This window comes from Proteus sp. G2626 (assembly GCF_009915985.1).
GTDB lineage: Bacteria > Pseudomonadota > Gammaproteobacteria > Enterobacterales > Enterobacteriaceae > Proteus > Proteus vulgaris.
The window spans coordinates 346,028-430,372 of the sequence record NZ_JAABNH010000007.1; the positions used below are offsets into that span (position 1 = coordinate 346,028).

The window sequence follows — 84,345 nt, forward strand, 5'->3', positions numbered from 1 at the left end:
GATTAATATCAAATTCAGCTCCTATTGCTGTCATCTTTGAAAAATCACGAGCATAATCAATAAACGCCAATAATCTTGCACAAATAAAAAATGACCGTTTTTCTATCCGCCATGACTGATTTTCAGATTTAAAAATAACATCTTCATTTTTTGAGTTATAAATAAAAGGCTTTCCTTTTATAATTTTAATCGTTTTATTATCATATATTTTTATTGGATAATCATTCTTCAATGGAATACAAAAGAACAATGAATTTCCTAGCAATATATTTTTATCGCCACTTATTTTTATATCATTTATCAACATGGTAAATACCTCGAATTATCCTATTCATTAATTTAAAATTATAGGTAATAAACTTTTATCCAACTCATTTTTATGTTGTTACTTTATATAATACTACAATAATATTACTATTCATTAACTATAAAAATAAATAACAATTTTTTTCTGTTTATTATTTAAAAAAGATGACAGTAATATATCAATACTCACTATCAAATAAAAAACATGTGTTTTTTTTTAAAAGAATTTTCACGCTTACTTCACTAAACTATATTTACATTATGAATTAATAACAATTTTTCATTAGGATAAGTCTATGCTGTATTATGTTTATATTCTCGGTGGCCCATTAAAGGGGATAACAATTCCTTTACCCCCTAATCACTATTCATTTTTCTTACAAAATGAAGAATATAATGATAATAAAGAAGAAAATGAAAAAACAAGCATTTACATTCCTTGCAATAGTCAGAAATGTAAAAAAAAGCTCAGCATTATACTTGATGGGGATAATATAGGAAACAACAAATATAAAATTGAGAGTAGCTTTGTACAAAATGAAATCGGCAATGAATACCCATTAATACTAGATGAGCCTATATATACCAATGATATTCCTATTTTTTTAGTGAGTGACCAAAGTCATTTACGTCTTGACTCATCTCATTTTAAGAAAAAGAAAAACAAGTGGGTTATAAATAAAAAAATAGGTACATTATTAATATTTATTATTTTATTTTTTATAGTGTTCTTTTTTTATACCAATAGATCTTTAAAAGAAAAAAACACAGAAATAGTATCAAAAAGTTTGAATTTTAAAGGATTTAAAGGTGATAATGGTTATTATTGTATTTATGATGATCTCTATCCTACATTAAACCCGAAGAATAACCTAGAAAATAACGTTTTTTATATAGATAGGAAAAAAATAGAGCACTTACTTATTGATAATAAGTATAAAAAAACACATCTGATTCTAAAAAATAAAGATCAACCTATTATTAATTTTATTTATCATAATGAAAATGAAAAATCAAAAATCATTAGCACTATAAATAATCTTTTTTCGGAACATTGCCATCCAATAATAAACGGGATATCAATTCCTAACATTATTAATGATATAAATAAATTAGAGCTAAGCAAAACAATAAGTTATACCATTGAAGAAAAAAATAGCCGATTAACCTTAATTTTTGATGATTTATTAAATAGTAATAACAAACAAAAACTTGATACTTATATCAAAAAACAAACGGCTATTTTTGGAAGAAAATTTATCTTTTACCGTGAAAATATAAGTAATCCAATATTGAAAAATAAAGCAACCTTACAAGAAGATCGTGGATATATCTTTCTTGATAACCAACATCGCTATTTCCCTCAAGGATAATAGTGGTATTTATAATCAATAAGTTAAAATCAAAATCCGAGGAATAAAATTATGCCAGCTTATCCTGTTACCGAAGATGTCAGCTCTATTGATAAAGTTGATGACTATTTTCAAGAGCCTGTTAAAAACCAAAGTGATGCATTAAAAGTAGCATTAGAGGCATTAAAAGCAGATACATCAAATGCGGCCGCCTTAGCTGATTATCAGGCCAAACTTGCTGAATATAATATTACACGTAATGCACAATCCACATCGATTAAAGTTGTGAAAGATTTGGCAATGAGCATTATCGGGAATATGCGTTAATTTTTATTTAATGGAGACTGTATATGGCGATTACCCCTGTTGTTCCTGTACATTTAGCGACTTTGCCAAATGATAAAAGTGATAGTGATGATAATTTGTCTTCAATGATGATAAATAGCATTACAAATGGTTTTCAGTATGAAAAACAGATCCAAGAAAAGCTAACGACATTAAGTAAACTCAGTGATGTTCAAAGTTATACCCAATTACAAACAACACTGAACGACTACACTATTACAATGAATTTAGCGAGTACTTTAGCCAGAAAATCACTGAATATTGTTGAAACATTACTCAAGGCCCAATAGTAATGAATATGCGATATTTGTTATTAGCATTATTATGTTTCCTGTTACCCTTACTCAGTGGTTGTAAAGATCAATCACTACTCACTAATTTGGATCAAAGACAGGCAACAGAAATTCAAGCTGTTTTACAAAAACATCAAATAACCAGTACTCGCAAAGCATTAGGAAAGGGGCTATTTGATATTTCTGTTAAAAAAGAAGATATGGGAATTGCTATTCAAATTTTAGAAGAATATCAATTACCCACTCTTTCTCGAATTGAAGTTACTCAATTATTTCCATCAGATGCATTGGTATCCTCCCCACAAGCTGAAAAAGCACGTTTAATTTCCGCTATTGAACAACGATTAGAACAATCATTACTCACTATTGATCATATTATTGATGCTAGGGTCCATGTGAGTTATCCCATTTCACCTACTGAACGAATTATTCCAACACCTCATGCTTCAGCATTAGTTTTTTATGAAGAAGGTATGCTTGATAATGATCAGTTAGGTGAAGATGTTAAAGCGTTTATTCATAACTCCTTTAATGATATGGACGAGAACAATATTACCGTTTTGCTATATCCTAGAAATATCAATAAATTCAATATAATAAACAATCAGATTCATCAAAATAACCCTGATACTTTTTTTAGCTCTTGGTTATTCATAAGTTTATTACTCGTAATTATCGTCGTTATCATTACGACCTTATTAATAATATATCGACGTAAAAAAGCACAGAGGGAAGAGAATAATGACAAATCTGACTTCTGAACAGTTTGAAATGATATCTGAGGTGATGTATGAGCCACTCAGCTATATTCATGCAGACTACAATGTATTAGCATCTAAAGAAGAAAATATAATCTGGCAAAAAATAGCAAATCGTCAATTAATTCAGCAATATAAACTTATTAATCAACTTGATTGTGAGATTGATATTATTGTAGAAAAGATTTTTACTCATTGGATATCACTCCCTCGTTGTGCTGTGTTTTTAGGTTATTTTTATGCGAGAGAAACACTTTTATTATCAGGTGATTATTATCGTCTAGAGCCACAATTAAAGGCTTTTTTATCACTCTATCCGGTTTTAAATATAAATAAAAATATCACACTCTCACTTAAAGATATCCCTCCCACTCGCATTGGTTATCAATTATTATTTAATTTCATTAATTCTATTTCAACCGCGCTTTCTCAACGCTTTACATTATTATTTTCACCACAATCATCATCGACTGAACTACCTCAATCACTTTTTTTATCTCGTTCAATTTTTCTTTTGGTATTAGATTATGTTGCGCTCACTTCCTGAAGATCTCTTAAAATACACCTCTGAAGGTGTATTAATACGCGCCCGCTATGTTCGACAACTTGATAATATTCATAAAACTGAAAAAGTGGCTAAACATGAAATAAAAAAAATGATCAGTGATTTTAATCATAAATTAGAAGAGCATCATAAAGAGATAACTAACCAAGCCTATAGTAAAGGACTTCATGTTTTATTAGGTGATATCTTAACCTTCGCAATTCAATACCAAAATAAATTCTCACAGTATGAATTTCAGCAAAGAGAGCAAATAACAGCAACAATTGCTCAATTTTTTGATGCCCCAGAAATTCAAGTTGAGCTAACACGCCGTTTAATTTCAACAATACCCGCAGAGCAAAAAATTACCCTGGATATTCCTGCTACATTACGTCGCTATCTCAACACTGAGCTCAACAATACCAATATTGAATTGATACCTCATAACAGTAAAACGATCGCCATTCATGTGGGTGATCAAATCACTTTCTTTGATCCTGCTCTTTTAATTAATGACCTAAAAAAACAATTTCATCGACCTTTTTCTGAGTCTTATCAACCTATTTTTACACAAGAAATAAAAGAGGCTCTGCTGAATTTAATTAATACATTTGAGATATCGGATGATATCCCTTCTCAAATAGGCACAATTAGTGAGGATCATAATGAAGATTGATACTTTAGCGCCACACGCTTTATATATATCACAACCCGATTTATCGACTTCAAAAAATCTTACTGATCAAACATTAGATCCTTTAATGGCAACATTAAATCCTGCTTTTTATCAAACCTTAACCACATCTAAAATTAATACAGTACAAGATATATTTACATTACTTAATCAATTTGATGTTAAAAACGAAGGCAACCAAACCGTAAAAGAAAAACGCCAAGTTGCACTATTAATTTATGCTCGCCAAGTAAGCGAATTAGAAAATTACGATAGTAAAGATGTGATTAATCAGGCGCTAGTTTCCCTCCTTTCTTATCAAGGTTTTTATCATCAATTTACACTCGACTTATTAGGTATGACCGATAACCAAGATGATTATGAAGGCTTTTTCAAACCAGATAGCGCTTCGTTTTCATTTTGATTATAGGATCTGAGGACCGGCCCCTTTTTCACCTAAAATATCATCAGGATTACGTAACGGACAATCACTCAACGATAGACAACCACAACCAATGCAGTGATCAAGTCCATTACGTAACCGTTTAAGACGGCGAATACGTTCATCTAATCGTACTTTCCAGTCCGTTGATATTTCGTGCCATTGTTCTGCCGTTAATTTACTGTTTGGTGGATATTTTCCTAATATATCTTGGATCTCTTTTAGTGGGATCCCCGTACTTTGGGCAGCTTTAATAATGGCGACATAACGTAAAACAACTGATGGATAACGGCGCTGATTACCTGGGCTTCGAGTACTTTTTATCAATCCTTTCTCTTCATAAAAATGCAACGTTGATATAGCAACACCACTTCTTTTTGCCACCTCTCCGACAGTAAGAGCTCGATTAAAATCTATTTTTTCTTTTTTCATGCTTACCTCTTGACCTCAACTTAACTTGAGGTTTTATAGTCCTCTCCTCTTATGAAGTCAAGCCAGTGGGATGCTGGTTTCTGTTTTTAAGATCATTGAGGTCAGATGAATGCCAAATTCAATTGCACGTATTCTCGAAAGCCGCGTTTTATGGTTTATCGCCAGATTGCTCATTCTTGTTTTATTTCTCTCCTCTGGTTTTGCCAAGGTGTTTGACTACGAAAATAGTTTGGCTGAGATGCGTGCTGCAGGATTAAATCCTGATTGGTTTTTTAATATTGCTACTGCGGTCGTTTTATTTTCAGGCTCCTTGTTAGTCCTTTTCGATCGTTATTTATGGCTAGGTGCTGGAGCACTCGCTGTTTTCCTATTTTTGACCATTGTGGTTGTCCATACGTTTTGGAATATGACGGGAGATAAGGCGATGTTGTCGATGTATTTCGCCATAGAGCATACCTCTGTTATTGGAGGATTAATGGCAATGGCGATGGCAAGCCATTTCAGAACGTTATGGAAAAAACTAACGCATAAATCATAAAGATAGAAAAACATTCACGATGAGATCAACAATAATATGAATAAAAAATTTACGCTTACTGTATGTGCCTCACTCTTTTTGTTCAGTGCGGGTGCGATGGTTTATGCAACAACATCATCCGATGAAGATGAAGCTCAGCAATTTACTTACCCACCCACTAAAGTGGCATTGGCAACCGTACAATCATCAAAATTGCCTAACAATATGCAAGGTATAGGTGAATTAGAAGCCGCACGACAAATCTATTTAGCTGCTGAAACCAATGGTCGTATTGCCGTGATTAATTTTGAGTCAGGACAAACTGTTAAAGCCGGTCAAGTCTTAGCTAAATTAAATGATGAACCTGAACAAGCGGAATTATTGCGTTTACAAGCACAGTTAACTAACGCAGATAAACTCTATTCTCGAACAAAACAGCTTTATAGTAAAAATGTGGCTGCAGCTGCGCAATTAGATAGCACGTTATCTGAGCGTGATATGATTGTCGCCTCCATTCGTGAAGTAAAAGCGCGAATTGCGCAAAAAACAATTAAGGCACCTTTTGATGGCATCGTTGGGATCAAGCTTGTCCATGAAGGGCAATATTTAAATGCAGGTGAACGTGTCGCTTCATTTGTCGATGCAAGTCATTTAAAACTCAACTTTTCACTTAATGAGCAAGCAGCTCCGAAAATTTCAACCAAACAGCCGATTAATATCGAGGTCGATGCTTATCCTAATGTTGTTTTTACAGGTTCGATAAATGCAATAGATCCTCTTATTGGTCCTTCTCGTACAGTGCAAATACAAGCTGTTTTACCGAATACTGACAATAAATTAAAAGCGGGCATGTTTGCTCGTGTGCAAGTTACTTCTCCTAATAGTCCTATGGTATTAACCGTACCAGAAACGGCAGTCACTTATACTGCCTATGGAGATACCGTGTTTGTAGCGCAATCTGACAATCAAAAAAACCTTATCGCTAAGCGTGTCTCTGTGAAAGTTGGATTGCGCTACAACGGCATGATCGAGATAAAAGAAGGCTTAGCCCTTGGTGATCAAATTGTCTCATCTGGCCAAATTAAATTAAGTGATGGGCTCTCTATTGAGCCTATTGAGCAAGACACCTTAGCGCTCGCTCAATCTGCGACAACAAAACCATAACGGGAGTTAATAATGAAATTTACCGATATTTTTATTCGGCGACCTGTTTTGGCATTAGTTGTAAGCACACTGATCCTTTTACTGGGCGCATTTGCGTTCAGTGAACTACCAGTCCGCCAATACCCAATGTTACAGAACTCAACAATCACGATTGTAACAGACTATCCTGGCGCTTCGTCTGAGCTGATGCAGGGGTTTGTTACCCAACCCATTACACAAGCGGTTTCCTCTGTTGAAGGTGTTGATTATATTTCTTCATCTTCAGTACAAGGAAAAAGCTTAGTTACAGTTCGAATGGAATTAAACCGTGACCCAACTCAAGCCCTAACGCAAGTAATGGCGAAGGTTAATCAAGTTCGTTATAAGTTGCCAGAACAAGCTTATGATCCGGTGATTGAGCTTTCATCAGGAGAATCTACAGCGGTAGCTTATGTCGGGTTCTCAAGTGAGCAACTTTCCATTCCCGAGCTCACCGATTACCTTTCTCGTGTCGTTGAACCGATGTTTTCATCCATTAATGGTGTTGCTAAAGTACAAGTTTTTGGTGGGCAACAATTAGCGATGCGTCTGTGGTTAGATACAGATAAATTGGCAGGTCGTAACTTAACCGCTAGCGATGTCGCAGAGGCCGTACGCCGTAATAACTATCAAGCAGCACCAGGAAAAGTCGAAGGCGAGTTCGTTATTGCTAACGTTTATGTCAATACTGATTTAACTAATGTCGAAGAGTTTAAAGACATGGTTATCACTAATGATAGCAATAATCTTGTACGTTTGCGTGATATTGGTACGGTCGAACTAGGTGCAGCTGCCACTGAAACCAGCGGTATTATGAATGGTAAAAAAGCTGTCTTCTTAGGTCTATTTCCGACACCAACAGGCAACCCGCTAGTGATTGTTGATGGCATTAGAGACCATCTTATCGATATTGAAAAAACGCTCCCGCCTGGCGTCAATGTAGAACTTGCATTTGAAACCTCACGTTTTATCAAAGCCTCTATTAATCAAGTCGTACAAACATTAATTGAAGCTATTTTAATCGTTATCGCAATCATCTACCTCTGTTTAGGATCACTTCGTTCAGTACTTATTCCGGTGCTTGCCATTCCGTTATCAATGTTGGGGGCCGCCGGGTTAATGCTTGCCTTTGGCTTTAGTATTAATTTGCTCACTTTACTGGCGATGGTTTTAGCTATTGGGTTAGTTGTGGATGATGCGATAGTAGTTGTTGAAAACGTACATCGACATATTGAAGAAGGGTTATCTCCAGTTCAAGCCGCTTTAGTGGGTGCAAGAGAAGTGGCTGGCCCTGTTATTGCCATGACGATCACTTTAGCTGCTGTTTATGCCCCGATTGGTTTAATGGCAGGGTTAACAGGCGCATTATTTAAAGAATTTGCCATAACCTTGGCCGGTAGTGTGATTGTATCCGGTATTGTGGCATTAACTTTATCCCCCGTGATGAGCTCATTAATGTTAAAACCCAAAGAAAATGAAGGCAGAATGGCCAAAATGGCCGAATATGTCTTTGATAAATTAGCTCATTATTATGGTTACATACTCAATTTTTCTTTAACTAATCGCTGGTTAACCATTATTTTCGCTTTAGCCGTGTTTGTCAGTTTGCCGTTTCTATATAGTCAAACAAAACAAGAGCTAGCACCTTCAGAAGATCAGGCGAGTGTCTTAACTGCTGTAAAAGCCCCACAACATGTCAACCTTGCTTATGCTGAACGCTTTAATCAAAAACTAGATGAAATTTATATGAGCCTGCCTGAAACTGACAGCACATGGATAATTAACGGTACGGATGGCCCCTCAGCGAGCTTTGGTGGCATTAACTTTGATGGCTGGGATTTACGTGATCGCAACGCAGATCAAATCCAAGCTGATTTACAAAATCGCGTCAATAATGTTGAAGGAACGAGTATTTTTGCTTTCCAATTAGCCTCTCTACCCGGCTCAGTGGGTGGATTACCTGTACAAATGGTGTTACGTAGCCCATTAGGTTATCCCGTTTTATTTGAAACAATGGAACAAATCAAACAGCAAGCCAGAGAAAGTGGCCTATTTGTCGTGGTAGACAGCGATTTAGATTACAATAATCCCGTTGTTCAAGTTGCCATAGATCGAGCCAAAGCCAATAGTTTAGGCATTCGTATGCAGGATATTGGTGAATCACTCTCACTATTAGTGGGTGAGCATTACATTAATCGTTTTGGCATGGATGGTCGCTCTTATGACGTTATTCCACAAAGTGTACGTTATCAACGTTTAACGCCAGCTGCTCTTGCTGGGCACTATATTCGTACTCAAGATAACGTGTTAATTCCATTATCAACCGTTGTGAATATTACCACTGAAATTGAGCCCAATAAGCTAACACAATTTAATCAACAAAATGCCGCAATATTTCAAGCAATCCCCGCCCCTGGCGTCACGATGGGGCAAGCGGTCGCTTTTCTTGAAACTGTGGCAGATTCATTACCCGCTGGCTTTAGTCATGATTGGCAATCTGATTCTCGCCAATTTACCCAAGAAGGAAATACGTTAGTCTTTGCTTTTATCTCAGCACTTATCATTATTTATTTAGTGTTAGCCGCACAGTATGAAAGCTTAGTTGATCCTTTGATTATTTTAATTACCGTACCGCTATCAATTTGTGGCGCATTAATTCCATTAGCATTAGGGATGGTGACACTAAATATCTACACTCAAATTGGTTTAGTCACACTAATAGGACTTATTAGTAAGCACGGCATTTTAATGGTGGAATTCGCTAATGAATTGCAAGTTCATAAAAATCTAAACCGTCGAGATGCCATTATTGAAGCTGCAAAAATCCGATTGCGTCCTGTATTAATGACCACGGCGGCAATGGTTATTGGGCTTATTCCACTTTTATTTGCCAGTGGTGCAGGTGCTAATAGTCGCTATGGATTAGGATTGATTATTGTGTCAGGTATGTTAGTCGGCACACTGTTTACCCTATTTGTGTTACCAACAATGTACAGCTTCTTAGCTAGAAACCATCAAATCAGCGCTAAAACTGAGCGTCAAAAACATTTACAGCAAGTTAGTGAGCAGTAAAACTAAAAAATAAAAAGCAGTAATGTCATAAACCAATCCCCATTGTGAATGCAATGGGGATTTTATCTTTAAAGTTATCAAGATAAACTCAGATCCGTTTTGAAATAAAATCGTTAATTGAAATCATTGTATAAAAATATCATATCGTGATTTTTATATTTCAAAAAATAAAAACACTGAGTCTATTTCACCTAACACTCAGTGTTTCTATTAAAAATAATTAATATGCAACTACATAGTAGAGAATGTATTCATAATTATCCCACCAGAGATAATTAATGCCATAGAGAATATAGCTGGTAAATCTGGTTTTTGCTTATATAAAATCATTGCAACTAACGTCACACCGACAATACCAAATCCACACCACAGTGAATAAGCAACACCAACAGGAATATATCCCATTGCGCGTGTTAAGGCAAAATAGCAAATACAGTAAGCCGCGATGACTAAAACTGAAGGCGCTAATTTACTAAAGCCATTTGTCTTTTTGATCATAGACGTGCCTGTGATTTCAGAACCGATAGACAGCGCCAGCCATAAGAATCCGGTAAACATAATTGTTATCCTTATTTATTTTAATAAACACTTATTTATAAAAGAATAGATTTATTAAGAAATAGATTTATTTATTCACTGACGATGCAGCCTGTTTAATATTAGGAGTTTCGGTTGTTTCTTCTTCCTCTTCTTCAGAACCCATTTTCGAGAAGAGATTCATAATGACAATACCACTGGCAATAACGGCCATACCGATTATTGCCGCTGTATCAGGATGTTGACCATAAAACAACATACCTAAAGAAGAAACCACTAAAATACCTGTACCAGACCATGTTGCATAAGCCAAACCAACTGGAATATTTTTCACTGCACGGGATAATGAGTAATAACAAATAACATAAAGAACAACAATTAGGCCTAATAATAATGTTTTAGTTGTACCTTCACTATTATCAAACATTTTTAAGGTAGAGGTTGCTGAGGTTTCTGAAACAATAACCGCCAGCATCCAAAGCCATGATTTAGCTTTCGGTGACATAATAAGACTCCTGAGTTATCAGATATAATTTAAGATTAATTTTTCAAACTTTTTAAATATTCAATAGCAGAATCCGTCAATTTATCTTGCGATAAATGATATTCTCCAGGCTTATTCATTACTTCGTTTAAAGTAATATAGCGATTATTATTCTCTTGTTTAATTTCAGGTTTATATTCAGATTTAGTTTGATGCTTAACATCATGGTTTATTAAATTATCTTCAACATCATTTATAGAGTGAAACATAACACCCATTGATTTTAATCGACTAATATTTTCCTGAATAAGCAGGTTGTACTCTTTATTTTTATTTAAACCTAAAATCTCATTTAACTCACTTTCTGGTTGGCAAAAATAAGGTAATGCAATAACAGGAATATTTTGAGCCAGTGCAGAATGAATTAGCTTTCCTTCTTCACTTATAAATAATCCGTTAATAATTTCACCCACCAGCTTTTTATCAAAATAAGGAACAAACAGTGCGTGGTAAGTCGATAACTGCTGGCAATCGAACTCGCTCGCATTATATATTTCCCCTAGATGACGCCATTTCGACAAATCATGACTGACTTGTGCCGATGTTGTAACAAAAAGAGAAAATCGAATATGAGAAAAAGTGTTGATACGCTGACAGATTTCATCTTGGTATCCCGGTGCAGGTGTAAGTGCCAACAACACTGACTTTTTCATTCTTTTTTCTATTTCAGCCACTATCCTTTCAATTAACTGATTGTCCATTACGTCACCTCATTGTCTTAGCTGACAATAAATACGCTATCGTTGTTACGAAGCCCTGCAGCATTAGCTTCATCAGTATCTATATGAAATTCCAAAGCGAATTTTTCATTAACACGAACAACAACTTCATCAAAAATCAGGCTACGCTCACCCTCTGTTTTAACGTGTACTTTTTGCCCATTGGTGACATTTAACATTCTGGCGTCAATTTCACTCATATGAATATGGCGTTGAGCACAGATCACTTGCTCTTGTAATTCAACATGACCCGCAGGCCCCATTAATACAGCTTGACCTGAACCGACTAAATCACCTGATTCACGTACTGGTGCTTTTACACCTAATACAAAACAGTCTGCTTTTGAGATTTCTAATTGACTTTGTGGACGAACCGGCCCTAAAACTCGAACTTTACTGATTGAACCTTTTGGTCCCACAACAATCACACACTCTTTTGCTGCAAACTGACCCGGTTGTTTAAGATCTTTAAACGGGGTGAGTTGATAACCTTTGCCAAATAACGCTTCAACATCTTGTTGTGAAAGATGCACATGACGATTAGAAATACCAACAGGGATAGCCACTCCTTGCGTTTCTCCCAACATCACTCCATGAACGGGCAAGCGAGAGAGAATTTTTCCCATGAGTTGTTGATTAATCATTATTTTTTACCTTTACGGCTTTCAGGTTTGATCTCTTTTTTACTGTTTTGTGCTTTATCTGTTACAGCTTTAGTTTCAGAAGCAATATTTTGAGCCTTCAAATCTGCAACGGCTTTTATGGCCTCTAGCTTCTCAACTTCGTTTTTAACAGGAGCTTCAACGATTGTTTCAACAACTTTTTCAATAGCCGCCTCTTGCACTTTTTCAGCAACAATAGGGGCTTTTTTCTTACCTTTAACTGTAAGCAGTTTAGTAATAACGCTTGGCTCTGGTCTTGCGATAACCAATGAACCAATCACCAGCTCTTTTTGACTCACCACATCAACGCCATGATCAATTGCTGTTCTTACTGCACTGATCTCTCCCTGAAAACAGATTGATACCAAACCAGATCCCACTTTTCGGTATCCGATAATTTCCACGTTTGCTGCTTTACAAGCTGCATCTGCCGCTTGAATGGCTGCGGTTAACCCTCGTGTTTCAATCACACCTAAACTGTTCATCTTTCTCTCCTACTTAATGACGGACAAGACGGATATCGAAATCAAATTTCTTAAAGAAGTTTTCTAAACTATCTAACTCTTCTGGCGTATAACTAGGATCGGTTTTTATTGGGTAGATCATTTCCAATTTTTCGTATTTATTACGCCCAAATTGATGATAAGGAAGGATATCAATACGCTGAATATTGCCACGTTTTGATAGCTCCATGGCGTAATTAATGGCTCCTGTAATTGCATCATAAGAGTCGTTATAACCTCGTACTAAAGGCATACGAATTACCACATTGGCACCGAGATCCATTAAACGTTCTAAATTACGACGGACATTTTCATTACCAACGCCAAACAACGCTTTATGCTGAGCAGTATCAATGTGTTTGATATCAATCAGAAATTGATCAACGACTTCCGCTAATTTTTCATAATTCGTCACATTAGTGGTCGCTTGCGTTTCTACCGCGGTATTAATCATCATCTTTTTACATTCACGTAAAAGCGCAACCGCAAAATCCGTTTGTAAGCTCATTTCACCACCACCAATGGTGACGCCACCGCCGGAAGATAGGTAAAAGTCATAATCTTGCATGATGATTTTCATTAGCTCAGAAACTGAAACATCTTTTCCCATAATATCAAGGGCATCAGAGATACAGACGTCTTCACATTTACGACAACCAATACAATCAACAGCGCGATCAACACGATGAACTTGTTTACCACTTTCATTGGTTGTCATGTAGTGCACACCTGCTGGACAAACATCAACGCATTTACCGCAATCTACACATTTGTCGTGAGAGTACATCACCTGAAATTCACTGCTGAGACCTTCTGGATTGGAACACCAAGGGCAGCGGATATTACAGCCTTTTAAAAAAACGAGAGTACGAATACCATCTCCGTCATAAATAGAGTATTTCTGGATATTAAATATCCGCCCTCTTATTTCTGCCGCCGTCTCCATCTTTACGCCTCCAAATCTGCATCAAACATCCCTGTTCGATAAATTTAAATCTTGTCTCGTCGATTAAAAGGGATAGCCTGAGCCATCCCTATGGCTGTAATTAAAATTTTTCAATCACAGTACGACTGATAATTTCATCCTGAACTTCTTTACATAATTCAACGAAGTAAGCACTGTAGCCAGCAACACGGACAATTAAGTCACGGTATTTTTCAGGCTCTAATTGCGCTTTTTTCAGTACTTCATTATCGACATAGCTAAATTGCATCTGGCCGTTACCCAAAATGGAAGCCGTTCTTAATAAGGTAATTAAACCTTGGCGACCTTCATTGGTATCTAACAATCCTTTCAGGAATTTGAAGTTATGAACCATACCGATGTTCATAGTTTCCACATTCATCTTACTGATTGATTTAATGATTGCTGTTGGGCCATGTTTATCCGCACCTTGTGTTGGGCTGATACCATCTGATAATGGTTTCCATGCCAAGCGACCATTTGGAGTAGCAGCGGTTAACTCACCAATAGGTGTATTGTTAGAGATAGAGAGCGTACCGTGGCTAAATGTGGAATAGAGCATTTTGTATTTACGACATTCACGCTCTGTCCATTCCGTAATATCTAACGCATATTGGTCAACAACATCGTCATCATTGCCAAATTTCGGTGCATTTAAGCAGTCACGTAATAACTCGTCGTGGCCTTCAAAATTCGCTAATAACGCATCACGAATTTGCTCTAAGGTGTATTTTTTATCTTCATAAACTAATTTGCGAATAGCCGCCATTGAGTCAACATAAGTCGCTAAGCCAGAGAAAATCAGGCCTGGACCATGGTTAACCATTGCACCACCTGCGGTCACGTCTTTACCTTGTTCCATACAACCTTCAACAAGCAGAGACATTAATGGTTTTGGTGCAATATCACGGTGAACACGTTGACTTATTACGGTACCAATCGCAGATAAACGTATGATATGAGCAACTTGCTCTTTCACTGCTCTATCAAAATCATCATAAGTCCGCAGATCACGTAAATCGCCAGTATCTAGACCTTGATAGCTATCAAACAGCACCATACGACCACGGTTTAAAACAAATTCAATCGCAATAGGCCATTGGGTGTAACCCGTTGATGTCCACTGATAAATACGGCCTGATTTTTGTGGTTCAACACACCCCATCAAGCAGTAGTCACGCGCATCTTCAAAATCGAAGCCTTTACGCAACATCATCTTGATATGAGAATCATCGAAGTGACATGCAGGGAAGCCCATACCTGCTTTAACCACATCTACAATTTTTTCCATGTATTGCTGTGGTGATTGGTTATGAATACGACATGCTAATGATGGTTGATACACTTTTACAAAACGTACAGCATCCATAATTAGGTACGTTAAATCATTACACGCATCGCCACCTGTACGTTTTTGTCCACCAATGGTTAAGTTGATAAATGGCTGATAACCAGCAAAATATTTCGCTCCTAACTCACTCGACATCCACATTAATTCAGCACATTTGATGATAAAGGCTTGCATCATTTCCAGTGCTTGTTCACGCGTTAAACGGCCTGATTTGATATCGTTTTCATACATTGGGAAGCAGTATTGGTCTAAACGACCTAAAGAAAGACCTGTTTGGTTTTCTTCTACTTCAAACAGTGACTCAACCGTCCAGATACTTTGCAGTGCTTCTTGCAGTGTTTTTGGTGGATTAGCAGGTACGTTTTCGTTGACTTCAGCAATCGTCAATAACTCTTCACGACGTTGAGGGTTGCTCTCTTTTGATGCTAATTCACGTGCATGTTCTGCAATGCGATGGGCGTAAGCAATCACACCTTCACAGCTTTCAATAGACGCTTTATAGAAGTAGATACGGTCAATATCAGCCGGATTTTCCATGCTTAATTCAGCCAGTTTTGCTTGCGCATCGGCTTTAATACCGTTCATACCTTTGGTGAAAAGTAGTACGTCATAACCAGGGCAAGTATCGCCACCACCATTGATTTGGTGATAAGAAAGATCACTCACAAAGGTTTCACCACTAAATTCCCACACACCCGCTTCACGGTATTGTGCTTCACAGATCTCATCCAGAGAACGCCCTTCCCAGAATGGAACAATCTCTTCGCGAATGACTTTTTTGTCTTCTTCTGAAATTTGGAATGGATCTTGTGGACGTGTGCTCATAGTATCGAGTTCATCACGAACCCAACGCCATGCAATATCAGGAGAGAAAGCGCCAGCACGCGGTTTACCACAAGGATGACCAACAATCAGCTCTTCATCTTGAATTAAAATAGGTGCAGTTTCACAAGCGCGACGGAATGCTTTTGCTCGTAGTAAAATTGGCGGTAAACCTGGGTTATTACGAACAATCTCAGTAAATGCTAACGCTCTGTAGATAGAAACGCTTGGACGAGCTTCTAAATAACGGTTACGTAAACGTTGTAAGCGAGGCGTTAAACCTTCCATCACTTTGAATTCGCTCGCGTCTGCCGTTGGTGCAACAACACTCGCTAAAGGTGCAGCATATTGTGGCTGTGAATTCATACGGCCGTTGTATAAACGCACTTGCAGTGAACTGTGTAAAGTTGACAAGTTAGCGCGAGCTGATAGCAACATTTCTGATAATTCGTTAATGCTGATACGTGGATCGTTGATATCAACACCTTGCGTCATGGCATCAAACATTGGATAACCATCAACTTCTTTGGTCGCACGTACTTCTGAAAGCTCAGCTAATTTCAGCCACACACTTTCAACAATTTCATACGCTTGTGCTTGTGTTAAACGACCTTGGTCGAGATCACGTTGATAAAATGGATAAAGTGCTTTATCAAATCCCATTGGATTAATGGCATAGCTACCATTTTCCAGATGTAAGACTAATTGCAATAAATAAAATACTTGAACCGCTTCTTTAAAGGTTTCTGCTGGTTTTGCAGGTACTTTACGTAATACCGCTGCACTATCTAATAATTCTGCTTTACGGTATGGGTTACCTTCCATTGCAGCTAAATTCTCTGCTTTTGCAGACAGAATTTGTGCAAAATACAGTGCTGCATCACATGCATAAATAGCTGATTTACAGTAATTAGCTTCATCAATACTGCTACGATTTACGGCACTACCAATGCTTCTAATTCTGTCTTCAAGCTGCGCTTTGATGGCTAAGAAACCTTGGTTTACCACCAGCATATAATCAGGTGATGCAACGCTATTATTAATACTTAAGAAACGGTAGATAGAGTCGCTACGCACTTCATCTTCAGTGTGAAAAATCGCACCGCGTGGTGTTGATGACTGACTGCCGATAATCAATTCATCTTGTGCAATGTAGCTTGGAAAATGACGAATAAATTCATAAAAACGTTGCGCAGGTTTAATTGCTTGGGGCACTCCTGCAATGCTGTTGTCTAATGAATCAAAAATGGTTGCACGCTCTGTGCTGATGGAACTATTACGTGAAACTAAACGTTCTGCCAGCATTTTTACGCGTGGCGTCAAAGAATATTTGGCCATGTGAGGCTCTCCTGATGTTCTTTACTTGACCTAATCGGTATTCATTCGGTTGAGCATTAACTGTGTGATACACCGGCAAATGCCTGACGATACAATGTTTCTAATTGGTGTGTGTTTACGTCACGCGGATTTGTCGGCGTACAGCTATCTCGTAAAGCCTGTCCGACCATTTCCGTTAAACGGGCATAAAAGTCCGCTTCACTGACACCGGTATCGCGAATACTCTTCGGCATACCCATTTCATCTTTCAATACATTAATGGCGACGATTAAACTGGTTACCCCTTCTCTTACTGTGTTAGCCGGAAGTCCTAAGCTTTGAGCAAGATAGGCGTAACGTTTTGCTGCTTCACTATTACAATCACCATGAAGATTGGCGTTAAAGGCGACGACATGTGTCATCAATAACGCATTTGCACGACCGTGAGGAACGTGGAATACACCACCTAATGCGTGGGCAAGACTGTGAGTAATACCCAACGAAGCGTTAGTAAATGCCATGCCTGCAATACAAGATGCGTTATGCATTTTTTCGCGAGCAAATAAGTTGTCGCCTTGATGATGACAATCAATAAGATGGCTAAACACTAACTTGACGGCTTTCTCTGCCATTGCATCAGAAAAATCAGAAGCAGCTTTAGAAACATACGCTTCGAGTGCATGGCAAAGCACATCCATTCCCGTATCTGCAGTGATCGCAGGTGGTACAGATTTCACCAACTCAGGATCGAGAATGGCGACATCAGGCAACATAAACTCATCAACCAAGACCAGTTTTTCACTGCGTGATTTGATCACTGAAAAAGAGGTCACTTCAGAGCCCGTACCACTAGTGGTTGGGATCGCAATAAATTGTGGTTTTGTTCTGTTGCTCTCTTTACGGGTATGCCAGAGGGAGTACATAACGGCTTTCGCGGCATCAATCACAGACCCACCACCGAGTGCGATAACCAAATCTGGATAATGCGCATCCATGATCTTCATACCACTCACGATGGCTGAAATATCGGGATCTGACGCAACATCATCGTAAACTTGGAACTCAATACCTCGTTGCATTAACTTGTCAGTGACTTTATTTGCAAAGCCAAACTTCACCATTGCTTTATCTGTCACCACAAATGCGCGGCGGGCAGTTAACCCAGAAAGAAAATCCAGTGCATTGGTGCCAAACTGAATTTTGGGTTTTATCAGAAACTCACTCATGTCGTTATTACTCCTTACTGTCCCGATAAACCTTCTCAACAATGGCAACCACTGACATCGCTTTGTAACGTTCTTTGTTCAGTGCGAAGTATTCTTCAGCCAACACAACATCGTTGATACCTGCACCTACACTATCCACTGCAACATACGTTTTGTTCTTCAGTGGCTTAAGCTCATCATCTAAGGTCGCTATCATTAATAAATTGCTCCCTTTAAGTTCTGGGCTTTTTTGTGTCGCTACTACGTGTCCGATTACCTTTGCGAGGATCATGGTTTATATCGCCTTATATCAATGAGTTACTTACTCAGACGTCCGAGAACTTCCTTGATAATGCGTTCCACGTTTTCTTCGGTAATATCACCTTGTTCAATCACTTGTTGCGCGCAAGCACTGACCGTCGTTACATAAGGAGATGCACCAAAGCGATCATCACCTTGAGTTTGACGTTGTGCAGTGGCACATTCAGCATGAACAGGAGTTAAAGAAGGTGAACGAAAACGATCATCATCAAGAATGCTGGTCTGGTGATTTGCACTGGAAACAGAGCAAGCAGAAACAGCAGGTTGAGTAGCTTCTTGTGCTAAAGGGCAAGGTTGTTTCAACTCTTCGACGGTACGCACGCCATAACCTACTTTACGAATATTCAGTAAGTTCATTGGGCCGACGTTGTCAGAGCTAGAACCGCCACCTACAGCCCCACAGCCTAAAGTTAACGCTGGAGTAATATTCGTGGTTGCACCGATGCCACCTAATGCCGCTGGGGTATTAATCAGAATACGGTTAACCGGTTTTTCTAGAGAGAACTGACGAATAACATCTTCATTTTGGGTATGAATCACTAAGGTGTGACCTAAGCCTTCATTAGTCAGTAATTGCACTACGCGATCGCACGCCGATTTCCAATCTTCTTCGATATACATTCCTAAGATTGGGCATAATTTTTCGCGTGAATACGGATTTTTGGGTGAAACGGTATCTTGTAGTGCGATTAATACGCGCGTATTTGCGGGTACACTAAAACCAGCACGCTGACTTAAATAAATCGCATCTTTACCTACAACAGCAGGATTAATTGTGCCGTTAGCACGCAGTAACATGGAAGCCACTTTTGTTGCTTCTTCGTCATTCATAAAGTAAGCACCTTGTGCTAATAGCTCGCGGTGAACTTCGTTATAAATGCAACGTTCAACGATAATGGATTGCTCTGATGCACAGATAACCCCATTGTCGAATGTTTTACTGGTGATGATATCGCTAACTGCTTTTTTGATATCTGCACTTCGTTCGATAAAGGCAGGGCCATTACCTGGGCCACCACTGATTGTCGGTGTGCCTGATGCATAAGCTGCACGTACCATACCTTCGCCACCAGTCGCTAAAATTAATGACACATCTTTGCTGTGCATTAATTCTTTTGTCGCTTCCAGTGTGAGTAATGTCACACCATCAACAATACCTGCTGGAGCACCGGCTTCTAGCGCCGCTTTTTTAACAATTTCTAACGCACGGAAACTGCACTGCTTGGCATTTGGATGCGGAGAGAAAATAATCGCATTACCCGCTTTCAGTGCAATTAGGGTTTTATAGATAATGGTTGATGTTGGGTTAGTTGAAGGAACTAACGCCGTGATAACACCTAAAGGCACGCCGACATCCATGACTTTTTTCACTTTATCGTCATTGATAATGCCAACGGTCTTCATGTCTTTCATATGTTCATACACACGCAATGACGCGAAGGTATTTTTCAGAACTTTGTCTTCCCACTTACCAAAGCCTGTTTCTTCGTTCGCCATTTTTGCCAGCTCTTCTGCGTGACGAGCCGCTTCAAATGCAATGTGTTTTACAATACTGTCGATTTTTTCCTGCGAAAATTTAGCGTAAACAAGCTGTGCATTTTTCGCGTTACGAACTAGCTCACGAGCCAGTTGTCTGGATTGCAAATCTTTATCTAATGCAACCATGTCTTCCCCCATACAGGAGTTAAAAAATTTAGCTGAATAACTTATTTCTTTGATTTACAGCACGCCCGAATAATCAGGCTTTGTGCTGTTGCGCGATTTTCTCGATATCGTTATGCGGTCTTGCAATCACACGAGAAGTCACGACAGTGCCGATACGTTTTGCCGCTTCAACACCTGACTCAACCGCTGCATTTACTGCACCGACATCGCCTTTCACCATGGCTGTCACTAAACCTGAACCGACGTTTTCATAACCAATCAGTTCAACATTGGCTGCTTTGCACATTGCATCAGCAGCTTCAATGCAAGCGACAAGACCTTTGGTTTCAACTAGACCTAGTGCTTCTTTCATATTTATTTCCTTCGTTATTCAGTCACTTTGTACTGGGCAACGATTTTTTGAATATCGTTATGTGGACGAGCGATGACTAATGAAGTCACAACAGTACCAACACGTTGAGCAGCTTCTAAGCCAGATTCCACAGCGGCTTTAACGGCACCTACATCACCTTTCACCATTGCAGTCACTAAACCTGAACCCACATTTTCGTAGCCGATTAACTCAACATTTGCCGCTTTACACATCGCGTCAGCTGCTTCAATACAAGCCACCAGCCCTTGAGTTTCAATAAGTCCTAATGCATCACCCATACGTTCTCCTAAGGCAGAAACTATGCCTTGTGTTTGATAACAATCTTGTTGATGTCATTGTGAGGACGAGCAATCACAAGCGATGTAACAACTTCACCCACCCGTTGTGCTGACTCCACACCTGAATCTACTGCAGCTTTCACTGCGCCTACGTCGCCTTTCACCATCGCAGTCACGAGACCTGAACCCACATTTTCATAACCAATAAGTTCAACGTTCGCGGCTTTACACATAGCGTCAGCGGCTTCAATACATGCCACCAGACCTTTGGTTTCGATCAGACCTAATGCATCACCCATTTTCATTTCCTCCGAGAAGCCGTTTAACGGTTTACGTTTGCCCATTGTGTCTGCGTGGTGATTTTTTAAACGCAGACGTTGGTTTCAAAATCACTATAACGCGCAAAAAATAAAACAACATATAAATCCATGTTATGGAGAAATATAGAATTTAATTCTGATATTTAGTGTTTTTTATCTCAGTATTTATTTAACCATGCTGTTTATTTGCTTTTTTCATCGTTATAAATTGATTAATTTCCACAAAAAATAGATTAAAAAACAGGCAAATTAACTTTGTTAGGAGGATGTTGAAAAGGTGCAAAAAGCCAGTACGTATCGATGGGAAAGATGTGCGGAATATCACTGATATTTCAACGTGAGATCAATAATTAAAAAAGGCTAAATCAAGTCTATATACAAATAGTGCTATTTTTTTGTTGATAACGTATTTATTTCATCTAAGGCTTTACGACAGGTATAAAAAGTAAGAGGGCACTCTTTATCTAACACCTATACATTAGGTGGCCATGCGATAATGAAATGGATAAAGTATCATTTACTGGAAAGCACAAAACTACAACTGAGTGCTCATGCTTATTTAAGGGATGTTTTCAGTCTAAGTAAAAGAGGAAGAATCATCACACAATGACAGAGAAAATAAGTAAAAGAATTGGGTGTAATACATTAGGTCTTAGAGTAATGAAAAGGTGGAAACAGACGTACCACCTTATAAAAACAAGATCGATAATCAGGGTAGTTAATCAAATTTACTACCTGGTTTTAAGGTACAAATATAGAGGGGCGAATTGAGTGAACTTAATAGTAATGTTTTCTCATTAAGTTTTTGTGCATTAATAAATAGCCCATCATGACTATCTGACATTTCACGCATAAAATAATCAAAAATAACATCTGGGGATTCATCAATTGATGATGCACTTGCATTCCATTGACTAACAAAATAGTGTCGTTCTGTCGGTGAAACCCGTTTGGTCGTATAATCAAATTTCACATAACGTTGTAAATACAACCATCCCGCTTTTGAAGTGGTATAACCTTCAACAACAATCGAGCCTTTACCATTAGCACCAAATGAAAAATGAATATTACCATTTACATTTTCATCTTCCATATTTTCAAAGCGCATAATGCCTTTGGTTGAACATACCATGACACCTTCATTTTTAATGGTTAATAATCTTGTTGCAGCATAAGTGGCGACCAAGATAAAAATCAGGGCCGATAAAAAACATAAAAGTTTCCCTGAGATTTTCATTAGTATTTCCAAGAATAGTAAAAGTAATTGTCACAATAACTAAATGGATTATCTTCATTTTTCGCACAATGCGCTAAAAATACTCGCCCTAATCCATTTGTTTGTAATTTATCACCATAGAAAAAAACAAATCGTTCACCTTTTACACACTGTAAATTAAGCTTCTTTCTTACAGCATCAAAATTACGAACATAATTATCGCTTACCGCAGAATTAATCATGGCTTCATTAGAAAGTAATTCACAATCATTATGCGTTAATGGTGTCAGTGAAATTGGCTTTGATTGATGTTGATTAAAAAAGATGATCACGGCAAGAAATACCGCACCTAATAGAAAACCAATGCTAGCTAAATACCAACAAATTTCTGGTTTCTGTTTTTGTTGCGGTGTTTCTTCTTGTATAGGCTCTAAAGGTGTTTGCGTTAAAGATAAAGATGTCGTTGTTTCAACGGCTATTTTATTTTCATTCTTAACTAAAATAGGTGCTTCTTCATTTGTTTGAGTTGAAGGTAACAGCGTTGAATCATCAATGAGTTCAACTGAAATATCTGGATTAAACTCTAATCGCCCTTTTGCAATAGTGACAATGATATTTTCAATACCATAATGGCGAAATGTTTTTCGTAATAAACTCAAATATTGGTTTAAATTACTGTTTGATGAGACTAACCCATTATCATCCCAAACACGTTTTAATACTTCGTCACGATTAACAACACCTGGATGCTGAATAAAATAAAACAGTAACGCATTTGCGGTAATAGAAAGATGTGTATCAACACTCTCTTTTTCTAACGATATCGCGCCATCCGTTGCGTCGTAATAAATTAAGGCATTTATTTTGTATTTCATTGTGCCCTCATTCATCCTGATTAAAATTACTGATTTGCTGTGTTTGCCATATAGTCAAATGTCATTTCAGATAATCTTTCAACTAATGCGTTACGCTCTTCTTGTGAAATCGTAGGGCCTTCTGTTAATTCAGATAACCAAAGACCATCTGCGGCATAACGAATTAATGTACCTAAATAACTATTATCTAATTTATCGCCTTTGGCTAAATGATCTAACATCCAATCTCGCCAGCATTTACGCATAATAGGCTCGTTTGGCATTGCTAAAGATAGTATGGCTAATTGGCGACTTTCGTCTGACTGTTTTAAATCAGAAATATAAGTTAAATATGCGCGAGAAAAACGTCCCGCTTCAATAGGATCATTTTCCATAATAACTGCAATACGACTATCCATAATACCTAATAGCCGTTTAAATACTGCCTGCACTAATTCTAATTTTCCGGGGAAATGATGAAGTAGACCACCTTTACTTACACCCGCTTCTTTTGCTACGGCATTTAAAGAGAGAGAAGCTATTCCTTCATTAGCCACAATAATACTTGCCGCTTCCAATAATTGCTCTTGAACTCGGATAGGGTCTTTTTTTCGGTGATGCGCAGTTGTATTCATGCACAGGATGATACCGACCAGTCGGTATGTTCCTTATTGATCGAAATCAATCTGATTTCGACTGATGCTTATTATATGTAAATAATGCAGTTGACTTCACATTCCTTTATTTCCCAATCAAATTTAATTTAAAAAATTAAACTTATTTTACAAGATTGATCTAAATGATTAATTTAAAAATTAAAGGAATATAAATTTTGATTTTTATCAAAAAATAAATATATTATCTTAATTAAAAAACCAATTTAGAAAAAATAAAGAAATCAATATCTAATTAATTTCTTTATTTTTAATTACGATTATTTTTTCATATGGATCATTATCTCTTTACACTGCTATTTTTTATTAAAAATAGAATCACCACCAGTTAAATGGTGTTAAATTTGGTTTTATTTTTAAGTAAAAAATCCCATAATTCCATAATTTTACTTTCCGTTGGCGGAGTATCATCAATATTTTCTTTAGAAGGAACATCATAAGTATGGTCTTCAAAAGGAATACTATAAATATGGTCTTCAAAAGAAACATTATAAATATGGTCTTCAAAAGGAATACTATAAATATGGTCTTCAAAAGGAATACTATAAATATGTCTTTCAGAAGGTGTATTATGAATCAGTCCTTCAAAAAGAGTATTATAATAAGGTTTATCATTAGATTTAGTCACGAAATAAGCAACCTCACTACATTTATTTTCAATCATGTTTGAATTATTTTCATTTTCACATTTATTTAAAAATTCATTTATAATTTCAAGTGGCCTTTTTATTAGTTCATCCTTATTATTTACAAAGTTTATAGGTGTATGACTAATAAAACTCGGCTCTGTTGTAGCTTGTCTAAAAGGTGTATTACTATTAAATATACCCGTTATACCCGAACTAATATTAGAAAAAAAATCAACAATATTGTTTATTACTTTTCCTGCTCCTATTGTCAGTTGATTCACTGTATCTCTAAATATAGAAGTAATATTCATTATATATCCTTATATTAAAAATAATAAAATTAATCCTTCTAAAATATATTAGTAAATTTAAGAAATTCAAGTATAAAAAAACCTCCTTTAAATAAAGAAGGTTTTAAATTGATAATTGATAACTGTAATTAAATGCTGGCTTTTAATGCCTGCTCTAAATCTACAAGAATATCGTCGATATGTTCAATACCAATAGATAAACGGATCAAATCTCGAGAAACACCAGCGCGATCTAATTCTTCATCATTTAATTGACGATGAGTGGTTGAAGCTGGATGACATGCTAATGATTTTGCATCACCAATATTCACAAGACGAACAATGAGTTGCAATGCATCAATAAATCTAGCCCCGGCTTCTGCGCCACCTTTGATCCCAAAAGAGAGAATACCGGCAGGTTTACCTGACATATAACGTACGGCTAAATCATGCTCAGGGTGATTGCTTAAACCCGCATATTTAACCCATGCAACTTGAGGGTGATTTTGTAGATATTCTGCCACTTTCTGTGCATTTTCAGTATGTCGTTCCATACGCAGAGCCAGTGTTTCTAACCCTTGTAAGATCAAGAATGCATTAAAAGGTGACAGAGCAGCCCCCGTTCCACGCAAAGGCCCAACACGACATCTTGCTATATAAGCAGCTACACCAAAGTGCTCGACATAATTTACCCCGTGATAAGAAACATCAGGTGTATTTAATATTTCAAAACGATCTTTATGCTCAGCCCAAGGGAATTTACCAGAATCAACGACAATACCACCAATCGAATTGCCATGACCGCCAATATATTTGGTTAACGAGTGAATAATAATATCTGCGCCATGTTCAAAAGGACGACATAAATAAGGCGTTGCAACGGTATTATCAACAATCAAAGGCACACCATGACGATGAGCTACATCAGCCAATGCTTGAATATCGACAATGTTTCCGCTTGGATTTGTGATGGTTTCACAAAATACTGCTTTTGTTTTATCGTCAATTAATGCTTCTAATGCAGCAATATCATCATGGGGAGCAAAGCGCGCTTCAATACCAATACGAGGGAAAGTGTGCGCCATTAAATTATAAGTACCACCATAAAGTTTAGCGACAGAAACAATATTGTCACCCACTTGAGCAATAGTTTGAATAGCGTAAGTAATAGCTGCCATACCCGATGCTACGGCAACTGCAGCAATTCCACCTTCTAATGCTGCAACACGTTTTTCTAATACGTCATTAGTTGGATTCATGATTCGAGTATAAATATTACCGGGTACTTTTAAGTCAAAGAGATCAGCACCATGTTGCGTATCATCAAATGCATAAGAAGTGGTTTGGTAAATAGGTACAGCGACTGCTTTTGTCGTTGGATCAGGTGAATAACCGGCGTGAACAGAAAGTGTCTCAAGTTTCATAGCAATCCCTTTTTGTTGCATTTGTTCTTATCGTAATACTTATATTTTAAATAACTTAAATCAAAGTAAACGTTCTTAATATATAAGCCATATAAATAAGCGCATATTAACTCTGTCGTATAGTGAAAAAAATTCAAATTAAATTAATGCTATCCAGCCACCATACCGTCAATAAGGTAAAATGCCCTTTTTTACTATCATATTTGAGTTAAGGATCTTGTTTTTCTCGCTATTTTATCATTTTAAGTACTTTTATCTTTTTTTGACGAGTCGCTAACCAGCAAATTAAAGAGCCTCCGGTCACCATCATTACCCCTTGCCAAAATGAGAAGGAGAGTGCAGTAGACAATAATATTGATGAAAATGCAGTAGAAATAACAGGTGTAAAGTAAGAAAGCGTAGCTAATAAAGTCACATTACCTCTTATCATACCGATAGTCCATGCTGCATTAGCCAGCCCAATTGCCGCCCCTGTTATTAATAATAAAGTGATACTTTTTGTATTAACGATCCATTCTGCCGGTGTTGAAAATAAGTATTGCCCCCACAATGCAAGTGACGTTAATAGAAAGAAGGGCACAATACCGTTATTCCCTTCAGAAATAAGGCGAGTTAAATTACTATAAAATGCCCATAAAATGGCACCTGAAAACGCTAATATATAGCTTAATGGATTGCTTTGAATATTCTTCCATAAGCCTTCAATCGTGAGCGGGTTATCCCCACTAACAACCCAAACTAATCCACTAAATGAGCACAATAATCCTAAGATCAATAAAATTGAGAATCGCTGTTTATTGAGTATGACGGCAAGGGCTAACGTAAAACTAGGCCATAAATAATTCACCATGCCTAGTTCTATGGCTTGTGTTCTATCTGTTGCAAATCCTAATGCCAAAGATAAACATACTTCATAAGTGACAAATAATAGGGCTCCCCAAAAAAGATATCGTTTAGGAAAAAGTGATAGCTTAGGTATGCCTAGGATCAACATAAGAAACAGCGTCCCTGCGGTATAAATCAGAGCTGCACCTCCAATAGGGCCAAAATACTCACTGATATTACGAATTAAACCAACAATAGTGCTCCAAAGAAAAATAGCAACGATGCCATATAACGTTCCTTTTGCTGAGCTAGATATCATTTTGAGCCTTCAAATTTAAGATTTTACCATTAGAACCCATATTAAAATAAAACCAGAATAATTGCTTTAACCACTTTTATGCAAAAATAATAAAGAAAAACCTGATCAGTGAAACATTTTGTTACAATTAATATTAAGTATAAAACATATTGATCTACTCCCATAAGTAGTAAAAAAAGTGTCATTTATTTTATATTTTAAAAATACACCTTTTAATTTCAATTTAAAATGGATAAATAATATTTCTATTTTTCTTATAAATTTTAAATTCGAAATTTATATTTGAATAAAAAAATAGGCAATACTGCCTTTTTTTATCATAAAAAGTGTTATTTTTTGTATCATTTTATAAATAGTTTCACTATGAAATATATTTTATGAAACATCATCTTATAAGTACATTTACAGAATCTTTTTAGGACGCTCTTTATTAGAGTATTGAGACTGAATAAAAACAAAAAACAAAAACACAATGAATATCAATACAATACACGACATCATATAAAACATTAGATAAAATAATGTATTTTTCTATTTATTAACACTAAATATTGCCGATAGTTATCACGATATCAATAGATATCACCTATAAAAAAAGCCAAAAACGATCGTTTAAAACGATTTCTCTAATTTTTTTAGCACATCTATAATTTTTGGAAATTTGACTTAAGTGTGGATGAGCCTGTTTTATCGTTTCTACGATAATTGCGGTAATCGCTCTCTGTTAAATATATATAAATAGCCTTACGTTACACATCTAAGAAATAATTTTACCCCTATTATTCTCTATTTAAAAATAGGGAATAAATAGAATTAACCGTTAGCTTAATTTATTAAGTTAACGGGTAAGTATATATTTAAAATATAGGAACAATTAATGAAAAAGTTATTATTATCTGCAATTATCACTTCTGCAATGGCAGTTATTGCAACACCTGCATTTGCAGAAGACACCGGCACTCCAGCACCAACAGAAGTGACAGTTAATGGTGGTACCGTTAACTTTGAAGGTTCTGTTGTTAATGCAGCTTGTGGTGTTGATAGTAGCTCAGCAAACCAAACTGTTCGTCTAGGTCAATTCCGTGTTGCCGAATTTACCAAAAAAGGTGATGAGACAGGTCGTATCCCTTTTAGTATCAAATTAAATAACTGCGATATTACTGTTTCAACATTAGCTGCAATTACGTTTAATGGCACAGCTTCTGATGGCGATGCAAATGCATTTGCACTACAAGGTAGTGGCGCTGCTGCGAATGTAGCATTAAAAATTACGGATTCAAGTAGCAAAAACGTTGTTCCTGGCCAACCATCAACAACACAAAAACTCATTGAAGGTGAAAACCAATTAAATTACAACGCATCCCTTATTTCAACGGATGATACTGTTAAGGCGGGTAGCGCAAACGTTACCACAAACTTTATGGTGACTTACTCTTAATTGCTAATCATTTTTGATTGATATCTTATTGCCAAGGACGGCCTATTTTTTATCAACATGCAATTATCCTATAATTATTACCTAATATATTTCTATTATGAAAAAAATACTTACATTCCTTATTATTTTTCTCTTCCCATTATTATCTTATTCTAATGGGGTTTCATTAGGCGCCACACGTATTATTTATAATTCTAATATTAAACAAACCAACCTTGTTATTACTAATTCAGATAAACAAAATAGTTTTTTAATTCAGTCATGGGTTTCGGATAACCAAGGCATTAAAAATAACGATTTTATCGTAACACCTCCTTTATATATTCTTGATGCAAATAAAGAAAATGCATTAAGAATTATGTATACCGGCGCACCACTACCTGAAGATAGAGAAAGTTTATTTTGGATGAATGTAAAAGTGATCCCTTCATTACAAGATGAATTGGCTAAGGAAAACACACTACAAATAGCAATACAGAGTCGCATAAAGCTTTTTTATCGTCCGAGTCGCTTACCTGCTTATAATGCAAAATTTGCGAATGAAATTTCTTTTTCTTACCAAAATGGTGAGCTTATTGCGAATAACCCTACACCTTATCATATAACCATGGTGAATTTAGCTGTGGCCGATAATCCACTTCCAGCAAGCATAATGATAAATCCGTTATCTCAATTAGTGTTAGGAAAAGTAAAAAATAATGCAAGCATAATTTCATTCCAAACAATTAATGATTATGGCGCACAGACAGCTGTATTAAAAAAAGACATTTCTCATTAATGATTACATCTGCTTCAAGCTTATTGGTCAAAAAACATGATTAATAAAAATACAGTTTATTCTTTCTTTTATGGTGCCATCACAATATCAATGGCTTTGCCATTTTTGGCATACAGCACAAACCGATTTAATCCTGCATTTTTGGCTGACTCTTCTGATTCAGTGGCTGATTTAAGCTATTTTGAAGCTGGAAATAGTATCAAACCCGGAGATTATCCACTTGATATTATTATTAATCATGAATATCTAAGAACAGAGAGTATTCATTTTATTAGTCAAGATAACAATGTAATTCCTTGTTTAAATAAATCTTTTTATCAATCATTAGGGATTAATACTAAAATATTTTCTGATATTGAAAATGCCTCAGATAATAAATGCATTAATATTGAAGACATTATTCCTAACTCTGTTGTTAATTATGATCTTGAGAAACAAGCATTAAAAATTCAAATACCTCAAGCCGCTTTAGATCTTAAAGCACGTGGCTATATACCACCCGAGAAATGGGATAACGGTATTACAGCGGGAATATTAAATTATACATTTAGCGGTGCCAACAGTTGGGGAAATTCTCATAATAATAGTTACTATCTAAATCTACGTAGCGGGATCAATATTGGTGCTTGGCGATTAAGAGATTATTCCACTTGGAATTCATCAAATGGAAAAAACCAATGGAACCATATCAGTACCTATCTTCAACGCAATATTGTGTCATTAAAAAGCCAATTACAAATTGGCGACAGTTATACGTCATCAACACTTTTTGACAGTATTAATTTCAGAGGTATTTCCTTAGAAAGCGATGACACGATGTTGCCTGATAGCCAAAGAGGCTTTGCCCCTATTGTTAGAGGAATAGCGAATAGTAATGCCAAAGTCGTTATAAAACAAAATGGCTATATTATTTATCAAACCTTTGTCGCTCCCGGAGCATTTGAAATTAAAGATCTCTATCCAACATCAAATAGTGGAGATCTTTATGTCTCTATTGAAGAAAACGACGGCAGTACGCACGATTATATTGTGCCGTATTCTGCTGTACCCGTTTTGCAACGAGAAGGCCAAAAACAATTTGTTATTCAAGCGGGTGAAATTCGCCAAAATAACCAAAATAAAAAACCACGTTTTTTACAAAGTCATCTGATTTATGGATTACCTTATGACACTACAGCATATGGCGGGGCTTTAGTTACAGCAGATTATCAATCTTATGCACTTGGAGCCGGTAAAAATATGGGCACCTTAGGTGCATTGTCTACGGACATCACTTTTGCTCATAGCAAGTTGCCTGATGACTCAACATCTGAAGGCTACTCTTTACGTTTTCTCTACGCAAAATCACTCAACCAATTTGGTACTAATTTTCAGTTATTAGGTTATCGCTATTCCACGTCTGGATTTTACACACTAGAAGAGACCCTGAACACACGTATGTCTGGTTATCTCTATGAAAATAATCAACAAACACCTTCACGTTATTTTGATTTGCGTAATCATAAAAAAGGCAGCCTACAAATCAATTTATCACAACAACTAGCTGATTATGGCTCTGTTTTTATGACAACACATTGGCAAAACTATTGGGGAACAAATGAGAAAAACGTCTTAATCCAAACGGGTTATAACGGTAATATAAAAGGGCTCTCTTATAACATTATTTATAGTTATAACCGAATGATGAACAGCGGAGAACGAGACCAAACACTCTCTGTTGGGGTTTCTATTCCGTTGCAACTTCTTATGCCTTCCAGTTATCAACCAATAAATAGTGCTTATCTCACTTATAACTACAGTCATAATAATAACGGTTATTCTGCACATAACGCGGGCGTTGCAGGCACACTACTTGATGACAATACATTAAATTACAGTGTCCAACAGGGATATAGCAATCAAGGCGGCAGTTATACAGGAAGCGCTTCTCTTGGATATCAAAGCCGATATGGCAATTTGAATGCGGGTTATAACTACCATCAAGATGCTCAACAACTCAATTATAGCCTCGCTGGCGGTATGTTATTACATAGTGAAGGAGTCACATTAAGTCAGCCATTAAGCGCCAATACCATTTTAGTTGATGCGGGTAAAACACCGGATGTACCTATTGATAATGCAACCGGTATTTATACTGATTGGCGAGGATTTGCTGTTATTCCTTATGCCACAGCGTATCGCCAAAATAAAGTTGCCCTAGATACCACGACACTCCCAGATAATGTCGAAATTGAACAAAATATTCAGCAAGTTATCCCGACACAAGGTGCTGTTATTAAAGTTAATTTTGATGCAAAAACAGGCTATCGCTTATTACTGACACTAAGACAACAAGGACGCCCTCTGCCTTTCGGTGCAATTGCAACAGATAAACAAAATCATCTCTCTGGCATTGTGGGGGATGACGGATTGCTCTATCTCTCTGGCGTCCCTAGCTCTGGCGTATTAGATATTCGCTGGGGAAATGAATCAACCCAATATTGCCAAGTTCATTATCAATTACCTCAAAAGCAACATAACGAGCCCTTTGTAAAAATGACACAGGAGTGCCAATAATGCGCAAATTAATACTTATTTTGGCTTTATTGCTACTTTCCATAAGCAAAGGCAATACTTATGACACTTTGATTCAAATTAATGCCAGAGTGACAGGCAATACTTGCACTGTAGAAACCAATTCAAAAACAATTACAGTGAAATTAGGTAATATTGCCACTAAAGATTTCACGTCAACGACCATTGCTCAACAACGTACGCCTATTATCCCTTTTAGTATTAAGTTGGTAGATTGCCAACCCGAAGCCAGTGGCGTGAAAGTCAATTTTAAAGGAACACCATCTACGGCGGATAATACATTACTCGCCATTAATCAAGATGGGGCTCAAGGTGTCGCAATTGCACTTATGGATGAGTCAGGCACACCTATTGCAATCAATGAACAAAGCCAATCTTACCTGTTATTGCCAAATCAAGATAACACTCTGCAATTTTACGCTCGTTATGTCGCAACACACCTGCCAGTCACCTCTGGGCAAGCCAATGCGACTACAACTTTTTTACTGGAGTACCAATAATGAAATATTCCCTTTATTCCCTAACATTACTGGTCTCTTTATCGTTGCTCCCTCAAAAAAGGGTATGGGCAGTAGCAGATCCTCTTATCGTATCTCCTGTACCAATGAATTTTGATGGTGCTGCAGATGGTACACCAGCAGGGACCCCCATCACGTCAACATGGATTGGAGAGACATCTGTTCATAACGGCTTTAAATGTGAAAATAAATTTCTACAAAAATGCTGGGTTGAAACGCTCTATGCTAATGCACTGGGTTCAAAAATAAGTGGGATCTATTATTACGAAGGGAGTAATCGATATCCGGTTTATTCGCTAGCTGGCGTAAAAGGCATTGGTTACGCCTTTGGTTTAAAAGATAACAATGACAATGTTTCTTATGTCCCTATTGATGTCGGCACGGGCTCTAGTGCAACTATTATTTATCCAGCCGTAGGCTCTACCGTAAATAAAGGTGTAGACCGAGTTTCATTAAAAGCAAAAGTAGTATTCGTTGTTACTGATGAGCACTTAGAAACGGGTGTTTATACTATTCCTTACACCGTGATTGCGAATACTTGGTCTGAATATGGTGGAGGACATAAAGGAAATAACACATCACTTGTCGCAATAAATCCGGTGACAATCACCATTAAAGCCAGAGGTTGCACAGTAAATACCAAAAATCTGACTTATGAATTAGGTGATATTTCAATGCGAGATATGAGCACTATCGGCTCAACATCAAAAACACAAACAAAGCCTATTTCAGTGAATTGCGACACCAATGTGCATTTATATGCCAGCATGACTGACCAATCTACTTATTCTAATAATACAGATATTCTTACATTAACATCAGACTCAGATGCATCTGGTATTGGTATTCAATTTTTCTTTAATGATAACCCAACACCTGTGACTTATGGGCCAGACATTAGTGCTACGGGGCAACCCAATCAACGTTTACTTCATATAACAACATCTAATAACGAAAACTACACATTAAACCTGTCAACCCGATATATCACGACTGGAACACTAAAACCTGGTAAAGCAAACGGGTTAGCCAGTCTGACTTTTTCTTATCAATAATGATTTGAATTTTTAAGGCTGATAAATGATAGATAACAGCAAAACCATTAATTTTCGTATAGGCCAGCGAATACGCCATTTACGAAAAAAGTTAAAATGTTCGGGAACTGTATTTGCTAAAAGATTAGAGATAAGCCAGCAACAGCTTTCTCGTTATGAACGCGGAACAAATAGGATCAGTATCGAGTTAATTTATCGTATCTCTGAAAAATTTGATGTTCATATTAGTTATTTTTTACAAAGTAATTATATATCTAGCATTGAACAACACCGAAAAACTCAAGAAAAAAATAATCAATTAATTGCCGAAAGCTGTATTAAAAATGACTTTAATTGAACATAGTTTATTTTTCTCATTACAAACTCTCTTTTACTTCTCTTTTATTTTTCGCTAAATAAAATGACTTTTCTTCTGTTATAAAAAAGCCACCTTTAAGGTGGCTTCAGCATAAGAATCAAATTCAATTAACGTCCAGCTTTCAGTTTTTGGTAATAGCTTTCATATAATACAGTTGCATCACCAACATCATTTTGCCATTCACCTTTATTGATAATCTCTTCACTTGGATAAAGTGAACTATCTTTTGTAATGGTATTAGGTAGTAATTTTTGTGCTGCTAAGTTTGGTGTTGGATAACCAATGTTTTCAGCTACTTTTGCTGCGATTTCTGGACGTAATAAGAAATCGATAAGTTTATGAGCACCGTCGACATTCTTAGCATTAGCAGGAATAGCTAAACTATCCATCCAGAAAATTCCACCTTCTTCTGGCCACACCATTTCAATTGGCGCACCCGCATCGCGAGCAATAAATGCAGAACCATTCCAAATCATCCCTAAATTAACTTCCCCTTGCATATAAGGGTTAGCGGGATTATCTGAGTTAAAAGCTAATACATTCGGCATGAGTTTTTGTAGCTCTTTATAGGCCTCTTCGATCTCTTTAGGATCAGTCGTATTACCTGAATAACCTAATTTTAATAATGCTATTTGGAAAACTTCACGAGCATCATCGGTTAATAATAAGCTATCTTTATATTCAGGCTTCCATAAATCTGCCCATGAAGTAATGCTACTCACATCAACTTCATCGCTATTAATACCAATAGCGGTCGCCCCCCAAATATAAGGAATAGAGTAATCATTTTCTGGGTCGAAGGGTTTATGTAATAAACTAGGATCGAGATTATCAAAATGCGTTAATTTCGATTTATCGATTTTTTGTAACATTCCTTCATGACTCATTTTAGAAATAAAATAAGTGGAAGGAACCACCAAATCATAAGCCCCTTCTTTATAGGTCTTTAACTTGGTATACATACTTTCATTGGACTCATAGGTGGAATAGATCACCTTAATCCCAGTTTCTTTCGTAAACTGTTCAAGCAAACCAGGCGGCACATACTCCGTCCAGTTGTAGAAATATAATGTCTTACTATCATCAGCCGATGCTGTGCCGATACTTAATGCCATTACGCTAGCAGCAAGTACAGAGGACCACTTTTTCATTTATGTTTCCTTCAGTGGTTGATGCGTTAATATCAAATAGGCAGCAAGCCTACCTCCAACAGATTGGTCATAAAGACCCCAATAAGTGCAAAAAACTTGCACTAATACATGTCATTACGCTTTGCCAGTTCGGTCTCTTAAGATCAACTGGCTAATTAACACTAATACTAAGGATAGACCTAAAAGGATGGTTGCAAGCGCATTCACCTCTGGTGAAACCCCTACTTTTACCATTGAGTATATTTTCAATGGTAAAATTTCATAGCTTGGGCCTGTCACAAAAGAGGATACCACCACGTCATCCATGGATAACGTAAAGCTTAATAACCAACCTGAAGCCACTGCTGGCATCGCAAGTGGCATAATGATTTTACGTAGAATAGTAAATTCACCTGCCCCCAAATCTTTAGCAGCTTCCAACATTTTTACATCAAATCCACTTAATCGTGAGTAAACCGTCACCACAACAAAAGGTAGACAAAATGTAATATGTGAAAATAAAAGCGACCAAAATCCCAATGAAACTCCAAGGATCATAAACAACACAAGTAATGAAATCGCCATCACAATATCAGGCGACATCATTACGACAAACAGCATACCACCGACAAATTTTTTGCCACGAAAGCGGTAGCGATAAAGCGCAACTGCCGCTAATGAGCCAATGAGTGTAGCAAATGTCGCGGAAGTAACTGCCATCGTTAATGAATGCCCTGCTGCTTGAAGTAGGCTGTCATTATTAAATAAAATGGCATACCAATCTGTGGTAAACCCTTTCCAATTAATCCCGAAACGTGATGAGTTAAAAGAGTTAACTATCAGAATAATAATCGGGATATAAAGATACGCGTAAATAATGGACATAAATCCACCACGCAATAACCGTCCTATCATTCTATTTCTACCTTCTTATGCAGTAGCTTCACGGCTCGGTAATACACAAACAGCATTAATCCCATCACCAATGTTAAGCAAATACTAGTTGCTGCGCCGAAAGGCCAGTCACGAATATTTAAGAATTGGCTTTTAATTACGTTACCAATTAATAAGTTTTTCGCGCCCCCCATTAAATCCGCAACAAAGAATAAGCCCATTGCAGGTAACATCACAAGTAAACAACCCGCAATGATGCCTGGCATCGTTAATGGAATAATGATGCGAATAAAGGTTTGCAGTTTATTAGCACCTAAATCACGCGCAGCTTCTAAACAAGGTTTATCTAACTTTTCAATGCTGGAATAGAGTGGCAACACCATAAAAGGTAATAAGATATAAACCAGCCCCAGCACAACCGCTTCTGGGGTATAGATAATTCTTAGTGGTTTATCAATGAGTCCAACCCACAACAGGAATTCATTAAAATAACCTTTGGTACTTAGGAATATCTTTAATCCATAAATACGAATAAGCGAATTTGTCCAAAAGGGTACAATCAATAGAAACAACATTAATGGCTGTATTTTCTTAGGCATTTTTGCAAGGAAATAAGCAAAGGGATAACCTAATAATAAACAAGCTAATGTTGCCACTACCGCCATATTAATAGAATGTAGCAAGACTTCTGCATACATGGGATCAAATAAGCGATAGTAGTTATCGAGTGTAAAGACCATCTCGACAAGATTGGCATCATCTCGCGTCAAGAAACTGGTCGCAATGATCATGATATTCGGCAAGAAGACGAACACCATCAACCAACCCACCACACCGGTAATGACGATGTTTTGAAATAGTTTACGTGTTTTCTTCATCTGCCAGTACGACCTCCCAGCTTTCAACCCAAGTCACCGCAATTTTTTGGTCTAACGAGTGATCAACATCTGGATCATCTTCATTAAAGAACTCACTAACCATCACCATCTTGCCATTTTCCATTTCAACAACAGAATCTAGCGTCATGCCTTTATAATTACGCTCACGAACATAACCAATTAATCCCGGCAGATTTTCAAGATCGTGAATTTCTTCAACACGAAGATCTTCAGGTCGAAGCAATACTTTGAGTGACTGGTTTTCTGTCACCGGTAATGTAGTATAAATATCACATTCATGTCCTTCTACATCAGCACGAATACGCGCATCATCAATACGATGCAGAACACGGGCATCAAAGATATTAATTTCACCTATAAATTGCGCAACAAATAGATTTGTTGGCTCTTCATAAATTTCACGCGGTGTCCCATCTTGCTCAATACGCCCTTCTCTCATCACCACGATCCGATCTGACATCGTCAGTGCCTCTTCTTGATCATGAGTCACGAAAATAAAGGTTATTCCTAATTTACGTTGTAAGGCTTTTAATTCATTTTGCATCTGTTTACGTAATTTGTAATCCAGTGCAGATAATGATTCATCAAGCAACAACACTTTAGGTTTATTGACAACAGCACGTGCAATAGCGACACGTTGTTGTTGTCCGCCAGACAGGTGTGCAGGTCGACGTTGTGCGAAATTTTCAAGTTGCACCATACGTAACGCTTCTTCTACGCGAACATTAATCTCTTCAGCAGGCGTTTTTTGCATACGAAGACCAAATGCGACGTTTTCAAAAACAGTCATATGAGGGAACAGTGCGTAACTTTGAAAAACCGTATTTACAAAACGTTGTTCCGCGGGAATATCCGTAATATCCTGCCCATCTAGGATAATTTGCCCATCGTCAACGTCTTCTAAACCCGCTATTAAACGCAAAACCGTCGTCTTACCACAGCCCGAAGGACCGAGGATGGTTAAAAACTCGCCATGGTTGATAGTGAGATCGAGGCGGGAAATAATTTGTTTTCCGTCGAAACCTTTACTTAAGGATTTTAATTCGACAACTGGTATCAGAGATGTTTTCTCAGTCATTTAAGGTAATACTCTATCCCGAAGAATAATGCAGATAGAACCGCCACTGGAAAAGACTGTGTGAGCTGCCGGAGCATTATGCTCCACAGAAGCCCAAAACCAGCGACGCCGTATGTATAGTACAAGCGGAAAATGATAAACGTAGTGGCGTGAAATTGAAAGTAAAAAGGCGCATAAACAATGAAAAACTATTCATATTTAAGTTTTTCATCATAAATCTGGCTCTTTACGATTTATGGAAAAAATACAATAAAATCAAAGTACTATTAATTCATATAAATCATAAAAATCAACTAAGTTTATGATTAAATAATTTTCCTATTATAAGTTGTCTTATTGTCTTATTTTTCTATAAAAACTTATTATTACATTTATTAACAACATAATTTTATAGCAATCATTGAGTTCATAAAATTTATTAAATTACCCTTTTTTAGATTATAATCTTATCACAATAAGAAAAACTTTATATATCATGCACATATATATTTAAAATTAAGAACACCTCCTAATATTAAGAGGTGTTAAAGAGAAAATGATTCTATTTAATGATATTTTATTCGCTTTTTTAAATACAGAATCGCATTATTAACATTAGGTAAAGGGCCTATTTTGTCATTTAACTGTGGAAAAGTCCCCGTTCTAATTAATAAATCACGCATTTGTATTGGTGTTAATACACTGTTTGTATGATTTTTATACCAAGACTGGATCACCGCAGCGGCTCCCGCAACTAAAGCACTCGCTGACGATGTTCCACTAAAATTAGCCGTATAAGTATGATTGTCATCACTTCTAAAGAGATCACCATAACCTGCAGTTGCCACATCTTCTCCCCAAGCTTGTACATGAATAGGTGAGCCATGCGTTGAAAAAGGTAAGCGATTTAATGTATAAGGCGAGCCCGCACCAACACGTATCGAATTATTATCATTACGTTGACGATAACTTTCATAAGCAGGTAAATCGAGATCCACCCCCCCATTACCCGCCGCCATAATCACAATGATACCCGCATCTGTTAATGCACGAGTCGCTTCCCAAATATGCATTTCATAATCGGCAGGAACATAAGCTTGATGCTCACAGATTGTCTGCATTTCATATAAAACAATATCACCTGCATGTAATATACGTTTACTGGCAATAATTGCATCAATACGGCCACAGGTTAATTCAGAGATGGCGTAAAACATATCGAGTTTATACGCAAGTCCAGTGATCCCCTTACCATCTTTTTTTCCCATTATTAATCCAGCCACCGCAGTACCGTGATCAGCTTGACTCGTTTTTTCATTAAAAGGTAACAATGATGTAATGTTATCTGTTGATAAATCATGGTGAGAAAGGTTGAAGTCCCATTCAATATCAGCAACTTGAACTCCTTGCCCATAGGCTTCTTGTTTCCATGCTCCTAATACTCCCAACCCTATAATTTTATTAATATTGACTGTTTTTTCTGGCTCATATAAATATTGCTGATATTGAGTAAAATCAGGCGTAATATTGGGAGGTTCAATAGGTTGTATCGGTACCGTTTGCACATACTCAATATCAGGGTGTTGCTTTAATATTGTAATGAGATTATCTAATGAATAAATATTATTATCTGGTAAATTAAGATAATAATATTTATTTAATTCATGACAATTTATTGAAATAGAATTCATATTATTTTTAGGAGGTAATTGATAAGCAGAGGAAATAACAGGAACTAAAGATATATTAGATAAAAAAGAATTATGTTGACCATGATAAAAAGGCAGTGATAAATTTTTATGTTCAACTTCAAGATTATTTATTCTATTTAATTTTATAAGGATCTTTCTTTTAATGTTCATATTCAATGCTCCTTTTATTATTTTTTCGCTTTTATAACGTAAAATATTGAGCACTGACTATTTCTATTTTTAATAGAGATGATGAAAAAAATATATATTATAAAAATAATAATGAGCCTATCTCAGCTTAACAAACTCAATATTATTTTGATGATCTTTATTAGCTAAAATCCATATGTAGACGTAGTTTACCACAACAACAACATTTAAATAAATAACCCTGGCATTCACCATCATTCCATAAGCGCTCTGATAAATCAGGAAGTTCAAAACCAATCTCTTTAATATCTTGTTCTAAAGAAGCAAATTGTTCTAATTTATCTTTGATATCGTCCCATTCTACATAATCAATAAAGGCACAAGGTTCATCGCAATGTATTAGCCAATGTTCTTGTTGCCAGCCATGATAACCAGGCGTCCGTTTTGTTAATTCATCGAGTTTGTTTTTATCTATAGGAGGTAAAGTAGAACCACAATACTCCCCATCTTCGTCATAGAGAACTTCTCCGCCTTCAATGCTTGCACTATCTTGAAATTCACCATCAAACTTTTCACTGGCTGAACCATCAGCAATACACCAAGGGCATAGTGCATCAATATCTTCGACTGAATAGAAAGGACTACCATAACAAATATCAGTTTCTTTTCCACAACAATCACATACAACAGTATCATTCATAATAAAAGCTCCTGTTTTTACAGGTTCAGGATGATATTTAAAATAAGGTAATGCTCTTTTTTCAGTTGACATATATTTTCCTATTTTATTTTCCTAATTACTCATCTTCTGTTTAGTAAAATAATCCTAACCGTAGATCCATCATGTGTAAGTGATTCTCTATGCTATAATGTGCGCTTATTTTATCTCCTCCATAAATGAGAGATAACCAACGCCTAAATAGATGAAAGAATTACAGCATGTCAGAAATTACAGAACTCAATAAACTAACAGAAAATCATTATGTTAATAACCATTCAAAAAATTATAATTTGAATCGTTTTTCTGTTGCGCCGATGTTGGATTGGACTGATCGCCATTGTCGTTATTTCTTTCGTCAACTCAGCAAAAATACGTTGCTTTATACTGAAATGGTCACAACAGGTGCCATCATTCATGGCAAAGGCGATTACCTAAAGTACAGTGATGAAGAACACCCAGTTTCATTACAATTGGGCGGAAGCGATCCGCACGCTTTAGCACAATGCGCAAAATTAGCGCAAGAGCGTGGTTATGATGAAATCAACTTAAATGTGGGTTGTCCTTCAGATCGCGTACAAAATGGACGCTTTGGCGCTTGTTTAATGGGAGATGCACAACTCGTCGCAGATTGTGTAAAAGCCATGCGTGATGTAGTTGATATTCCGGTTACTGTAAAAACGCGGATTGGGATCGACGAACAAGATAGCTATGAATTTTTATGTGATTTTATTGATACTGTTAGCCGTGATAACAATTGCGATACCTTTATTATCCATGCACGTAAGGCATGGTTATCAGGTTTAAGCCCTAAAGAAAACCGTGAAGTTCCCCCTTTAGATTATCCTCGTGTTTATCAATTAAAACGTGATTTCTCGCATCTTACTATGGCTATTAATGGCGGTATTAAATCGCTAGAAGAGGCAAAAGAACACTTAAAATATATGGATGGTGTGATGGTTGGACGTGAAGCCTATCAAAACCCGTCTATTTTAGCGTATGTTGATCATGAACTCTTTGATAGTCGGTTACCGATTGCTGATACAGTCACCGCCGTAAAAGCAATGTATCCTTATATTGAAAAAGAGCTCTCTCAAGGGACTTATTTAGGCCATGTCACTCGTCATATGCTAGGAATTTTCCAGGGTATTCCAGGCGCAAGGCAATGGCGACGTCATTTAAGTGAAAATGCCCATAAGCAAGGCGCTGATTTATCTGTATTAGAAAATGCACTCAAATTTGTGACTGAAAAATAATTTCAAAACAAAAAACCAGCCATAATAGGCTGGTTTTTTTATTATTAAAGCAATGAGAAGAAACGATTATAATTTGCTACTAAATAAGCAATTTGAAATTCAAATGCTTCTTTAACTTCGCGTTTTCCGTCTTCTGTTCCTTCTTTCTTTTTTATATCAAAAAATGCATTTTGCATTAATTGAACTGAGACATCCATTGATTTTTGAAATGCAGATAAATTATTATTTTCACCAAATCGTTCAAATAACATCTCTATTTTTTCATCTGCAACATCGCGAATAAATTGTAATTCAACATTACTAACTTTATTATCTTCATAAATAAAATCAATAAAATCTTTCAATTCATCTTTTTGCATAAACATTCCCTATTTAATTAATAGAACCGTGGAAACGCAAATTAAAATAGATGAGAATAAAAATAAATCTAAAATAATTTAAAAGGTTTTTTTTTGACAATGAAGATAGATATCAATTATCTTTACGAATAATAAATAAATATTTAAAACCTGTTTAATTTATTTCAAACAGGTTTTGGTGTTGATTAACATTAATTAAGGAATAAGCAGGCTTGAGCCTTGAGACTGTCGACTTTCAAGATAACGATGTGCCTCTTTTGCATCAGCTAAAGCAAATTTTTGATTATCTGGCACACTAACATCAATTTTACCGCTTCCGATTAACGCAAATAGTGCTTCACTTGCAGCATCTAGCTCTTCACGTGTTGTGATATAACCCGAAATGGATGGGCGCGTAACATATAAAGAACCTTTTTTGTTTAGAATGCCTAAATCAACACCTGTCACTGCACCCGACGCATTACCAAAACTCACCATTAAACCGCGGTGTTGTAAACAATCTAATGAGTCTAACCAAGTCGCTTTACCGACAGAATCATAAACAACCGGCACTTTTTGGTTATTAGTCAGCGCTAATACACGTTCCACAATCGACTCAGTTTGATAATTAATCACTTCCCATGCACCTGCGGCTTTTGCTTTAGCAACCTTTTCATCACTACCTGCTGTACCAATCATGTTTGCACCAATTGCTTTCGCCCATTGGCTTGCAATTAAACCAACGCCACCAGCAGCTGCGTGGAATAAGAAGGTTTCACCTGCTTGTAATTTATAGGTTTCATTGAAGAGATAATAAACCGTTAATCCTTTTAAGAAAGAGGCTGCGGCTTGTTCAAAAGAGATATTATCTGGCAGACGTGCCACTTTATTTTCTGGTACATTATGCGTATCGCTATAAGCCCCTAGCGGAGATTGCGCATACACAACTCTGTCCCCTTCTTTTAGTGAAGTCACTTTAGCGCCTGTTTTGATAATAATGCCCGCAGCTTCAGTGCCTAATCCACTAGGGAATTGGCTTACAGGGTATAGCCCACTACGTACATAAGTATCAATATAGTTAATACCAATTGCCTTGTTGGCAACCTGAACTTCGTGATCACCAAGAGGAGCCAGTGTAAATGTTGCTAGTTCGAGAACATCAGCACTGCCATGAGCTGCAAATTGAATGCGTTTAGCCATTGCTATCTCCTTTATAGGATGAGGGGTTAAATAAGCGAGCTCTAAAGACCTTTATAGATAATGACAAAGGATAGCTATTTCTACAAGGCACAGATAATTGGGTTAGCGTATACTAGAGCGTACTGATACTTTTTCGATTTTTATGCAGGATTTATGGCCAGAAATAAGACCACTGACAAGCTGATGTCTGATATCAAAGACCGACAAATGGAGGGATTAAAGCTACCTCCCCATTCGCTGGAAGCAGAGCAGTCCGTGTTAGGCGGTCTGATGATAGATAACGAACGTTGGGATAATGTTTCTGAACGTGTTACCGCAGAAGACTTTTATAGTCGACCTCATCGTACTATTTTCTCGCAAATGCAACGCTTACTGGAATTAGGTAAACCTATTGACCTGATTACATTATCCGAAGCATTAGAACAAAATGCCGAACTAGACAGCGTGGGGGGATTTGCTTACTTAGCTGAGCTTTCAAAAAATACGCCAAGTGCGGCGAACATTAACGCTTATGCGGATATCGTCCGAGAACGTGCGGTTGTTCGCGATATGATAAAAGTTGCCAACGAAATTGCAGATGCCGGTTTTGATCCTCAAGGACGCACCAGTGAAGATCTACTCGACTTTGCTGAATCAAGAGTATTCCAAATCGCTGAAACTCGAGCTAATAAAGACGAAGGCCCTAAAGCAATAGAAACAATTTTAGAAGAAACTGTTGAAAAAATAGAACAGCTCTATCAAAAACCTCACGATGGTGTCACTGGGGTTTCAAGTGGTTATCAAGATCTTGATAAGAAAACCGCAGGATTACAGAAATCAGATTTAATTATTGTCGCGGCACGTCCTTCTATGGGTAAAACCACATTTGCCATGAACTTATGTGAAAATGCGGCAATGACAGAAGAAAAACCCGTACTTATCTTCAGCTTAGAGATGCCCGGCAACCAAATCATGATGCGTATGTTGGCATCATTATCTCGTGTCGATCAGACCAGAATTCGTACAGGCCAGCTTGATGATGAGGATTGGGCGCGTATTTCAAGCACCATGGGTATTTTACTTGAAAAACGCAATATGTATATCGATGACTCATCAGGTTTAACACCAACAGAAGTACGCTCTCGTGCTCGTCGAATTTATCGTGAACATGGCGGTTTAAGCCTTATCATGATTGACTACTTGCAGCTAATGAGAGTACCTTCATTATCTGAAAACAGAACACTAGAAATTGCTGAAATTTCTCGTTCTTTAAAAGCATTAGCTAAAGAATTACAAGTTCCTGTGGTTGCTCTATCACAGTTAAACCGTAGTTTGGAACAGCGTGCTGATAAACGCCCTGTTAACTCCGACTTACGTGAATCAGGCTCTATTGAGCAGGATGCTGACCTTATCATGTTTATTTACCGCGACGAGGTTTACCACGAAAGTAGCGATTTAAAAGGTGTTGCAGAAATTATCATCGGTAAACAACGTAACGGCCCAATTGGTACAGTAAGGCTTACCTTTAACGGTCAATGGTCACGCTTTGATAACTATGCTGGTCCTGCTTACGACGATGAATAATCACTAACCTTGACTTAATTAAAGGAAGTATTGAAATAATATGAAAGCGGCAACCGCAGTGATAGATCGCCGCGCTCTGCGTCACAATTTTCAGCATGTGAGAGACTATGCCCCACATAGCCACCTGATAGCTGTCGTGAAAGCAAACGCTTATGGTCATGGGTTATTAGAAACAGCATATACCTTAATGGATAATGCTGATTGTTTTGGTGTTGCACGTATTGGTGAAGCATTAACCTTACGAAGTGGGGGTATTGTCAAACCCATTCTCCTGCTAGAAGGCTTTTTTGATGTCGTTGATCTACCTATTTTAGTCGTCAACCATATTGAAACCGTTGTTCATAGCCAAGAACAATTAGAAGCATTAGAACAGGCTGACTTAGATGAACCCGTTAAAGTATGGATGAAAATCGATACGGGTATGCACCGTTTAGGAGTACGTCCTGAAGACGCGCAAGCCTTCTATTTACGGCTTTCCGCCTGCAAAAATGTACAACAACCTATCAATATTGTGAGCCATTTTAGTCGTGCTGATGAACCCGATGTTCCTGAGGCGACACAAAAACAAATCTCACTATTTCAAGATTTTATTCAAGATAAAGCCGGTGATAAGTCTATCGCAGCTTCTGCTGGTATTTTATTTTGGCCTCAAGTCCATTATCAGTGGGTTCGCCCCGGCATTATCACTTATGGTATCTCTCCTACTGGTGATGAAAGAACGGGAAAAGACTTTGGCTTAATTCCTGCAATGACGCTAAAAACAAGCCTGATCGCTGTTCGTAAGCATAAAGCCGGTGAGCCTGTTGGTTATGGTGGCACATGGGTAAGTGAAAAAGACACTTATCTTGGCGTTATCGCCATTGGTTATGGTGATGGTTATCCTCGCAGTGCACCTTCAGGTACTCCTGTGTGGATCAATGGTCGAAAAGTGCCTATTGTGGGTCGTGTTTCGATGGATATGATCAGCGTCGATTTAGGGACTGAACTGATTGATAGTGTTGGTGATGAAGCTATTTTATGGGGAGATGTGTTGCCCGTAGAAGAAATTGCCAAATATAGTGGTATTAGCGCCTATGAGTTGATTACTAAATTAACCTCGCGCGTCATCATGGAATACCTAGACGAACAATAATACACACGATATTGTATCCCTATGACACACTAAAAGTGATTGGAGAAGAAGCCGTGTTTCAACAGGTTGAAGCGTTTCCGGGAGATCCGATTCTCTCATTGATGGATGTTTATAACAAAGACCCACGTCAGGATAAAATTAATTTAAGCATTGGTCTTTATTATGACGAAGAAGGCAAGACCCCTATTTTAGGAACAGTTTCAGTTGCACGTCAGCAACTCAATGCCATGACACCCACCGCAACACTTTATTTACCAATGGAAGGGCTGGCGCCTTATCGTAGCGAAATTCAAGATCTCCTTTTCGGTGCAGATAATCCTCTAATTGCAGAAAAGAAAATTGCCACAATCCAAACACTAGGTGGATCAGGTGCATTAAAAGTGGGTGCTGATTTTCTGCATCGCTATTTCCCAAGATCAGAAGTGTGGATAAGTGATCCAACTTGGGATAATCATGGTTCTATTTTTGCTGGCTCAGGTTTCAAAGTGAATCACTACCCTTACTTTGATCCTGAAACCAAAGGCGTAAAATTTGAAGCTCTGTTAGATTGCTTTAAAAAACTACCCGAAAAAAGCATTGTATTAATGCACCCATGTTGCCACAACCCAACAGGTTCTGATCTGACTAAAGATCAATGGGATCAAGTCACTGAAGTATTAAAATCTCGCCAAGCCATTCCATTCTTAGATATTGCTTATCAGGGATTTGCCGAAAACTTAGAGGATGATGCTTACGCTATTCGGACTATGGCAAAAGCAGGATTACCGATACTTATCAGTAACTCTTTTTCAAAAATATTTGGGATCTACGGTGAACGCGCAGGCGGATTATCCATTGTTTGTGATAATGCCACTGAATGCGAACATGTATTAGGTCAGCTAAAAGCGGGTGTACGCCGTATCTATTCAAGCCCTGCAAACTATGGTGCGCAAATTGTCAACAAAGTGCTGTCAGACCAAGTATTAACCGCACAATGGCAAAAAGAAGTAGCACATATGCGTGATCGCATTAAAGAGATGAGAGTCACTTTAGTGAATGCTTTAAAAGTAGCATTACCTGAAAAGAACTTTGATCACTTATTAACGCAACGTGGCATGTTTAGTTATACCGGTTTTACACAAGCACAAGTTGATAGATTGCGAGAAGAATTTGGTATTTACCTTGTTGGTACAGGCCGTGTTTGTATGGCTGGCGTCAATACAGGAAATGTTCAGCGCATAGCCCAAGCTTTCGCTGCTGTAAGTATTTAAGCCAATCAACGTGATTTCATGATAAAAATACCTGCCTATTCTCATAAGCAGGTATTTCTTTTTACTGCATCACAACATCACTGTCGCTTTAGGTTTTCGCCTTTTATATATTGACAGCTTGCTTCTTTTCCCCAACATTACGACGCGCTTTTTCTTCCATAATCTCAATAATTTGAATATCCGTATGTTGCATTGCACGACTAGCTAATGCACAGAGATTCGCTATTGAGCTATCGACATCGTCACTGACAATACCATCAGTACCCGCAACACTTTGATTTTGCATCGCCATTAATACGGCTTTATAAGCACTCGCTGCACTACTTGATACTTTCATTGCACAGCTATTCGATGCGCCATCACAGATAATGCCACTGATATCACCAATCATACTGTTGATAGACATACTCACTGTGGTGAAATCTTTTGTGAGCAACCATGCCATTCCTGCAGCGGCTCCCATTGAAGCTGTCGTTGCAGCACAAAGAGCAGAAAGGGGGGGAAAATGGCTATGAACATAAATCGCCATTAAGTGTGATAAAACTAACGCACGCAATAAAGTTTCATCATCAGCATGGATAAATTCAGCAACCACCATAACGGGTAATGTTGCAGCAATCCCTTGATTGCCTGAGCCTGAATTACTCATTGCAGGTAATACCGCCCCACCCATGCGAGCATCAGAAGCGGCTGATGCTCTGATCATGATTTCATTAAGTAAATCTTTACCTAACAACCCTTTCTCTTGTTGCAGAATTAATGTACGACCGATTGCTAATCCATAGGTGTTTTTTAGCCCTTCTTCTGATAATGCACCGTTTAAATAGGCTGCATTGAGCATAAACTCAATCTCACTCACTGGCACATTAAGTGCGAAGTTATAGATATCTTCGGCACACACATCAGTAAAAGGTTTTTCATCAGTACATTCACAGTTATTGGCAAATGCGTTTTTATCTTCCTCAAAAACAACGTCACCATTACATTCACAACGAACAACGTGTGTATGCTCTCTGGCGATACTGACAATGGCATAACCAGACTGGCCATACACTTTAGCTTCTGAATACAGGACATCTTCACAGGGGGCTTTTACTCCCACGGTGACACAACCGCCAGAAACCAGAGTTTTAGCTTGAGCGATTGCCTCAGCAGAGGCCTTTAGCAAGACCTCTAATCCAGCTTCTGGATCGCCACCCGTTGCACCCAATGCAGCTGCAATAGGAAGTCCAGCCATTCCCGTTCCTGGTACGGTTACGCCCATTCCGTTTTTCATTAAGTTTGGTGAAACCCAAGCTTCAACACGAACAACTGGCTCGCCTAAAAGTGCGGTAGCTTTAGCCGTAGCCAGTGCTAATGAAATTGGCTCTGTACAACCTACTGCAGGTTTAACACCTTCACGTAGCTGGCGAACAAACTGTGACCATAAATGAGAATTCTTGTTCTGACTCATAATCTAACACCTTGGATTAATTTAGTTTTTAACAACAACGCCTAACTAGAACCGAAGTTGGCGACTATGAGAATGCCAAGAACGGAGAGACACAGAGCAGTAAACCGGTAAAGATAATCAAATAAAGTGATGCACCTTTGTATTTATGTAACATTGGTACTTTGTACACTAAGTAAGCTGGAATAAGACACCCCACCATACCGAAGATTGGGCTACAAATTGAAGTGAAGCTCAACACAGGTGCATTAAGGATGATGGCACCCCATGCGAGTAGCACCGCAAAAACCATGATGCCGTTTTGTACCCATTTTTGGTTGATTTTTTCAGTCGGGATATAACGTTGAAGAATATTCATCACAATCCCTTGTGTTGCTTCACGGAAACCTAGGTAAACACCAAAGAATGCAGTCATTACGGCAAAGATATTAAGCATAACGCTAACAACGGTTACCCAACCGCCAGGGAAGAATTTCGCCGCAATAGCTAATGCTGAAATATTTTGTTCGTAGGCTTTAACGGCTTCATCGTGGCCCATTGCTAGCGTGAATGAGATTGCATAGAAGAAAACTGTACAGAACAACACACCAAACGCGATGTTCATTGCACGTAATGCTTTATGGCGAGCGACTTCACGGTTTTTATTACGGCCACGGTAAGAGATAACCATCGGACTTAATGTTTGAATAAACAGAATTGAAGTCAGTGTAAAAGGTAAGGTGATAATGGCTTCTTTAATTAAACGCCCTACAGGTGGTAACGCGCCCACATTATGTAAATGCCACATACCTATCATTGATAAACCTAATGCAGCAACAACCAATAGTTTTGTCAGCACCATAAAGCTTGATACTTTAAACAATAATTGCTCACCACGAGAAGAGATAGCCACTAAAGCACAAATCAGGATCAAGCCATAGAATGGGTTTTCTGATAACAATCCTTCCGTCACACCAAAAGTTTGTAAATAAGAAGCACTGTCGTTAGTAATTGCCGTTGAATAAACAAACATCCAAATCACTAACATCACAAAGTAAAGCGCACCTAATAAAATACCCCAGTTCTTACCGAGATAGCCCGTAATAACACTTGGATAGTCTTTACATTCAGGAGATTCGGCCAACGTATTAATAAATAGACGTTGGAAAAGATACATCGCTGGATAACCAATAATTGAGGAGAGTAGGAACACCCATAATCCCATAAGACCTACCTGCACAGGTAAAAATACGATACCTGCACCGATAGCCATACCAATACTCATGATAACCCAGCCCACATCATTGCTGTCGAATTTAATAGCTGCGCGCCATTCTTGTTCAGTCATACCTGCGCGACGAGCGCCAGCACTAGTTGCGGGATAGCTTGTGGTCTCTGTTTTTGAGGAAGCCGTTTCCATATTAGTACTCACTTTTTATATTGTAATTGTTAATAGCAAAACGAATTTTGGGGGTAAAAAGATCTATCTAACGTCGCGATATCAAAATAACCTTACTTTTTGCAGGTGTTATTTATTATGGGTAAATGATAGGGAATATTACGGAGAAAAAAGTTGTTATAAATCGTGATAGCCTGAAATGATTTAGAAAAAAATTCCCCCTTAAGGAGAAAAGTAGGATTATCTGTTCAAAGAGCATAGTAAATAATAACCTCCTCTCAAATGCATCCTCAAAAAACAAATAACCAATTGATTTATAAAATAAAATATATATTGTTATACAATAATAGTTAAGTATAACAATTGAAACAAATCACCAAATAAACTGTGCTGTCTATCACGATATACTATGATAATCCTTTCTATTTAGCTTTGTTATATCGTATTTGGTTAAATATGTGTTACAAAACAGCATGAATAACTATTTAATCTACTTTTTTATAAAAAAGTAGATTAATAAAATAAAAATACATAAAGAAGTGAACAGTGAAAAGAGAAGATGTTTTTCAATAGAATTAAATTCTATCATTTATAAGAGATTTACTTTTCTTGAAAAAAGCACCACAAACAACAAAGGCATTATTATTTGTGGCGCTTAGATTATAAGGGAATAAGTACTGTGATATTAATAACCACGCTCTAGAATTGGCTTTAAGAATCTTGCGGTATGTGAACCTTCAAATTCTGCAACTTGCTCAGGTGTACCCGACACCAAAATTTTTCCGCCTCCACTTCCACCTTCAGGACCGAGATCAACAATCCAATCTGCGGTTTTAATAACATCAAGATTATGCTCAATCACCACAATCGTATTACCTTGATCACGCAATTGGTGTAGAACGTCGAGTAGCAGTTCAATATCCGCGAAATGAAGCCCAGTTGTTGGTTCATCTAAAATATATAATGTCTGCCCAGTACCACGTTTTGATAGCTCTTTCGCTAACTTAACCCGTTGTGCCTCTCCCCCTGATAACGTTGTAGCAGATTGTCCTAAGCGAATATAAGACAGCCCAACATCAATCAATGTTTGTAGCTTACGAGCCAGAGCAGGAACAGCATCAAAAAATTCTCTTGCCTCTTCGATAGTCATATCCAAAGCTTCGTGAATATTTTTTCCCTTGTATTTAATTTCAAGGGTTTCACGGTTATAGCGCTGACCTTTACATTGATCACAAGGAACATACACATCCGGTAAGAAGTGCATTTCAACTTTTATAACACCATCACCTTGGCAAGCTTCACAGCGTCCACCTTTTACGTTGAAACTAAAACGACCTGGCGTATAACCACGAGTACGAGATTCAGGAACCCCTGCAAACAACTCACGAATAGGTGTAAAGACACCAGTATAGGTTGCTGGATTTGAACGAGGAGTACGACCTATTGGGCTTTGGTTAATATCAATAACTTTATCGAAATGTTCTAAACCTTCAACATCTAAATAAGGCGCAGGTACGATAGTTGTAGCCCCATTTAATTGACGTTGCGCAATAGGGAATAACGTATCATTGATAAGCGTTGATTTACCAGAGCCTGACACCCCTGTAATACAGGTAAATAAACCGACAGGTAATTTTAGATTTACATTTTTTAAGTTATTACCTTTGGCACCTAAAATCGTCAGCATTTTTTCCCGCTCAACAGGAACTCGTTTATCTGGGATCGCTATACGGCGCTCACCACTTAAGAACTTACCGGTTAATGAATTCGGATTATTGATGATATCTTCAAGTGTCCCCTGAGCAACAATTTCACCGCCGTGAACACCCGCACCTGGGCCAATATCAATAATATGATCAGCAGAACGGATAGCATCTTCATCATGCTCAACAACGATCACGGTATTACCTAAGTTACGTAAGTGGATCAATGTTTCAAGCAAACGATCATTATCTCGCTGGTGTAACCCTATTGAGGGTTCATCTAATACATACATAACACCGACTAACCCAGCACCAATTTGGCTTGCCAAACGAATACGCTGTGCTTCACCACCAGATAATGTTTCAGCTGAACGCGAAAGCGTGAGATAGTTTAAACCAACATTGACTAAAAACTTCAATCGATCACTAATCTCTTTTAAGACTTTTTCTGCAATCTTTGCACGTTGACCGCTAAGCTTTAGATTTTGGAAAAAGGTCATTGCATGGCCAATGCTGTAATCTGCTATTTCAGGCAACGTCGTATTTTCAACATACACATGACGAGCTTCACGGCGTAAACGTGTACCACCACAAGAAGCACAAGAGCGATTACTAATATACTTAGAAAGCTCTTCACGCACTGCGCTTGATTCTGTCTCGCGATAACGGCGTTCCATATTATTTAATACACCTTCAAAAGGATGATGACGAACAACAACATCACCTCTATCGTTAGTGTATTTAAACTCAATATTCTCTTTACCAGACCCCGACAAAATTATTTTTTGAATATTATCAGACAAAGAATCAAAGGGCGCTTCAACATCAAAATGATAATGTTCACCTAATGAGCGCAACATTTGGAAATAGTAGAAATTACGGCGATCCCACCCTTTTATTGCACCGCCAGCAAGAGAGATCTCACGATTTTGGATCACTAAATCAGGATCAAAAAATTGCTGAACGCCTAAACCATCACAAGTAGGACAAGCCCCGGCCGGGTTATTAAAAGAGAATAAACGAGGTTCTAATTCGCTCATACTGTAACCACAAACAGGACAGGCAAAATTGGCAGAAAAAATAATATCTTCTGCATTGTTATCATCCATATCAGAGATAACCGCTGTACCGCCTGAAAGCGCTAATGCAGTTTCAAAAGATTCCGCTAAACGTTGAGCAAGATCATCACGCACTTTAAAGCGGTCAATCACCACTTCAATGGTATGTTTTTTCTGTAATTCTAAGGTCGGCGGATCAGAAAGATCACACACTTCACCATCAATACGAGCACGAATATAGCCTTGAGCTGAAAGATTATTCAGTAACTTAATGTGTTCACCTTTACGCTCTCTCACCACGGGTGCTAACAGCATTAAGCGCTTACCTTCAGGCTGCCCAAGAACATTATCGACCATTTGGCTGACCGTTTGTGCCGCTAATGGAATATCATGATCAGGACAACGAGGCTCACCAACACGTGCAAATAAAAGACGTAGGTAATCATGTATTTCAGTAATCGTTCCCACTGTTGAACGTGGGTTATGTGACGTAGATTTCTGTTCAATCGAAATAGCGGGAGACAAACCTTCAATGTGATCAACATCAGGTTTTTCCATTAACGAAAGAAACTGACGAGCATAAGCAGAAAGCGATTCAACATAACGTCGTTGCCCTTCCGCATAAAGCGTATCAAAGGCTAAAGAGGATTTACCTGAGCCAGAAAGTCCCGTAATAACAATAAGTTTATCGCGGGGAATGACCAAATTGATATTTTTTAGATTATGGGTGCGAGCGCCCCGTACTTCGATTTTATCCATGAATATATCCCGGATTGAGAGAGTCGCCGAAAAAGAAATAATCGGATAATTATGACACAAAGTTAACTGAATGGATATACAGTATATATAGTGAAATTGAATGATGATGTAAATCCGTCATTATGAGACAGAAAAATGTCGACAATGTTCACAATTGAGAAATTCATTACTCGTCATATTCAAATTTTAGCGTACGTGATAAACTTATTCGCTTATGATTTCAAAAAATTTACTTTCGCAGGAGTACCTCACATGGCGAGCAGAGGCGTAAACAAAGTTATTCTTATCGGTAATTTAGGGCAGGATCCGGAAATCCGTTATATGCCAAGTGGTGGTGCAGTTGCTAACCTAACACTGGCAACATCAGAAAGCTGGCGCGATAAACAAACCGGTGAAATGAAAGAAAAAACCGAGTGGCACCGTGTGGTAATTTTCGGAAAATTAGCGGAAATTGCAGGCGAATATCTGCGTAAAGGTTCACAAGTGTATATCGAAGGTCAATTACAAACACGTAAATGGCAAGATCAAAGCGGCCAAGACAGATATAGCACTGAAGTTGTCGTTAACATCGGCGGCACAATGCAGATGTTAGGTGGCCGTGGTGGTCAAGATAATGCACCTTCACAAGGTGGTCAAGGCGGTTGGGGTCAACCACAACAGCCACAAGCATCACAACAATTTAGCGGTGGCGCACAATCTCGCCCAGCACAACAACCCGCAGCAACGCCAGCGCCAAGCAATGAACCACCAATGGATTTTGATGACGATATTCCGTTCTAAGATTGCTTAATCTTAAAACCTTTAAAAAATTAACCCAGCTTAGGCTGGGTTTTTTGTTGCTTATCGTCACTACATATCATCCTCTAAAATAGCGTTACAAGATGAAAATTTTTCAATTCAGATACAAAACATCGTTGTTTCCATCAGCATCTTCTTTTAAAAGAAAATTAAGAGCCGAGGTTATTTTCACAAAACCCCACTTTACACAAAGGTTTGCTCTTGAAAAATATGATAGGATTTGGATCATTAACAACGTCTGAGAGCATCTGATCCCCATGAATGAAGAGAAATTGCTCGCTCAGGCAGAAAAGCTCTGCCAGAAACGAGGTGTTCGCCTGACTTCACAACGTCTGGCAGTATTGCGTCTGATAATGCAGCAACCTTCTGCTATCAGCGCATACGACTTATTGGATTTATTACGCCAAGTTGAACCACAAGCAAAGCCACCCACGGTATATCGCGGGCTAGAATTTTTACTTGAGCAAGGATTTATCCATAAAATAGAATCCACCAACAGTTATGTGCTTTGTCATCATTTTGATGATGTTGAACATACGTCAGTAATGCTAATTTGTGACCGTTGTTTATCTGTCACTGAAAAGAACAGCCATAAAATTGAAGATGCGATTTCATTACTGGCAAAAGAGAGTGGATTTCATCTGCGCCACAGCGTAATAGAAATTCATGGGTTATGTTCACAGTGCCATGAAGCACAAGAGTGTACACACCCTGAAGGTTGTCATCATGATCACAGTATGGATGATAATCTAAAGCAGAAAAAAACCGGCGACTATAAGCCTCGTTGATTGCATTACTGCTAGAAATTCTACAAATGAAAAATGCAGATGATTTTGTGGTTTTACCCATCATCTGCATCTTTATAAAATAAGTTGTGTTGACTTATTTTGGTACAAATTACAACCATTCACCGTTACGAATAACCCCTACTGCTAAACCTTCAACAGTAAAGTTTTGCTCGCGTAAATCGACGATAATAGGTGAAAATTCTGGATTTTCTGCATGAAGCTCAATTTTATTACCGCTTTTCTTAAAGCGTTTTACGGTCACTTCATCTTCAATACGTGCCACAATCACTTGCCCGTTATGAACATCTTGCGTTTTATGTACAGCAAGTAAATCGCCATCCATAATACCGATATCTTTCATCGACATACCATTAACGCGCAATAAAAAATCTGCGCTTGGTTTAAATAGCATTGGATCAACTTGATAATGGCTTTCAATATGTTCTTGCGCTAACAATGGTTCACCAGCAGCGACTCGCCCAATTAATGGCAATCCTTCTGGCTCTTCTTCCATTAGCAAACGGATACCTCTAGATGCACCAGAGATAATTTCTATCACACCTTTACGAGCAAGCGCCTTTAAGTGCTCTTCTGCCGCATTTGGTGAGCGAAACCCAAGTTGGGAAGCTATTTCAGCCCGTGTTGGTGGCATACCCGTTTGCGAAATGTGATCACGAACCAAATCGTAAACCTGCTGCTGCCTTGCAGTTAATGCTTTCATTCCGCCCCCTGTTTGTTTATACAGTCAGACTGTGAGTATATACAGGTATATGACGATTTGAAACCTTAAATGAATATAAAATACGCATCTTTGGATTATTCTTCGACAAAAATAGAATTTTTTAACTTTATGCGAAGAAATGTCCCCAAAGAATGGTTACCCAAATAAATAATCCCAATATAATAGCAATAAGAACGGCGGCAGAACCCATATCTTTTGCACGTCCTGATAATTCGTGGTATTCAGATCCAATTCGATCGACAACTGCTTCTATGGCACTATTTACCAGTTCCAAAATTACAACCAATACAACGGAACCAACGAGTAAAATGCGCTCTAGACCACTGACATCAATGAAAAATGAAAGGATAATTGCAACCAAGGTCACAATGACTTCTTGTCTAAAAGCGGCTTCATTTATCCAAGCAGCACGAATGCCTTTGCATGAATAGCCACCAGCTTTGATGATTCGGGTAAGACCTTTATTTTGATTAGTCATAATAAACTCTATCGAAAACAAACGATTATTTTGCCACTTTTCTCTATTAATATTGTCACAGCACCACAGATCTACGAAAGACTTTCTGTTATGCTTTCGAAGTATTGCTAATAAGAGGCTACAACTATTTATGTCAGCTTGGCGTAAACTATATTATAACACATTGAATTTACCACTAAAATTACTGGTAAAAAGTAAACGAGTTCCGACTGATCCTATCACTGAATTAGGGTTGGATTCGTCGCGATCTTTTCTTTATGTGCTGCCTTATCATTCAAAGGCAGACTTACTAACATTAAGACAGCAATGTTTATCTTTAGGATTACCTGATCCACTGAAACCCATTGAGATAAGTGGAACGAAGCTCCCTGCGTATGTCTTTATTGATGACGGCCCAAGAGTATTCCGTTACTACTCACCTGATCCTCGTAAAGATTCCGTGAAAACATTCCACGCTTATCTTGATGCACATCGTAATAATCCGCATCTTGATATCGAAATGTTGCCTGTTTCTGTAATGTTTGGTCGCTCGCCTGGCCGTGAAGGCCACAATGGCGTCCCGCATTTACGTGTGCTTAACGGTATCCAAAAATTTATCGCGATCCTTTGGCTGGGGCGTGACAGTTTTGTTCGTTTTTCACCCACTGTATCAATGCGTGAAATGGCGAACGAACACGGAACTGACACCAGTATAGCGCGAAAGCTTGCCCGCGTTGCGCGTATTCATTTTTCTCGCCAGCGTTTAGCGGCCGTTGGTCCGAAATTACCAGCACGCCAAGATCTCTTCAATAAATTGCTTTCATCAAAAGCCATTGAAAAAGCCATTGAAGATGAATCAAAAGCGAAAAAAATCTCTCTCGATAAAGCACGTAAAAATGCCACTGATATCATGGAAGAAATTGCTGCTAACTTCTCGTATGAAGCAGTGCGTATTAGTGATCGCGTACTAAGTTGGACATGGAATAAGCTCTATCAAGGTATCAACGTTTATAATGCCGAACGCGTACGCAAACTCGCACAAGATGGACATGAGATTGTTTATGTACCTTGTCACCGTAGCCACATGGACTACTTACTGCTTTCTTATGTGCTTTATCATCAAGGCTTGGTTCCCCCACATATCGCAGCGGGTATTAACCTTAATTTCTGGCCAGCAGGCCCGATATTCCGCCGTTTAGGGGCTTTCTTTATACGAAGAACCTTTAAAGGTAATAAGCTGTACTCCACTATTTTCCGTGAATATTTAGGTGAGCTATTTACACGTGGCTACTCTATTGAATATTTTGTTGAGGGTGGACGTTCGCGTACAGGTCGATTGTTAGATCCTAAAACAGGAACACTTTCAATGACAGTACAAGCAATGTTACGTGGTGAAACTCGCCCAATCTCTGTTGTACCAATTTACATTGGATATGAACACGTTATGGAAGTGGCGACGTATGCCAAAGAGTTACGTGGTGCAACAAAAGAGAAAGAAGGCTTTATGCAGATGATAAGAGGATTACGTAAATTACGTAACCTTGGTCAAGGCTACGTTAACTTTGGTGAGCCTATCTCTGTTGCACAATACCTAAATCAGGCGGTTCCACAGTGGCGTGATGATATTGATCCCATTGAGCCTCAGCGCCCAAGCTGGTTAAACCCAGCAGTAAGCGCACTGGCTGACAATATTATGGTTCATATCAATAATGCAGCCTCAATTAATGCGATTAACTTGGTATCAACGGCACTGTTAGCATCACGTCAGCGAGCACTTACAAGAGAACAGCTGTTAGAGCAAGTCAATTGTTATCTGCAATTATTACGCAATGTACCTTATTCTGCAGACATGATTGTGTCTAATAAAAGCGCCGAGGCGTTATTAGAACACGCTCTGCAATCAGATAAATTCCAAGTCGAAAAAGACAGTCTGGGTGATATTGTGGTACTTCCTCGTGAAAGTGCGGTATTAATGACGTATTACCGTAATAACACGATCCACTTAATGGTCACACCATCATTAATTGCCAGTATCATCTTGCATCATGAAAAAATTCATCGTGATGATTTAATGAAACAGGTTGAATTAATCTTCCCTCTGATTAAAGCAGAATTGTTTATTCGCTATGAGAAAGAAGAATTGCCTGAAGTCATTAATACCTTGATTGCAGAATTGTGTCGCCAGCGTCTAATTTTTTGTGATAGTGATGGTTTACTACGTATTAATCCAGCACGTATTCGCCCATTGCAACTTTTAGCAGCCAGCGTCAGAGAAACATTACAACGTTATGGCATTACACTATCTTTACTCAATTTTGCCCCAGAAATTAGTCGGGCATTACTGGAAAAAGAGAGTCGTATCCTAGCGCAACGTCTTTCTGTCTTGCATGGTATCAACGCACCTGAATTCTTTGATAAAGCGGTTTTCTCCACCTTAGTTTCAACACTGCGTGAAGAAGGCTATCTCAATGATAACGAAGATATTCTAAAAGCAGATGCATCTGCTCTTTACCAAGTGATTGCTAAATTGATGTCACCAGAGATCCGCTTAACTATTGAGAGTGTTGGTGTCACTGAAGATAACAATTCAGCACAGATAATTGATGAAAAAAGTGAACCTAAAGCTAATAAATAATCAGTCATAACGTTATGACTTGTTATAGAAAAGGGATAAGCTCATTGCTTATCCCTTTTTGTTTTGACTTAATCGTAGAGAATAGTTTAGCGCTTACTTATCTTAAAAATAACTAAATAAAATACCTGCAAATAAAACGAAACCAACATAGTTATTATTCATAAAAGCTTGGAAGCACGGCGCTCTTTCACGCTCTGCTATAAGCTTTTGTTGATAAATAAACAAGGCAGTCACTAATAATAGCGACCAATAGTAAATACCCTTTAAATTCAATAAGATACCGATAAAAACTAATAATGCCAACATCACAAGCTGTAAAATACCGATAATAATCTTGTCATAACGACCAAATAAAATGGCAGTAGATTTAACACCAATTTTTATATCATCATTACGATCAACCATTGCATATTGCGTATCGTAAACTACAGACCAAACAATGTTGACCAAAAATAATAACCAACATACTAATGGTAAGCTTTCAGAAACAGCCGCAAACCCCATAGGAATTGACCAACCAAAAGCCATACCTAAAATCAGTTGAGGCAGATTGCTAAATCGTTTAACGAAAGGATAAAACCAGGCGAGCGCAAGCCCTGCAACAGAGAGCCAAATGGTCATCGTATTGAGTGTTAGGACTAATCCAAAAGATAAGAGAACCAAAACAATAAATAAAATTTTGCTCTCTTTTTCTGTCACAGCCCCACTAGGTAATGGTCGATTTTTAGTTCGTTCAACACTGCCATCAATTTTTCGGTCAGCAAAGTCGTTTATTACACACCCAGCAGCACGCATAGAGAACACGCCAATAGTAAAAACAATCAGGATATGCCAATCAGGAAAGCCTTTAGCAGCAATCCATAAAGCCCAATAAGTTGGCCAAAGTAATAATAGCGCTCCGATAGGTTTATCTATACGCATTAAACGGCTATATGCTTGCCATTTACTTTGCGTCATACTTCCCTCCAATTTTAGCTCCCCCTAATTACTTCTCATACACTGGTGATGCAGGTAGAAATACCTCAGTTAATAATAAAGGTTTATCTGAAAGCTGGAAACGAGAACGGCGTAACCAATACCCGTTTTGTTGCCCGATATGAATAAAATCGCGACTTAAGGTTGTTTCCTGAAACAAATAACGCCCAAGTGGAACAGTTCTGAGATTGACCAGTTTTCTATCTTCGCCTGTCAGGGTCTCTTCGGGTACTAACGTCCGCCCTAATAACCAAGGAATATCGTCACCACACAATACCACTTCTCTTAACCAATAACGCTGACTTTTGGGTAGACAGGTTTTTTCATCAGCAGACTCAATAAAGTCAATAAATCCTTCTTGATAAGGCATTACAGTGACTTTTTGGCAATATTGCTCAAATCGCCGTGTCATTGAGCCTAATTCCATTAACCAGCTTAATGTACTTTCATTAATACTTTCATGTTCCTCACTGGGCAACCAATGGATAGGAGCAGGTGTAATTATTGATTTTCTGAACATTATTTCATCATCGCGCGTCGATGATCCTAGCTTGTGTGAATCATGATCCATAAGGATATCATGATGTGACTAAGGGAAGTTAAAAGCTGATAACATTTCGCATAAATAATCTAAAAAAGCGTTAAAAGAAAATCAAACTGAGCACTCACTGATCAAAAAAACAAAGGAGGTCATAAAACCTCCTTTGTATCTAACCAACTACTTATATTCAATTTATTCGATTAACGCCAAGCTTTGTAACGATTAATTAGGTTATTTGTTGAACTATCATGGCTGTTAACACTTTCCTTACCTTTTAATTCAGGAAGGATACGATTAGCAAGCTGTTTACCTAATTCAACCCCCCATTGGTCGAAAGTGAAGATATTAAAAATAACGCCTTGTACAAAGATTTTATGTTCATACATCGCAATTAATGCGCCTAAAGAATAAGGCGTAATTTCTTTTAACAATATAGAGTTAGTTGGACGATTACCTTCAAACACTTTAAAAGGTGCAACATAGCCCATCGTTTTAGGATCTTTTCCTGCAGCTGCAAATTCTGTATCTACTTGCTCGCGTGTTTTACCAAAGGCCAATGCTTCTGTTTGAGCAAAGAAGTTAGACATTAATTTAGCGTGATGATCTGATAGTGGATTATGGCTAATCGCAGGCGCAATAAAATCACAAGGAATAATTTTTGTGCCTTGGTGTATCAGTTGATAAAACGCATGCTGGCCATTTGTACCCGGCTCACCCCAAATAATAGGCCCCGTCTGATAATTGACTTTGTTTCCATCACGATCAATATACTTACCATTTGATTCCATATTGCCTTGTTGGAAGTACGCTGCAAAACGGTGCATGTACTGATCGTATGGCAGAATCGCTTCAGTTTCTGTGCCAAAAAAATTGTTATACCAAATGCCAATCAGAGCAAGGATCATCGGAATGTTATTTTCAGCATCAGCGGTTCTAAAGTGATTATCCATAGCATGCGCACCTTCGAGTAATTGCTCAAAGTTGTCATAACCAACAGATAATGCGATAGACAAACCAATGGCTGACCATAATGAATAACGCCCACCCACCCAATCCCAGAATTCAAACATATTGGCAGTGTCGATACCGAATTTTTCAACTTCTGTGCTATTCGTGGACAAAGCGACAAAGTGTTTAGCAACAAAAGCACTCTCTTTAGCCGAGGCTAAGAACCAATCTCTTGCAGAGTGCGCATTTGTCATGGTCTCTTGTGTTGTAAATGTTTTTGATGCAATTAAGAATAATGTCGTTTCGGGATCGCATTTTTTCAGTGTTTCGGCGATATGTGTACCATCAACATTCGAAACGAAATGCATAGTAAGGTGATTTTTATACGGGCGTAATGCTTCTGTTACCATATAAGGGCCAAGATCAGAGCCACCGATACCAATATTGACAACATCAGTAATTGCTTTGCCTGTATAACCTTTCCATTCACCACTAATAATACGCTCACTGAATTTTTTCATTTTATTCAGTACTGCATTAACTTCTGGCATAACATCTTTGCCATCAACAATGACGGGAGTATTGCTACGATTACGTAATGCAGTATGCAATACAGCACGATCTTCAGTGCGGTTGATTTTTTCACCCACAAACATGCTATTTATCGCACCTTCTACATCACATTCCTTAGCCAAAGCCTGCAATTTCTCTAATGTTTCTTTCGTAATACGGTTTTTTGAAAAATCCACTAGAATGTGGTCTGAAAACATTTTTGAGAATTGCTCAAAACGTGATGGATCCTGAGCAAAAAGCGTTTTCATCTCGGTATCTTTGATCACCGAATAATGGTTTTCTAATGCCTTCCAAGCTAGGGTTTGAGTTGGGTTTACATTTTTCATTCACAATACTCTCTTAAGATTACAATCCAATATTCTCAGATTGTAGCCTGACATTTAATAGTTACAGTCAATTCTTTCTCATTTGATGATATTGGTCAAAACCAATCAACAAATCTAGTACTAATTACCTACATTGGTAAAACCGATAATGTGAAGCTGATTATTAATTAAATTGATTATTCTTCACTCCGCATTGACTCTCTACTTAATAACCGATATTCCTAATTGTGTCCAACATCTCATTTTTGCTTAAAGGAATACGACAATGACTGATAATACTGCTACGCCTTCATCTTCATCTTCGCCATACACTATCGCTAAATTTGGTGGCACCAGTGTTGCTAACTATTCAGCAATGGAAAAATGTGCAGATATTATCCTGAAACAAAAGTCTGTTCGTGTCGTCGTCCTTTCCGCATCTGCAGGAGTCACTAACCTACTGATTGAACTTGCAGCTGGCACTGAACCCACACAACGAGAGGCTTTACTTTCACAAGTTCGTGATATTGAGTACGCGATTATCAATCAACTTTCTCAGCCAGAAATTATTTCACAAGAAATAAATCGCCTGCTTGAGAATATTGAGATGCTCTCTGAAGCGGCTGCATTAGCAACTTCTGATGCATTAACAGACGAACTTGTCAGTCATGGCGAATTAATGTCAACCTTACTTTTTGTTGAGTTACTACGTGAAAAAGGCATACAAGCAGATTGGTTTGACGTCAGAAAAGTGATGAAAACGAATGATCTATTTTGTCATGCCGAACCCGATATGGTGCAACTCACAGAACTCACACAAAGTCTTATTCAACCTCGTTTAGAAGAAACCGTTATTGTCACACAAGGCTTTATTGGCCAAGAACCAAAAGGGAGAACCACAACCCTAGGGCGTGGTGGAAGTGACTATACTGCAGCTCTGATTGGTGAAGCACTAGGCATGTCTCGTGTAGATATCTGGACGGATGTACCAGGTATTTACAGCACCGACCCAAGAATAGTGCCAGAGGCGCATCGTATTGATCAAATTGCTTTCGATGAAGCGGCAGAGATGGCTACCTTTGGGGCTAAAATTTTGCATCCTGCCACATTATTGCCCGCCGTTCGTAGTGGTATTCCAGTGTTTGTGGGTTCAAGCAAAGCCCCTGAAGAAGGGGGAACTTTAGTTTGTGCTCAAACAGAAAATCCACCTGTATTCCGTGCGATTGCACTACGTAGAAAGCAAACATTACTCACGTTACATAGCCTAAAAATGCTTCATGCGCGTGGCTTCTTAGCTGAAATTTTTACCATTTTATCGCGCCACCATATTTCGGTTGATGTGATAACAACCTCTGAAGTCAGTATTGCTTTAACCCTTGATACAACAGGTACAACCAATTCATCAGGTAGTTTATTAACTAATGCATTATTAACCGAGCTTTCTGCATTATGCCGTGTTGAAGTAGAAGAAGATCTGGCATTAGTTGCCGTGATTGGTAATTCACTTTCACAGGTAAATGGTTTAGGTATTAAGATTTTCGGTACATTAGAAGATTATAATATTCGTATGATTAGCCATGGTGCAAGTACTCACAATTTATGTTTATTAGTTGATGGCAAAGATGCGGATAATATTGTACGTAAATTGCATGATACGTTATTTTAATTAATAACTAATAATATATAAAAGAGAGATAAATAATTATTTCTCTTTTTTTAACCTTGGGTTTAAAAAAGATAAAAGTTTTAAAGTCATTGTTTTATCACTTATTAAAATAAACACCTTATTTAATTAATAAGGTAGTGAAAATGAAAATATATAATGACTTTAGCATCTGTAATGCTCTAAAAAATGCAGCAAGTGAAAAATCAATTTCAAAATCTGATTTGGAGAATTTAAGAGCCAGCATCACCTATATCTATAATTCAGAAATAAGCAGTGTAACCTTATCGAAAGAACAAAAAACTAATGCAATATATCAAATTGAAAAGGATGGAACAGCAAAGGATTTTACTCCATCAACGATAGATAAATAGCGCGTAAAATCAATTAGTTACCTTGATAACAAAGTAGATAATAAATCATCAAAAATCAAAGAACACACTATAATATAAAATAATATAGACAAAATAAAAGAAATAAATTCAAAAAATCTTTAAATTTAAAGAATTAAAAAGGCCTCTTTCTCTAAGAAGCCTATTCTCTATTTTTTAATAAACCCGATAACCACCATATTTCTTAGCAAATTGATTAAATTTACCAAAATCAATTAAAGCGATTTCTAAAGAACGATGAGCAAGATGTGACATTTTTGCAATTTTTTCAACAAAAACCCGGTTATCTTCCAGTAGTTTAGCGGTAAGTGTAGCAGCAATTATTTCGCACTCTTTTGGTGTGACTATCCAACCATCATTCGTAGCAAATTTATGGATAGGGATATTGCCGTCTTTTTCACTCTCTTTGGCTAATAGCGCCTCTTCTTCTTTCATTGCCTGTTTAAATAACACGATTTCTTCTTCAACAGGCTCAGGGGAAGTAGGAATTTGATGATAAATATAATCCCCCACCTCTTCAATTCGTGCTGGTGTCATTTCAGCTCTCAGCCAAATTTTATCAAATGCTTTTTCATCTAAAATTGTCTCTGTATCTAAGCTTCCTGTTAGTTGCATCAAATTTAAAAACGCATTAATTAAAACTTCACTTAATGGGTAATTTCCTTTTGCTAAAGAAGGAAATGGCACTTCAGCGCCAGCAGGTGGGGTTTTCTGAAGATACAAAGTATAGTTCATCATAATGTCCTTTTTTTCTGATACAGGCTTATAGCTTATACACCTTTAGTGGGAACTGCGAGAGGAAATAATAAGGGGATATTACTATCCCCTCACTCTTTATTACATTATTGAGACCTTGAAATAAACTAAGACTCATACCCTAAATTAGGTGCTAACCAGCGTTCAACTTCACTCACGCTCATCCCTCGGCGTTTTGCGTAATCTTCAACCTGATCTTTTTGTATTTGAGCAACCGCGAAATATTTACTTTCAGGATGACTAAAATACCAACCGGATACTGAAGCACCTGGCCACATAGCATAAGCATCTGTTAGCTTCATACCAATGCGATTTTCAACATCAAGCAACTGCCAAATTTTCGCTTTTTCTGTGTGTTCAGGACAAGCTGGATATCCCGGCGCAGGACGTGTTCCTTGATATTTTTCTCGAATAAGCTCGTCATTAGAGAGATTTTCATCAGGACTATAACCCCAAATTTTTGTTCTCACTTGTTGGTGCAGATATTCAGCAAAAGCTTCTGCTAATCTATCTGATAACGCTTTGACCATAATTTTATTGTAATCATCATGAGCATTATCATAAGCATTGGCTAGCGTGTCTTCTTCTAGCCCTCCAGTTACAGCAAAAGCCCCGAAATAGTCAGGAACACCACTTTCTACGGGCGCAATAAAATCTGCTAAACAGTAGTTAGGAAACTCTTTTTTCTCTGTTTGCTGACGCAAATGGCAACTGTGCAATAACGCATGCTGTCGGCTTTCATCTTGATAAATAACAATATCATCCCCCAGACGATTAGCAGGGAAGATCCCCATAATCCCTTTAGGTGTGAGTAAGTTTTCATGACTTAGCTTATCCAGCATCGCATTTGCATCAGAAAATACCCGTTTCGCCTCTTCACCCACCACGTCATCTTCTAAAATACGCGGGTATTTTCCTGCTAAAGACCACGTCATAAAGAAAGGTGTCCAGTCGATATATTCACGCAACACATCAATGCTTGCCGTAATTTCTTGCACACCTAGTTGGTTCGGTTTGGGGGGCGTGTAATTCTGCCAATCAATTTTGAGTGCATTGGATCGCGCAATATCTAAAGAGACTGGCGGTGTACGTGGTTTTTTTCTAGCGTATTGCTGGCGTACTATTTCATATTCACGCCGTGTTTTTGCAACAAAATCAGCTTTTTGAGTTTCAGATAATAGAGCAGCTACAACACCTACCGTACGTGATGCATTTTGTACATAAACGGTAGGATGACTATAATTTGGTTCTATTTTTACGGCAGTATGAGCTTTAGACGTTGTGGCACCACCAATCATTAATGGCAACGAAAAGCCCCGCCTTTCCATCTCTTTAGCCACATTCACCATTTCATCAAGTGACGGGGTAATCAGACCTGAAAGACCAATAATATCGACTTTTTCATCAATCGCCGTTTGCAGGATCTTATCGCAAGGCACCATCACACCCAAATCAATAATCTCATAGTTATTACACTGCAAAACAACACCCACAATATTTTTACCGATATCGTGAACGTCGCCTTTTACGGTAGCCAGTAAAATTTTACCTGCGGAAGTACCTGCTTGTTTAGTGGCTTGAATATAAGGCTCAAGATACGCAACAGCTTGCTTCATCACTCGCGCTGATTTTACAACTTGAGGTAAGAACATTTTACCTTCACCGAACAAATCACCAACGATATTCATACCATTCATCAATGGCCCTTCAATAACCTCAATCGGACTTGAGGCCTGTTGACGACACGCTTCGGTATCTTCAACAATAAATTCGGTGATCCCTTTAACTAAAGCGTATTCTAGACGTTTCTCTACATCCCATTGTCGCCATTCAGCAAGTTGATGGTTTTGTTCATCACTTTTCGTTCCACGATAACGCTCTGCCAATGCTAATAGATTATCAGTGCTTTCTTCATGGCGATTTAAAATAACGTCTTCTACAGCATTACGTAGCTCATCAGGCAATGAGTCGTAAATAGCAAGTTGTCCTGCATTCACAATCCCCATATCCATGCCATTTTTTACGGCGTAATAAAGAAAAACAGAGTGAATAGCTTCACGAACAGGATCGTTCCCTCGAAATGAGAATGAAACGTTAGATACCCCACCAGAAATTAAAGCATAAGGTAGTTGAGATTTAATATCTGCACAGACTTCAATAAAATCAACAGCATAATTATTATGTTCAGCAATACCTGTCGCGACTGCAAAAATATTAGGATCAAAAATAATATCTTCAGGTGGAAAACCTGCTTGCTCTGTTAATAACTGATAAGCCCGGCGACAGATTTCGATTTTACGCTCTCTAGTATCCGCTTGCCCCACTTCATCAAACGCCATAACAACGACAGCAGCACCATATTTACGCACTAATTTAGCATGTTCAAGAAAAGGAACTTCTCCCTCTTTCATAGAAATCGAGTTAACAATTCCCTTGCCTTGGATACACTTTAATCCCTCTTCGATTACTTCCCATTTTGAAGAGTCGATCATCACCGGAACCTTGGCAATATCAGGCTCACCAGCAATAAGGTTGAGAAAACGTGTCATGGCTTCAACTGCATCTAACATGCCTTCATCCATGTTGATATCGATGATTTGAGCACCATTTTCAACTTGCTGACGCGCAACATCCAATGCTTCTTGATAATTACCTTCTTTTATCAAGCGCTTAAATTTTGCAGAGCCCGTTACGTTAGTTCGTTCCCCCACATTCACAAACAATGAGTTCTCATCAATCACTAAAGGTTCTAAACCTGAAAGGCGACACGCTTTCTTAAGAGTTGGTAATGTTCTTGGGGCAATACCTTCTACTGCTTGTGAAATTGCAAGAATATGTTCAGGTGTTGTTCCACAACATCCTCCCACAATATTGAGAAAACCAGATTGTGCCCACTCTTTAATTTGCTCAGCCATTTCTTGAGCGTCTAAGTCATAGCCTCCAAACGCATTAGGTAAACCTGCATTAGGATGAGCACTGACATAGGTTTCAGAAATTTGTGAAAGTGTTTGAATATATTGGCGTAATTCTTTAGGGCCTAGCGCGCAGTTTAAACCAAATGAAAGCGCATCGGCATGGCGTAAGGAGTGGTAGAATGCTTCTGTGGTTTGACCCGTTAACGTTCTTCCTGAAGCATCTGTAATGGTGCCAGATATCATCACAGGTAATTCAATATTCAGCGATTCAAATTCACATTTTATCGCAAAAATAGCTGCTTTCGCATTTAATGTGTCGAAAATAGTTTCGACCATAATTAAATCGACACCGCCTTTAATTAACCCTCGAGTCGCTTCTCGATACGCGACCACCAACTTATCAAATGAAACATTACGAAAAGCGGGATCATTAACATCAGGAGATATGGACGCCGTTCTATTTGTTGGTCCTAAAACACCAGCGACATAACGCGGTTTATCGGGAGTTAAAGTACTCCATTTATCTGCACAGGTTTTCGCTAATTTTGCCGCTTCTTCATTTAATTCAAAACAGAGCGACTCCATCTGATAATCAGCCATCGCAATGGAAGTCGAGTTAAAGGTGTTGGTTTCAACAATATCAGCCCCCGCCTGGAAATAAGCGTCATGAATATCGGCAATAATTTGGGGTTGTGTTAACACTAAAAGATCATTATTTCCTTTAACATCACAACCCCAATCAGCAAAACGCTCACCTCGATAATCAGATTCTGTCAGTTGATATTGCTGGATCATTGTACCCATTGCACCATCAAGTACTAAGATACGTTTTTCTAATGCTTCCACTAGTTGTTGTTTTATGTTTGCCACGTTGTTTCCTCTTAACCGAGAATGTTTTTATTCTTATTTCTTTATTTTTCTTTCGTTGTTTTTTTATCCTACCATATCTTTTTACAAAGATTTCTAAGACGAAGATGAGAGATTTTCACTCAGTAATAAATACTTTTAATAAATATTTCTTATCACACACTTTGTTTTGAAAAATGCAGTGATCGGAGGAGTTTTATTATGCGAGATAGTTCATAATAGATATTAATATGGATAGCATTTCTGGAGTGTATGCATGACAGTTTCCCCTACAAATAAAAAAGTGCGTAAGACGAAAACAACTGCCACTCAAAGCACTGCACAAGGAGGGCCGGTTCAGTCGTTAAGTCGTGGACTGACATTATTGGAATATATTTCCGAATCTCCGGGTGGTATTGCCCTAACTGATCTCGCCTTTCAAGCTGGATTACCCAATTCCACAACGCACCGCTTACTCACTACACTTCAACAGCATGGTTTTGTCCGTCAAGTTGGAGATTTAGGATTGTGGGTTGTTGGTACACATGCTTTTATTGTTGGTAGTAGCTTTCTGCAAACTCGTAATCTTTTAGTGATGGTGCATCCTATTTTGCGTCAGTTGATGGAAGATTCTGGTGAAACCGTCAATCTGGCTATTCTTGACCAAATTGAATTTGATGCCGTAATCGTCGATCAAGTGCAATGTAATGCACTAATGAGAATGTCAGCACCTATTGGTGGTAAATTACCGATGCATGCATCAGGTGCCGGTAAAGCATTTCTTTCAACATTACCAGAAAATAAATTACTGCCTTTACTCCAGAAAAAAGGCTTGATGGCCTATACCCCACATACCCGAACACTTCCTTCATCTTTAAAAGAAAACCTAGAGCAGGCCCGTAAACAAGGCTTCTCTTTTGATGATGAAGAGCATGCTTTAGGCCTACGTTGCATTGGCGCTTGTATTTATGATGAACACCACCAGCCTTTTGCCGCAATTTCACTTTCAGGGCCCGTATCTAGAATGACAGATTCACGCATCACTGAATTAGGCGCAATGGTTATCAAAGCAGCAAAACAAATTAGTCGTGAATATGGTGGAATAAAAAGTTAATCCTATCTATCACCTTCCTCATTGCAAAACGATAACACTGAGGAAGGAACTCCTTAATTAAACCGATTCAGCTTTTTTAAAATGACAGGTTTTAAGCTTTATTTCCGTTAAATATAAAAAAACCGTTATTTATCACCTAAAAAAATTGATGTTGATCACAGATGTTGTTTAAGACGCGCTAAGAGTATTGCAACTCATCTTGTTACCCGTAACAATGTTACCGGTAACAAAATACTATAGCTAAATTCTCATACTCTCTTTTCATAGCCAATAGTAACGCTGATCACCCTGTGTGAATAAAGGAAGCATCATTATGAACCCTAAAAACCATGACCCAATTCAGAACGACTTTGTTCCGCTTAACGAGACTGTAAAACAGGTGACAGAGCGTATTATTACTCGCTCACAATTGACCCGTCGCGCTTATCTGAAAAAAATTGAAGTTGCAAAAAGCCAAACAGTACATCGTGCTCAGTTGGCTTGCGGTAATTTAGCTCATGGTTTCGCTGCTTGTCAGGCTGATGATAAAAATCGCCTAAAAAATATGGTTCATAATGATATTGCCATTATCACTGCTTACAATGATATGTTGTCAGCGCATCAACCATATGAAAATTATCCTCAAAAAATTAAAAAAGCATTACATGCTGTTGGTGCCGTAGGGCAAGTTGCGGGCGGTGTTCCAGCTATGTGCGATGGTGTCACTCAGGGTCAAGACGGCATGGAGTTATCACTCCTTAGCCGTGATGTGATTGCAATGTCAGCGGCTGTTGGTTTATCCCATAATATGTTTGATGGTGCACTCTATTTAGGGATCTGCGATAAAATTGTTCCTGGACTGACGATGGCAGCACTCTCTTTTGGTCATCTTCCTGCTATTTTTGTTCCTGCAGGTCCAATGACGAGTGGTTTACCTAATAAAGAAAAAGTACGTATTCGCCAGCTTTATGCTGAAGGTAAAGTGGATCGTAACGCTTTGTTAGAAGCCGAAGCTGCATCTTACCATAGCATTGGTACCTGCACCTTTTACGGTACAGCGAACTCAAATCAGATGGTCATGGAAATGATGGGACTACATTTACCTGGCGCTTCTTTTGTCCATCCAGATACACCATTACGTGATGCATTGACTGAGGCGGCAGCTAGCCAAATAGTACGTCTTACTGAGAACTCCGGTAACTACCTCCCTATCGGTCAATTAGTTGACGAGAAGGTGATTGTAAATGGCATTATTGCTCTGTTAACAACAGGCGGATCCACTAACCTGACAATGCATTTAGTTGCGATGGCACGCGCGGCTGGCATTATCATTAATTGGGATGATTTTTCTGAACTTTCACAAGTCGTGCCACTGATTGCTCGCATTTATCCTAATGGACCTGCTGATATCAACCAGTTTCAAGCCGCAGGTGGTATTGCACTGATTATTCGTGAACTACTGAAAAAAGGCTTAATTCATCGTGATGTCAATACTGTTGCAGGATTTGGTATTGAACGTTATACCTTAGAACCTTGGCTAAATGAGGGTAAGCTCGATTGGCGTGAAGGTTCGACAAGCTCTTTAGATAAAGATGTCATCGCTGATATCAATACACCTTTTTCCTCACATGGTGGCACACAAGTAATGCAAGGTAATTTAGGTAGAGCTGTAATGAAAACCTCTGCTGTCCCTGATGAGAATAAAATTATCGAAGCACCTGCTGTTGTCTTTAATAGCCAACATGATATTGCCACTAAATTTGAAGCAGGTGAGTTAAATAAAGATTGTGTGGTGGTTGTACGTTATCAAGGGCCACAAGCCAACGGTATGCCAGAATTACATAAATTAATGCCGCCACTGGGGGTATTAATGGATAAAGGCTACAAAGTCGCATTAGTGACTGATGGTCGACTTTCAGGTGCATCAGGTAAAGTACCAGCTGCAATTCATGTCACGCCAGAAGCTATTAATGGTGGTTTATTATCCAAAGTACACGATGGCGATATCATTCGTGTTGATGGTAAAACCGGTGAGTTAACACTCCTTGTTGATGAACAAACACTCAATGCTCGCCAAGATAAAGTGCCTGATTTAAGTGCAAATGATATAGGCTGTGGCCGTGAACTGTTTGTGAATTTGCGTCGTCATTTATCCGGAGCTGAACAAGGTGCTTGTTGTATTGATTTTTAATACCAACAAGTTTTAATACCTAACGAGGAGCAGATTTAATTCATTTGCTCACCATTTTCTAATTAGGAAATACAAATGATGAATCATTGGAATACGAGTGCAGAGTCTGTACTAAAATCAGGGCCAGTTGTTCCTGTTATTGTTATTAATCATATTGATGAAGCGGTACCAGTTGCAAAAGCTTTAGTTGCAGGTGGCGTAAGGGTTTTAGAAGTCACATTACGTACAGATTGCGCTATTGACGCCATCCGCCGTATTGCAAAAGAAGTGCCAGAAGCCATTGTAGGTGCAGGAACTGTGATTAATCCGCAACAATTAGCACAAGTTACTGAGGCAGGCGCTCAATTTGCTATTAGCCCTGGATTAACAGATGCACTACTTAAAGCAGCTGTTGCGGGGAATATTCCTTTAATTCCAGGTATTTCAACGGTTTCTGAATTAATGCTAGGGATGAGTTACGGTTTAAATGAATTTAAATTTTTCCCAGCAGAAGCTAATGGGGGTGTTAAAGCATTAAAAGCGATTGCAGGACCATTCTCAAAAGTTCGCTTTTGCCCAACTGGAGGCATTTCACCAGATAATTATCGTAATTATCTTGCGCTAGAAAGCGTACTTTGTATTGGTGGCTCCTGGTTAGTCCCTAATGATGCGGTTAAAGCAGGTGATTTCCAGCGTATTACTGAATTAGCTAAAGAAGCCGTTGCTGGCGCTCAGCGCTAATTTTTGTAATAAAAAATATATTTAGCCCAATAAAGATAGGCATCCCCCATCCCCTTTATGCCTATCTTTGTTTAACCTTTTTTATCCTGACGGATCACAATAAACAAATCGCTTAGTTTGAGAATAAGCGTAAACATCTTCAATATACCCTTCTTTAATTCTTTGCTGTTGTTGTTGCCAATACTCTGGTGATAAAAGATCACGATGTTGAGCCTCAAAATAACAACAAACTTGCTTATCACTGCATAAAAAATAACGAAATTCTTCTGGGAAAACATCATTAAGTGCAACGCTATACCAGGGTTCACTGGCTAATTCATCTTCAGGATAACGAGCTGGCGGGATCGCCCGAAAATTCATATCTGTTATATAACTAATTTCATCATAATCATAGAAAATAACACGATGATGACGAGTTACACCAAAGTTTTTAAATAACATGTCACCGGGAAAAATATTCGCAGCGATAAGCTCTTTTAATGCTTGCCCGTAGTCTTCAACGACTGCTTTAAGTTGATTATCATCACACTGCGCCATATAGATATTAAGTGGCGTCATTCTTCGTTCCATATAAAGATGACGGATCAGTAATTTATCACCCAGATCTTCTAATTTATTGGGGATCTCTTGTTCCAAAATAACCATTAATTCAGGACTAATTCTTTTCTTATCGATCACGAAATTCTCAAACTCTTGAGTATCCGCCATTCGTCCAACACGATCGTGCTCTTTAACCAACTGGTAGCACTCTTTTACGCGCTCTGCTGTGATTGTTTTCTGTGGTGCGAACTTATCTTTGATGACTTTAAAAACGCGATCATACGTTGGTAACGTAAATACCAACATCACCATACCTTTTACTCCAGGTGCTTCGATAAATTGCTCCGATGAAAAATTCATAAAAGCAAGGTATTCCCGGTAGTATTCTGTTTTACCGTGTTTTTGGCATCCTATAGACATATAAAGCTCAGCGATAGATTTACCCGGTAATATATCTCTTAGCCATGCGACTAATGCCGCAGGAAATGGGGCATAAACCATAAAATAAGAACGGGCAAAACCAAAGACAATGCTGGCTTCATCTGCGGTTATCAAACAAGTATCAATCAACAATTGTTGTTCAATATTATGAATAGGTAATAAGAACGGAATATATTGATTATCAATCACAATTTTACCTATTAGCCAAGCAGCCTTATTACGATAAAATAGTTCATTTGCAATATGAAATACCGCATTGTGTAACTGCAAAGAAGAATATTGGGCATTAAGCACATTACAGATTGAAGTAATATCTCGTTGCTTATTTTGCCACGGCAATCGTAAAGGTAAACGTGATAGAATGTCATGCAACAATGTCGCCAAATCACTTTGAATAACAAACTGCTTTGATAACGGTCGAGGCGCTTGTGTAAAGCGATAAGCAGGTTGCGAGGAAAAAACAAAGAGGTTTTTTTTATTTAATTCACGATGATGAAATAGACGACAATAAACAGAATTAAAAAAGCTTTCTGCAATCTCAAATCGAGGATAATTGGGGAGTAATAATGTATAGTTTTCTTTTACTTTTTGTAAAAAAAAACTTTCTTTATCAATATCATGACGAATAGACCTAAGCTGTTCAACCACTAATCCAACATGATTATCATATAAACGGATGCGCTCTTTCATCGCTAGCTGAGCACCGTGCCAATCTGCTTGCTCAAAACGATATTGCGCTCCTGACGTTATCTCAAGGAAACGACCATATTGAGCATCAAAACCTTGTAAAATTGTTTGAGCAATCAAATCTTCCGGCGTCATTCACAACCTCACGAAAAAGAGGAGCATCCTGCTCCTGAATTATCACCACAAAAAGAGAGAACAATATTTTTAAACTTTAGAATTGCTGCTCTTCTGTTGAGCCCGTTAATGCCGTCACAGAAGACATACCACCTTGAATAATCGTCGTCACTTTATCAAAATAACCGGTCCCTACTTCTTGTTGATGTGATGAGAAGGTATAACCTTGATTAAGTGCAGCAAACTCTTTTTGTTGTACCTTCTCAACATAATGTTTCATACCTTCGCCCTTGGCATAATCATGTGCTAAATCAAACATGTTGAACCACATGCTATGAATCCCTGCTAAAGTAATAAATTGGAATTTGTATCCCATTGCCGAGAGCTCATCTTGGAAATGTGCAATCGTGCGATCATCAAGATTCTTTTTCCAATTAAAGGAAGGTGAACAGTTATAAGCCAGCATTTTTCCGGGATATTTATCGTGAATAGCTTCTGCAAATTTAGCCGCCATTTTCAAATCAGGGAGCGATGTTTCACACCACACCAGATCAGCATAAGGCGCATAAGCTAGACCTCGGCTGATAGCTTGATCGATACCTGCATGAGTACAGAAGAAGCCTTCAGGTGTACGTTCCCCTGTTAAGAACGAACTATCATAAGGATCGCAATCTGAAGTTAAGAGATCAGCAGCATCAGCATCTGTTCTTGCAACCAATAACGTTGGCACATCAGATACATCAGCAGCTAAACGTGCTGCAACCAGCTTTTGTACAGCCTCTTGGGTTGGAACTAATACTTTTCCCCCCATATGGCCACATTTTTTTACAGCAGCTAACTGATCTTCAAAGTGAACCCCCGCTGCCCCAGCTTCAATCATGGCTTTCATTAATTCAAAAGCATTTAATACTCCCCCAAAGCCAGCCTCCGCATCAGCCACAATAGGAAGAAAAAAATCAATATAGTCTTTATGTTGAGGGCCAATACCATTTGACCATTGAATTTGATCTGCACGTCTAAAGGTATTATTAATACGCTGAACAACATTAGGCACTGAATCAACAGGGTATAAAGATTGATCAGGATACATACTTGCCGCGGTGTTAGCATCTGCAGCAACTTGCCAGCCTGAAAGATAAACCGCTTCTAATCCTGCTTTTGCTTGTTGCAAGGCTTGCCCACCCGTTAAAGCACCGAGTGCATTAACATAACCTTTCTTCGATTTTCCATTTAATGATGACCAAAGCCTTTGAGCGCCACGTCGCGCTAAGGTATGTTCTGGGTTAACCGAACCTCTTAATTTAATGACATCTTCAGCGCTATAAGGACGAGTAATACCTTTCCAGCGAGGTTGTTCCCACTCTTTCTCTAATTGGGCGATTTGCTCTGATCTACTAATAGTCATAAAAACAGCTCCTATAAATACGGTAGTGATGATGTTTGCAGTTTATAAATACGTTTTGGCGTATCTTTTTTAATTTAAAAGTTGATAACCCGGTAAAGTCAGAAAATCGACTAATTCATCTTGGGTTGTAATGTTATCCATCAAAGAGGCAGCTTCTTTAAAACGCCCCTCTTCAAAACGTGTATCACCGACTTCTTGACGTATCACCTCAAGCTCTTCTTTCAGCATGTTACGAAAAAGATCTTTAGTCACGATTTGCCCATCAGACAGTGTTTTTTGATGGCGGATCCATTGCCAAATAGAGGTACGTGATATTTCTGCTGTTGCGGCATCTTCCATTAATCCATAGATAGGCACACAACCATTGCCAGAGATCCACGCTTCGATATATTGCACAGCAACACGGATATTAGCTCTCATCCCTTTTTCTGTGCGTTCACCAGTACAAGGCGCTAATAACATGTCAGCTGTTATTTTTTCATTACGTTGCACATCGAGTTGATTTGAACGAGATCCCAACACTGCATCAAAAGCCGCTAATACCGTTTCAGCTAGTCCCGGATGGGCAATCCAAGTACCATCATGGCCATTTGTTGCCTCAAGCTCTTTATCATCAAATACTTTTTTCAAAATGACACCATTTTGCTCTGGATCTCGACTTGGAATAAAAGCCGACATTCCTCCCATCGCAAAAGCACCACGCTTATGGCAAGTTTGAATAAGTAAACGAGAATAAGCACTTAAGAAAGGCTGAGTCATCGTGATCCCTTGTCTATCAGGTAATACACGATCAGGATAATTTTTTAATGTCTTGATATAACTGAAAATATAATCCCAACGACCACAGTTAAGCCCGACAATATGCTCTTTCATGTGAAAGAGAATTTCTTCCATTTGAAAAACAGCCGGTAAGGTTTCAATCAATACGGTAGCTTTAATCGTACCTATAGCTAAACCAAAACGTTTTTCTGTGAAATGAAAAACATCGCTCCACCATTTAGCCTCTTGCCAGGTTTGCAATTTAGGAATGTAAAAATACGGCCCACTTCCTTTTTCTAACAGTGCTTTATGGTTATGGTAAAAATACAATGCGAAATCAAATAACCCGCCAGCAATGGGTTTCCCCTGCCATAAGACATGCTTTTCAGGAAGATGTAACCCTCTAACTCTAGCGATCAATACTGCTGGTGATGCATTGAGTTGATAGCATTTACCCTGTTCATTCGTATAAGAAATGGTGCCTTTGACCGCATCGCGCAAATTGATTTGTCCATCAATCACTTTATCCCACGTAGGCGCTAAAGAGTCTTCAAAGTCTGCCATAAAGACTTTCACATTGGCATTTAATGCATTGATAACCATTTTGCGATCGACAGGTCCGGTTATTTCGACACGACGGTCTTGCAGATCTTTAGGTATTGGGTTTACTTTCCACTCTGAATTTATAATGGAACTCGATTCCGAAATAAAATCAGGGAGCATTCCGTTATCAACTTTATTTTTCCAATGATCCCTTTCTGCTAATAATGCATGCCTTCTCTCTGAAAAGTGACTTACCAAATCAGTTAAAAAACACTTAACATCATGATTTATTATTTCTTTTTCCTGTTCACCAAAAGATTGCGTAAAATTTAATTCTTCTATTATTAACGATTGTGACATTCGGCATTCCCCTAAAATCGTTTACACACCTGATTAAGATTAATGCAGTTTTCACAAAAATCAAAAATGAATTCCATTTTTATTTAAATAATTTTTAACAATGTGATTACAATGGTGTTTTTTTATTGTACAAAAATGAAATTTTCAAAAATAACTTGAGGCATCAAGAAGAGATCGACAATGAAAGGAAAAGAGGAATGTGAATACTTGATGATTTTAGCTATATAGCATTTCCTTATATGAATATTCTTCATACACAACATGAAAACCTCGACATTCAAAAAGTTATTAGATAGATTTAGGCTTCTAGATGTCTAGATGTTTCATGGAGGTTATTGAAATGCCAATTAGAGTACCGGATGAACTACCCGCAGTCAGTTGTTTACAAAAAGAGAATGTCTTTGTCATGACATCCAGTAGAGCGAGTATTCAAGATATTCGCCCTTTAAAAGTGCTTATCCTTAATTTAATGCCAAAGAAAATAGAAACAGAAAACCAATTTCTGCGGTTGCTTTCTAATAGCCCCCTTCAAATTGATATTCAATTATTACGTATTGACTCACGTATTCCTAAAAATACACCTGTAGAACATCTCGATACTTTCTATTGTGATTTTGACCAAATTAAAGAACAAAATTTTGATGGTCTTATTGTGACAGGGGCACCATTAGGATTAATTGAATTCGAAGATGTGGCTTATTGGACTGAAATAAAAGAAGTGATTACATGGGCTAAAGAACATGTCACCTCAACACTTTTTATTTGCTGGGCGGCACAAGCAGGATTAAATATTTTATATGGCTTGCCAAAATATACGCTAGAGCAAAAAATTTCAGGGGTATACAGTCATAATACTTGCTCTCCTCTTTCATTGTTAACTCGCGGATTTGATGAAACTTTTTTTGCTCCTCATTCTCGCTATGCTGGCTTTCCTATCGACTTTATTAAACATAATACTGATTTAGAAATCCTTGCAACTTCAGAAGAAGCCGGCGCTTATTTATTTGCATCAAAAGATAAAAGAGTCGTTTTTGCAACAGGGCATCCTGAGTACGATCCCAATACACTGGCAGATGAATATCATCGAGATGTTAAAGCAGGTTTAGATCCACAATTACCAGAAAATTATTTTCCTAATAATGACCCGAATAAAAAACCTATCGCTTCTTGGCGTAGTCATGGTCATTTATTGTTTGCAAACTGGTTAAACTACTATGTTTATCAGATAACACCTTTCGATCTTACGCAAATGAATCCAACATTAGAATAAAGAAAAACCCCAAAATCAATTTGGGGTTTTAAGATAACGGCTTGTCAAATTAAGGATTATTTATAACGGTGAGCCAATGCATTAGCAGCAATCATTGCATTATAAACGTCTTCTTCAGTAACCCTCATCGGCATATTGCCCATGGTATCACCTTCTGCACAAGCAATTTTCGCCACAGTACGCCATTCGCTTTCAATGAATTCTTTCATACCCATATCTTCAAGTGTCAGTGGTAATTCAGCCGCTTTAATAATACGGATCACTTCATCAATTTCTTCTTGTGGCGCATTTTCTAACACTAATTGTGTTAATAAACCAAAAACAACTTTTTCACCATGTTGAACGCGATGTAAAGACTCAACCGCAGACATACCATTGTTGACCGCATGAGCAGCGGCTAAACCGCCAGCTTCGGCACCAACACCACTAAGATAAATTGTTGCTTCAATAGTTTGTTCTAATGCTGGTGTAGTAATTTTATGGCGGATAGCATCCATTGCTTTATCAATGTTTTCACTTAACATTTCAAAGCATAATTGTGCTAAACCAAGGCCTGTACGTGATGGGCGTTGATTGACTAAGTTTAAACCGTCTGCTTGATAGCAAGCACGTGCTTCAAAGTAAGTCGCTAGAGCATCACCTACACCCGCTGAGAAAAAACGTTGTGGTGCAGAGGCAATAATCGCAGTGTCTGCAATAACAACATCAGGGTTTTGTGGTAAAAATAAATATTTATCAAACTCACCATTTTCTTTGTATAACACTGAAAGTGCCGTACAAGGTGCGTCAGTAGAGGCAATCGTAGGGAATAAAATAACAGGAATATGTTGATAGTAAGCAACCGCTTTAGACACGTCCAATGTCTTGCCACCCCCAATACCAATGATAACGTTCGCTTTATTCTCAATCGCAATTTTACCAAGGCGATGAACTTCAGCTTCAGTACATTCGTAATTAAATTTTTCAACCATTGCTTCAATCTTATTTTCTTTAAGAGAAGGAAGCGCTTCTTGGGTTACTTTTTCTAAGAAAAATTCATCACTAATAATAAAAGCATTATCACCAAAATCTTTAACGTATTTGCCAACAGAAGCAAGAAGTTGGCTACCAATAAAGAATTTTTTTGGGGAGGTTACAGAACGAGGTAATATAGACGGCATAACTAAATTCCTTTATTTTAGATTTTGCTATAAACAATAGCAGAATTAGTCTTTCATCTTACCTCTCATCAGAATATGAATCTAGTAAACTCTCTGATAGGTGTTATCTAATATATTGATATCGCCTGATTAAAATTCATAAAAAACATATGATTATTTTTAAATAATTTCAAAACAACCGGTTAATTAAACATTTATACCTATAATATAAGCATTGTTTTATAACTAAAATAACGTAATTTAGGATCATCAATGACACTTATACGAGAAAAACTGACGTTACCTGCAAATGCCAATAAACTCTTATTGCATTCTTGTTGTGCCCCTTGTTCTGGTGAAGTCATGGAATCATTACAAGCTTCAGGCATTGAATATACAATCTTTTTTTATAACCCCAATATTCACCCTCAAAAAGAGTACTTAATTCGTAAAGAGGAAAATATCCGTTTTGCTAAGAAACATAATATTCCTTTTGTCGATGCCGATTATGATACCGACAATTGGTTTGAAAGAGCTAAGGGAATGGAAAAAGAGCCTGAACGTGGTATCCGATGCACAATGTGTTTTGATATGCGTTTTGAAAGAACAGCTCTTTATGCCGCTGAAAATGGTTTTTCTGTTATTTCAAGTTCACTTGGGATCTCACGCTGGAAAGATATGAAACAAATAAATGATTGTGGCGAAAGAGCAGTAGCGCCTTATCCAAATATGGTTTATTGGAATTATAATTGGCGTAAAAAAGGGGGCTCAGCCAGGATGATAGAAATAAGTAAGCGAGAACAATTCTATCAACAAGAATATTGTGGGTGTATTTATTCATTAAGAGATACAAATAAACACCGTAAATCACAAGGTCGAGAACTTATTAAGATTGGTGTTCAATATTATACTGCTTAGATCTTTTTTCCTTTTATTCCAGGCATCACAAAAGTGATGCCATAAAAAGGACAACACAATAAATCGTTATTTGATATACAGTCATGTTATATTCACGTTATAACAACATATATTATTTTATTAAGGTGATTTCTTGTGGAAGACGCTGTCATTCTCGTAGATAAAAATGATAATGAGCTAGGAACAATGCCAAAACTTGAAGCTCATATTGTAGGCGCCTTACATCGAGCCTTTTCATTATTTATCTTTAATTCAAATCAGCATTTACTTATTCAACAACGTGCAATATCTAAATATCATTCTGGTGGTTTATGGGCAAATACATGTTGTAGCCACCCGCTTCCAAACGAATTACTGTCAGACGCTATTCATCGCCGTTTAGATGAAGAATTAGGCATGAAATGTGATATGCAATCTATCGGAACTATTCTGTATAACGAAAAAGTGACAGATGATCTGATAGAGCATGAATTTGATCATCTATTTCTGGGATTTAGTGATGAATTACCACATAGCAATCCCGATGAAGTGATGGATTATCGTTGGGTCGCTCTCGATTCTCTTTATCAAGATATTGAAGAGAATGCGAAAAATTACAGTGTTTGGTTTCGTTATATCTTAAACCGAATGGGAATTGAACAGTTTTCTCGTTGGAGCCAAGGCATTATTTAGCAATTATCTTATTAACGATCTAAATAAAATAAGCAACTTATGTTTTTGGTCTTTGTTTCTATCTAGTCACTATTAAATTCAATGAATTAGCGACTAATATATCTATTATAAAAACCTTAAACGCAAAAAAGCCAACCCAGTGGGTTGGCTTTCTCGTCTTATTTAATGCCTGGCAGTTCCCTACTCTCACATGGGGAGACCCCACACTACCATCGGCGCTACAACGTTTCACTTCTGAGTTCGGCATGGGATCAGGTGGGACCGCTGCGCTATGGCCACCAAGCAAATTCGGTTTTATTACCCGCTTCTTTCCTTTCGGTCAGTCGCCAGTAATATCAATCTTAAACAAGCCTACTTTATCTACTCTTCGTCTCTCAGACAAAACACCTTCGGTGTTGTCAGGTTAAGCCTCACGGTTCATTAGTACTGGTTAGCTCAACGTATCGCTACGCTTACACACCCAGCCTATCAACGTCTTAGTCTTAAACGTTCCTTTAGGTCACTCAAGGTGACAGGGAAGACTCATCTCGAGGCAAGTTTCCCGCTTAGATGCTTTCAGCGGTTATCTCTTCCGCACTTAGCTACCGGGCAATGCCATTGGCATGACAACCCGAACACCAGTGGTGCGTTCACTCCGGTCCTCTCGTACTAGGAGCAACCCCTCTCAATCTTCCAACGCCCACGGCAGATAGGGACCGAACTGTCTCACGACGTTCTAAACCCAGCTCGCGTACCACTTTAAATGGCGAACAGCCATACCCTTGGGACCTACTTCAGCCCCAGGATGTGATGAGCCGACATCGAGGTGCCAAACACCGCCGTCGATATGAACTCTTGGGCGGTATCAGCCTGTTATCCCCGGAGTACCTTTTATCCGTTGAGCGATGGCCCTTCCATTCAGAACCACCGGATCACTAAGACCTACTTTCGTACCTGCTCGAGCCGTCACTCTCACAGTCAAGCTGGCTTATGCCTTTGCACTAACCGCATGATGTCCGACCATGCTTAGCCAACCTTCGTGCTCCTCCGTTACTCTTTAGGAGGAGACCGCCCCAGTCAAACTACCCACCAGACACGGTCCCCGATCCAGATTATGGACCTAGGTTAGAACATCAAACGTTAAAGGGTGGTATTTCAAGGTTGACTCCATGCAGACTGGCGTCCACACTTCATAGTCTCCCACCTATCCTACACATCAAGGCTCAATGTTCAGTGTCAAGCTATAGTAAAGGTTCACGGGGTCTTTCCGTCTTGCCGCGGGTACACTGCATCTTCACAGCGAGTTCAATTTCACTGAGTCTCGGGTGGAGACAGCCTGGCCATCATTACGCCATTCGTGCAGGTCGGAACTTACCCGACAAGGAATTTCGCTACCTTAGGACCGTTATAGTTACGGCCGCCGTTTACTGGGGCTTCGATCAAGAGCTTCTCCCTAAGGATAACCCCATCAATTAACCTTCCAGCACCGGGCAGGCGTCACACCGTATACGTCCACTTTCGTGTTTGCACAGTGCTGTGTTTTTAATAAACAGTTGCAGCCAGCTGGTATCTTCGACTGGCTTCGGCTCCGTCCGCAAGGGACTTCACTTACCGCCAGCGTGCCTTCTCCCGAAGTTACGGCACCATTTTGCCTAGTTCCTTCACCCGAGTTCTCTCAAGCGCCTGAGTATTCTCTACCTGACCACCTGTGTCGGTTTGGGGTACGATTGTTGGTAACCTGAAGCTTAGAGGCTTTTCCTGGAAGCAGGGCATCAATTGCTTCACCACCTTAGTGGCTCGTCATCACACCTCAGCATTAAGTGACCGGATTTGCCTAATCACTCTGCCTACATGCTTGAACCGGGACGACCGTCGCCCGGACAACCTAGCCTTCTCCGTTCCCCCATCGCAGTTACCACCAGTACGGGAATATTAACCCGTTTCCCATCGACTACGCTTTTCAGCCTCGCCTTAGGGGTCGACTCACCCTGCCCCGATTAACGTTGGACAGGAACCCTTGGTCTTCCGGCGTGCGGGTTTTTCACCCGCATTATCGTTACTTATGTCAGCATTCGCACTTCTGATACCTCCAGCATACCTCACAG

The 84,345-nt window shown here is 38.2% G+C and carries 74 protein-coding genes and 2 rRNA genes (1 of these 76 running past the window's edge); 31 read left to right on the top strand and 45 right to left on the bottom strand.

Going from position 1 to position 84,345, the window contains the following annotated elements; translation table 11 throughout:
- Positions 1–307 carry the beginning of a helix-turn-helix domain-containing protein gene (locus GWJ05_RS03980; RefSeq protein WP_036934475.1) on the bottom strand. It extends 449 nt beyond the left edge of the window, so the window shows 307 of its 756 coding nt (coding positions 1–307); it begins with the start codon at positions 305–307; the stop codon falls past the left edge of the window.
- Positions 308–602: 295 nt separating this feature from the next.
- On the opposite strand from GWJ05_RS03980, the gene GWJ05_RS03985 reads away from it, so the two are divergent.
- From GWJ05_RS03985 to GWJ05_RS04015, 7 genes are read left to right on the top strand one after another with little or no spacing between them, the layout of a single operon-like run.
- On the top strand, positions 603–1,679 hold the full coding sequence (locus GWJ05_RS03985) for a hypothetical protein (RefSeq protein ID WP_036934476.1): 1,077 nt from the start codon (positions 603–605) through the stop codon (positions 1,677–1,679).
- A 51-nt stretch (positions 1,680–1,730) separates the two neighbouring features.
- Positions 1,731–1,985 (top strand): type III secretion system needle filament subunit SctF, encoded by a 255-nt coding sequence (gene sctF, locus GWJ05_RS03990; RefSeq protein WP_036934479.1) that lies wholly within the window; start codon positions 1,731–1,733, stop codon positions 1,983–1,985.
- 23 nt (positions 1,986–2,008) lie between these two features.
- Positions 2,009–2,293 carry a type III secretion system inner rod subunit SctI gene (sctI, locus tag GWJ05_RS03995; RefSeq protein ID WP_036934482.1) on the top strand — a complete coding sequence of 95 codons (285 nt, stop codon included), beginning with the start codon at positions 2,009–2,011 and terminating at the stop codon, positions 2,291–2,293.
- 2 nt (positions 2,294–2,295) lie between these two features.
- Positions 2,296–3,057 carry a type III secretion system inner membrane ring lipoprotein SctJ gene (gene sctJ, locus GWJ05_RS04000; protein WP_036934484.1) on the top strand — a complete coding sequence of 254 codons (762 nt, stop codon included), beginning with the start codon at positions 2,296–2,298 and terminating at the stop codon, positions 3,055–3,057.
- Positions 3,038–3,601 (top strand): type III secretion protein, encoded by a 564-nt coding sequence (locus GWJ05_RS04005; RefSeq protein WP_087803339.1) that lies wholly within the window; start codon positions 3,038–3,040, stop codon positions 3,599–3,601. The genes sctJ and GWJ05_RS04005 overlap by 20 nt, the downstream gene beginning before the upstream one ends.
- The gene (locus GWJ05_RS04010; protein WP_161681086.1) at positions 3,582–4,274 is read left to right on the top strand and encodes a type III secretion protein; all 693 of its coding nucleotides are present in this window, start codon (positions 3,582–3,584) and stop codon (positions 4,272–4,274) included. The genes GWJ05_RS04005 and GWJ05_RS04010 overlap by 20 nt, the downstream gene beginning before the upstream one ends.
- Positions 4,264–4,695 (top strand): hypothetical protein, encoded by a 432-nt coding sequence (locus tag GWJ05_RS04015; RefSeq protein ID WP_103005134.1) that lies wholly within the window; start codon positions 4,264–4,266, stop codon positions 4,693–4,695. The genes GWJ05_RS04010 and GWJ05_RS04015 overlap by 11 nt, the downstream gene beginning before the upstream one ends.
- Here the strand turns inward: GWJ05_RS04015 and soxR are convergent, their stop codons facing one another.
- Positions 4,696–5,145 carry a redox-sensitive transcriptional activator SoxR gene (soxR, locus tag GWJ05_RS04020; protein WP_036934495.1) on the bottom strand — a complete coding sequence of 150 codons (450 nt, stop codon included), beginning with the start codon at positions 5,143–5,145 and terminating at the stop codon, positions 4,696–4,698. It lies immediately after the preceding gene.
- Between the two features lie 109 nt (positions 5,146–5,254).
- On the opposite strand from soxR, the gene GWJ05_RS04025 reads away from it, so the two are divergent.
- The 3 genes from GWJ05_RS04025 to GWJ05_RS04035 are packed head-to-tail and all read left to right on the top strand — an operon-like array spanning position 5,255 to position 9,916.
- On the top strand, positions 5,255–5,683 hold the full coding sequence (locus tag GWJ05_RS04025) for a DoxX family protein (RefSeq protein ID WP_036934497.1): 429 nt from the start codon (positions 5,255–5,257) through the stop codon (positions 5,681–5,683).
- A gap of 36 nt (positions 5,684–5,719) precedes the next feature.
- Positions 5,720–6,826 carry an efflux RND transporter periplasmic adaptor subunit gene (locus tag GWJ05_RS04030; protein WP_036934499.1) on the top strand — a complete coding sequence of 369 codons (1,107 nt, stop codon included), beginning with the start codon at positions 5,720–5,722 and terminating at the stop codon, positions 6,824–6,826.
- A 12-nt stretch (positions 6,827–6,838) separates the two neighbouring features.
- Positions 6,839–9,916, top strand: a complete 3,078-nt coding sequence (locus GWJ05_RS04035; protein ID WP_161681088.1) for a MexW/MexI family multidrug efflux RND transporter permease subunit — start codon at positions 6,839–6,841, stop codon at positions 9,914–9,916.
- 231 nt (positions 9,917–10,147) lie between these two features.
- Here the strand turns inward: GWJ05_RS04035 and GWJ05_RS04040 are convergent, their stop codons facing one another.
- From GWJ05_RS04040 to yddG, 19 genes are all read right to left on the bottom strand, one after another.
- Positions 10,148–10,474: a DMT family transporter gene (locus GWJ05_RS04040; protein WP_004245856.1), complete on the bottom strand. Its 327-nt coding sequence runs from the start codon at positions 10,472–10,474 to the stop codon at positions 10,148–10,150.
- Positions 10,475–10,541: 67 nt separating this feature from the next.
- The gene (locus GWJ05_RS04045; RefSeq protein WP_161681089.1) at positions 10,542–10,958 is read right to left on the bottom strand and encodes a DMT family transporter; all 417 of its coding nucleotides are present in this window, start codon (positions 10,956–10,958) and stop codon (positions 10,542–10,544) included.
- A gap of 35 nt (positions 10,959–10,993) precedes the next feature.
- Positions 10,994–11,698, bottom strand: coding sequence for a hypothetical protein (locus GWJ05_RS04050; RefSeq protein ID WP_123822406.1), 705 nt, complete (start codon positions 11,696–11,698; stop codon positions 10,994–10,996).
- 17 nt (positions 11,699–11,715) lie between these two features.
- Positions 11,716–12,303 (bottom strand): phosphate propanoyltransferase, encoded by a 588-nt coding sequence (locus GWJ05_RS04055; protein WP_373364698.1) that lies wholly within the window; start codon positions 12,301–12,303, stop codon positions 11,716–11,718.
- 56 nt (positions 12,304–12,359) lie between these two features.
- Positions 12,360–12,863, bottom strand: coding sequence for a BMC domain-containing protein (locus tag GWJ05_RS04060; protein WP_036934506.1), 504 nt, complete (start codon positions 12,861–12,863; stop codon positions 12,360–12,362).
- A 13-nt stretch (positions 12,864–12,876) separates the two neighbouring features.
- The gene (gene cutD, locus GWJ05_RS04065; RefSeq protein ID WP_036934507.1) at positions 12,877–13,827 is read right to left on the bottom strand and encodes a choline TMA-lyase-activating enzyme; all 951 of its coding nucleotides are present in this window, start codon (positions 13,825–13,827) and stop codon (positions 12,877–12,879) included.
- 100 nt (positions 13,828–13,927) lie between these two features.
- Positions 13,928–17,356 carry a choline trimethylamine-lyase gene (cutC, locus tag GWJ05_RS04070; RefSeq protein ID WP_036934510.1) on the bottom strand — a complete coding sequence of 1,143 codons (3,429 nt, stop codon included), beginning with the start codon at positions 17,354–17,356 and terminating at the stop codon, positions 13,928–13,930.
- A gap of 56 nt (positions 17,357–17,412) precedes the next feature.
- Positions 17,413–18,561: a 1-propanol dehydrogenase PduQ gene (locus GWJ05_RS04075; RefSeq protein ID WP_036934512.1), complete on the bottom strand. Its 1,149-nt coding sequence runs from the start codon at positions 18,559–18,561 to the stop codon at positions 17,413–17,415.
- A gap of 7 nt (positions 18,562–18,568) precedes the next feature.
- Positions 18,569–18,832, bottom strand: coding sequence for a EutN/CcmL family microcompartment protein (locus GWJ05_RS04080; RefSeq protein ID WP_036934514.1), 264 nt, complete (start codon positions 18,830–18,832; stop codon positions 18,569–18,571).
- A 26-nt stretch (positions 18,833–18,858) separates the two neighbouring features.
- On the bottom strand, positions 18,859–20,526 hold the full coding sequence (locus GWJ05_RS04085) for an acetaldehyde dehydrogenase (acetylating) (protein ID WP_052038437.1): 1,668 nt from the start codon (positions 20,524–20,526) through the stop codon (positions 18,859–18,861).
- A gap of 73 nt (positions 20,527–20,599) precedes the next feature.
- On the bottom strand, positions 20,600–20,878 hold the full coding sequence (locus GWJ05_RS04090) for a BMC domain-containing protein (protein ID WP_006536328.1): 279 nt from the start codon (positions 20,876–20,878) through the stop codon (positions 20,600–20,602).
- 14 nt (positions 20,879–20,892) lie between these two features.
- Positions 20,893–21,177 (bottom strand): BMC domain-containing protein, encoded by a 285-nt coding sequence (locus tag GWJ05_RS04095; RefSeq protein WP_006536329.1) that lies wholly within the window; start codon positions 21,175–21,177, stop codon positions 20,893–20,895.
- Between the two features lie 20 nt (positions 21,178–21,197).
- Positions 21,198–21,476: a BMC domain-containing protein gene (locus GWJ05_RS04100; protein ID WP_004249182.1), complete on the bottom strand. Its 279-nt coding sequence runs from the start codon at positions 21,474–21,476 to the stop codon at positions 21,198–21,200.
- 739 nt (positions 21,477–22,215) lie between these two features.
- Positions 22,216–22,734 (bottom strand): FidL-like protein, encoded by a 519-nt coding sequence (locus tag GWJ05_RS04105; RefSeq protein WP_036934516.1) that lies wholly within the window; start codon positions 22,732–22,734, stop codon positions 22,216–22,218.
- Positions 22,734–23,588, bottom strand: coding sequence for a transcriptional regulator (locus tag GWJ05_RS04110; protein ID WP_036934519.1), 855 nt, complete (start codon positions 23,586–23,588; stop codon positions 22,734–22,736). Before GWJ05_RS04110 ends, GWJ05_RS04105 begins: the two co-directional genes overlap by 1 nt.
- A 26-nt stretch (positions 23,589–23,614) precedes the next feature.
- Positions 23,615–24,202, bottom strand: coding sequence for a TetR/AcrR family transcriptional regulator (locus tag GWJ05_RS04115; protein WP_036934524.1), 588 nt, complete (start codon positions 24,200–24,202; stop codon positions 23,615–23,617).
- A gap of 367 nt (positions 24,203–24,569) precedes the next feature.
- Positions 24,570–25,181: a hypothetical protein gene (locus GWJ05_RS04120; protein ID WP_161681091.1), complete on the bottom strand. Its 612-nt coding sequence runs from the start codon at positions 25,179–25,181 to the stop codon at positions 24,570–24,572.
- Between the two features lie 128 nt (positions 25,182–25,309).
- Positions 25,310–26,584 (bottom strand): bifunctional O-acetylhomoserine aminocarboxypropyltransferase/cysteine synthase, encoded by a 1,275-nt coding sequence (locus tag GWJ05_RS04125; RefSeq protein ID WP_036938815.1) that lies wholly within the window; start codon positions 26,582–26,584, stop codon positions 25,310–25,312.
- A 229-nt stretch (positions 26,585–26,813) separates the two neighbouring features.
- On the bottom strand, positions 26,814–27,728 hold the full coding sequence (gene yddG / locus GWJ05_RS04130; protein ID WP_036934531.1) for an aromatic amino acid DMT transporter YddG: 915 nt from the start codon (positions 27,726–27,728) through the stop codon (positions 26,814–26,816).
- Positions 27,729–28,605: 877 nt separating this feature from the next.
- Here yddG and GWJ05_RS04135 point away from each other — a divergent pair.
- The 6 genes from GWJ05_RS04135 (at position 28,606) to GWJ05_RS04160 (ending at position 34,428) form a co-directional block, all read left to right on the top strand.
- On the top strand, positions 28,606–29,166 hold the full coding sequence (locus GWJ05_RS04135; protein ID WP_036934533.1) for a fimbrial protein: 561 nt from the start codon (positions 28,606–28,608) through the stop codon (positions 29,164–29,166).
- Between the two features lie 97 nt (positions 29,167–29,263).
- Positions 29,264–29,944: a fimbrial biogenesis chaperone gene (locus GWJ05_RS04140; protein WP_036934535.1), complete on the top strand. Its 681-nt coding sequence runs from the start codon at positions 29,264–29,266 to the stop codon at positions 29,942–29,944.
- Between the two features lie 36 nt (positions 29,945–29,980).
- A complete protein-coding gene (locus GWJ05_RS04145) occupies positions 29,981–32,500 on the top strand; it encodes a fimbria/pilus outer membrane usher protein (protein ID WP_161681093.1) in 2,520 nt (839 codons plus the stop codon).
- A complete protein-coding gene (locus GWJ05_RS04150; protein WP_036934537.1) occupies positions 32,500–33,018 on the top strand; it encodes a fimbrial protein in 519 nt (172 codons plus the stop codon). The genes GWJ05_RS04145 and GWJ05_RS04150 overlap by 1 nt, the downstream gene beginning before the upstream one ends.
- Entirely contained in the window at positions 33,018–34,091 is a 1,074-nt protein-coding gene (locus tag GWJ05_RS04155) for a fimbrial protein (protein WP_036934539.1), read from the top strand. The genes GWJ05_RS04150 and GWJ05_RS04155 overlap by 1 nt, the downstream gene beginning before the upstream one ends.
- Positions 34,092–34,116: 25 nt before the next feature.
- Positions 34,117–34,428, top strand: coding sequence for a helix-turn-helix domain-containing protein (locus tag GWJ05_RS04160; RefSeq protein WP_087803329.1), 312 nt, complete (start codon positions 34,117–34,119; stop codon positions 34,426–34,428).
- 128 nt (positions 34,429–34,556) lie between these two features.
- On the opposite strand, the gene potD is transcribed toward GWJ05_RS04160, so the two are convergent.
- The 6 genes from potD to cbrC all read right to left on the bottom strand — a co-directional run bounded on the left by potD (position 34,557) and on the right by cbrC (position 41,042).
- Positions 34,557–35,600, bottom strand: coding sequence for a spermidine/putrescine ABC transporter substrate-binding protein PotD (potD, locus tag GWJ05_RS04165; RefSeq protein WP_036934542.1), 1,044 nt, complete (start codon positions 35,598–35,600; stop codon positions 34,557–34,559).
- Positions 35,601–35,714: 114 nt separating this feature from the next.
- Positions 35,715–36,494 carry a spermidine/putrescine ABC transporter permease PotC gene (gene potC / locus GWJ05_RS04170; protein ID WP_036934543.1) on the bottom strand — a complete coding sequence of 260 codons (780 nt, stop codon included), beginning with the start codon at positions 36,492–36,494 and terminating at the stop codon, positions 35,715–35,717.
- Complete coding sequence (gene potB / locus GWJ05_RS04175; protein WP_036934545.1) at positions 36,491–37,351, bottom strand: spermidine/putrescine ABC transporter permease PotB; 861 nt, start codon at positions 37,349–37,351, stop codon at positions 36,491–36,493. Before potB ends, potC begins: the two co-directional genes overlap by 4 nt.
- The gene (gene potA / locus GWJ05_RS04180) at positions 37,335–38,450 is read right to left on the bottom strand and encodes a spermidine/putrescine ABC transporter ATP-binding protein PotA (RefSeq protein WP_036934548.1); all 1,116 of its coding nucleotides are present in this window, start codon (positions 38,448–38,450) and stop codon (positions 37,335–37,337) included. The genes potB and potA overlap by 17 nt, the downstream gene beginning before the upstream one ends.
- A gap of 545 nt (positions 38,451–38,995) precedes the next feature.
- Positions 38,996–40,291 (bottom strand): S8 family peptidase, encoded by a 1,296-nt coding sequence (locus tag GWJ05_RS04185; RefSeq protein ID WP_082239440.1) that lies wholly within the window; start codon positions 40,289–40,291, stop codon positions 38,996–38,998.
- 160 nt (positions 40,292–40,451) lie between these two features.
- Positions 40,452–41,042 (bottom strand): PF03691 family colicin E2 tolerance protein CbrC, encoded by a 591-nt coding sequence (gene cbrC / locus GWJ05_RS04190; RefSeq protein ID WP_036934555.1) that lies wholly within the window; start codon positions 41,040–41,042, stop codon positions 40,452–40,454.
- A 167-nt stretch (positions 41,043–41,209) separates the two neighbouring features.
- Here cbrC and dusA point away from each other — a divergent pair, with 167 nt between their 5' ends.
- Complete coding sequence (dusA, locus tag GWJ05_RS04195) at positions 41,210–42,244, top strand: tRNA dihydrouridine(20/20a) synthase DusA (RefSeq protein WP_036934558.1); 1,035 nt, start codon at positions 41,210–41,212, stop codon at positions 42,242–42,244.
- Between the two features lie 44 nt (positions 42,245–42,288).
- On the opposite strand, the gene GWJ05_RS04200 is transcribed toward dusA, so the two are convergent.
- Both GWJ05_RS04200 and GWJ05_RS04205 read right to left on the bottom strand, forming a co-directional pair.
- Complete coding sequence (locus GWJ05_RS04200; protein WP_036934560.1) at positions 42,289–42,603, bottom strand: hypothetical protein; 315 nt, start codon at positions 42,601–42,603, stop codon at positions 42,289–42,291.
- A gap of 195 nt (positions 42,604–42,798) precedes the next feature.
- On the bottom strand, positions 42,799–43,782 hold the full coding sequence (locus GWJ05_RS04205) for an NADPH:quinone reductase (protein WP_036934563.1): 984 nt from the start codon (positions 43,780–43,782) through the stop codon (positions 42,799–42,801).
- 153 nt (positions 43,783–43,935) lie between these two features.
- Between GWJ05_RS04205 and dnaB the strand changes: the two genes are divergently transcribed.
- The 3 genes from dnaB to GWJ05_RS04220 are packed head-to-tail and all read left to right on the top strand — an operon-like array spanning position 43,936 to position 47,727.
- Positions 43,936–45,345, top strand: a complete 1,410-nt coding sequence (dnaB, locus tag GWJ05_RS04210) for a replicative DNA helicase (protein WP_161681095.1) — start codon at positions 43,936–43,938, stop codon at positions 45,343–45,345.
- Positions 45,346–45,385: 40 nt separating this feature from the next.
- Positions 45,386–46,477: an alanine racemase gene (gene alr, locus GWJ05_RS04215; protein ID WP_036934569.1), complete on the top strand. Its 1,092-nt coding sequence runs from the start codon at positions 45,386–45,388 to the stop codon at positions 46,475–46,477.
- A gap of 53 nt (positions 46,478–46,530) precedes the next feature.
- Positions 46,531–47,727, top strand: coding sequence for an amino acid aminotransferase (locus GWJ05_RS04220; RefSeq protein WP_087803323.1), 1,197 nt, complete (start codon positions 46,531–46,533; stop codon positions 47,725–47,727).
- Positions 47,728–47,830: 103 nt separating this feature from the next.
- Here the strand turns inward: GWJ05_RS04220 and GWJ05_RS04225 are convergent, their stop codons facing one another.
- The 3 genes from GWJ05_RS04225 to uvrA all read right to left on the bottom strand — a co-directional run bounded on the left by GWJ05_RS04225 (position 47,831) and on the right by uvrA (position 54,075).
- Positions 47,831–49,180 (bottom strand): L-cysteine desulfidase family protein, encoded by a 1,350-nt coding sequence (locus tag GWJ05_RS04225; protein WP_103005140.1) that lies wholly within the window; start codon positions 49,178–49,180, stop codon positions 47,831–47,833.
- 64 nt (positions 49,181–49,244) lie between these two features.
- Positions 49,245–50,576: an amino acid permease gene (locus GWJ05_RS04230; RefSeq protein ID WP_036934573.1), complete on the bottom strand. Its 1,332-nt coding sequence runs from the start codon at positions 50,574–50,576 to the stop codon at positions 49,245–49,247.
- Between the two features lie 664 nt (positions 50,577–51,240).
- The gene (uvrA, locus tag GWJ05_RS04235) at positions 51,241–54,075 is read right to left on the bottom strand and encodes an excinuclease ABC subunit UvrA (RefSeq protein WP_161681097.1); all 2,835 of its coding nucleotides are present in this window, start codon (positions 54,073–54,075) and stop codon (positions 51,241–51,243) included.
- Between the two features lie 252 nt (positions 54,076–54,327).
- Here uvrA and ssb1 point away from each other — a divergent pair, with 252 nt between their 5' ends.
- Complete coding sequence (ssb1, locus tag GWJ05_RS04240; protein WP_036934577.1) at positions 54,328–54,855, top strand: single-stranded DNA-binding protein SSB1; 528 nt, start codon at positions 54,328–54,330, stop codon at positions 54,853–54,855.
- Between the two features lie 275 nt (positions 54,856–55,130).
- Positions 55,131–55,661: a zinc uptake transcriptional repressor Zur gene (gene zur / locus GWJ05_RS04245; protein WP_036934579.1), complete on the top strand. Its 531-nt coding sequence runs from the start codon at positions 55,131–55,133 to the stop codon at positions 55,659–55,661.
- A gap of 109 nt (positions 55,662–55,770) precedes the next feature.
- Here the strand turns inward: zur and lexA are convergent, their stop codons facing one another.
- A complete protein-coding gene (gene lexA / locus GWJ05_RS04250) occupies positions 55,771–56,382 on the bottom strand; it encodes a transcriptional repressor LexA (RefSeq protein ID WP_036934582.1) in 612 nt (203 codons plus the stop codon).
- 127 nt (positions 56,383–56,509) lie between these two features.
- Positions 56,510–56,881 carry a diacylglycerol kinase gene (locus GWJ05_RS04255; protein WP_036934584.1) on the bottom strand — a complete coding sequence of 124 codons (372 nt, stop codon included), beginning with the start codon at positions 56,879–56,881 and terminating at the stop codon, positions 56,510–56,512.
- 130 nt (positions 56,882–57,011) lie between these two features.
- Here GWJ05_RS04255 and plsB point away from each other — a divergent pair, with 130 nt between their 5' ends.
- Positions 57,012–59,495, top strand: coding sequence for a glycerol-3-phosphate 1-O-acyltransferase PlsB (plsB, locus tag GWJ05_RS04260; protein ID WP_036934586.1), 2,484 nt, complete (start codon positions 57,012–57,014; stop codon positions 59,493–59,495).
- 102 nt (positions 59,496–59,597) lie between these two features.
- On the opposite strand, the gene ubiA is transcribed toward plsB, so the two are convergent.
- From ubiA to pgi, 3 genes are all read right to left on the bottom strand, one after another.
- Positions 59,598–60,452: a 4-hydroxybenzoate octaprenyltransferase gene (gene ubiA, locus GWJ05_RS04265; protein WP_036934587.1), complete on the bottom strand. Its 855-nt coding sequence runs from the start codon at positions 60,450–60,452 to the stop codon at positions 59,598–59,600.
- 28 nt (positions 60,453–60,480) lie between these two features.
- A complete protein-coding gene (gene ubiC, locus GWJ05_RS04270; protein WP_036938822.1) occupies positions 60,481–60,990 on the bottom strand; it encodes a chorismate lyase in 510 nt (169 codons plus the stop codon).
- 221 nt (positions 60,991–61,211) lie between these two features.
- Positions 61,212–62,858, bottom strand: coding sequence for a glucose-6-phosphate isomerase (pgi, locus tag GWJ05_RS04275; protein ID WP_036934588.1), 1,647 nt, complete (start codon positions 62,856–62,858; stop codon positions 61,212–61,214).
- A 265-nt stretch (positions 62,859–63,123) separates the two neighbouring features.
- Here pgi and lysC point away from each other — a divergent pair, with 265 nt between their 5' ends.
- Together lysC and GWJ05_RS04285 are read left to right on the top strand one after the other, a co-directional pair.
- Positions 63,124–64,503, top strand: a complete 1,380-nt coding sequence (lysC, locus tag GWJ05_RS04280) for a lysine-sensitive aspartokinase 3 (RefSeq protein WP_036934589.1) — start codon at positions 63,124–63,126, stop codon at positions 64,501–64,503.
- A 143-nt stretch (positions 64,504–64,646) separates the two neighbouring features.
- A complete protein-coding gene (locus GWJ05_RS04285; protein ID WP_036934590.1) occupies positions 64,647–64,874 on the top strand; it encodes a hypothetical protein in 228 nt (75 codons plus the stop codon).
- Positions 64,875–65,048: 174 nt separating this feature from the next.
- Here the strand turns inward: GWJ05_RS04285 and GWJ05_RS04290 are convergent, their stop codons facing one another.
- The gene (locus GWJ05_RS04290; RefSeq protein ID WP_036934591.1) at positions 65,049–65,627 is read right to left on the bottom strand and encodes a hypothetical protein; all 579 of its coding nucleotides are present in this window, start codon (positions 65,625–65,627) and stop codon (positions 65,049–65,051) included.
- A gap of 128 nt (positions 65,628–65,755) precedes the next feature.
- Positions 65,756–69,433 (bottom strand): methionine synthase, encoded by a 3,678-nt coding sequence (gene metH / locus GWJ05_RS04295; protein ID WP_036934594.1) that lies wholly within the window; start codon positions 69,431–69,433, stop codon positions 65,756–65,758.
- 253 nt (positions 69,434–69,686) lie between these two features.
- Here metH and iclR point away from each other — a divergent pair, with 253 nt between their 5' ends.
- From iclR to GWJ05_RS04310, 3 genes are all read left to right on the top strand, one after another.
- Positions 69,687–70,523 (top strand): glyoxylate bypass operon transcriptional repressor IclR, encoded by an 837-nt coding sequence (gene iclR / locus GWJ05_RS04300; protein ID WP_036934598.1) that lies wholly within the window; start codon positions 69,687–69,689, stop codon positions 70,521–70,523.
- Positions 70,524–70,836: 313 nt separating this feature from the next.
- A complete protein-coding gene (gene edd / locus GWJ05_RS04305) occupies positions 70,837–72,693 on the top strand; it encodes a phosphogluconate dehydratase (RefSeq protein ID WP_052038440.1) in 1,857 nt (618 codons plus the stop codon).
- Positions 72,694–72,771: 78 nt separating this feature from the next.
- On the top strand, positions 72,772–73,413 hold the full coding sequence (locus GWJ05_RS04310) for a bifunctional 4-hydroxy-2-oxoglutarate aldolase/2-dehydro-3-deoxy-phosphogluconate aldolase (RefSeq protein ID WP_036938828.1): 642 nt from the start codon (positions 72,772–72,774) through the stop codon (positions 73,411–73,413).
- 81 nt (positions 73,414–73,494) lie between these two features.
- Here GWJ05_RS04310 and aceK read toward each other — a convergent pair whose 3' ends face one another.
- From aceK to aceB, 3 genes are all read right to left on the bottom strand, one after another.
- Positions 73,495–75,216 (bottom strand): bifunctional isocitrate dehydrogenase kinase/phosphatase, encoded by a 1,722-nt coding sequence (aceK, locus tag GWJ05_RS04315; RefSeq protein WP_036934601.1) that lies wholly within the window; start codon positions 75,214–75,216, stop codon positions 73,495–73,497.
- Between the two features lie 76 nt (positions 75,217–75,292).
- Positions 75,293–76,600 (bottom strand): isocitrate lyase, encoded by a 1,308-nt coding sequence (gene aceA / locus GWJ05_RS04320; RefSeq protein WP_036934605.1) that lies wholly within the window; start codon positions 76,598–76,600, stop codon positions 75,293–75,295.
- Between the two features lie 69 nt (positions 76,601–76,669).
- Positions 76,670–78,262, bottom strand: coding sequence for a malate synthase A (gene aceB, locus GWJ05_RS04325; RefSeq protein WP_036934607.1), 1,593 nt, complete (start codon positions 78,260–78,262; stop codon positions 76,670–76,672).
- 340 nt (positions 78,263–78,602) lie between these two features.
- Between aceB and metA the strand changes: the two genes are divergently transcribed.
- Positions 78,603–79,532: a homoserine O-acetyltransferase MetA gene (gene metA, locus GWJ05_RS04330; RefSeq protein ID WP_036934608.1), complete on the top strand. Its 930-nt coding sequence runs from the start codon at positions 78,603–78,605 to the stop codon at positions 79,530–79,532.
- Between the two features lie 56 nt (positions 79,533–79,588).
- Here the strand turns inward: metA and GWJ05_RS04335 are convergent, their stop codons facing one another.
- A complete protein-coding gene (locus tag GWJ05_RS04335) occupies positions 79,589–80,692 on the bottom strand; it encodes a glycerol dehydrogenase (protein WP_036934610.1) in 1,104 nt (367 codons plus the stop codon).
- Positions 80,693–80,944: 252 nt separating this feature from the next.
- Between GWJ05_RS04335 and GWJ05_RS04340 the strand changes: the two genes are divergently transcribed.
- On the top strand, positions 80,945–81,589 hold the full coding sequence (locus GWJ05_RS04340; protein WP_036934612.1) for an epoxyqueuosine reductase QueH: 645 nt from the start codon (positions 80,945–80,947) through the stop codon (positions 81,587–81,589).
- 135 nt (positions 81,590–81,724) lie between these two features.
- Entirely contained in the window at positions 81,725–82,261 is a 537-nt protein-coding gene (idi, locus tag GWJ05_RS04345; RefSeq protein ID WP_036934617.1) for an isopentenyl-diphosphate Delta-isomerase, read from the top strand.
- Between the two features lie 167 nt (positions 82,262–82,428).
- Here the strand turns inward: idi and rrf are convergent.
- A 5S ribosomal RNA gene (rrf, locus tag GWJ05_RS04350) occupies positions 82,429–82,544 on the bottom strand.
- A gap of 116 nt (positions 82,545–82,660) precedes the next feature.
- Positions 82,661–84,345: ribosomal RNA gene (locus tag GWJ05_RS04355) — 23S ribosomal RNA — on the bottom strand; the annotation flags it as partial.

Excerpts from the sequence above, each read along its gene's own strand:
- cbrC (WP_036934555.1), bottom strand. The coding sequence starts at position 41,042 with ATGTCAACTGAAAAAAGAGCATTACCTTATTTTAAATATCATCCTGAA.
- potB (WP_036934545.1), bottom strand. The coding sequence starts at position 37,351 with ATGAAGAAAACACGTAAACTATTTCAAAACATCGTCATTACCGGTGTG.
- GWJ05_RS04185 (WP_082239440.1), bottom strand. The coding sequence starts at position 40,291 with ATGAACATTAAAAGAAAGATCCTTATAAAATTAAATAGAATAAATAAT.
- pgi (WP_036934588.1), bottom strand. The coding sequence starts at position 62,858 with ATGAAAAATGTAAACCCAACTCAAACCCTAGCTTGGAAGGCATTAGAA.
- GWJ05_RS04015 (WP_103005134.1), top strand. The coding sequence starts at position 4,264 with ATGAAGATTGATACTTTAGCGCCACACGCTTTATATATATCACAACCC.
- GWJ05_RS04290 (WP_036934591.1), bottom strand. The coding sequence starts at position 65,627 with ATGAACTATACTTTGTATCTTCAGAAAACCCCACCTGCTGGCGCTGAA.
- GWJ05_RS04055 (WP_373364698.1), bottom strand. The coding sequence starts at position 12,303 with ATGTTGGGAGAAACGCAAGGAGTGGCTATCCCTGTTGGTATTTCTAAT.
- zur (WP_036934579.1), top strand. The coding sequence starts at position 55,131 with ATGAATGAAGAGAAATTGCTCGCTCAGGCAGAAAAGCTCTGCCAGAAA.
- GWJ05_RS04340 (WP_036934612.1), top strand. The coding sequence starts at position 80,945 with ATGACACTTATACGAGAAAAACTGACGTTACCTGCAAATGCCAATAAA.
- GWJ05_RS04310 (WP_036938828.1), top strand. The coding sequence starts at position 72,772 with ATGAATCATTGGAATACGAGTGCAGAGTCTGTACTAAAATCAGGGCCA.
- sctF (WP_036934479.1), top strand. The coding sequence starts at position 1,731 with ATGCCAGCTTATCCTGTTACCGAAGATGTCAGCTCTATTGATAAAGTT.
- GWJ05_RS04155 (WP_036934539.1), top strand. The coding sequence starts at position 33,018 with ATGAAATATTCCCTTTATTCCCTAACATTACTGGTCTCTTTATCGTTG.
- dnaB (WP_161681095.1), top strand. The coding sequence starts at position 43,936 with ATGGCCAGAAATAAGACCACTGACAAGCTGATGTCTGATATCAAAGAC.
- sctI (WP_036934482.1), top strand. The coding sequence starts at position 2,009 with ATGGCGATTACCCCTGTTGTTCCTGTACATTTAGCGACTTTGCCAAAT.
- soxR (WP_036934495.1), bottom strand. The coding sequence starts at position 5,145 with ATGAAAAAAGAAAAAATAGATTTTAATCGAGCTCTTACTGTCGGAGAG.
- GWJ05_RS04150 (WP_036934537.1), top strand. The coding sequence starts at position 32,500 with ATGCGCAAATTAATACTTATTTTGGCTTTATTGCTACTTTCCATAAGC.
- GWJ05_RS04035 (WP_161681088.1), top strand. The coding sequence starts at position 6,839 with ATGAAATTTACCGATATTTTTATTCGGCGACCTGTTTTGGCATTAGTT.
- GWJ05_RS04050 (WP_123822406.1), bottom strand. The coding sequence starts at position 11,698 with ATGGACAATCAGTTAATTGAAAGGATAGTGGCTGAAATAGAAAAAAGA.
- ssb1 (WP_036934577.1), top strand. The coding sequence starts at position 54,328 with ATGGCGAGCAGAGGCGTAAACAAAGTTATTCTTATCGGTAATTTAGGG.
- GWJ05_RS04080 (WP_036934514.1), bottom strand. The coding sequence starts at position 18,832 with ATGATCCTCGCAAAGGTAATCGGACACGTAGTAGCGACACAAAAAAGC.
- GWJ05_RS04040 (WP_004245856.1), bottom strand. The coding sequence starts at position 10,474 with ATGTTTACCGGATTCTTATGGCTGGCGCTGTCTATCGGTTCTGAAATC.
- GWJ05_RS04045 (WP_161681089.1), bottom strand. The coding sequence starts at position 10,958 with ATGTCACCGAAAGCTAAATCATGGCTTTGGATGCTGGCGGTTATTGTT.
- GWJ05_RS04125 (WP_036938815.1), bottom strand. The coding sequence starts at position 26,584 with ATGAAACTTGAGACACTTTCTGTTCACGCCGGTTATTCACCTGATCCA.
- GWJ05_RS04090 (WP_006536328.1), bottom strand. The coding sequence starts at position 20,878 with ATGAAAGAAGCACTAGGTCTAGTTGAAACCAAAGGTCTTGTCGCTTGC.
- GWJ05_RS04285 (WP_036934590.1), top strand. The coding sequence starts at position 64,647 with ATGAAAATATATAATGACTTTAGCATCTGTAATGCTCTAAAAAATGCA.
- potD (WP_036934542.1), bottom strand. The coding sequence starts at position 35,600 with ATGAAAAAGTGGTCCTCTGTACTTGCTGCTAGCGTAATGGCATTAAGT.
- aceB (WP_036934607.1), bottom strand. The coding sequence starts at position 78,262 with ATGTCACAATCGTTAATAATAGAAGAATTAAATTTTACGCAATCTTTT.
- GWJ05_RS04225 (WP_103005140.1), bottom strand. The coding sequence starts at position 49,180 with ATGAGTCAGAACAAGAATTCTCATTTATGGTCACAGTTTGTTCGCCAG.
- yddG (WP_036934531.1), bottom strand. The coding sequence starts at position 27,728 with ATGATATCTAGCTCAGCAAAAGGAACGTTATATGGCATCGTTGCTATT.
- GWJ05_RS04145 (WP_161681093.1), top strand. The coding sequence starts at position 29,981 with ATGATTAATAAAAATACAGTTTATTCTTTCTTTTATGGTGCCATCACA.
- GWJ05_RS04010 (WP_161681086.1), top strand. The coding sequence starts at position 3,582 with ATGTTGCGCTCACTTCCTGAAGATCTCTTAAAATACACCTCTGAAGGT.
- GWJ05_RS04230 (WP_036934573.1), bottom strand. The coding sequence starts at position 50,576 with ATGGAAACGGCTTCCTCAAAAACAGAGACCACAAGCTATCCCGCAACT.
- GWJ05_RS04140 (WP_036934535.1), top strand. The coding sequence starts at position 29,264 with ATGAAAAAAATACTTACATTCCTTATTATTTTTCTCTTCCCATTATTA.
- metA (WP_036934608.1), top strand. The coding sequence starts at position 78,603 with ATGCCAATTAGAGTACCGGATGAACTACCCGCAGTCAGTTGTTTACAA.
- sctJ (WP_036934484.1), top strand. The coding sequence starts at position 2,296 with ATGAATATGCGATATTTGTTATTAGCATTATTATGTTTCCTGTTACCC.
- GWJ05_RS04060 (WP_036934506.1), bottom strand. The coding sequence starts at position 12,863 with ATGAACAGTTTAGGTGTGATTGAAACACGAGGGTTAACCGCAGCCATT.
- plsB (WP_036934586.1), top strand. The coding sequence starts at position 57,012 with ATGTCAGCTTGGCGTAAACTATATTATAACACATTGAATTTACCACTA.
- GWJ05_RS04085 (WP_052038437.1), bottom strand. The coding sequence starts at position 20,526 with ATGGTTGCATTAGATAAAGATTTGCAATCCAGACAACTGGCTCGTGAG.
- dusA (WP_036934558.1), top strand. The coding sequence starts at position 41,210 with ATGTCAGAAATTACAGAACTCAATAAACTAACAGAAAATCATTATGTT.
- GWJ05_RS04200 (WP_036934560.1), bottom strand. The coding sequence starts at position 42,603 with ATGCAAAAAGATGAATTGAAAGATTTTATTGATTTTATTTATGAAGAT.
- aceK (WP_036934601.1), bottom strand. The coding sequence starts at position 75,216 with ATGACGCCGGAAGATTTGATTGCTCAAACAATTTTACAAGGTTTTGAT.
- GWJ05_RS04110 (WP_036934519.1), bottom strand. The coding sequence starts at position 23,588 with ATGAAATACAAAATAAATGCCTTAATTTATTACGACGCAACGGATGGC.
- GWJ05_RS04255 (WP_036934584.1), bottom strand. The coding sequence starts at position 56,881 with ATGACTAATCAAAATAAAGGTCTTACCCGAATCATCAAAGCTGGTGGC.
- GWJ05_RS04075 (WP_036934512.1), bottom strand. The coding sequence starts at position 18,561 with ATGAGTGAGTTTCTGATAAAACCCAAAATTCAGTTTGGCACCAATGCA.
- GWJ05_RS04160 (WP_087803329.1), top strand. The coding sequence starts at position 34,117 with ATGATAGATAACAGCAAAACCATTAATTTTCGTATAGGCCAGCGAATA.
- edd (WP_052038440.1), top strand. The coding sequence starts at position 70,837 with ATGAACCCTAAAAACCATGACCCAATTCAGAACGACTTTGTTCCGCTT.
- GWJ05_RS04115 (WP_036934524.1), bottom strand. The coding sequence starts at position 24,202 with ATGAATACAACTGCGCATCACCGAAAAAAAGACCCTATCCGAGTTCAA.
- potA (WP_036934548.1), bottom strand. The coding sequence starts at position 38,450 with ATGACTGAGAAAACATCTCTGATACCAGTTGTCGAATTAAAATCCTTA.
- uvrA (WP_161681097.1), bottom strand. The coding sequence starts at position 54,075 with ATGGATAAAATCGAAGTACGGGGCGCTCGCACCCATAATCTAAAAAAT.
- GWJ05_RS04135 (WP_036934533.1), top strand. The coding sequence starts at position 28,606 with ATGAAAAAGTTATTATTATCTGCAATTATCACTTCTGCAATGGCAGTT.
- GWJ05_RS04005 (WP_087803339.1), top strand. The coding sequence starts at position 3,038 with ATGACAAATCTGACTTCTGAACAGTTTGAAATGATATCTGAGGTGATG.
- GWJ05_RS04095 (WP_006536329.1), bottom strand. The coding sequence starts at position 21,177 with ATGGGTGATGCATTAGGACTTATTGAAACTCAAGGGCTGGTGGCTTGT.
- iclR (WP_036934598.1), top strand. The coding sequence starts at position 69,687 with ATGACAGTTTCCCCTACAAATAAAAAAGTGCGTAAGACGAAAACAACT.
- ubiA (WP_036934587.1), bottom strand. The coding sequence starts at position 60,452 with ATGACGCAAAGTAAATGGCAAGCATATAGCCGTTTAATGCGTATAGAT.
- GWJ05_RS04120 (WP_161681091.1), bottom strand. The coding sequence starts at position 25,181 with ATGAATATTACTTCTATATTTAGAGATACAGTGAATCAACTGACAATA.
- potC (WP_036934543.1), bottom strand. The coding sequence starts at position 36,494 with ATGATAGGACGGTTATTGCGTGGTGGATTTATGTCCATTATTTACGCG.
- GWJ05_RS04205 (WP_036934563.1), bottom strand. The coding sequence starts at position 43,782 with ATGGCTAAACGCATTCAATTTGCAGCTCATGGCAGTGCTGATGTTCTC.
- GWJ05_RS04105 (WP_036934516.1), bottom strand. The coding sequence starts at position 22,734 with ATGAAAATCTCAGGGAAACTTTTATGTTTTTTATCGGCCCTGATTTTT.
- cutD (WP_036934507.1), bottom strand. The coding sequence starts at position 13,827 with ATGGAGACGGCGGCAGAAATAAGAGGGCGGATATTTAATATCCAGAAA.
- aceA (WP_036934605.1), bottom strand. The coding sequence starts at position 76,600 with ATGACTATTAGTAGATCAGAGCAAATCGCCCAATTAGAGAAAGAGTGG.
- cutC (WP_036934510.1), bottom strand. The coding sequence starts at position 17,356 with ATGGCCAAATATTCTTTGACGCCACGCGTAAAAATGCTGGCAGAACGT.
- lysC (WP_036934589.1), top strand. The coding sequence starts at position 63,124 with ATGACTGATAATACTGCTACGCCTTCATCTTCATCTTCGCCATACACT.
- lexA (WP_036934582.1), bottom strand. The coding sequence starts at position 56,382 with ATGAAAGCATTAACTGCAAGGCAGCAGCAGGTTTACGATTTGGTTCGT.
- GWJ05_RS04025 (WP_036934497.1), top strand. The coding sequence starts at position 5,255 with ATGCCAAATTCAATTGCACGTATTCTCGAAAGCCGCGTTTTATGGTTT.
- GWJ05_RS04030 (WP_036934499.1), top strand. The coding sequence starts at position 5,720 with ATGAATAAAAAATTTACGCTTACTGTATGTGCCTCACTCTTTTTGTTC.
- GWJ05_RS03985 (WP_036934476.1), top strand. The coding sequence starts at position 603 with ATGCTGTATTATGTTTATATTCTCGGTGGCCCATTAAAGGGGATAACA.
- GWJ05_RS04100 (WP_004249182.1), bottom strand. The coding sequence starts at position 21,476 with ATGGGTGATGCATTAGGTCTGATCGAAACCAAAGGTCTGGTGGCATGT.
- GWJ05_RS04335 (WP_036934610.1), bottom strand. The coding sequence starts at position 80,692 with ATGCCGTCTATATTACCTCGTTCTGTAACCTCCCCAAAAAAATTCTTT.
- alr (WP_036934569.1), top strand. The coding sequence starts at position 45,386 with ATGAAAGCGGCAACCGCAGTGATAGATCGCCGCGCTCTGCGTCACAAT.
- ubiC (WP_036938822.1), bottom strand. The coding sequence starts at position 60,990 with ATGTTCAGAAAATCAATAATTACACCTGCTCCTATCCATTGGTTGCCC.